This window comes from Streptomyces sp. NPDC024017 (genome assembly GCF_040638895.1).
Lineage (GTDB): Bacteria > Actinomycetota > Actinomycetes > Streptomycetales > Streptomycetaceae > Streptomyces.
Genome location: NZ_JBEZYZ010000018.1, coordinates 1 through 114606 on the forward strand (window position 1 = coordinate 1; position 114606 = coordinate 114606).

Annotated in this window: 99 protein-coding genes, 1 pseudogene and 1 riboswitch (1 of these 101 only partly in view); of the genes and pseudogenes, 35 read left to right on the top strand and 65 right to left on the bottom strand. The window is 71.5% G+C overall.

What is annotated here, in order from left to right; translation table 11 throughout:
* The 3 genes from AB0G20_RS35685 to AB0G20_RS35695 all read right to left on the bottom strand — a co-directional run.
* The coding region (locus AB0G20_RS35685; protein ID WP_361309974.1) for a carboxyl transferase domain-containing protein at nt 1–281 on the bottom strand (281 nt) is incomplete at its 3' end.
* 154 nt (nt 282–435) lie between these two features.
* Nucleotides 436–2808, bottom strand: a complete 2373-nt coding sequence (locus AB0G20_RS35690) for a polysaccharide lyase 8 family protein (RefSeq protein ID WP_361309978.1) — start codon at nt 2806–2808, stop codon at nt 436–438.
* 83 nt (nt 2809–2891) lie between these two features.
* Entirely contained in the window at nt 2892–3749 is an 858-nt protein-coding gene (locus tag AB0G20_RS35695; protein ID WP_361310199.1) for an SDR family NAD(P)-dependent oxidoreductase, read from the bottom strand.
* A gap of 360 nt (nt 3750–4109) precedes the next feature.
* Here AB0G20_RS35695 and AB0G20_RS35700 point away from each other — a divergent pair, with 360 nt between their 5' ends.
* On the top strand, nt 4110–4715 hold the full coding sequence (locus AB0G20_RS35700) for a YceI family protein (RefSeq protein WP_361309980.1): 606 nt from the start codon (nt 4110–4112) through the stop codon (nt 4713–4715).
* A 220-nt stretch (nt 4716–4935) separates the two neighbouring features.
* Nucleotides 4936–5721, top strand: coding sequence for a serine protease (locus AB0G20_RS35705; protein WP_361309983.1), 786 nt, complete (start codon nt 4936–4938; stop codon nt 5719–5721).
* A 72-nt stretch (nt 5722–5793) separates the two neighbouring features.
* Here the strand turns inward: AB0G20_RS35705 and AB0G20_RS35710 are convergent, their stop codons facing one another.
* The gene (locus AB0G20_RS35710) at nt 5794–6375 is read right to left on the bottom strand and encodes a YdeI/OmpD-associated family protein (protein ID WP_361309986.1); all 582 of its coding nucleotides are present in this window, start codon (nt 6373–6375) and stop codon (nt 5794–5796) included.
* Nucleotides 6376–6415: 40 nt separating this feature from the next.
* Nucleotides 6416–7000 (bottom strand): TetR/AcrR family transcriptional regulator, encoded by a 585-nt coding sequence (locus AB0G20_RS35715; RefSeq protein ID WP_361309989.1) that lies wholly within the window; start codon nt 6998–7000, stop codon nt 6416–6418.
* Between the two features lie 72 nt (nt 7001–7072).
* On the opposite strand from AB0G20_RS35715, the gene AB0G20_RS35720 reads away from it, so the two are divergent.
* The gene (locus AB0G20_RS35720) at nt 7073–8011 is read left to right on the top strand and encodes a DMT family transporter (RefSeq protein ID WP_361309992.1); all 939 of its coding nucleotides are present in this window, start codon (nt 7073–7075) and stop codon (nt 8009–8011) included.
* Nucleotides 8012–8177: 166 nt separating this feature from the next.
* Nucleotides 8178–9350: a Cmx/CmrA family chloramphenicol efflux MFS transporter gene (locus AB0G20_RS35725; RefSeq protein ID WP_361309995.1), complete on the top strand. Its 1173-nt coding sequence runs from the start codon at nt 8178–8180 to the stop codon at nt 9348–9350.
* A gap of 216 nt (nt 9351–9566) precedes the next feature.
* Here the strand turns inward: AB0G20_RS35725 and AB0G20_RS35730 are convergent, their stop codons facing one another.
* Nucleotides 9567–10922: a hypothetical protein gene (locus tag AB0G20_RS35730; RefSeq protein ID WP_361309998.1), complete on the bottom strand. Its 1356-nt coding sequence runs from the start codon at nt 10920–10922 to the stop codon at nt 9567–9569.
* A 114-nt stretch (nt 10923–11036) separates the two neighbouring features.
* Here AB0G20_RS35730 and AB0G20_RS35735 point away from each other — a divergent pair, with 114 nt between their 5' ends.
* Nucleotides 11037–11723: an SLATT domain-containing protein gene (locus AB0G20_RS35735; RefSeq protein WP_361310000.1), complete on the top strand. Its 687-nt coding sequence runs from the start codon at nt 11037–11039 to the stop codon at nt 11721–11723.
* A 36-nt stretch (nt 11724–11759) separates the two neighbouring features.
* Here AB0G20_RS35735 and cimA read toward each other — a convergent pair whose 3' ends face one another.
* From cimA to ureA, 5 genes are all read right to left on the bottom strand, one after another.
* Nucleotides 11760–13364 carry a citramalate synthase gene (cimA, locus tag AB0G20_RS35740; protein ID WP_361310003.1) on the bottom strand — a complete coding sequence of 535 codons (1605 nt, stop codon included), beginning with the start codon at nt 13362–13364 and terminating at the stop codon, nt 11760–11762.
* Nucleotides 13365–13742: 378 nt separating this feature from the next.
* Nucleotides 13743–14342 carry a TetR/AcrR family transcriptional regulator gene (locus tag AB0G20_RS35745; protein ID WP_361310006.1) on the bottom strand — a complete coding sequence of 200 codons (600 nt, stop codon included), beginning with the start codon at nt 14340–14342 and terminating at the stop codon, nt 13743–13745.
* Nucleotides 14343–14350: 8 nt separating this feature from the next.
* Complete coding sequence (locus tag AB0G20_RS35750) at nt 14351–15388, bottom strand: agmatine deiminase family protein (protein WP_361310009.1); 1038 nt, start codon at nt 15386–15388, stop codon at nt 14351–14353.
* A gap of 9 nt (nt 15389–15397) precedes the next feature.
* Nucleotides 15398–17110 carry an urease subunit alpha gene (locus AB0G20_RS35755; protein WP_361310012.1) on the bottom strand — a complete coding sequence of 571 codons (1713 nt, stop codon included), beginning with the start codon at nt 17108–17110 and terminating at the stop codon, nt 15398–15400.
* On the bottom strand, nt 17107–17811 hold the full coding sequence (ureA, locus tag AB0G20_RS35760) for an urease subunit gamma (RefSeq protein ID WP_361310014.1): 705 nt from the start codon (nt 17809–17811) through the stop codon (nt 17107–17109). Before ureA ends, AB0G20_RS35755 begins: the two co-directional genes overlap by 4 nt.
* 115 nt (nt 17812–17926) lie before the next feature.
* On the opposite strand from ureA, the gene AB0G20_RS35765 reads away from it, so the two are divergent.
* Nucleotides 17927–19375: a cytosine permease gene (locus AB0G20_RS35765; RefSeq protein WP_361310017.1), complete on the top strand. Its 1449-nt coding sequence runs from the start codon at nt 17927–17929 to the stop codon at nt 19373–19375.
* A 112-nt stretch (nt 19376–19487) separates the two neighbouring features.
* On the opposite strand, the gene AB0G20_RS35770 is transcribed toward AB0G20_RS35765, so the two are convergent.
* Together AB0G20_RS35770 and AB0G20_RS35775 are read right to left on the bottom strand one after the other, a co-directional pair.
* Nucleotides 19488–20576 (bottom strand): branched-chain amino acid aminotransferase, encoded by a 1089-nt coding sequence (locus tag AB0G20_RS35770; protein WP_361310020.1) that lies wholly within the window; start codon nt 20574–20576, stop codon nt 19488–19490.
* 243 nt (nt 20577–20819) lie between these two features.
* The gene (locus tag AB0G20_RS35775; RefSeq protein WP_358602419.1) at nt 20820–21863 is read right to left on the bottom strand and encodes a 3-isopropylmalate dehydrogenase; all 1044 of its coding nucleotides are present in this window, start codon (nt 21861–21863) and stop codon (nt 20820–20822) included.
* Between the two features lie 154 nt (nt 21864–22017).
* Here AB0G20_RS35775 and AB0G20_RS35780 point away from each other — a divergent pair, with 154 nt between their 5' ends.
* Nucleotides 22018–23598 carry a metallophosphoesterase family protein gene (locus AB0G20_RS35780; RefSeq protein ID WP_361310023.1) on the top strand — a complete coding sequence of 527 codons (1581 nt, stop codon included), beginning with the start codon at nt 22018–22020 and terminating at the stop codon, nt 23596–23598.
* A gap of 46 nt (nt 23599–23644) precedes the next feature.
* On the opposite strand, the gene AB0G20_RS35785 is transcribed toward AB0G20_RS35780, so the two are convergent.
* Together AB0G20_RS35785 and AB0G20_RS35790 are read right to left on the bottom strand one after the other, a co-directional pair.
* Nucleotides 23645–23776, bottom strand: coding sequence for a hypothetical protein (locus tag AB0G20_RS35785; RefSeq protein WP_086025117.1), 132 nt, complete (start codon nt 23774–23776; stop codon nt 23645–23647).
* Nucleotides 23777–24024: 248 nt separating this feature from the next.
* Entirely contained in the window at nt 24025–24567 is a 543-nt protein-coding gene (locus tag AB0G20_RS35790; RefSeq protein WP_361310025.1) for a GNAT family N-acetyltransferase, read from the bottom strand.
* An 84-nt stretch (nt 24568–24651) separates the two neighbouring features.
* Between AB0G20_RS35790 and AB0G20_RS35795 the strand changes: the two genes are divergently transcribed.
* A complete protein-coding gene (locus tag AB0G20_RS35795) occupies nt 24652–25599 on the top strand; it encodes an NADP-dependent oxidoreductase (RefSeq protein ID WP_361310028.1) in 948 nt (315 codons plus the stop codon).
* A 72-nt stretch (nt 25600–25671) separates the two neighbouring features.
* Here AB0G20_RS35795 and pruA read toward each other — a convergent pair whose 3' ends face one another.
* Both pruA and AB0G20_RS35805 read right to left on the bottom strand, forming a co-directional pair.
* Nucleotides 25672–27303, bottom strand: a complete 1632-nt coding sequence (gene pruA, locus AB0G20_RS35800; protein ID WP_361310030.1) for an L-glutamate gamma-semialdehyde dehydrogenase — start codon at nt 27301–27303, stop codon at nt 25672–25674.
* A gap of 54 nt (nt 27304–27357) precedes the next feature.
* Complete coding sequence (locus AB0G20_RS35805) at nt 27358–28284, bottom strand: proline dehydrogenase family protein (RefSeq protein ID WP_361310032.1); 927 nt, start codon at nt 28282–28284, stop codon at nt 27358–27360.
* A 189-nt stretch (nt 28285–28473) separates the two neighbouring features.
* Between AB0G20_RS35805 and AB0G20_RS35810 the strand changes: the two genes are divergently transcribed.
* The 6 genes from AB0G20_RS35810 (at nt 28474) to AB0G20_RS35835 (ending at nt 35474) form a co-directional block, all read left to right on the top strand.
* A complete protein-coding gene (locus AB0G20_RS35810; protein ID WP_361310034.1) occupies nt 28474–29838 on the top strand; it encodes a helix-turn-helix domain-containing protein in 1365 nt (454 codons plus the stop codon).
* A 14-nt stretch (nt 29839–29852) separates the two neighbouring features.
* Complete coding sequence (locus AB0G20_RS35815; RefSeq protein WP_361310036.1) at nt 29853–30497, top strand: HAD family hydrolase; 645 nt, start codon at nt 29853–29855, stop codon at nt 30495–30497.
* A gap of 85 nt (nt 30498–30582) precedes the next feature.
* Nucleotides 30583–32076, top strand: a complete 1494-nt coding sequence (locus AB0G20_RS35820) for an ABC transporter substrate-binding protein (RefSeq protein WP_361310039.1) — start codon at nt 30583–30585, stop codon at nt 32074–32076.
* Entirely contained in the window at nt 32073–33836 is a 1764-nt protein-coding gene (locus tag AB0G20_RS35825) for an ABC transporter permease subunit (RefSeq protein WP_361310041.1), read from the top strand. Before AB0G20_RS35820 ends, AB0G20_RS35825 begins: the two co-directional genes overlap by 4 nt.
* Nucleotides 33826–34794 (top strand): ABC transporter ATP-binding protein, encoded by a 969-nt coding sequence (locus tag AB0G20_RS35830; RefSeq protein ID WP_361310043.1) that lies wholly within the window; start codon nt 33826–33828, stop codon nt 34792–34794. The genes AB0G20_RS35825 and AB0G20_RS35830 overlap by 11 nt, the downstream gene beginning before the upstream one ends.
* On the top strand, nt 34791–35474 hold the full coding sequence (locus AB0G20_RS35835) for a dipeptide/oligopeptide/nickel ABC transporter ATP-binding protein (protein WP_361310046.1): 684 nt from the start codon (nt 34791–34793) through the stop codon (nt 35472–35474). The genes AB0G20_RS35830 and AB0G20_RS35835 overlap by 4 nt, the downstream gene beginning before the upstream one ends.
* Here AB0G20_RS35835 and AB0G20_RS35840 read toward each other — a convergent pair.
* A complete protein-coding gene (locus tag AB0G20_RS35840; RefSeq protein WP_361310049.1) occupies nt 35461–36039 on the bottom strand; it encodes a TetR/AcrR family transcriptional regulator in 579 nt (192 codons plus the stop codon). The two genes, AB0G20_RS35835 and AB0G20_RS35840, sit on opposite strands and share 14 nt — an antisense overlap.
* 99 nt (nt 36040–36138) lie before the next feature.
* Between AB0G20_RS35840 and AB0G20_RS35845 the strand changes: the two genes are divergently transcribed.
* Nucleotides 36139–37680, top strand: a complete 1542-nt coding sequence (locus tag AB0G20_RS35845; RefSeq protein WP_361310051.1) for an MFS transporter — start codon at nt 36139–36141, stop codon at nt 37678–37680.
* 54 nt (nt 37681–37734) lie between these two features.
* Here AB0G20_RS35845 and serA read toward each other — a convergent pair whose 3' ends face one another.
* From serA to AB0G20_RS35875, 6 genes are all read right to left on the bottom strand, one after another.
* Nucleotides 37735–39324, bottom strand: coding sequence for a phosphoglycerate dehydrogenase (serA, locus tag AB0G20_RS35850; RefSeq protein ID WP_361310054.1), 1590 nt, complete (start codon nt 39322–39324; stop codon nt 37735–37737).
* Nucleotides 39325–39592: 268 nt separating this feature from the next.
* Nucleotides 39593–40591 carry a ketol-acid reductoisomerase gene (ilvC, locus tag AB0G20_RS35855; RefSeq protein ID WP_361310057.1) on the bottom strand — a complete coding sequence of 333 codons (999 nt, stop codon included), beginning with the start codon at nt 40589–40591 and terminating at the stop codon, nt 39593–39595.
* A 121-nt stretch (nt 40592–40712) separates the two neighbouring features.
* Nucleotides 40713–41237, bottom strand: coding sequence for an acetolactate synthase small subunit (gene ilvN / locus AB0G20_RS35860; RefSeq protein ID WP_003993148.1), 525 nt, complete (start codon nt 41235–41237; stop codon nt 40713–40715).
* A gap of 21 nt (nt 41238–41258) precedes the next feature.
* The gene (locus tag AB0G20_RS35865; protein ID WP_361310060.1) at nt 41259–43106 is read right to left on the bottom strand and encodes an acetolactate synthase large subunit; all 1848 of its coding nucleotides are present in this window, start codon (nt 43104–43106) and stop codon (nt 41259–41261) included.
* A 231-nt stretch (nt 43107–43337) separates the two neighbouring features.
* The gene (locus AB0G20_RS35870) at nt 43338–46352 is read right to left on the bottom strand and encodes an EAL domain-containing protein (protein ID WP_361310063.1); all 3015 of its coding nucleotides are present in this window, start codon (nt 46350–46352) and stop codon (nt 43338–43340) included.
* A 415-nt stretch (nt 46353–46767) separates the two neighbouring features.
* A complete protein-coding gene (locus AB0G20_RS35875) occupies nt 46768–47718 on the bottom strand; it encodes a 2-hydroxyacid dehydrogenase (protein WP_361310066.1) in 951 nt (316 codons plus the stop codon).
* 77 nt (nt 47719–47795) lie between these two features.
* On the opposite strand from AB0G20_RS35875, the gene AB0G20_RS35880 reads away from it, so the two are divergent.
* Together AB0G20_RS35880 and AB0G20_RS35885 are read left to right on the top strand one after the other, a co-directional pair.
* Nucleotides 47796–48794, top strand: coding sequence for an aldo/keto reductase (locus AB0G20_RS35880; RefSeq protein WP_361310069.1), 999 nt, complete (start codon nt 47796–47798; stop codon nt 48792–48794).
* 124 nt (nt 48795–48918) lie between these two features.
* Nucleotides 48919–50091: a PQQ-dependent sugar dehydrogenase gene (locus AB0G20_RS35885; RefSeq protein WP_361310071.1), complete on the top strand. Its 1173-nt coding sequence runs from the start codon at nt 48919–48921 to the stop codon at nt 50089–50091.
* 18 nt (nt 50092–50109) lie between these two features.
* On the opposite strand, the gene AB0G20_RS35890 is transcribed toward AB0G20_RS35885, so the two are convergent.
* From AB0G20_RS35890 to AB0G20_RS35920, 7 genes are all read right to left on the bottom strand, one after another.
* Nucleotides 50110–50295 carry a DUF6191 domain-containing protein gene (locus AB0G20_RS35890; RefSeq protein ID WP_361310201.1) on the bottom strand — a complete coding sequence of 62 codons (186 nt, stop codon included), beginning with the start codon at nt 50293–50295 and terminating at the stop codon, nt 50110–50112.
* 59 nt (nt 50296–50354) lie between these two features.
* Nucleotides 50355–53405, bottom strand: a complete 3051-nt coding sequence (locus tag AB0G20_RS35895; RefSeq protein ID WP_361310073.1) for an AAA family ATPase — start codon at nt 53403–53405, stop codon at nt 50355–50357.
* A 161-nt stretch (nt 53406–53566) separates the two neighbouring features.
* Nucleotides 53567–53752, bottom strand: a complete 186-nt coding sequence (locus AB0G20_RS35900; protein ID WP_361310203.1) for a hypothetical protein — start codon at nt 53750–53752, stop codon at nt 53567–53569.
* 195 nt (nt 53753–53947) lie between these two features.
* Entirely contained in the window at nt 53948–54484 is a 537-nt protein-coding gene (locus AB0G20_RS35905) for a hypothetical protein (protein WP_361310076.1), read from the bottom strand.
* Between the two features lie 35 nt (nt 54485–54519).
* A complete protein-coding gene (locus AB0G20_RS35910) occupies nt 54520–55092 on the bottom strand; it encodes a GNAT family protein (RefSeq protein ID WP_361310079.1) in 573 nt (190 codons plus the stop codon).
* Nucleotides 55070–57352, bottom strand: a complete 2283-nt coding sequence (locus AB0G20_RS35915) for an MMPL family transporter (RefSeq protein WP_361310081.1) — start codon at nt 57350–57352, stop codon at nt 55070–55072. The genes AB0G20_RS35910 and AB0G20_RS35915 overlap by 23 nt, the downstream gene beginning before the upstream one ends.
* A 157-nt stretch (nt 57353–57509) precedes the next feature.
* A complete protein-coding gene (locus AB0G20_RS35920) occupies nt 57510–57842 on the bottom strand; it encodes a hypothetical protein (protein ID WP_361310084.1) in 333 nt (110 codons plus the stop codon).
* Nucleotides 57843–58033: 191 nt separating this feature from the next.
* Here AB0G20_RS35920 and AB0G20_RS35925 point away from each other — a divergent pair, with 191 nt between their 5' ends.
* Nucleotides 58034–58837, top strand: a complete 804-nt coding sequence (locus tag AB0G20_RS35925) for a methyltransferase domain-containing protein (protein ID WP_361310087.1) — start codon at nt 58034–58036, stop codon at nt 58835–58837.
* A 63-nt stretch (nt 58838–58900) separates the two neighbouring features.
* Here the strand turns inward: AB0G20_RS35925 and gatB are convergent, their stop codons facing one another.
* The 5 genes from gatB to AB0G20_RS35950 form a co-directional block, all read right to left on the bottom strand.
* Nucleotides 58901–60418, bottom strand: a complete 1518-nt coding sequence (gene gatB / locus AB0G20_RS35930) for an Asp-tRNA(Asn)/Glu-tRNA(Gln) amidotransferase subunit GatB (protein ID WP_361310206.1) — start codon at nt 60416–60418, stop codon at nt 58901–58903.
* Between the two features lie 13 nt (nt 60419–60431).
* Nucleotides 60432–60671, bottom strand: a complete 240-nt coding sequence (locus AB0G20_RS35935) for a hypothetical protein (protein ID WP_030851407.1) — start codon at nt 60669–60671, stop codon at nt 60432–60434.
* Nucleotides 60668–62161, bottom strand: a complete 1494-nt coding sequence (gene gatA, locus AB0G20_RS35940) for an Asp-tRNA(Asn)/Glu-tRNA(Gln) amidotransferase subunit GatA (RefSeq protein ID WP_361310090.1) — start codon at nt 62159–62161, stop codon at nt 60668–60670. The genes AB0G20_RS35935 and gatA overlap by 4 nt, the downstream gene beginning before the upstream one ends.
* A gap of 5 nt (nt 62162–62166) precedes the next feature.
* On the bottom strand, nt 62167–62463 hold the full coding sequence (gene gatC / locus AB0G20_RS35945; RefSeq protein WP_018531282.1) for an Asp-tRNA(Asn)/Glu-tRNA(Gln) amidotransferase subunit GatC: 297 nt from the start codon (nt 62461–62463) through the stop codon (nt 62167–62169).
* A 104-nt stretch (nt 62464–62567) separates the two neighbouring features.
* Nucleotides 62568–62939 (bottom strand): DUF4267 domain-containing protein, encoded by a 372-nt coding sequence (locus tag AB0G20_RS35950; protein ID WP_248507290.1) that lies wholly within the window; start codon nt 62937–62939, stop codon nt 62568–62570.
* A gap of 88 nt (nt 62940–63027) precedes the next feature.
* Between AB0G20_RS35950 and AB0G20_RS35955 the strand changes: the two genes are divergently transcribed.
* The gene (locus AB0G20_RS35955; RefSeq protein ID WP_361310094.1) at nt 63028–63615 is read left to right on the top strand and encodes a TetR/AcrR family transcriptional regulator; all 588 of its coding nucleotides are present in this window, start codon (nt 63028–63030) and stop codon (nt 63613–63615) included.
* A gap of 218 nt (nt 63616–63833) precedes the next feature.
* Here the strand turns inward: AB0G20_RS35955 and AB0G20_RS35960 are convergent, their stop codons facing one another.
* From AB0G20_RS35960 to AB0G20_RS35985, 6 genes are all read right to left on the bottom strand, one after another.
* Complete coding sequence (locus AB0G20_RS35960) at nt 63834–66104, bottom strand: bifunctional diguanylate cyclase/phosphodiesterase (RefSeq protein WP_361310097.1); 2271 nt, start codon at nt 66102–66104, stop codon at nt 63834–63836.
* A 259-nt stretch (nt 66105–66363) separates the two neighbouring features.
* Nucleotides 66364–68559, bottom strand: a complete 2196-nt coding sequence (gene ligA, locus AB0G20_RS35965) for an NAD-dependent DNA ligase LigA (RefSeq protein ID WP_361310099.1) — start codon at nt 68557–68559, stop codon at nt 66364–66366.
* Nucleotides 68560–68574: 15 nt separating this feature from the next.
* Nucleotides 68575–69582, bottom strand: a complete 1008-nt coding sequence (locus tag AB0G20_RS35970) for a methionine synthase (protein ID WP_361310101.1) — start codon at nt 69580–69582, stop codon at nt 68575–68577.
* Between the two features lie 31 nt (nt 69583–69613).
* A complete protein-coding gene (locus tag AB0G20_RS35975) occupies nt 69614–70303 on the bottom strand; it encodes an SDR family oxidoreductase (protein WP_361310103.1) in 690 nt (229 codons plus the stop codon).
* Between the two features lie 26 nt (nt 70304–70329).
* Nucleotides 70330–70869 carry a TIGR00730 family Rossman fold protein gene (locus AB0G20_RS35980; protein ID WP_107459433.1) on the bottom strand — a complete coding sequence of 180 codons (540 nt, stop codon included), beginning with the start codon at nt 70867–70869 and terminating at the stop codon, nt 70330–70332.
* Nucleotides 70866–71669 carry a class I SAM-dependent methyltransferase gene (locus tag AB0G20_RS35985; protein WP_361310105.1) on the bottom strand — a complete coding sequence of 268 codons (804 nt, stop codon included), beginning with the start codon at nt 71667–71669 and terminating at the stop codon, nt 70866–70868. The genes AB0G20_RS35980 and AB0G20_RS35985 overlap by 4 nt, the downstream gene beginning before the upstream one ends.
* 81 nt (nt 71670–71750) lie before the next feature.
* Here AB0G20_RS35985 and AB0G20_RS35990 point away from each other — a divergent pair, with 81 nt between their 5' ends.
* Entirely contained in the window at nt 71751–72074 is a 324-nt protein-coding gene (locus AB0G20_RS35990) for a DUF427 domain-containing protein (protein ID WP_361310107.1), read from the top strand.
* Nucleotides 72075–72135: 61 nt separating this feature from the next.
* Nucleotides 72136–72918 (top strand): alpha/beta hydrolase, encoded by a 783-nt coding sequence (locus AB0G20_RS35995; protein WP_361310110.1) that lies wholly within the window; start codon nt 72136–72138, stop codon nt 72916–72918.
* Nucleotides 72919–72975: 57 nt separating this feature from the next.
* Here AB0G20_RS35995 and mnmA read toward each other — a convergent pair whose 3' ends face one another.
* On the bottom strand, nt 72976–74106 hold the full coding sequence (gene mnmA / locus AB0G20_RS36000) for a tRNA 2-thiouridine(34) synthase MnmA (RefSeq protein ID WP_361310112.1): 1131 nt from the start codon (nt 74104–74106) through the stop codon (nt 72976–72978).
* A gap of 60 nt (nt 74107–74166) precedes the next feature.
* On the opposite strand from mnmA, the gene AB0G20_RS36005 reads away from it, so the two are divergent.
* Nucleotides 74167–74832 (top strand): peptidoglycan recognition family protein, encoded by a 666-nt coding sequence (locus AB0G20_RS36005; RefSeq protein WP_361310114.1) that lies wholly within the window; start codon nt 74167–74169, stop codon nt 74830–74832.
* A 56-nt stretch (nt 74833–74888) separates the two neighbouring features.
* Here AB0G20_RS36005 and AB0G20_RS36010 read toward each other — a convergent pair whose 3' ends face one another.
* From AB0G20_RS36010 to AB0G20_RS36020, 3 genes are all read right to left on the bottom strand, one after another.
* Nucleotides 74889–76058 carry a cysteine desulfurase family protein gene (locus AB0G20_RS36010; RefSeq protein ID WP_361310116.1) on the bottom strand — a complete coding sequence of 390 codons (1170 nt, stop codon included), beginning with the start codon at nt 76056–76058 and terminating at the stop codon, nt 74889–74891.
* Nucleotides 76059–76198: 140 nt separating this feature from the next.
* Complete coding sequence (locus AB0G20_RS36015; protein WP_031103607.1) at nt 76199–76465, bottom strand: hypothetical protein; 267 nt, start codon at nt 76463–76465, stop codon at nt 76199–76201.
* A gap of 44 nt (nt 76466–76509) precedes the next feature.
* A complete protein-coding gene (locus AB0G20_RS36020) occupies nt 76510–76725 on the bottom strand; it encodes a hypothetical protein (RefSeq protein WP_361310212.1) in 216 nt (71 codons plus the stop codon).
* 65 nt (nt 76726–76790) lie between these two features.
* On the opposite strand from AB0G20_RS36020, the gene AB0G20_RS36025 reads away from it, so the two are divergent.
* Nucleotides 76791–77429 carry a TetR family transcriptional regulator gene (locus AB0G20_RS36025; protein WP_361310119.1) on the top strand — a complete coding sequence of 213 codons (639 nt, stop codon included), beginning with the start codon at nt 76791–76793 and terminating at the stop codon, nt 77427–77429.
* Between the two features lie 101 nt (nt 77430–77530).
* On the opposite strand, the gene AB0G20_RS36030 is transcribed toward AB0G20_RS36025, so the two are convergent.
* Together AB0G20_RS36030 and AB0G20_RS36035 are read right to left on the bottom strand one after the other, a co-directional pair.
* Nucleotides 77531–77944: a hypothetical protein gene (locus tag AB0G20_RS36030; RefSeq protein ID WP_361310122.1), complete on the bottom strand. Its 414-nt coding sequence runs from the start codon at nt 77942–77944 to the stop codon at nt 77531–77533.
* 109 nt (nt 77945–78053) lie between these two features.
* Nucleotides 78054–78914, bottom strand: coding sequence for a thioesterase family protein (locus tag AB0G20_RS36035; RefSeq protein WP_361310124.1), 861 nt, complete (start codon nt 78912–78914; stop codon nt 78054–78056).
* Nucleotides 78915–79058: 144 nt separating this feature from the next.
* Between AB0G20_RS36035 and AB0G20_RS36040 the strand changes: the two genes are divergently transcribed.
* Complete coding sequence (locus AB0G20_RS36040) at nt 79059–80294, top strand: alpha/beta hydrolase-fold protein (protein WP_361310126.1); 1236 nt, start codon at nt 79059–79061, stop codon at nt 80292–80294.
* On the opposite strand, the gene AB0G20_RS36045 is transcribed toward AB0G20_RS36040, so the two are convergent.
* The 9 genes from AB0G20_RS36045 to AB0G20_RS36085 all read right to left on the bottom strand — a co-directional run bounded on the left by AB0G20_RS36045 (nt 80185) and on the right by AB0G20_RS36085 (nt 90071).
* Nucleotides 80185–80859: a trimeric intracellular cation channel family protein gene (locus AB0G20_RS36045; protein ID WP_361310128.1), complete on the bottom strand. Its 675-nt coding sequence runs from the start codon at nt 80857–80859 to the stop codon at nt 80185–80187. The two genes, AB0G20_RS36040 and AB0G20_RS36045, sit on opposite strands and share 110 nt — an antisense overlap.
* An 84-nt stretch (nt 80860–80943) precedes the next feature.
* Nucleotides 80944–82104: a dipeptide ABC transporter ATP-binding protein gene (locus tag AB0G20_RS36050; protein ID WP_361310130.1), complete on the bottom strand. Its 1161-nt coding sequence runs from the start codon at nt 82102–82104 to the stop codon at nt 80944–80946.
* The gene (locus AB0G20_RS36055; protein ID WP_361310132.1) at nt 82101–83183 is read right to left on the bottom strand and encodes an ABC transporter ATP-binding protein; all 1083 of its coding nucleotides are present in this window, start codon (nt 83181–83183) and stop codon (nt 82101–82103) included. The genes AB0G20_RS36050 and AB0G20_RS36055 overlap by 4 nt, the downstream gene beginning before the upstream one ends.
* The gene (locus AB0G20_RS36060; protein ID WP_361310134.1) at nt 83180–84190 is read right to left on the bottom strand and encodes an ABC transporter permease; all 1011 of its coding nucleotides are present in this window, start codon (nt 84188–84190) and stop codon (nt 83180–83182) included. Before AB0G20_RS36060 ends, AB0G20_RS36055 begins: the two co-directional genes overlap by 4 nt.
* 91 nt (nt 84191–84281) lie before the next feature.
* Nucleotides 84282–86048 carry an ABC transporter substrate-binding protein gene (locus AB0G20_RS36065; protein ID WP_361310136.1) on the bottom strand — a complete coding sequence of 589 codons (1767 nt, stop codon included), beginning with the start codon at nt 86046–86048 and terminating at the stop codon, nt 84282–84284.
* Nucleotides 86049–86056: 8 nt separating this feature from the next.
* Nucleotides 86057–87055, bottom strand: coding sequence for an ABC transporter permease (locus AB0G20_RS36070; protein ID WP_361310139.1), 999 nt, complete (start codon nt 87053–87055; stop codon nt 86057–86059).
* A gap of 343 nt (nt 87056–87398) precedes the next feature.
* A complete protein-coding gene (locus tag AB0G20_RS36075) occupies nt 87399–88199 on the bottom strand; it encodes an enhanced serine sensitivity protein SseB C-terminal domain-containing protein (protein ID WP_361310141.1) in 801 nt (266 codons plus the stop codon).
* Between the two features lie 138 nt (nt 88200–88337).
* Nucleotides 88338–89126 carry an enhanced serine sensitivity protein SseB gene (locus tag AB0G20_RS36080; RefSeq protein ID WP_361310143.1) on the bottom strand — a complete coding sequence of 263 codons (789 nt, stop codon included), beginning with the start codon at nt 89124–89126 and terminating at the stop codon, nt 88338–88340.
* Nucleotides 89127–89399: 273 nt separating this feature from the next.
* Nucleotides 89400–90071, bottom strand: a complete 672-nt coding sequence (locus tag AB0G20_RS36085; protein ID WP_361310145.1) for an AAA family ATPase — start codon at nt 90069–90071, stop codon at nt 89400–89402.
* A 222-nt stretch (nt 90072–90293) separates the two neighbouring features.
* A riboswitch (glycine riboswitch) is annotated at nt 90294–90393 on the top strand.
* 157 nt (nt 90394–90550) lie between these two features.
* On the opposite strand from AB0G20_RS36085, the gene gcvT reads away from it, so the two are divergent.
* The 5 genes from gcvT to AB0G20_RS36110 all read left to right on the top strand — a co-directional run bounded on the left by gcvT (nt 90551) and on the right by AB0G20_RS36110 (nt 95559).
* Entirely contained in the window at nt 90551–91672 is a 1122-nt protein-coding gene (gene gcvT / locus AB0G20_RS36090) for a glycine cleavage system aminomethyltransferase GcvT (protein ID WP_361310147.1), read from the top strand.
* A gap of 103 nt (nt 91673–91775) precedes the next feature.
* Nucleotides 91776–92153: a glycine cleavage system protein GcvH gene (gene gcvH, locus AB0G20_RS36095; RefSeq protein ID WP_361310149.1), complete on the top strand. Its 378-nt coding sequence runs from the start codon at nt 91776–91778 to the stop codon at nt 92151–92153.
* A 9-nt stretch (nt 92154–92162) separates the two neighbouring features.
* The gene (glyA, locus tag AB0G20_RS36100) at nt 92163–93425 is read left to right on the top strand and encodes a serine hydroxymethyltransferase (RefSeq protein ID WP_361310151.1); all 1263 of its coding nucleotides are present in this window, start codon (nt 92163–92165) and stop codon (nt 93423–93425) included.
* Between the two features lie 87 nt (nt 93426–93512).
* Entirely contained in the window at nt 93513–94895 is a 1383-nt protein-coding gene (locus tag AB0G20_RS36105; protein WP_361310154.1) for an L-serine ammonia-lyase, read from the top strand.
* 106 nt (nt 94896–95001) lie between these two features.
* Entirely contained in the window at nt 95002–95559 is a 558-nt protein-coding gene (locus AB0G20_RS36110; protein ID WP_361310157.1) for a glycoside hydrolase family 25 protein, read from the top strand.
* Nucleotides 95560–95578: 19 nt separating this feature from the next.
* On the opposite strand, the pseudogene AB0G20_RS36115 reads toward AB0G20_RS36110, so the two are convergent.
* The 8 genes and pseudogenes from AB0G20_RS36115 to AB0G20_RS36150 all read right to left on the bottom strand — a co-directional run.
* Nucleotides 95579–96253 (bottom strand): annotated as a pseudogene (locus AB0G20_RS36115) (NAD(P)-binding domain-containing protein); the annotation flags it as partial.
* A 164-nt stretch (nt 96254–96417) separates the two neighbouring features.
* On the bottom strand, nt 96418–96630 hold the full coding sequence (locus AB0G20_RS36120) for an EF-hand domain-containing protein (RefSeq protein WP_361310160.1): 213 nt from the start codon (nt 96628–96630) through the stop codon (nt 96418–96420).
* A 161-nt stretch (nt 96631–96791) separates the two neighbouring features.
* Nucleotides 96792–97394, bottom strand: coding sequence for an ADP-ribosyltransferase (locus tag AB0G20_RS36125; protein ID WP_361310163.1), 603 nt, complete (start codon nt 97392–97394; stop codon nt 96792–96794).
* A 92-nt stretch (nt 97395–97486) separates the two neighbouring features.
* Nucleotides 97487–98665, bottom strand: coding sequence for a hypothetical protein (locus tag AB0G20_RS36130; protein ID WP_361310166.1), 1179 nt, complete (start codon nt 98663–98665; stop codon nt 97487–97489).
* A 76-nt stretch (nt 98666–98741) separates the two neighbouring features.
* Nucleotides 98742–99350, bottom strand: a complete 609-nt coding sequence (locus tag AB0G20_RS36135) for an ATP-binding protein (protein WP_361310209.1) — start codon at nt 99348–99350, stop codon at nt 98742–98744.
* Between the two features lie 169 nt (nt 99351–99519).
* The gene (locus AB0G20_RS36140; protein ID WP_361310169.1) at nt 99520–100287 is read right to left on the bottom strand and encodes an enoyl-CoA hydratase-related protein; all 768 of its coding nucleotides are present in this window, start codon (nt 100285–100287) and stop codon (nt 99520–99522) included.
* An 81-nt stretch (nt 100288–100368) separates the two neighbouring features.
* Nucleotides 100369–101538 carry an Ig-like domain-containing protein gene (locus AB0G20_RS36145; protein WP_361310171.1) on the bottom strand — a complete coding sequence of 390 codons (1170 nt, stop codon included), beginning with the start codon at nt 101536–101538 and terminating at the stop codon, nt 100369–100371.
* Nucleotides 101539–101752: 214 nt separating this feature from the next.
* Nucleotides 101753–102997: an Ig-like domain-containing protein gene (locus tag AB0G20_RS36150; RefSeq protein ID WP_361310174.1), complete on the bottom strand. Its 1245-nt coding sequence runs from the start codon at nt 102995–102997 to the stop codon at nt 101753–101755.
* A 187-nt stretch (nt 102998–103184) separates the two neighbouring features.
* Between AB0G20_RS36150 and glgX the strand changes: the two genes are divergently transcribed.
* The 6 genes from glgX to AB0G20_RS36180 all read left to right on the top strand — a co-directional run.
* Entirely contained in the window at nt 103185–105437 is a 2253-nt protein-coding gene (gene glgX / locus AB0G20_RS36155) for a glycogen debranching protein GlgX (RefSeq protein WP_361310177.1), read from the top strand.
* A 154-nt stretch (nt 105438–105591) separates the two neighbouring features.
* The gene (locus AB0G20_RS36160; protein WP_361310179.1) at nt 105592–106998 is read left to right on the top strand and encodes a sulfatase-like hydrolase/transferase; all 1407 of its coding nucleotides are present in this window, start codon (nt 105592–105594) and stop codon (nt 106996–106998) included.
* Between the two features lie 225 nt (nt 106999–107223).
* Nucleotides 107224–109005 carry an ABC transporter ATP-binding protein gene (locus tag AB0G20_RS36165; RefSeq protein WP_361310181.1) on the top strand — a complete coding sequence of 594 codons (1782 nt, stop codon included), beginning with the start codon at nt 107224–107226 and terminating at the stop codon, nt 109003–109005.
* The gene (locus AB0G20_RS36170) at nt 109002–110888 is read left to right on the top strand and encodes an ABC transporter ATP-binding protein (RefSeq protein ID WP_361310183.1); all 1887 of its coding nucleotides are present in this window, start codon (nt 109002–109004) and stop codon (nt 110886–110888) included. The genes AB0G20_RS36165 and AB0G20_RS36170 overlap by 4 nt, the downstream gene beginning before the upstream one ends.
* Before the next feature lie 250 nt (nt 110889–111138).
* Nucleotides 111139–113202: a M4 family metallopeptidase gene (locus AB0G20_RS36175; protein ID WP_361310185.1), complete on the top strand. Its 2064-nt coding sequence runs from the start codon at nt 111139–111141 to the stop codon at nt 113200–113202.
* Nucleotides 113203–113444: 242 nt separating this feature from the next.
* On the top strand, nt 113445–114606 hold the 5' portion of the coding sequence (locus AB0G20_RS36180; protein ID WP_361310187.1) for a M4 family metallopeptidase. Its footprint extends 485 nt past the window's final position; the window shows 1162 of its 1647 coding nt (coding positions 1–1162); it begins with the start codon at nt 113445–113447; its stop codon lies off the right edge, out of view.

Here is a 114606-nt window from a genome sequence, read left to right on the forward strand (position 1 = left end):
ACCGTGCCCCAGCCGGTGATCACACCGTCGGTGTACGGCTTCTTGGCCTCCAGGCCGAAGCCCGTGGCCCGGTGCCGGCGCAGCTGCTCGACCTCGCGGAAGGACTCCGGGTCGAGAAGAAGTTCGATGCGCTCCCGCGCGGTCAGCTTGCCCTTGGCGTGCTGCGCCTCGGTCGCCTTCTCGCTCGGTCCGGCCACCGCCTGCGCACGGATCTCGTGCAGTTCGGCCACGCGTCCGCGTGCGTCGGTCGGCTCACCCGGCGCCTCATCCAAAACGGTCATGTAGTGACCTTACGAAGCCAATCAAGGAAAGTGGGCCGTCGACTCCTCACAGTGTCCAGCGCGTTTTCCTGGTACCACTGAACAGAACCATGGCCGCGTGCACCCTTTCCGACTGCTCAGAGGGCGTGTGGCTTGTAGGGGTCGCACAAAGCCGTCAGGCGAGAGTCACCTCACAGATGTGCGTGGCGCATACCGTCCCCGGAGTGACGCGCACGCGCAGTCGGCGGCCTGTGGAGAGCACCTCGACCGTGTCGTCCGCGCGGTCGACCCGGTGGACCGGGCGGTCCCAGGTGATCTCCAGGGGCGCGCCGGTGCGGGGCGGTTCGCTCACGCAGAGGGTAGCGGCATGGCCCCGGTGGACGATCAGCACGCTCGCGGCGGCGGAGGCGGTGAGCGGACCCGCAGCGCCGGACCGCCAGAAGTTCGCGGCCGTGCAGCCGAGGGAGGGCACGGTGACCGCCTGGCGGCCGGGGTCGTTGGCGAGCACCGACATCCAGTGGCGGTCGGCGGCCCGGCGCGCGACCGCACGGCGGGACGCCCCGGGCATGAGGACGTAGGCGTACGTGGCGTCCTCGGGGTCGGTGCCGTGGTCGAGCCAGAGGGTCTGCCAGCGGCGGGTGCGCCGCTCCGGTGTGCTGCCGGTGTTGATGTCGGACCAGGCACCGGTGCGGTCCTCGCGCAGCGCCTTCGGCTCACGGCCGAGCAGGACCCAGCCGCCGTGGTCCTCCAGGTGCGCCCAGTTCGGGCCCTTGACGAAGCGCTGGGTGCCGGATGCGCCGAGGTTGCGGTTGTCGACGATCGTCTCGACCGGGACGCCGTCGGCGCAGGTGATTCCGGAGCCCAGGCAGATCACCGCGTCCTCGACGCAGAACCAGGACTTGCGGGCTTCGAGGGTGGAGCCGAGGCCCTTGAGGTGCTGGCCGAGGGCCGCGTAGGTGCCGTCGGTGGTGCCGCCGACCCAGCGCGTGTCCGGGCGGGCGGTGCCCCACTCGCCGCCTTCGCGGTCGGCGAGCCGCTCGGTGGAGACGGTGGTGCCGGGCAGCCGGTACCAGTCGACGGTCGGCCAGAACCAGTCCGTGTACTGGTCGCCGGTGCCCTCGGCCCACCAGCTGACCATGCCCGCGCCGGTGTGCCAGCCGCGGGGGTTCTCGCCGTTGCCGCACTCGTAGTGGGCGATGCGGTCGCTGGCCATGGAGATGTTCACGGTGAAACCGGGGCCGCGGTGGACGGCACGGTCCATGGCGGCGAAGAGGTGGTGCCCGGCGGGTTCCGGCGCGGCCGGGGCGGGCGACTCGGCGATGGTGTGCAGCCGGGCCAGGTCGGCGACACCGAACTGGGGCGCCGTCAGGATCGGTGTCACGGTGTCCCGTTCGATCCAGCCCTTGACGCGGGCGTGCCAGCGCTCGCGTTCCGCGGGGCTCGCGCCCGCCGCGAGCAGGGCGATGGCGGCGATGAGCTGGTGGCCGTGGTAGTGGTCGCTGCGCAGGACCTTGCGGTCGTCGGTGGTGAGGTAACCGCGGCTGATGGCCCGGCCGTTGACGCTGTCCATGACCAGTCCGTCGTGGATGAGAGGCGCGTAGGCGCGCTCGACGCTGTCGAGGACGATCTGCCGGTTCGGGTCGGTGACCTCCCAGTCGGATCCGGCGAGCAGGGCGAAGAGCCGGCCGAGGCCGTCGAGCACGACCTGGCCGTACGTGCCCGAGTAGGCGACCCAGGTGTGCTGGACGAAGGAGCCGTCGGCGTAGAGGCCGTCGCCCCGGGTGACGTACGGGAAGACCGGGGAGAGCGCGTCCCGGGCGAGGGCGATCTTGGCCGGGTCGCGGCCGAGGATGCCGCGCAGGGCGACGGAGCGGCACAGGTCGACACGGTTGGCGCCGGTGGAGGTGCCGCTGTAGTCGCCGAGGGCGGAGTCGGGGACGAAGTGGTCGACGGCGGCGCAGGCGGCGCCGACGCGGGCCTCCCCCAGCTCCTCGTGCAGGGCGGCCGTGATGTCGGTGAGCAGGCGGGGGCTGCCGATCTGCCACTCCCACCAGTTGCCGTAGCGGGTGGTGGAGGGGTTGTAGACGGTGGCGGAGAGATGGTCGAGGCCGCGCAGGATGTCGGCGAGGAGGCCGGGGTCGGCGGTCGAGCCGGTGCCCTGCTGGACGTAGGCCTGGGCCATGGTCCACAGGCGGCCGTAGCTGAGGGTGATGCCGGCCGGCGGGTCGAAGGGGTGGCCGGGCCAGAGGGAGTTTGCCGCCGGGGCCATGCTCGCGCGCAGGTCGCGGGCGAGGGCGCCGGTCTCGGCGAGCCGGGCGGCGTAGGGCTCGGCCGTCGGGTCGTAGCCGCTGCCGAGGGAGATGCCGAGCCAGCGGCGGCGGAGGGCGTCGTACGGGTCACCCGGCGCGTCGGCGGCCCGGCCCGCGGGCGTCGCGCCCCCGGTCGCCGCGAGGGCCGCGGCCGCCAGCAGCAGGGCGCGGCGGCTGGGCCGGAGCAGGGCGGCGGCCCCGGCCGTACGGCGGGAGAAGACGCGACGCTGGGGAGTCATGCCCATGCCCTACCACGGCGGGGCGGTCACCTGAACGGTGGATCCGGCCGGAGTGACCGGAACGGGGGAACGGCCGGTGCGGGTCAGCCGAAGCGGTTCAGCAGGCGGCGGTACAGGCCCGGCGCGAGGCCGCGGACCCGGCCCGGGACGGTCAGCCAGGTGGGGACGTAGGCCTCGTCGCGGTTCTGCCGGACGGCCTCCCAGATCGCGCCGGCGACGCAGCCGGGCGAGAGGAGACCGGTGCGGGTGCCGTCGTAGGGCCTGCCGCGGCGGGTGTGGAAGGCCGTGTCGACGGCTCCGGGCACGACGAAGGTCACCCCCACGCCCGTGCCGCGCAGCTCCTGGCGCAGTGCCTCGGCGAAGGCGGCCAGGCCGGCCTTGGCGGCGGAGTACACCGCCTCCTCCCGCAGGCCCACGCAGCCCGCGACCGAGCCGAGCAGCACCACGCGGCCCCGCCCGGCCGCGATCATGGAGGGCAGCACCTCGCGCACGAGGTGGAGCGTGGCGTTGAGGTCCAGGGTCAGCACCCGGTCGATGTCGGTGTGCGGCATGGCGGTGAAGGGGCCCGCCCAGCCCATGCCCGCCCCGGCGACCAGGACGTCGATCCGGCCGGTGGTGTGCAGCGCGCTCCGGGCCAGCAGGCGCGGGCCGTCCGGGGCGGCGAGGTCGGCGGGCAGCACGACGGCCGAGGTGCCGGACGCCGTCTGCTCCAGGCGGTGCCGGTCGCGGCCGCTGAGGAGCAGTTGCCAGCCGTCCATCGCGAAACGCCGTGCCGTGGCCGCCCCGATGCCCGAGGAGGCCCCGGTGACCAGGGCGACGCGCCGGTCGATCCGTCGCGGCGGCCCGTACTGGTTCACCCGGGCGGGGACGGGGGCCGTGGAGCGGCGCGGGGCGGGGTCCGCCGGGGGGTCGTAGGCCGAGCCGGAGCCGGTGAGTGTCACGAGTCGCTCTCCCCTGCGCTGTGCGTCCGCCGTGGTCTCGTCTGTCTCCATACGGTCACTGGAAACGGAACCCTCTCCCGCCGGACACCGCCACCGCACGGCGGGCCGCCGGGGCTCGGCGGGCCGGCCCCGGCAGGCGCCCGGGCGGTGGGCCGCTTGCGTACCGGGCCGCCGCGCGTCGCCTCCGGCAGGACCACCCCTGCGGGCCGTGCGATTGCGCCAAGCGGGGGTACGGGAGGGGTGCGGCGGAGGCGATGAGGACACACCCGCCGAAGATGTTGAATGTTGAACGGAATAGGTCTACGGTGGGTCGCGTTGGAGTAGTTAAAGATTCAACATCAGACGCAGGAGGCGTACCTCATGAGCATCTTCAGCCGCAACGACACCCAGACCGCCGCCGCCACCGGTGCCGCCGTGAGCCCCGAGCTGGCCGCCCTGACCGGCGACTACACGATCGACCCCGCGCACTCGACGATCGGCTTCGTCGCCCGGCACGCCATGGTCACCAACGTCAAGGGCAGCTTCCAGGACTTCACCGGCACGCTCCACCTCGACGGCACCGATCCGTCGCGGTCGACGGCCTCCCTCGACGTCGTGATGGACAGCATCGAGACGGGCAACGCCGACCGTGACGGCCACCTCAAGAGCGCGGACTTCTTCAAGGCGGACGAGTTCCCGGCCATGACCTTCCGCTCCACCAAGGCGGAGGCCCTCGGCGGTGACGACTACCGGATCACCGGCGACCTGACGATCCTCGGCACCACCCGCCCCCTCGTCATCGACCTCGAGTTCAACGGCGCCGCGAAGGACCCCTTCGGCAACGAGCGCGTCGGCTTCGAGGGCAAGGCGGAGATCCTGCGCTCCGAGTGGGGCCTAACCTGGAACGCCGCACTGGAGACCGGCGGCGTCCTGGTCTCCGACAAGATCAAGCTCAACTTCGACATCTCGGCCATCAGGAACGCGTGAGCCCTGCGGGACCGGCCCGGTGACATCACCCCGGGCCGGTCTGGCCGGTTCCCGCCCCTTGTGCAAAGACTGTCGGCGTTCTCATAATCCAGCAGCAGTATTTTGACCAGTCCATGCCAGCACATGGACGTTCTTTTTGCCCTTGCTGCTGTCATGCACTCGTCAATCTGATGCTTCGGTTGCACATCTCCCCGGTCAACCCCCCACGGAAGGCATCACGTTGAAGAGACTCCTCACCGCCCTCAAGAGATGCGCGGTCCTCGGCGCCGCCGCGCTCGCGATCGCCAGTCTTCAGCCCGTCTCCGCCGCGCAGGCCGCCCCGTCGCCCGTCGTCGGCGGGACCCGGGCCGCGCAGGGCGAGTTCCCGTTCATGGTCCGGCTCTCCATGGGCTGTGGCGGCGCGCTCTACACCCAGCAGATCGTGCTCACGGCCGCGCACTGCGTGGGTGGTTCCGGCAACAACACGAGCATCACCGCCACCGCGGGGGTCGTCGACCTGCAGTCCACCAGCGGCCGGGTCCAGGTCCGCTCCACCAAGGTGCTGCGCGCGCCCGGCTACAACGGCACCGGCAAGGACTGGGCGCTCATCAAGCTCGCCCAGCCCATCAACCTGCCGACGCTGAAGATCGCCACCACGTCGCAGTACAACACCGGTGACTTCACCGTCGCCGGCTGGGGCGCGAACCGCGAGGGCGGCTCCCAGCAGCGCTACCTCCTGAAGGCGACCGTGCCGTTCGTCAGCGACGCCGCGTGCAAGGCCTACGGCGGTCTCTACAGCGGCCTCGTCGCGAACGAGGAGATCTGCGCCGGCTTCGACGCGGGCGGGGTCGACACCTGCCAGGGCGACTCCGGCGGCCCGATGTTCCGCAAGGACAACGCCGGCGGCTGGATCCAGGTCGGCATCGTCAGCTGGGGCGAGGGCTGCGCCCGCCCCGAGGCCCCCGGCGTCTACACGGAGGTCTCCACCTTCGCCTCCGCCATCGCTTCGGCGGCCTCGACCCTCTGACCCACGGCTTCAGGGCCCGACGCCGCTGGGTGTCGGGCCCGTTCCGTGCGACGGCCTCCAGCCCCTGTGCACTCACCGTGTTTCCGGCTCCCGCGACTCCAGCTTCCCCACCGCCGCCGCCACCTGCGCAGCCCGGCTCCCCGCCGTCCTGGCGCGGAGTACCCCGAGCATCAGCAGGTACCGGTCCGTCCGCCCGAGCGCCTCGAAAGCCGCGGCGGCGCGGGGGCTCCGTTGCAGCGCCGCCGCCAGGTCCTCGGGGACCTCGGCCTCCTTCTGCGACGCGTACGCCGCCTCCCATCGGCCGTCCGCCCGGGCGGACGCCACCTCCGCGAGCCCGCCGGGCCGCATCCGCCCGGCGGCGGTCAGTTCCTCGATCCGCCGGACGTTGACCATGGACCAGAGGCTGCCCGGACGCCGCGGGGTGATCCGCTGGAGGTAGTACGACGCGTCAAGTCCCTTGCGCTGCCCGGTGATCCACCCGTGGCACAGCGCCACGTCGTTCACGTCGGCGGCACTCACGGAGGGGATGCCCGAGCCCTTCTTCGCGACCCTGACCCAGAGGCCGGGGTGCGGGGCGGGGTGTGCGGTCAGCCAGGAGTCCAGGCCGTCCGTGGTCTCGAAGGAGAGAGGGCCGGTGCCGTCGGAGGTGGTCATGGCACCACCGTAGGGAGGAAAGTAGGACAGTTTCCGTCCGCTACCCGAGCAGCGCGCGGGCCTGTTCGCGGGCCTGGGCGATGGCGTCCGGGAAGACGCCCAGGCCATGGGCGACCAGGGCGCCCTCGTGCAGGAGCATCAGCGCCCGGCCCGTCGACTCCGCCGTCTCGGGCGCGATCTCCTCGGTGAGACGCGTGAACAGGGCGAGCATCCACCGCTTCTGGCCGGTGATGATCGGGTGGGCCGGATGCGCGGGGTCGCTGATCTCCGCGTGGGCGTTGACCATGCTGCATCCCTTGGGGCTGAACTCCTGCGCCCACGCGCGCGAGGCGTCGAACACGGCCAGGACGCGCTCGCGCGGGTCAGGGCCCGTCGCGTCGAGGCGCTCGGCGAGGAAGGCCCGCCAGCGCTCGTCACGGTCGGCGAGGTACTCCACGACGATCTGCTCCTTGGAGCCGAACCGGTCGTAGAGCGTCTTCTTCGTGACCCCCGCCTCGGCGGCGATGAGGTCGACGCCGACGGCGTGGAGGCCGCGCTCGTAGAACAGCCGGGCGGCGGCCGTCAGGGCACGGCGGGCGGCGGGCGTCATCGTGATCCGGCGGGGGTTCGGCGCAGTGGTACCCATGGCACCCGACTATACCGATCTGTATAGTGAGCGGGGAACGGGTATACCGATCTGTCTACTGGTGGTGACGGCGTGAACATCCTTCTCTCCCTCGCCTTCGTCCTGTGCTGGAGTTCCGGGTTCATCGGGGCCAAGCTCGGCGCCGGCAGCGCGTCCGCGCTCACGATCCTGATGTGGCGGTTCCTGCCACTGGCCCTCGTCCTCATCGCCGTCGCCGTCGTCATGCGATCGGCCTGGCGGGGCCTGACCGCCCGGGACCTGACCCGTCAGGCCGTGGTCGGCGTGCTGTCGCAGAGCGGCTATCTGCTCAGCGTCTACTACGCCATCCAGCTCGGCGTCTCCAGCGGTACGACGGCCCTCATCGACGGGGTGCAGCCCTTGGTCGCCGGGGCCCTCGCGGGGCCGCTGCTGGGGCAGTACGTCTCGGGCCGGCAGTGGATCGGCCTGGGCCTGGGGCTGAGCGGCGTCGCCGTGGTCACGCTGGCCGACGCGGCGGCGGGCGACGACGTGGCCTGGTGGGCGTACGCCGTCCCGCTGCTCGGCATGCTGGCCCTGGTCGCGGCGACGTTCCTGGAGAGCCGGTCCCGCTCGCGGGTCGCCCCGTCGGTGTCGCTGACCGTCCACTGCGCCACCAGCGCGGTCCTCTTCTCCGCACTGGCCCTGGCCACCGGGGCCGCCTCACCGCCCGCACAGGGGGATTTCTGGGTGGCGGTCGCCTGGCTCGTGGGGTTGTCCACGTTCGGCGGGTACGGGCTGTACTGGCTCATCCTGAAACGCTCCGGCGTCACCAAGGTCAACACGCTGATGTTCCTGATGGCCCCGGTCACCGCGGTCTGGGGCGCGTTGATGTTCGGTGAGCCGTTCGGCGTGCAGACCGCTCTCGGGCTGACCGTCTGCCTGGTCGCGGTCGTCGTCGTCCATCGCGGTGGCGGCCGCGGGGACACGGCCCCGACCGCCGCCCGGGCGGAGCCGGCGGAAAAGCGGTGGACCCGGTCCCCCGGCCCCGCCTAGCCTGCCGTCCATGTCCGGCCCCGAGGCGTCCAGAGTGCGGCCACCGGCTCTCCGGTGGCTGTTCGTGACGTGATGCCGGGCCGCTGAGGCCGCCCGCTCCGCTCCGCTGCCGGTTTGCCGTCCGACCTGTCGTGTCCGACGTCGACCTCCGGTGCGGAGTTCTTTCATGCCGTTCGCTCTTCTTCTGCTGGGCCTTGCCGTGTTCGCGCAAGGCACGTCCGAGTTCATGCTGTCCGGACTGGTGCCGGACATCGCGCGGGATCTGGGGGTGTCCGTTCCCGCGGCGGGGGCGCTGACCTCCGCCTTCGCGGCCGGGATGGTCGTGGGGGCGCCGCTCGTGGCGGGGCTCGCGCGGCGCTGGCCGCGGCGGGGCGCGCTGCTGGCGTTCCTCGTCGTCTTTCTCGCCGTCCATGTCGTCGGCGCGCTCACCGGCAGCTTCGCGGTCCTGCTCGCCACGCGGGTGCTGGGGGCGTTCGCCAACGCCGGGTTCCTCGCCGTCGCCCTGGTCGCCGCCGTGGGCATGGTCCCGGCCGATGCGAAGGGGCGGGCGACGTCCACCCTGCTGGGCGGGGTGACGCTGGCGTGTGTGGCCGGGGTGCCGGCCGGGGCCGTGCTCGGCGAACTGTGGGGCTGGCGTGCGGCGTTCTGGGCCGTGGCGCTGATGTCGCTGCCCGCGCTGGTCGCGGTGGCGCGGTCCGTGCCGGCTGGTGCGGCCGAGGGTGCGCTGCCCGCGCTGCGCGGTGAACTGCGGTCGCTGCGCAGCCCCCGGCTGCTCGCCACCCTGCTGCTGGGCGCTCTCGTGAACGGCGCGACGTTCTGCACCTTCACCTATCTCGCGCCGCTGGTCACGGAGGTGACGGGGCTGGGCGCCGGCTGGGTTCCGGGGGTCCTGGCCCTGTTCGGGGCGGGGGCGTTCGCGGGGGTGACCGCCGCGGGGCGCTTCGCCGACCGGCGTCCCGTGCCGGTCCTCGCCGGCGGGGGCCTCGCGCTGGGCGCGGGCTGGTGCGCCATGGCCCTCGGAGCCGGGCACCCTGTTCCGGCACTCGCGCTCGTCTTCGCCCAGGGTGCCCTGTCCTTCGGTGTCGGTTCCACGCTGATCGCCCGGGCGCTGTACGCGGCGCAGGGCGCACCGACGCTGGCCGGGGGTTTCGCGACCGCGGCGTTCAACGTCGGTGCGGCGGTGGGCCCTTGGGCCGGGGGTGCGGCGATCGGCGCGGGGTTCGGGTACCGGGCGCCGGTATGGGTCAGCGCGGGTCTGGTGGCGCTGGCGTTCGCGGTCGCCGGGGTGGCGGTACGGCGGCGAGAGCGGGCCGTGGGGCAGGAGGCTCTACGGCACTGAACTCACGTGCCGCAGAGCCGTGCCGGGTCAGCGGACGCCGTCGCCACGCGGGCAGGAACCGCTGCGGCGCCGACCTCACGCGCCACCGAGCCCGGCTCGGGTCGGAGCCCGGCACCGAAGCCGCGTCGGACAGCGCCCTTACGGCGGTCAGCTCATGCGCCGTACGGCCAGGACCGCTGCGGCGCTGAACTCACATGCCCTCGAGCCGGGCCCGGGTCAGAACCCGCCCCCGAAGTCCCCGCCGCCACCGAAGTCCCCTCCCCCGAGACCGCCGCCCCCGAAATCGCCGCCCCCGAAATCGCCGGTGTCGAAGTCCGCGCCGGAGACGTCGCCGCCCTCGTAGCCGCCGAAGTCGCCGTAGCCGGAGCCGTAGTCGGCCGCGTAGGCGGGGGCGGCCATCATGCTGCCGAGCATCGTGCCGACGAGGAGGCCGGGCAGGAGGCCGCCGCCGAAGTAGCCGCCGGCCCAGGGGCCGTACGCCGGTCCGGCCTCCCAGTAGGGGCGGCGGCCCTGGTCGGTGTCGACCTCGCGGATCGCCGGGTCGCGGCCCTCGGCCAGGCGCCTGTCGTCGGCCGCGCAGACCGGGACCTCGCGGGCGGCACCGGCCGGTGGCATCCAGGTGGCGTCGGCGACCGAGGGACCGTGGCGCGGGTCGAAGAAGCAGGGCGGGCGGCGCTCGGGCAGGGCTCCGCCCTCGCGGCGGGCCCCGAGCCGGGCCAGGGAGAACCGGCCGTCCTCCACGGCCTGGGTGACGGCCCGGACGTCCTCCGGTTTCGTCGCGGCCGCCATCAGGGACTTGGCCCGCTCGTAGGAGTCCAGGGCACGCTCGTAGTCGGCGAGCATCGCGTCGTCGGCGCCGGGCTCCCCGGGATGGAAGTCGAGCCGGTCGAGTTCCTCGCCGAACGCGGTGATGTCCTCGTCGACGACCACCCGCAGCTTCTCCAGCGCGGCCCGCTGCTCCTCCTCGTGGCGGCGCCGGTTGCGGCGGACCATGGTGTAGGCGCCCGCGCCGCCGGCGGCGACCAGGGCTCCGATCGTGATCAGGCCGCCGACCGGGACGTCGGTGCCCGAGCCGTCGCTCCAGCTGCTCGGCGCCGAACCGCCCACGTTGCGCAGGGCGTCGTCGACGAAGTCGTTCAGCTGGGCCTTGGTGTCGCCCGCGTCCTGCACGGCCGTGACCAGGTTGGACACCGCCTGCCGGCTCATCACGGAGCTGTCGGCGCGGGCGTCGAACCGGTCGCCGAGGTGGATGCCGTACAGGCCGGTGACGCCCGTCTCCGTGCGGAGGTTGCGGAAGAGGTCCTGCGTGGGGTAGCCGGCCGGCAGGACGGCCACGAAGACGGGCTTGTCCGCGTCCTTGATCTTGTCGGCGAGGGCCTCCGCGTCCGACGCCGCGAGCTGCCCGGAGGCGGCCGGATCGACGTAGACGGGGCTCTCGCGCAGTTCCTGGGCGACCTTGGAGAGGTCGGTGGCCGCGTGCGCGCCCGGCGCACCGGCCAGCAGCACCGCCAGCACAGCGGCGAGCGGCACGATCAGCAGACGTACGACGGTACGCACCAGCGCGGCCTTCACATGTTCGAAGCTACCCGAAATGGCGCATAAAGGGTTATCCGTAGAGGCAGGTATTTGTTGACGCCGCTGCGCCTAGGATGCCTCTGACCATCCAGGAGGGGCGGGAGCAGGGGCATGTTCGGACGACGCAGGGCTGCGGACATGACGGTGTCCGAACTGACCGAGCTGGACCGGTCGCGCACGCGGGCCGACCTGCTGTGGGAGCTGTTCCGGCACGCCGAGGCGGAGGTGACCTCCGCGATCGGCTGGTATCTGGCCCGGCGCCGGGGACCCTCGCTGTGGTCGCGTTCGCTGCGGGCGCTCGCCACCGTGCTGGGCATCGTCGGCACGATCACGCCGCTGGTGCACGCGGCCGCGCCCACGGCCGTGCAGCCCGAGTGGGGTTTCGTGTTCCTGGCCGGCGGGGCGGGCTGCGTCCTCTTCGACCGGATCTTCGGGTTCTCCGCGTCCTGGACCCGCTACATCCGTGCGGAACTGGCGTTGCAGCAGATCCTCAAGAAGGCACAGGCCGACTGGGCGCAGGCGTTCCTGAGGACCACCGACTCCCCCAGCGACAAGGAGCAGGCCGCCCTGCTCGGCGTGATCGAGCGGCTGCGGGCCGACGCCCAGCGGATCATCGAGGACGAGGGCACGGCGTGGGTCGGCTATCTGGCCGACGGCGTCGAGGAACTGACCCGCTCCACCAGCACCGCCACCGGCCAGCGCTCCCACACGGCGGGCCTCTTCCGCCTCGACCGGACCCCCGGCCGCGACCGGGGCGGCGAGGTCCCGGGACCGCGGTCCCGGGACACGGCGATGTGACACGCGCCCCGGGCACCCGGCCCTACCGGAGTGCGGCTACTCCGCCGGAGCGACCCCCGCGCGCAGCAGCCCGTACGTGTACGCGTCCTCCAGCGCCTGCCAGCTCGCCGCGATGACGTTCTCGGCTACGCCGACCGTCGACCACTCGCCCGTGCCGTCGGACGTGGAGATCAGCACGCGGGTCGTGGAGTTGGTGCCGTGCTTGCCCTCCAGGATGCGGACCTTGTAGTCCACGAGCTCCAGCTTGGCGAGCTGGGGGTAGATCTTCTCCAGGCCCACGCGCAGCGACCGGTCCAGGGCGTTGACCGGCCCGTTGCCCTCGGCCGTGGCGACGATGCGCTCGCCCTTGGCCCACAGCTTGACCGTGGCCTCGTTGGCGTGGGAGCCGTCGGGCCGGTCCTCGACGATGGCGCGCCAGGACTCGACCTCGAAGTAGCGCAGCGGCATGCCCTGCACCTCGGCGCGCAGGAGGAGTTCGAAGCTCGCGTCGGCCGCCTCGTAGGTGTAGCCCTTGAGCTCGCGCTCCTTCACCCGCTCGACCACCCGGCCGATCAGCTCGCGGTCGCCGCCGAGGTCGATGCCGAGCTCCTTGCCCTTGAGCTCGATGGAGGCGCGCCCGGCCATGTCGGAGACCAGCATCCGCATGGTGTTGCCGACCTGCTCGGGGTCGATGTGCTGGTACAGGTCCGGGTCGACCTTGATCGCCGAGGCGTGCAGTCCGGCCTTGTGGGCGAAGGCGGAGAGGCCGACGTAGGGCTGGTGCGTGGAGGGGGTGAGGTTGACGACCTCGGCGATGGCGTGCGAGATGCGCGTCATCTCCGGCAGGTGGCCCTCGGGCAGGACCTTCTTGCCGTACTTGAGCTCCAGGGCCGCCACGACCGGGAACAGGTTGGCGTTGCCGACGCGTTCGCCGTAGCCGTTGGCCGTGCACTGCACGTGCGTCGCCCCGGCGTCGACGGCGGCCAGGGTGTTGGCGACCGCGCAGCCCGTGTCGTCCTGGGCGTGGATGCCGAGGCGGGCGCCGGTGTCGGCGAGGACGGTGGAGACGACGGCCTGGATCTGGGCCGGGAGCATGCCGCCGTTGGTGTCGCACAGGACGACGACGTCCGCGCCGGCCTCCGACGCCGTACGGACGACCGCCTTGGCGTACTCGGGGTTGGCGCGGTAGCCGTCGAAGAAGTGCTCGCAGTCGATGAAGACCCGGCGGCCCTGCTCCTTGAGGAAGGACACGGTGTCGCGGACCATCGCGAGGTTCTCGTCCAGGGTGGTGCGCAGGGCGAGCTCGACATGGCGGTCGTGCGACTTGGCGACGAGCGTGATCACCGGGGCGCCGGACTCCAGGAGCGCCTTGACCTGCGGGTCCTGGTCGGCGGTGGTGCCGGCGCGGCGGGTGGAGCCGAACGCGACGAGCTGGGCGTGCCGGAAGTCGATCTCCTGCTGGGCGCGGGCGAAGAACTCGGTGTCCCGGGGGTTCGCGCCGGGCCAGCCGCCCTCGATGAAGCCCACGCCGAAGTCGTCCAGGTGCCGTGCGATGGCGAGCTTGTCGGCGACGGTGAGGTTGATGCCCTCCCGCTGGGCGCCGTCGCGCAGGGTGGTGTCGAAGACGTGGAACGAATCGTCGAGCTCGCTGGTTGCGGTCATGGTCTCAAGGCTCCTGAGGATGGGATCTCGGTCGTACCGGAATGACCGGCTCCACCGCCCTCACATACTCCCTCGCGCTCTCGCCTCCGGCTGTGGGTGGGCCAGAAATGCGAAAAACCTCTCGCGGGTGCGAGAGGTCTGCGCGCGGGTCGAGGACGACGGTGTCCACCCGTACCTGGTCGTACGTGGTGGTCACTGCGGACCGGCGCGCCTGCTGCCAATAATCATGGCGAACGAGAGCACGGAGGGAGTGTGGCACAACCCCCGTACTTCGCTCACCGTTGTCTCAGGATGCGGTCTCGGTCACCTCAGGTGGCGCCGACATCACCACGCGCCAGAGGGTCAATCCGTCGTATTGAGTACAACCCGGGCGTGTGTTCAGGTGTCCGCGAGGAGGCTGTCGGCGAGGAACTCGCGCACGTGGCCGAGGATCTGCGCCCGGTCGGTGCCGCGCAGGCCGATCGCCACGTGGATGGAGAAGCCGTCCAGCAGCGCGCGCAGGCGGGCGGCGAAACGGTCCGGGTCGACGCGGCGGAACTCGCCCCGCGAGATGCCCTCGGCGAGCAGCGCGACCAGGTCGCGGTGCCAGGCGCCCTCGATGGCGGCCTGCCGGTCGCGGGCGTCCGCGTCGGCATTCTGCGAGCGGTTCCAGACCTCCAGCCACAGCGTCCAGTGGGGGTCGCGGTGGCCGTCCGGGACGTACAGGTCGACGTAGGCGTCGAGGCGTTCGCGGGCGGGTGCGGTCCGGGTCAGCAAGCGCCCCCGCTCGACCCCGAGCCGGCCCTCGCTCCACTCCAGGGTGCGCAGCAGCAGTTCGTCCTTGGAGCCGAAGTAGTAGAGCAGGTGCCCGCTGCTCATGCCGACCTCGCGGCCGAGCGCCGCCATGGTGAGTTTCTCCAGGCCGCGCTCGGCGATCATCTCCATGGCGGCGGCGAGGACGTCCTCACGGGGCGGGGCCTGCCTTCGCCCACCGGCCATGTGCGCTCCTAGATCCTCGGTTGCTGCTGCGTGATGCAGTGGATGCCTCCACCGCCCGCGAAGATCGTACGGGCGTCCACCAGCGTCACGGTCCGCTCGGGGAACAGGCGGCGGAAGATGCCGGCGGCGATCTCGTCGCGCGGATCGTCGAAGCCGCACAGCACCACGCCCCCGTTGCAGAGGTAGTGGTTGATGTAGGAGTAGTCGGCCCAGTGTCCGTCGGCCTCCAGGGCGGTCGGGGCGGGGACCTCGACGACCTCCAGTCGCCGTCCGCGTGCGTCCGTCTGCGACCTCAGCAGGCCGATGACCTCCTTGGTCACCTCGTGGTCGGGGTGGGCGGGGTCCGGCTGGGAGTGCGCCACGACGACGCCCGGGCGGGCGAAGGCCGCGACGATGTCGACGTGGCCGAGGGTGCCGAAGCCGTGGGGAGGGTAGTCGCCGGTCAGGCCGCGCGGCAGCCAGATGGCCTTGCGGGTGCCGAGCTGGGCGTGGGTCTCCGCCTCGACCTGCTCGCGGGACCAGCCCGGGTTGCGCTCCGGGCCGAGCTGGACGGTCTCGGTCAGCAGGACCGTGCCCTCGCCGTCCACATGGATCGCGCCGCCCTCGTTGACGAGCTCCGAGGCGTACGTCCGTGCCCCGGCGAGGTCCGCGACATGCGCGGCGACCTTCTCGTCGTGCTCCCAGCGGGCCCACTCCTGGGCACCCCAGCCGTTGAACGTCCAGTCGACGGCGGCCAGTCGGCCCCTGCCGTCGGTGAGGAAGGTCGGGCCGATGTCGCGCATCCAGGCGTCGTCGAGGTTCCGTTCGACGGTCTCGATCCCCTCGCCCAGCAGGGCACGCGCCTGGTCCGACTGGCCCGGGCCGCACACCACCGTCACCGGCTCGAACCGGCGGACGGCCCGGGCGACCGCGGCCCAGGCGACGCGGGCGGCGGCCAGCTCCCCGGGTTCGTCGAAGGTGGGGTTCGGGCCCGGCCAGGCCATCCAGGTCCGCTCGTGCGGAACCCATTCGGCGGGCATGCGGAAGCCGTCGGCGGCTGCGGACATCGTTGATCCTCAGAGGAAGTAGAGACGGTTGAGGGAGACGGACTCGGCGGGTTCGGAGCGCAGCGGCTCGCCGTCGAGGGTGACGAGACCGGTGCGCTGGTCGACGTCGACGGCTCCGGTACGGGAGTTGAGGCGCAGGTCGGCCGGGCCGATGCCGCGTGTGCCGCGCACGGCGACCCTGCGGCGCCGGGTGGGCATGGTGTCGTGCCCCTGGTCGAGCGCGGCCTGCGCGACGAACGCCACCGAGATGTCGGCCGGTGTCGCCCCGTACGCGCCGAACTGCGGCCCGAGGACGAGGGGTTCGCAGGTGTCGGTCGCGGCGTTCGGGTCGCCGACCACGCCGTACGCCGGGAAGCCGGCCTTCAGCACCAGCTGCGGCTTGGCACCGAAGTACTCGGGCCGCCACAGCACGATGTCGGCGAGCTTTCCGGTCTCGATCGACCCGACCTCGTGGGAAAGCCCGTGCGCGAGAGCCGGGTTGATGGTCAGCTTGGCCATGTAGCGCAGGACGCGCTCGTTGTCGTGGTCGTCGTTCGGTGCGCCGAACTCGGCCTTCATCTTCCCGGCCATGGCGAACGTACGGCGGACCGTCTCGCCCGCGCGCCCCATGCCCTGCGCGTCCGAGGAGGTGATGCCGATCGCGCCCAGGTCGTGCAGGACGTCCTCGGCTCCCATGGTGCCGGACCGGATGCGGTCGCGGGCCATGGCGGCGTCGCCGGGCAGGTCGGTCTTGAGGTCGTGGACCGAGACGATCATGCCGTAGTGCTCGGCGACGGCGTCCCGGCCGAAGGGCAGGGTCGGGTTGGTGGAGGAGCCGATGACGTTCGGCACGCCCGCCATCTTCAGGACGTTGGGGACGTGCCCGCCGCCGCAGCCCTCGATGTGGAAGGCGTGGATGGTCCGCCCCTCCAGCACCCGCAGGGTGTCCTCCACCGACAGGCACTCGTTCAGTCCGTCGCTGTGCAGGGCGACTTGGACGTCGTGCTCCTCGGCGACGCGCAGTGCCGTGTCCAGCGCCCGCGTATGGGCGCCCATGTCCTCGTGCACCTTGAAGCCACTCGCCCCGCCCTCGGCGAGGGCCTCGACCAGGGGTGCCGCACGGGACGACGAACCCCGGCCCAGGAAGCCGATGTTGACCGGCCAGGCGTCGAACGCGTTGAACGCGTGCCGCAGCGCCCAGGGCGAGTTCACGCCGACGCCCCACACCGGGCCGAACTCCTGCCCGATGATCGTGGTCACGCCGGAGGCGAGCGAGGCCTCCATGATGCGCGGGGACAGCAGATGGACGTGGGTGTCGACGGCCCCGGCGGTGGCGATGAGGCCCTCGCCGGAGACGATCGAGGTGCCCGTGCCGACGACGACGTCGACCCCGTCGAGGGTGTCGGGGTTGCCGGCCCGCCCGATCGAGCAGATCCGGCCCTCGCGGATACCGATGGACACCTTCCGGACGCCCTGCACGGCGTCGATCACCACGACGTTGCTGACCACGACGTCACAGGTCTCCCGGACCGCCGCCGCCTTGAGGTGCAGTCCGTCGCGTGCGGTCTTGCCGAACCCGGCGAGGAACTCGTCGCCGTGGCGCTGGGAGTCGGACTCGACGCGGACGGTCAGACCCGAGTCACCGAGACGGATGCGGTCGCCGGCGCGAGGGCCGTGCGTGGCGGCGTACTCGTACGGGGTGAGGCGGCGGGCCTCGGCGGGGTGGCCTCCTGGGCGGCTCATCGCTCGACCTCCTGATCAGCTGTTTCCGGTACGCCGAGGTAGCCGCAGGCGACGGCCCGCTTCAGGGCCTCCTCCTTGGCGCCCGGCGCGTCCAGCGGCCCGTCGACGAGCCCGGCGAACCCGATGGCGATCCGCTCGCCCCCGATCGGCACCAGCCCGACCTCGGCGCTCTCCCCCGGGCCGAACCGAACGGACGACCCCGCGGGCACGGCGAGCCGCATGCCGTAGGCCCGGCCGCGGTCGAAGTCGAGCCGCGGATTGGCCTCGAAGAAGTGGAAGTGGGACGTCACCGAGACGGGCACGGTCGCGGTGTTGGTGACCGTGAGCCGCTCGGCCGGCTCGGGCTCGGCGTGCTCCGGCCCGGGCAGCAGGGCGCCCGGGGCGTCCGGCCCCGAGCCGCCGCCGATGGGGTCGGAGACGACCGCGAGCCGCGAGCCGTCGTCGAAGACGGCCTCGACATGCACCTCGGTGACGACGTCGGCGACACCGGGCAGCACGTCGCCGGGCCCGAGGACGGACCGGGCGGCCTCGACGGCCTCCGCGAGCCGCTTGCCGTCCCGGGCGGCCTCGCACACCGTGTCGGCGATGAGCGCGGTCGCCTCGGGGACGTTGAGCCTCAGCCCCCTGGCCCTGCGGGCGCGGGCGAGCTCGGCGGCGCCGAAGAGCAGCAGCCGGTCGCGTTCGGTCGGGGTCAGCCGCATGTCACTCCCTCCGTTTAGAGCATCACTCTAAACATGAAGTTCCCTTGACCGAAAGGTTGACGGTGAGGCAATACACACATCACATTGAACGTCGCTCTAACCAAGGGAGACCAACATGCCGATCGAACAGCGCGGAGTCGACACCATCCCCGAGGAGGAGCGCACCAGCGGACCGCGCGACCTCGTGTCGATCCTGCTCGGCTCCAACCTCTGCCTGGGCGTGATCGTCTTCGGCTGGCTGCCGCCGTCCTTCGGCCTCGACTGGTGGTCGTCGGTCGGCGCGGTGCTCGCGGGCACGGTGGTGGGCGTGCTGTTCACGGCTCCGCTGGCGCTGGTCTCGCTGCGCACCGGCACCAACCTGTCGACCTCCTCCGGCGCCCAGTTCGGGGTTCGCGGGCGGCTGGTGGGCTCGGTGGTCGGGCTGCTGCTGGCCCTCGGCTACACCGCGCTGACCGTGTGGATCGGCGGAGACGTCATGGTAGGCGTGCTGGGCCGGCTGGCCGGGCTGCCACAGGGCGGGGTGTCGTACGGCGTCGTCTACGGGCTGCTCGCCGCGGCCACCGTCGCCGGTGCGGTGTACGGCTACCGGGTGCTGCTCGCGATGTCTCGGGTGCTGGCGTTCGGCATGACGGCCCTGCTGGCGCTCGGCGTGATCGCCTACACCCCCGGATTCACCACCGCCGCGCTGCCGGAGGCCGGCGGCTATCTGCTGGGCGGGTTCTGGCCGACCTGGCTGCTCGCGGCCGTGGCCGCCGGGCTGTCCGGGCCGGTCGCCTTCATCACGCTGCTCGGCGACTACACCCGCTACATCTCCCCGGCCCGCCACTCCTCCCGCCGGGTGCTGCACGCGACCTGGCTGGGGCTGATGCTGGGCCTGCTGGTGCCGCAGCTGTTCGGCACGTTCACGGCGTACGCGGCCGGGGCGGCCCTCGACTACGCGGGCCCGCTGGTCGACGCGGCCCCGTCCTGGTACCTCGTCCCGCTGCTCCTCGCGGCCTCGGCCGGCTCGGTCGGCAACGCGGGGCTGATGCTGTACTCGATGGGCCTCGACCTGGACGCGATCCTGCCGCGCGCCTCACGGGCCCGGGCGACGTACGTGGTCGCGGCCGTCGCCACGGCCTGTGTCTTCGCCGGGCACTACTACTCGACCGCGCAGGAGGCGATGACGTCCTTCGTGCTGCTCCTGACCGCCGTCGGCACGCCGTGGGCGGTCATCACCCTCATCGGCTTCGCCCGCTGCGGCGGCATCTACGACGCGGACGCCCTCCAGGTGTTCAACCGCCGCGCCCGGGGCGGCGTCTACTGGTACCGCGCCGGCTGGAACGTCCCGGCGACCCTGTCCTGGGCGGCCGGGGCGACGGTGGGTGTCCTGGCGGTGTCCCTGCCGTCGTACGAGGGACCGCTGCTGGCGCTGACCGGCGGGGTGGACTGCAGTTTCCTGCTGTCGGGGGTGGTGGGAGGGGTGGCGTACGCGCTGACGGCCCCGGGCTCGCTCGCGGAGGAGCCCGGGGCCGGCGAGGCGACGCCTGCTTCTCGCCCGGTCGATTCGCGCCCGGCGTCTTGACGGACCGGGTTCCGGACGTGGCGAAGGTCCGGCTTCTTGTCCGACCGAGTCGGGCGGTGGGTGGGCATGAATCCCGGGGTCCGGGGGCTCCGCCCCCGGGGACCAGGAGCACTCAGCCCAGGCGGTGCATCCAACCGTGGGCGTCCGAGGCCGTACCCCGCTGAATGTCCAGCAGCGCCCGGCGGAGCCGGAGCGTGACCTCGCCCGGCTCTCCCCCGCTCTGCTTCCACTCGGCCCCGGCCCGCTTCACCGTGCCGACCGGGGTGATCACCGCGGCCGTACCGCACGCGAAGACCTCGGTCAGCGACCCGTTCTCCGAGTCCCGCTGCCACTGGTCGACCGAGACCCGGCCCTCCTCCGCCTCGTACCCGAGGTCACGGGCGACGGCGAGCAGGGAGTCGCGCGTGACGCCCTCCAGGATCGAGCCGGTGAGCGAGGGCGTCACGATCTTGTCGCCGTACACGAAGTACAGGTTCATGCCGCCCAGCTCCTCGACCCACGTGTGCTCCACGGCGTCGAGGTAGCAGACCTGGTCGCAGCCCTTCGTGGCGGCCTCCGCCTGCGCGAGCAGGGACGCCGCGTAGTTGCCGCCCGTCTTCGCGTCGCCCATGCCGCCGGGGACGGCACGGACCCGGTCCTCGGAGACCCAGATGGAGACCGGCTTCACACCACCGGGGAAGTACGCCCCGGCCGGGGAGGCGATCACCAGGAACAGGTACTCGTTGGCCGGCTTCACCCCCAGCCCGACCTCGGTGGCGATCATGAACGGGCGCAGGTAGAGGGACTCCTCGCCGCCGTGCGCCGGCACCCACGCCTTGTCCTGCTGCACCAGGGCGTCGCACGCCTCGATGAACGTCTCGACCGGCAGCTCGGGCATCGCGAGCCGACGGGCGGAGCGCTGGAACCGCTCGGCGTTCTTCTCGGGGCGGAAGGTGGCGACGGACCCGTCGGGCTGGCGGTAGGCCTTCAGCCCCTCGAAGATCTCCTGCGCGTAGTGCAGGACCGTGGTGGCGGGGTCGAGGGAGATCGGCGCGTACGGAACGAGCTGGCCGTCGTGCCAGCCGCGGCCTTCCGTCCACTTGATCGTCACCATGTGGTCGGTGAAGTGGCGGCCGAATCCGGGGTTGGCCAGGATCCCCTCGCGTTCGGCGTCGGAGAGCGGGTGGGCGGAGGGCTTGAGCTCGATCGTGGGCGTCGTCATGGGTTGATGTCCTTCACCGGTTGTAGTGACGGGCCGCGCTCGGTACTGCTCTGATGGTGACCAGTGCTAGGACGTCCGAGCATTCCCTCATTTCCGCGGCCTCGCGTTCGATTATCGCCCGGGGGCGGCGGCGGAAGGAACGGGGTGAATGCGGCCCGGTGGTCGATGGTGACACCCGGCGGGAACATGCGGAAGCCGCCGGGCGCGGATGCGACCCGGCGGCTTGCGGTGTGCAGCGGCGGGTCAGCCGGCTACGCGTACGGCGAGCGCGTCGCCGATCTCCGAGGTGGAGCGGGCGGGCTTGCCGGTGCGCTCGGCGAGGTCGGCCGCGACCGCCTCGTCGATGCGGGCGGCCTCGGCCTCGTAGCCGAGGTGGCGCAGGAGCAGGGCGACGGACAGCACGGTGGCGGTCGGGTCGGCCTTGCCCTGGCCTGCGATGTCCGGGGCCGAGCCGTGCACGGGCTCGAACATGGACGGGAAGTCGCCGGAGGGGTTGATGTTCCCGCTGGCGGCGACGCCGATGCCGCCGGAGACGGCCGCGGCGAGGTCGGTGACGATGTCGCCGAAGAGGTTGTCGGTGACGATCACGTCGAAGCGCTCGGGCTGCGTGACGAGGTAGATCGTCGCCGCGTCCACGTGCATGTACTCGGTGGTGACCTCGGGGAACTCCTCGGCCACCTTGTTGAAGACGTTCGTCCACAGGTGACCCGCGAAGGTCAGCACGTTGTTCTTGTGGATCAGCGCCAGCTTCTTGCGGGGGCGGGCCTGGGCACGCGCGAAGGCGTCCCGGACCACGCGCTCGACACCGAAGGCCGTGTTGACCGAGACCTCGGTGGCGACCTCGTGCTCGGTGCCCTTGCGGATCGTGCCGCCGTTGCCGGTGTACGGGCCCTCGGTGCCCTCGCGGACCACGACGAAGTCGATCTGCGGCTCACCCGCGAGCGGAGTGGCGACACCCGGAAGGAGCTTCGACGGACGCAGGTTGACGTGGTGGTCGAAGGCGAAGCGGAGCTTGAGCAGGAAGCCGCGCTCCAGGACGCCGGACGGCACCGACGGGTCGCCGATCGCGCCGAGCAGGATGGCGTCGTGCCGCTTCAGGGCGTCGAGGTCGGCGTCGGTGAGGGTCTCACCGGTGGCGTGGTAGCGCCGGGCGCCGAAGTCGTACTCCTCGGTCTCCAGCTTCACATCCTGCGGAAGGACGGCGGAGAGGACCTTCAGACCTTCGGCCACGACCTCCTGGCCGATGCCGTCACCCGGGATCACTGCGAGATTGATGCTGCGAGACATGCGGGCACCCTACTCCTCGTCCCATGGGATGACACTCGGTGTCCGTGATGCGGACAGGCGGGAGGCACCCGCCCGGGGGACGGCACGCGCCCGTCGGGTGCCGTTCACCCATATGTGGTGCGGCCGTTGGCCTCCGCTGGGACATTCACTGGACATGGAGATCCCCCACTTCGGCATCCCGCCCGAGCTCGCCCGCCGGATGAGCATGGCGGAGCAGCACGAGTACCTGCGGACGCGGCTGTCGCGGCGGCGCACCCTGGTGACCGCGGGCGCGGTGGCGAGCGGGCTGCTGACCGGCTGCTCCGGTTCCGGCACCCGCCCCGGGCAGGGCGGCGCCACCTCGGCGGACAGCCCGTCGCCCGGCACGTCGCAGGCGCCCGGCTCCCTCGTCACGCCCTTCGGCCGTCACCTCGCCTTCGGCGCCGACCCCAAGACGCAGATGCGGATCTCCTGGCAGGTGCCGCTCGCGGTGAAGAAGCCGTACGTCCGGGTGGGCCTGCGCCCCGACGACCTCGGCCGCAAGGTCGAGGCGGAGCTGCGCGACCTGCACACCCCGGAGCTGAAGGGCGTACGGGCGGCGGTCGACCAGTACTACCTGCACGCCGCGCTGGACGGCCTGCGCCCGGACACGACGTACTACTACGGCGTCGGCCACGAGGGCTTCGACCCGGCCTCCCCGCGGCACCGGTCGACCGTCACGTCCTTCCGCACGGCGCCCGCGAGCCCGCCGGAGCGGTTCGTGTTCACCGCGTTCGGCGATCAGGGCGTCGGTGAGGAGGCCGCCCTCAACGACCGTACGCTGCTGCGCCGCGAGCCCGCCTTCCATCTGCACGCCGGCGACATCTGCTACGCCGACCCGACCGGCAAGGGCAAGGAGTCGGACGTCTTCGACGCGACCCAGTGGGACCGGTTCCTCAAGCAGACCGAGCCGGTGGCCAGGTCGGTGCCGTGGATGGTGACGACCGGCAACCACGACATGGAGGCCTGGTACTCACCCGACGGCTACGGCGGCCAACTCGCCCGGTTCTCGCTGCCGGACAGCGGCTTCGACGCGCGCACGGCACCGGGCGTGTACGCCTTCACGTACGGCAACGTCGGTGTGGTCGCGCTGGACGCGAACGACGTGTCGTACGAGATCCCCGCCAACTTCGGCTACACGGAGGGGAGGCAGACGAAGTGGCTGGACCGGAAGCTCGGTGAGTTGAGGTCCTCCGACGACGTCGACTTCATCGTCGTCTTCTTCCACCACTGCGCGTACTCGACGTCCACGCACGCCTCCGACGGCGGGGTGCGCGCCGAGTGGCTGCCGCTGTTCGCCCGGCACGAGGTGGACCTGGTGATCAACGGGCACAATCACGTCTACGAGCGGACCGACGCCGTTCGCAACGGCGAGGTGGGCAGGCCGGTGCCGGTCGGCGGGACGACGGATCCGCGGCGGGACGGGATCGTGTACGTCACCGCGGGCGGCGGCGGCAAGGAGCTCTACGGCTTCCCCGACGGCGTGAAGGAGAGCTACGAGGGGAACACCGCCGACCACGAGCCGGTCACCACGTTCCGGTGGACCAAGTCCCAGGACACCAAGGCGGAGTCGGCGCAGTGGTCGCGGGTGCGCTACCGCGGCTTCTCGTTCCTCTCGGTGGAGGCGCGGAGCGGCACCAGGCCGAAGCTCACGGTGTCGGCGCTGGCGTCGAGCGGTGCGCGGATCGACCATTTCGAGGTGCGGCGCGGGGCATGACACCCCGCACCGCGCCTCGTCGGGCGGCTCCCGGTCCTGGTGCGGCTCAGTGGCCGCTTGATCCGCCGTTGTCCCTGCGGTCGAGGGCGCGCTGGAGCGCGGCGGCGGCGTTCTTCCGGTCGGACTCGCTCATACGGGAGACATGACGGACTCGGCGGCGGACGGTCGTCTCGGCCATGGGAAATCGACTCCTTCGACAGCACGGAGTGCACAGGGAGGGTTACGAGACGCCGGAAGGGGCGGGGAGCGGTGCCGCAGGGGTTGCCTGCACGGGGCCCGGCTCACGACCGCCATTCGCTTGGTCGAGCGAGACGTTCGGCTCCTACAAAACTAAGGGAGCGCGGAGCGTCTGTCTCCACAATTACTCGGACTTCCTACTATCTGAGACGGTGGACTGGGTCACACCGCACTGACCTGCGGTGATTCCTAGAGCACGTCGCCGTCGCGCCAGTCGAAGAGCAGCTCGTGCGCGGGGTCGAGGGAGCCGGCCAGGACGGCGCGGACGTAGGTGCCGCCCTCCTCGTCCGGCAGCCGGACGATGCCGTCCCGCGGGCTGAGGGCGTGCACCTGACCGCTCCACGGCTCCCAGCCGCGCGAGGTGTACAGCCGGGCACCGGCGTCGCTCGCGGAGAGGGCGCCGAGGTCGTAGGCCCGGTCGACGACGCGTTCCAGTTCCGCCATGACCAGCCCGCCGAGACCGGTGCGGCGGACGTCGGCGCGGACGGCGACGTTCTCGACGTAGCCGGTGCGCAGCCACCGGCCGCGATGCCGTACCCGGCGCATCACGACCGCGCCGTGCGCGGCGAGCCCCGAGTCGTCGTGGACGAGGGCGTGCATGCCGCCGAGGCCGTGGTCCCAGTCCTCTTCGCCGAAGTCGCCGTCGAACGCGGCGTCCAGCAGGGCCCGTACGGCGTCGAGTTCGGCGGGGGCCAGGTCGGCGGTGTGGGCGGTGCGCGCTGCGGTGGTCACCGGACCAGTATGCGAACGGGCCGGGTGGCTCTCGACCGGTTATCCGCGCACGATGGAAGGGTCCGGCCTCGGGAGGGAGACCCGATGACGACGGCACAGCCGCGCACCCAGGTGGTCACCCAGCACCGTTTCGGCGGCCCGGACGTCCTGGAGATCGCAGAGCGTCCACGGCCCGAGCCCGGTCCCGGCGAGGTCCTGCTCCGGGTGCACGCGGCCGGGGTCGACCCGGCGGACCGGCCGGCCCGCTCCGGGACCGCGCCGCTGTACGGCGATCCGCCGTTCACGCTCGGGCAGGACGTGTCGGGGGAGGTCGAGGAGGTGGGGGCCGGGGTCACCCGGTTCCGGCCCGGTGACGAGGTCTTCGGCCGGATCGACGGCGGCGGCCACGCCACGCACGTCACCGCGCCGGCCGGCCACTTCGCGGCGAGACCCGCCGGGCTGGACCACGCCCACGCGGCCGCCGCCCCGACGGCGGTGCTCACCGCCTGGCACGCCCTGATCGACATCGCCCGGATCGGCCCGGGCAGCCGGGTCCTCATCCGCGCGGCGGCGGGCGGAGCCGGGCACCTGGCGGTGCAACTGGCCAAGGCGGAGGGCGCGTACGTCATCGGTGTCGCCGCCGCCGCGGACCACGGCTTCCTGCGCGACCTGGGCGCCGACGAACTCGTCGACGACACGGCCGGCGACTTCACGGAGTCCGTCCACGACATCGATGCCGCCCTCGACCTGGTCGGCGGCGAGCACGCCCTGCGCACGCTCGACACCCTGCATCCGAACGGCATCCTGCTCGCCACCGTCCCCGCCGACCTGGGCCTGGCGCCCGAGGACGTGGAGGCCCGGGGGCTGCGCTTCGCCCTGGTGCGTGCCGAGCCGTCGGGCGGCCTCCTGTCCCGCATCGCCCCGCTGCTGGCCGACCGCCGCATCCGCGTCCACGTCGCGACGACCCTGCCCCTGGCCGAGGCCGCCAAGGCCCACGAACTGGCCGAGGAGGGCCGCAGCCGGGGCGGGATCATCCTGGTCCCGCACCCGTGAGCGGCCGCATCCGGCCCCCGGCATGCCGACGGGCCGGGTCGTACGACCCGGCCCGTCGGTTCACTCGGCCTCTCAGCCCATGTGCGGGTACGTGTAGTCCGTCGGCGGGACCAGCGTCTCCTTGATGGCGCGGGTCAGGGTCCAGCGCATCAGGTTCTGCGGGGCGCCGGCCTTGTCGTTGGTGCCGGAGGCGCGGCCGCCGCCGAAGGGCTGCTGGCCGACGACGGCACCGGTGGACTTGTCGTTGATGTAGAAGTTGCCGGCCGCGTAGCGGAGCTTGTCGGCCGTGTAGGCCGCCGCCGCACGGTCGTTGGCGATGACCGAGCCGGTCAGGGCGTAGTCGGAGACGGACTCCATCTGGGTCAGCATCTCGTCGTACTTGTCGTCCTCGTAGACGTGCACGGCGATGATCGGGCCGAAGTACTCGGTGCGGAAGACCTCGTTCTCCGGGTCGGTGCACTCGATGACGGTCGGGCGGACGAAGTAACCCACGGAGTCGTCGTAGGTGCCGCCCGCGACGATCGTGCAGGAGGCGTCCTCCTTGGCGCGGTCGATGGCGGCCTTGTTCTTGGCGAAGGCACGCTCGTCGATGACGGCGCCGATGAAGTTCGACAGGTCGGTGACGTCACCCATCTTGATGCCGTCCACCTCGGCGGCGAGCTCCTCCTTGAAACCGGAGTTCCAGATCGAGGCGGGGATGTACGCCCGGGACGTGGCACTGCACTTCTGGCCCTGGAACTCGAAGGCGCCGCGGGTGAACGCCGTCTTCAGGATCGCCGGGTCGGCCGACGGGTGGGCGACGAGGAAGTCCTTGCCGCCGGTCTCGCCGACCAGGCGCGGGTAGGTGCGGTACTTCTCGATGTTGTTGCCGACCGTCTTCCACAGGTACTGGAAGGTGGGGGTCGAGCCGGTGAAGTGGATGCCCGCGAGGTCCCGGTGCTCCAGGGCGACCTTGGAGACCTCGATGCCGTCACCGGTGACGAGGTTGATGACGCCCTTGGGCAGACCGGCCTCCTCCAGCAGCTGCATCAGCAGCACGGCGGCGTGGGTCTGCGTCGGGGACGGCTTCCAGACGACGACGTTGCCCATCAGGGCCGGGGCCGTCGGCAGGTTGCCCGCGATGGCGGTGAAGTTGAAGGGCGTGATCGCGTAGACGAAGCCCTCCAGCGGGCGGTGGTCCAGACGGTTCCACACACCCGGGGAGTTGGCCGGGGGCTGCTCGGCCAGGAGCTTGCGGGCGTAGGAGACGTTGAACCGCCAGAAGTCGATCAGCTCGCAGGGCGTGTCGATCTCGGCCTGCTGGGCGGTCTTGGACTGGCCGAGCATGGTGGAGGCGGCGAGCGTCTCGCGCCACGGGCCGGACAGCAGCTCGGCGGCGCGCAGGATGATCGCCGCACGGTCGTCGAAGGACATCGCACGCCAGGCGGGCGCGGCGGCCAGGGCCGCGTCGATGGCGTCCTGGGCGTCCGCTTGCGTGGCGTTGCGGTACGTGCCGAGCACGGCCTGGTGGTTGTGCGGCTGGACGACCTTGAAGGCCTCGCCGCCGCCCATCCGCTTCTCGCCGCCGATGGTGCAGGGCAGGTCGACGGGATTGTCGGCCAGCTCCTTCAGCCGGGCCTCCAGCCGGGCCCGCTCGGGCGAGCCGGGGGCGTAGCCGTGCACCGGCTCGTTGACGGGGGTGGGGACCTGGGTCACAGCGTCCATGTTTTCCGTAACTCCTTACTGAGCGGTGTTTCGGTCTCAGCCCTTGAAGAGCTGTCAGCCCTTGGTGAGCATCGAGCGGGCGAAGAAGCGCAGGTTGGCCGGCTTCTCCGCGAGACGGCGCATGAAGTAGCCGTACCAGTCGGTGCCGTACGCGGTGTACACGCGCATCCGGTGGCCCTCTGCGGCCAGCCGCAGGTGCTCCTCGGTGCGGATGCCGTAGAGCATCTGGAACTCGTACTCGTCGAGCTTGCGCCCGGCCTGGTGGGCGAGCTCCTGGCCGATCGCGATCAGGCGCGGGTCGTGGGACCCGATCATCGGGTACCCCTCACCGTCCATCAGCGTCTTCAGAATCCGGACGTATGCCCGATCGATCTCGTGCTTGTCCTGGTACGCGACCGAGGCGGGCTCTTTGTACGCGCCCTTGACCAGGCGGACCCGGCTGCCGTTCGCGGCGAGTCGGCGGGCGTCGGCCTCGGTCCGGAAGAGGTACGCCTGGATGACGCAGCCGGTCTGCGGGAAGTCCTTCCGCAGTTCCTCGTGGATGGCGAACATCGAGTCGAGGGTGGTGTGGTCCTCCGCGTCGAGCGTGACCGTGGTGCCGATCTCGGCGGCGGCCTCGACGACCGGGCGGACGTTCTTCAGGGCCAGCTCGTGGCCGTCGTCCAACGCCTGCCCGAACATCGACAGCTTCACCGACATCTCGGCGCGGGTGCCGAGCTCCAGCGGCTTGAGGCGGTCGACGAGCTCCAGGTAGGCGTCCCGGGCGGCGGCGGCCTGCGCGGGGTTGGTGATGTCCTCGCCGACGACGTCCATCGTCAGTTCGAGGCCGTGGTCCGCGAGGTCCCGGACGACGGGGACGATGTCGTCCACGTCCTCGCCCGGGATGAAGCGGTCGACGACCTGCTTGGTCACCGGGGCCGCCGAGATCAGGCGTCGCATCCGGTCGCTGCGTGACGCGGCGAGAATCACGGGACCCAGCACGGGGCACCTCCAAGCACAAGCAAGTGAAGGCCGGACCCCTCGCGGACGATGCGTCGGGTACGGCACGGAGAACCACCGTGAAACCTAAGGATCCCTCCGATCGTCGGCCATCGACAGCTGTCACGCATCCGTGCCGCAGATCTCAGACAGATGTATGAAGGCTTCCGCGGAGTGCGCGACAATGCCCGGGTGACGTCAGAACGCAGGGGTGACTACGAGGAGCTGGTCGACGAGATCTCGGAGCTGCTCGGCGCGCCCGCGACCCTGGAGAACCGGGACTTCGAGCTGATCGCCTTCGGGGCCTACGACAGTGAGGGCGACCTCGATCCGTCGGCCCTGGACCCCGTCCGCACCCGCTCGATCCTCACCCGCCGCTCGACGGCGGCGGTCCGGGCGTGGTTCGAGGGCTTCGGCATCACCCGCGCCACGGGCCCGGTCCGCATCCCCCCGACACCGGAGGCCGGGGTCTACCGGGGCCGGATCTGTCTCCCCGTCCGCCACCGGGGCGTGGTGCACGGCTACATCTGGCTCCTGGACGACGAACCCGGCCCGAGCGAACGCCAGCTCGCCGCCGCCATGCAGGTCACGGCCCGCATCGGCGCCCTGCTCGCGGACGAGGCCCAGCACGGAGCCGACCTCAGCCGCGAGCTGCGGGCCGTCCTCACCGCCGAGCGGGGCTGGCAGAGCGACATGGCCGTCGCGGAACTGCGCACGGCCCTCGGCCCCCGCGCCGACGGCCTCCACGCCCTGGTGTGCGTCGCCCCCTGGCCCTCGGCCGACCCGGACGACGCCCCGTCGGTCCGCGCGGTCCCGGGCGCGACGGCCCTGTGCACGCTGCCGTGGGGGGCGACGGCCCAATGCCTGGCGGTGCTGATCCGTCTGCGCTCCCCGGACGTCCTCACCCCGGCGACGACGGCGGCGGGGCGACTGCTGGAGCGGGCGCGCGGGGGCAGCGGCGCGGGGAGCGCGGCTGCGCGGGGGGCGGGCGGCAGCGGCCAGGGCGGAAACGCCACCGGCGGCACGGACGGATCCTCCACGGGCACAGCGGGTGCAACGGGCAGAGCGGGAACGGCTCGCGGAACAGGCACGGCTAGCGGAACAGGCGGAGCCGGCCCCGCCGCCGCTGCCGCCACCCCCCGCTCCGGCCCCGCCGCCGGTGTCGCCACCCCCCGCTCCGGCCTCGCCGACCTGGCGACCGCCTGGGCAGAGGCGTCGGCGGCCGCCCGGGCGGCACTGGCCGAAACGCGGTTCGGGCCGGTGGCGCAGTGGGCGTCGATCGGGCCGTTCCGGCTGCTCACCGCCCTGCCCCCGGAGGTCGCCCACGACCCCGTAGCCCGCACGTTGCTCGCTCCGATCCACCACGAACTCGCCCGGACCGCCGAGGTCTATCTCGACTGCGCCGGTCAGGCCGCCCGGGCCGCCGCCGAGCTGGGCATCCACCGCCAGACCTTGTACTACCGCCTGTCCCGGATCGAGAAGCTCACCGGCCTCGACCTGGACGACGGCGAGGACCGTCTGCTGCTGCACATGGCCCTGAAGGCACACCGACTGTGAGGACCGGCCCGCCCATGCCCCTGATGCTCCTCGACCTCGACAACACCCTGGTCGACCGGGACGCCGCGTTCCGCGGCGCGGTGACGGCGTTCCTCGCCGGGCACGCGCTGCCCCCGCACGACGTCGAGTGGGTGATGACCCTCGACGCGAGCGGATACACCCCCCGCCATGAGGTCGCCCGGGCCATGGGCGGCCGGTACGGCGTCGACCAGGAGGCCGTCCGTTCCTTCCTCGACCGGGGCGCGGCCGACCGGGTCGTCCTGGACGGCCCCACACGCGCGGCGCTCGACCGGGCGATCACCGGCGGCTGGACCCTGGTCATCGTCACCAACGGCCGTACCGCACAGCAGGAGGCGAAGATCCGGAACACCGGCCTGGACGAGCTGACCCACGGCTGGGTCGTCTCCGAGGCGATCGGCCACAAGAAGCCCGCGCCGGAGATCTTCCACGCCGCTGCCGCCGCCGTCGGCTCCACCCTCGACGGCGCCTGGGTGATCGGCGACTCCCCGCACGCCGACATCGGCGGCGCCGCGGCCATCGGCGCCCGCAGCGTCTGGGTGTCGGCCGGGCGCCCCTGGCCCGACACCCCCCACCGCCCCACCCGGAGCTTCTCCGACGCCGCCTCCGCCATCGAGTCGGTCGTCCGCACTCCCATGTGATCCAATCGTCAATTGTTGAAAACGATTGTCAATGCTAAGGTCGGCGCAACCGCTCTCTTGACCACCCCTTTACCCGGAGGGCCCCGTGCGCGTCCCCCCTCGGCTCGTCCCCCTCATCGCCCTGACCGCTGCCTCCGCCCTGCTCACCGGCTGCTTCGCCGGCGGACAGTCGGCCTCGGACGACTCCGGGGCGGGAGGGAAGCGCATACGCGTCGCCATGATGCAGCCACCGCGCTCGGCACTGTCCCCGCTGTCGGACGACGCCTTCAAACTGTCGCGCTGGTCGACGGCGGAGACGCTGGTCAAGCTGGACGCGGACGGTGACGCCGAGCCCGCGCTCGCCACCGAGTGGACCCAGGCAGGAACGAGCTGGACCTTCACCCTGCGCGACGGCGTCACCTTCCACGACGGCACGAAGCTCACCGCCGAAGCCGTCGTCACCTCCCTCACCAAGGCCGCCGCGGCCTCGCCCAAGCCCCGCATCCTCGACGGCGTGGACCTGACCGCGAAGGCCGACGGCGACAAGGTCATCGTCACCACCGCCACCGAGGACCCCCTGGTCCCGCAGCGGCTCAGCTCCCCGCAGCTGTCGATCCTGGCCGCCAGGGCCTACCGGGGGAAGTCCGTCGACCCTGTCGGCGCGGGCACCGGGCCCTTCGAGCTGACGAAGGTCAACGGCACCTCCTCCGCCGCCCTGGACCGCTACGACCGCTACTGGGGGAAGAAGGCGAAGGCCCCCGGGATCGACGTGCGGTTCGTGCCCGACGGCACCGCCCGCGCGGCCTCCCTGCGCAGTGGCGAGGCCGACATCGTCGAGGCGGTCCCGGTCTCGCAGGCGGCGGTGCTGGACCAGGACCTGATCACCGAGGTGCCCATGCCGCGCACCAACACCCTCTACCTCAACACCGAGAAGGGCGCGTTCAAGGACGCCGGGCTGCGGGCGGCGGCCCGGGAGGCGATCGACGCCGAGTCGATCGTGAAGGGCGTGTACGAGAGGCGCGCCGACGTCGCCGAGGGGCTGCTCGGCCCCGCCCTGCCGTGGGCCGCGGAGCTGCGCAAGCCGGTGCGGCGGGCCGCGGCGGGCGACCCGGCCGGCAGGACGATCACCATCGGCACCTTCACCGACCGCGCCGAGCTGCCCGAGGTCGCCGCGGCGCTGCAACAGCAGCTGCAGAAGGCCGGGTTCAAGGTGAAGCTCGACGTGCGCGAGTACGCCAACATCGAGTCCGACGCGCTGGCGGGCGAGTTCGACGCGTTCATCCTCTCCCGCGCCACCGTCCTCGACTCCGGCGACCCGGCCGCCTACCTCTACAGCGACTTCGCCTCCGACGGTTCCTTCAACATCGCCCAGCTCGCCGACCCGGCCGTCGACAAGGCCTTGAAGAAGGCCGGCGAGATCCGGACCGGTGATGTGCGCCGGGCCGCCGTCATCGCCGCCGAGGCCGCCGTGCTGGGCACCGACGCGGCCGTGCCGATGCTGCACGAGCGGGTGATCCAGGGCGACGCCGCGGGCGTCACCGGCGCCGCGCACGACCCGCGTGAGCGAGAGCTCGTCACGGCGGACACCCACGTCAAGTGAAGGACCGTATACGACGGTTGGCCGGTGCCGCCGCGCTGACCCGCCTGTGCTGTCTGATCGCCGTCCTGGCCGCCGTCGGTCTGCTGCCCTGGCTCTCCGGCCGGGACCCGGCGCTGGCCGTGCTGCGCGCCCGCTCCGCCGAGCAGGACCCCACCGAGGAAGCCCTGGAGTCCGTACGGCGGGACCTCGGTCTGGACGCAGGGCCGCTGTCCCTGCTGGGCGGCTGGGCCTCCGACCTTCTGCACGGCGACCTCGGTACCTCCTGGGTGTCGGGCGCCGAGGTCCTGCCCTCCGTGGTCGCCGGGCTCCAGGTGTCGCTGGCGCTGATGGGCGCCTCGCTCGGCGTCGCGGTGCTGCTGGCGTGCGCGCTGGTGGCGCCGGTGCTGGTGCGGGGCCGGGCCTCGGCCGGGGCGTGGGCCGCGATGCTGGCCGCCGTACCCGAGTTCCTGCTGGCCACGGTCGCGCTGCTGCTGTTCGGGGTGTGGCTGGGATGGCTGCCGACCTCGGGCTGGGTGGGGCCGGAGAACATGGTCCTGCCCGCCGTGGCCCTCGGTGTCCCCGCGGGCGGCCTGCTCGGCCGGCTGGTCGCGGACGCGCTGCCCGCCGTGCTCGACGAACGGTGGGTGGAGCTGTGGCGGGGCGCCGGGGTGAGCCGGGCGGGCATCGCCGCCGCCGCGCTGCGCCGCGCCCTGCCGCCGCTGGTCCCGCAGTTCGGCATGGCCGCCGTCGGGCTCACCGGTGGCGCGGTCGCCGTGGAGACGGTCTTCGCCGTGCCGGGCATCGGCCGTACCGCGCTCGGTGCGGCCAAGTCGCAGGACCTGCCGCTGCTCCAGGGCTCGGTGCTGGGGCTGCTGGCGCTCGGCCTGGTCACGGGCGCGCTGGCGGCGTTCGCGCGGCGGCGGTTGCTGGGCCCGGCCCTGCGGGACGCCTCGCTGGCGCTGCCCCCGGCCCGGCCGGTACGGGCGCATCCCGCGGTCCCGGCGACGCTGTTCGCCGTCCTGGCCGTGACCATCGGCTGGGGCCTGCTGCGGGACCCGTACGCGGTGAACACCACGGCCAGGCTGGCCGCGCCCTCGTGGCAGCACCCGCTCGGCACCGACGGCCTCGGCCGTGACGTGCTCGCCCGGCTGGGTCACGGCGCCGCCACCACGGTCGGCACGGCGGCGGCCGTCTGCCTGCTGAGCCTGCTGGTCGCGCTCGCGCTGGGATTCCTGCCGCGGATCGCGGAGGGCGCGGCGGACATCGCCAACGCCCTGCCCCCGGTGATCGTCGGCATCCTCCTCGCGGCGGCCGTCGGGCCCGGCACCGGCGGTGCGGCCCTCGCGGTCGCGCTGATCTCCTGGCCGGCCCTGTCCGCGCACGCGGCGGCTCTGGTGCAGGAGGTGCGCGCGTCGGCGTTCCTCACCGCCCAACGGGCCATCGGGGCGAGCCCGTTCTGGATCCTCACCCGGCACGTCCTGCCGTCCGTGGCCGCCCCGGTCGCCCGGCACGCCCTGCTGCGGCTGCCGGGCATCGCCCTGGCCCTGGCCTCACTGGGCTTCCTCGGTCTGGGCGCGCAGCCACCGGCTCCCGAATGGGGTCTGCTGCTCGACGAGTCCCGCGCGTATGTGGAACGCGCCCCGTGGGCGGCCCTCGCCCCGGCGGTGGCGCTGGCCCTGCTGGCCGGTCTCGCGGTGTCGGGGGCCGCGCTCGCGCAAGGCCGCAGGACACGGCGCGTCACCCCGGCTCCGGTCACGAAGGAGGCCCCCGTTGGAGTCTGAGCCACTGCTATCGGTGCGCGAGCTGCGCATCGCCTTCGACGGGGTCGAGGCCGTGCGCGGCGTGTCCTTCGACGTCCGCCCGCGCGAGGTGCTGGCCGTCGTCGGCGAGTCGGGAGCGGGCAAGTCCCTCACGGCCCGTGCCCTCCTCGGCATGCTCCCGCGCTCCGCGACGACCAGCGGGACGATCCACCCGGACCTCTCGGCCCACCGCGGCCGCCGCATCTCCCTGGTCCCGCAGGACGCCCTGTCCGCTCTCTCCCCGGTGCACCCGGTGGGCGACCAACTGGCCGCGGCCGTGCGGTCGGTGGCCGGGGTGTCCCGCAAGGAGGCGCGGGCCCGGGCGGTCGCGGCCCTGGACCGGGTCGGCATCCCCGACGCGGCCCGCAGGGCACGGGCGTATCCGCACGAGTACTCCGGCGGCATGCGGCAGCGCGCGGTGATCGCCATGGCGACGATCAACGAACCGGACGTCGTCGTCGCCGACGAGCCCACCACCGCTCTCGACGAGGAGCGGCGCGACCAGGTGCTGCGGCTGCTGGCGGAGCAGCGGGAAGCCGTCGGGGCCGCGCTGGTCCTCGTGACGCACGACATGGACGTCGTCGGCGGCCACGCGGACCGCGTGCTGGTCATGTACGCCGGGCGTCTCACCGAACTCGGCGCGGCGGACGAGGTGCTGGCCCGTCCCCGGGCCCCGTACACGGCCGGCCTGCTGGCGTCGCTCCCCCGGAACGCGCTGCCCGGCGGGCGCCTGCCCACCTTGCGGGGGACCCCGCCCGTCCCGGGCGCGCTCCCGCCGGGCTGCGCCTTCGCCCCGCGCTGCCCGCTCGCGGCGGACCCGTGCCGCACGGCGGAGCCGGAGCCCCGGCAGCTGGACGGACGCCTGCTCGCCTGTCACCGCGCCGAGGAACTCCCCCATCCCGCCCACGCGTTGTTCCTGAAGGAGCGCCAGACCGCATGACCGACGACCTTCTGCTGGATGTCCGGGACCTGGTCGTCCGCTACGGCCCGGTCACCGCCGTGGACGGTGTCTCCTTCTCCCTGGCCGCCGGCGAGACCCTGGCCCTGAGCGGCCCGTCCGGCTGCGGCAAGTCCTCCACGGCCCTGGCGGTGCTCCAGCTGCGCCGCCCGGACGCGGGACATGTGCGCTTCGAGGGACGGGAGTTGACGAATCTCTCCGATCGCGAACTGCGTCCGCTGCGCCCGCGCCTGCAACCGGTCTTCCAGGACCCCTACGGCACCCTCAGCCCCCGCCACCGCATCCGGGACGCCATCGCCGAGCCCCTGAAGGTCCAGGGCCGCTGGCATCCCGCCGACGGCCCCGCCCGGGTCGCCGAACTCCTCGACCGGGTCGGACTCGACCCCGCGTACGGCGACCGCAGGCCGCACGAACTCTCCGGCGGCCAGTGCCAGCGGGCCGGCATCGCCCGCGCCCTGGCCTCCGGCCCCCGCATGCTGGTCCTGGACGAGCCGGTGTCGTCACTCGACCCGTCGGTTCGGGCAGGTGTCCTGAACCTGCTGGCCGACCTCCAGGACGACCTGGGCCTCGGCTACCTGTTCATCTGCCACGACCGGGCGGTCGTACGGCACTTCGCGGACCGGGTCGTCGAGATGCGCGAGGGGCGCGTCACGTCCGGGTAGCGCCCTCGATCACCTGACGGAGCCCCGCGGCGAGCTGACCGGCCTCGGGTGCGCTCTCGGGGTCGAAGGTCCACTGCGCCATGAGCCCCATCATCAGGGTGAGGTAGAAGTAGCCGAGGGTGTCCACCCGCTCCTCGGGGACGTCCTCCTCGCGCCCTCCGTGGAAGAGCGTGACGATCCCGCGCGCCCCCTCACGCTGCGCCCGCGCCAGATGCTCCCGCACTTCCGGCAGCTGGTCCCCCATGGCCACGATCTCCATGCTGAGCCGCCACATGGACCCCGGCTCGCGCATGGTCCCGATGATGTTCGCCCACACCTCGGTGAACCGCTCCAGCGACCCCGGCTCGCCCCGCAGTTCGCCGCCCCCCTCGAAAGCGTCGGACATCCCCTCCACCATCCCGACGTACGCCTGCGCCAGCAGCGCGTCCTTCGAGCCGTAGTGGTAGCCGATCGACGCCAGGTTGGTCCCCGACTCCTTGACGATGTCGCGCGCGGTCGTGCGCAGGAAGCCCTTCGCCAGCAGGCAGCGCTTGGCGCCTTCGAGCAGATCCTCACGGTGTCCCATGACACATCACCCTACCTCCGCGTCCATACATGCGTCCCATACGAGCGTCTTAAACAGTCGTACTAGACAACCGTTTAATACGCTCGTACAGTCCTGGCCATGACGACGAACCCGCACCCTCCCGCCCGCGCCGGCCGCCGCGAATGGACCGCTCTCGGTGTGCTGATGCTCCCGCTGCTGCTGGTCTCGATGGACGTGTCCGTCCTCTACTTCGCGATCCCCGCGATCAGCGCCGACCTGGAGCCGAGCGCCACCCAGCAGCTGTGGATCTTCGACATCTACGGCTTCGTGCTGGCCGGCCTGCTGATGACGATGGGCTCGCTCGGCGACCGCATCGGCCGCCGCAGGCTCCTGCTGATCGGCGCCGCCGCCTTCGGCACGGCCTCCCTGGTCGCGGCCTACGCCACCAGCGCCGAGACCCTGATCGCCGCCCGCGCGGTCCTCGGCATCGGCGGCGCGACGCTGATGCCGTCCACGATGGCGCTGGTGCGCACGATGTTCACCGACCCCGCGCAGCGCACCAAGGCGATCGGGGTGTGGTCGGGCGTGATGACGGCCGGCATCGCGCTCGGCTCGGTGATGAGCGGGGTGATCGTCGAGCACTTCTGGTGGGGCTCGGTCTTCCTGGTCAACCTGCCCGCGATGCTGCTGCTCCTGGTCCTGGGCCCCGTCCTGCTGCCCGAGTCGCGCACCCCGAACCCGGGCCGCTTCGATCTGCTGAGCGTCCCTCTGTCGATGGCGGCGGTGCTCCCCGTGATCTACGGGCTGAAGGAACTCGCGTCAGAGGGCTGGAACGTGCGGTACGTGATGTCGGTGACCGTCGGCCTGCTCTTCGCCGCGCTGTTCGTCCACCGCCAGCGCACGGCGGCCTCCCCGCTGATCTCGCCGGCGCTGTTCCGGGGCCGCGGCTTCAGCCCGGCCGTCGTCCTCAACCTCGCCGCCGCCTTCGGCATGATGGGCTCGGCGTACTTCACGACCCAGTACATCCAGTCGGTCCTGGGCAACAGCCCGCTCGAGGCGGCGCTGTGGAGCCTGCTGCCGTCGGTGCCCATCGCACTCGCGGCGCCGGTCGGCGCCCACCTCGTGCAGCGGGGCGTGCCCCGCGCGTACGTCGTCGGCGCAGGCTTCGCCGTCGCCTCGTGCGGCTACGTGATGCTGGCCCTGGCCGGTACGGACTCGCGCTGGCTGCTGCTGGCCGCGTGCGCCGTCCTGGCCTGCGGCATCGTCACCGTGATGTCCCAGGTGGCCGACCTGGCGCTGAGCTCCGCTCCGGTGGAGAAGGCGGGGGCGGCGTCGTCCCTGCTGGAGACCGGCACGGAGTTCGGCGGCGCGCTGAGCATGGCGTTCCTCGGCTCCATCGGCACCGCCGTCTACCGCCACGAGATCCCGGCCTCGGCTCCCACCGCGGCCCGCGAGACCCTGGGCGGCGCCCTGGCCGTGGCCGACCGGCTCCCGGGGCGCGCGGGGGACGCCCTGGCGACGGCGGCACGCGAGGCCTTCACCAGCGGCATGCACGCGGCGGCGGTCACGGGCGCGGTGCTGCTGGCCGCCGCGGCGGCAGCGGGGGCGGTGACCCTGCGGCGGGTCCGGGTACGGACAAACGCCGGACAGGCTGATCAGCTCAGCCCGTCCGGCGTTTGAGGGACGAGTCCGTTCGCGGCGAACGGGGGTCCGGGGGCGGAGCCCCCGGGAAGGTCAGGCCAGGTTCACCGAACGAGCGGACGTGGCGCCGATCTCCGCCGCGACCTCGGCCAGCACACCGGCGGTCACCGTGTCGTCCACGGTCAGCACCGCCAGCGCCTCGCCACCGGCCGCCGCCCGCGACACCTGCATGCCGGCGATGTTGAGGCCCGCCTCGCCGAGGATGCGGCCCACCGTGCCGACGACACCCGGCCGGTCCTCGTACTTCAGCACGATCATGTGGTCGGCGAGCGCGAGGTCGATGTCGAACTCCCCGACGGCGACGATCTTCTGGAGGTGCTTCGGGCCGGCCAGCGTGCCGGACACCGACACCTCCTCGCCGTCGGCGAGGGTGCCGCGCACCGTGACGACGTTGCGGTGCTCGGTCGCCTCGGAGCTGGTGGTGAGGCGCACCTCGACGCCGCGCTCCTGCGCGAACAGCGGGGCGTTGACGTACGACACCGTCTCGTCGACGACGTCCTCGAAGACACCCTTGAGCGCGGACAGCTCCAGCACCTTCACGTCGTGCTGGGTGATCTCGCCGTACACCTCGACGTCGAGGCGGACGGCGACCTCACCGGCGAGCGCGGTGAAGATCCGGCCCAGGCGCTCGGCGAGCGGCAGACCCGGCTTGACGTCCTCGGCGATGACACCGCCCTGCACATTCACCGCGTCCGGCACGAGCTCACCGGCGAGGGCGAGGCGCACCGAGCGGGCGACGGCGATACCGGCCTTCTCCTGCGCCTCGTCCGTGGAGGCACCGAGGTGCGGGGTGGCGACGACCTGGTCGAACTCGAACAGCGGGGAGTCCGTGCAGGGCTCCTTCGCGTACACGTCGAGACCGGCACCGGCGACCCGGCCCTCCTTGAGGGCGGAGTACAGCGCCTCCTCGTCGACGATCCCGCCACGCGCGGCGTTGACGATGCGCACGCTCGGCTTGACCTTGCGCAGCGCCTCGTCGCCGATCAGGCCGAGGGTCTCGGGGGTCTTGGGGAGGTGGACGGTGATGAAGTCGGAGACCTCGAGCAGCTCGTCCAGCGACAGCACCTTGACGCCCATCTGCGCGGCGCGGGCGGGCTGCACGTAGGGGTCGTAGGCGACGACCTTCATGCCGAAGGCCGACATGCGCTGCGCGACGAGCGCGCCGATGCGGCCGAGGCCGACGACGCCGAGGGTCTTCTCGGCCAGCTCGACGCCGGTGTACTTGCTGCGCTTCCACTCGCCGTTCTTCAGCGCGGCGTTCGCCTGCGGAATGTTGCGGGCGGTGGCGACGAGCAGACCGCAGGCCAGCTCGGCGGCGGTCACGATGTTCGAGGTGGGGGCGTTGACGACCATCACGCCGGCCTTGGTGGCGGCGGAGACGTCCACGTTGTCCAGGCCGACGCCGGCTCGTGCGACGACCTTCAGCTTCTTCGCGGCGGCGATCGCCTCGGCGTCGACCTTGGTCGCCGAGCGGACCAGGATCGCGTCCACGTCGGCGATGGCCGGGAGCAGCTCGGCTCGGTCCGCACCGTTGCAGTGCCGGATCTCGAAGTCCGGGCCCAGCGCGTCGACGGTGGCGGGCGACAGCTCTTCAGCGATGAGTACGACGGGTTTCGAGCTCACGTGAGTCCTCACAAGTCCAGTGCTGCGGACGGCCGTCCCGACGGCCGCAGGCGGTGGAGGGTGGTGGCCGCGTGGAAGACGCACGACGCTGTGGGCCTGACGCGTTATGTGTGCAGCAGTCTAGTGGCGCCGGGGGCGTCGTCTTGCGCCGCTGCGGAAGGATCACCCGTCCGTGGCCGGACGGGATGGACAACGCCGTACCACCGACGTTACCCGGGGTTCGCCGAAGGGGCCGGAGCGGAATGCTCCGGCCCCTCGGGCGGGCGGCTTACGCCTCCTCGTCGACCCAGCTCATGAGCTTGCGCAGCTCCTTGCCGGTGGTCTCCAGCAGGTGCTCGGAGTCCTGGGTCTTGTACTCGTTGTACTTCTTCAGGCCGCCGTGGTACTCGTCCATCCACTGCTGGGCGAAGGTGCCGTCCTGGATCTCGGCGAGGACCTTCTTCATCTCGGCCTTGGTGGCGTCCGTGATGATCCGCGGGCCGGTGACGTAATCGCCCCACTCGGCGGTCTCGGAGATCGACCAGCGCATCTTCTCCAGGCCGCCCTCGTACATGAGGTCCACGATCAGCTTCAGCTCGTGCAGGCACTCGAAGTAGGCGATCTCCGGCTGGTAGCCGGCCTCGGTCAGCGTCTCGAAGCCCGCCTTGACCAGCGCCGCGGTGCCACCGCAGAGGACGGCCTGCTCACCGAACAGGTCGGTCTCGGTCTCCTCGGTGAAGGTCGTCTTGATGACGCCGGCGCGGGTGCCGCCGATGCCCTTCGCGTACGACAGGGCCAGCGCGAAGCCGTTGCCCGTGGAGTCCTGCTCGACGGCGGCGATGCACGGAACGCCGCGGCCCTCCTCGTACTGGCGGCGCACCAGGTGGCCCGGGCCCTTCGGGGCGACCATGCAGACGTCCACGCCGGCCGGGGGCTTGATGAAGCCGAAGCGGATGTTCAGGCCGTGGCCGAAGAACAGCGCGTCGCCGTCCTTCAGGTTGTCCTTGATGTGCTCCTCGTAGACCTGGGCCTGGATGGGGTCCGGGACGAGGATCATGATGACGTCGGCCTCGGCGGCGGCCTCCGACGGGCTCACCACGCGCAGGCCCTGCTCCTCGGCCTTGGCCTTGGACTTGGAGCCCTCGTGCAGACCGACGCGCACGTCGACACCCGAGTCACGGAGCGACAGCGCGTGGGCGTGGCCCTGGCTGCCGTAACCGATGACCGCGACCTTGCGGCCCTGGATGATGGACAGGTCGGCGTCGGCGTCGTAGAACAGCTCGGCCACTTTGGGTTCTCTCCTCGGGAGTGCAGGTGTTGCGTCCCACCGTATGACGGGGGGCGGAAGGGAAGTCTGAGGGTCTCGGAATACGGGCGGCCGACGGCGCGCCGACCGCCCGTTCCGGGTCTTACGCCGACCGGTCCAGGGCGCGCAGCGATCGGTCCGTGATGGATCGGGCACCGCGGCCGATCGCGATCGTGCCGGACTGGACGAGCTCCTTGATGCCGTACGGCTCCAGCATCTTGAGCATCGCGGTCAGCTTCTCGCCGGATCCGGTGGCCTCGATGGTGACGGCCTCCGGGGAGACGTCGACGGTCTTGGCACGGAACAGCTGGACGATCTCGACGATCTGGGAGCGCGTCTCGTTGTCGGCGCGCACCTTCACCAGGACGAGTTCGCGCTGCACCGCCTGCGACGGCTCCAGCTCGACGATCTTCAGCACGTTGACGAGCTTGTTGAGCTGCTTGGTGACCTGCTCCAGCGGCAGGTCCTCCACGCCGACGACGATGGTGATGCGGGAGATGTCGGGGTGCTCGGTGACACCGACCGCGAGGGAGTCGATGTTGAAGCCGCGGCGGGAGAACAGGGCGGCGATCCGGGCGAGGATGCCGGGGGTGTTCTCCACCAGGACGGAGAGCGTGTGCTTGGACATGATCTGCTTCCTTTACGGCTCTCAGTCGTCTTCGTTGTCGCCGAAGTCGGGGCGGACGTCCCGGGCGGCCATGATCTCGTCGTTGGAGGTGCCGGCGGCGACCATCGGCCAGACCATCGCGTCCTCGTGGACGATGAAGTCGACGACGACCGGGCGGTCGTTGATGGAGTTCGCCTCTTCGATGACCTTGTCGAGGTCGTCCGGGGACTCGCAGCGGATCGCGTAGCAGCCCATGGCCTCCGACAGCTTCACGAAGTCGGGGACGCGGGTGCCGCGGGCCTCGGGGTTGACGTCGTCCGGGCCGGAGTGCAGGACGGTGTTGGAGTACCGCTGGTTGTAGAAGAGGGTCTGCCACTGGCGGACCATCCCGAGGGCGCCGTTGTTGATGACGGCGACCTTGATCGGGATGTTGTTCAGGGCGCAGGTGGCGAGCTCCTGGTTGGTCATCTGGAAGCAGCCGTCGCCGTCGATCGCCCAGACGGCCCGCTCGGGCGCGCCGGCCTTGGCGCCCATGGCGGCCGGGACGGCGTAGCCCATGGTTCCGGCGCCGCCGGAGTTCAGCCAGGTGCCCGGCTTGTCGTACTCGATGTAGTGCGCGGCCCACATCTGGTGCTGACCGACGCCCGCCGTGAAGATCGTGCCCTCGGGGGCGAGCTGTCCGATGCGCTCGATGACCTGCTGCGGGGAGAGCGAGCCGTCGCCGGGCTGGTCGTAACCGAGCGGGTAGGTCTCGCGCCAGCGGTTCAGGTCGTTCCACCATGCGGTGTAGTCGCCCTGGTGGCCCTCGCTGTGCTCCTTCTGCACGGCCTGGACCAGGTCGGCGATGACCTCGCGGGCGTCACCGACGATCGGCACGTCGGCGGCGCGGTTCTTGCCGATCTCGGCCGGGTCGATGTCCGCGTGGACGATCTTGGCGTGCGGGGCGAAGCTGTCCAGCTTGCCGGTGACGCGGTCGTCGAAGCGGGCGCCGAGGGCGACGATCAGGTCGGCCTTCTGCAGGGCGGTGACGGCGGCCACCGAGCCGTGCATGCCGGGCATGCCCAGGTGCTGCGGGTGGTTGTCGGGGAACGCGCCGAGCGCCATCAGGGTCGTGGTGACGGGCGCGCCGGTGAGCTCGGCGAGGACCTTCAGCTCGGCGGTGGCCTGGGCCTTGAGCACGCCGCCGCCGACGTACAGCACCGGTCGGCGGGCCTGGGTGATCAGCTTGGCGGCCTCGCGGATCTGCTTGGCGTGCGGCTTGGTCACCGGGCGGTAGCCGGGCAGGTCCATGGCCGGCGGCCAGGAGAAGGTCGTCTTCGCCTGGAGGGCGTCCTTGGCGATGTCGACCAGGACCGGGCCGGGACGGCCGGTGGAGGCGATGTGGAAGGCCTGGGCGATGACCCGCGGGATGTCATCGGCCTTGGTGACGAGGAAGTTGTGCTTGGTGATCGGCATGGTGATGCCGACGATGTCCGCCTCCTGGAAGGCGTCCGTGCCGATCGCCTTGGAGGCCACCTGTCCGGTGATCGCGACCATCGGCACCGAGTCCATGTGCGCGTCGGCGATCGGCGTGACCAGGTTGGTCGCACCGGGGCCCGAGGTCGCCATGCAGACACCGACCTTGCCGGTGGCCAGCGCGTACCCCTCGGCCGCGTGACCGGCGCCCTGCTCGTGGCGCACCAGGACGTGACGCACGCGGGTGGAGTCCATCAGCGGGTCGTACGCCGGAAGGATGCAACCACCGGGAATGCCGAATACCGTGTCGGCGCCGACCTCCTCGAGAGAGCGGATGAGGGACTGCGCGCCCGTCACCTGCTCGGGGGCGGAGTGGTGTCCTCCGGATCGGGGCCGGGGCTGCGGGTGGTGGGCCCCGGTGGCCTGCTCGGTCATCGGCATTCTCTTCTCAGATGCTGAGGGTTTTTGCGAGGTTTTGTACGGTCTTCGGCTGCTGCACGAAAGGCGCCTGTGCAACAAAAAACCCCTCGTGCCAAAAGGCAAGCGAGGGGAGCGCGCCGGGTGGGGTCGCTGAGCGGTCGAGGCTCAGCGTCAGCCGACGCGCTTTCCAAGTACGAGAATTCGAGTGCGCATGGCACTGACCCTCCCCCCGGCACGCACTCACTGTCAAGTGGGTGGGACGGGAGTCTCATTATGTGAGCGGAGGGCCGTGCCGCCTCCGATGACGGCGGACACACCCGAGCTGTACACCCGCGGGGCGCCGCCCGCGAACGCCGGTTCGGCCGGTCCGTTCGGCACCGGATAGTGGCCGGCGGCGAGCGCCCGGCGCAGCCGGTACTCGTCGAGCGGCCCGGAGAACGCCATGCCCTGCCCGTGCGTGCAGCCCATCGCGCGCAGGGCGATCACCTGCTCGGGCAGATCCACCCCTTCGGCCACGGACTTCAGCCCGAGGTCGCCGGCGATGCGCAGCAGCCCGCTGGTGATCTTGTGCAGGCGCGCGGACTCGACGACGCCCTCGACCAGACCGCGGTCGAGCTTCAGGACGTCGACGGGGAGCCGCCTGAGGGCCGTGATCGCCGCGTAGCCGCTGCCGAACCCGTCGAGCGCGATCCGTACACCGACCCGCCGCAGGGCGCCCAGGCGCCGCTCCAGCTCGTCCAGGGAGACCCTCGGGTCGGCGTCCGACAGCTCGATGATCAGCGACCCGGACGGCAGCCCGTGCCGCGTGAGCAGCGCCTCGATCGAGCCGAGCGGCATCGACCGGTCCAGCAGCCTGCGGGCGCTCATCCGCACGACGACCGGCACGGACAGTCCGGTCGCGTGCCGCTCGGCGGCCTGCTCGACGGCCTCCTCGATCATCCACCGGCCCAGCTCGGCGGTCTTCTCGCCGTCCTCGGCCACGCGCAGGAACTCCGCCGGGGTGAAGAGCACCCCTTGCGAGGAGCGCCAGCGCGCCTGCGCGGACACCGACGTGATCCGGCCATCCGCCAGGGACACCACCGGCTGGTGCAGCAGGGCGAACTCCCCGTCGTGCAGCGCGGCCCGCAGGCGGGTGGCGAGCTCGGCCTTGCGGACGACGTCCTGCTGCATCTGCGGCTTGTACAGCTCGACGCGGCCCTTGCCGCCGGCCTTGGCGCGGTACATGGCCAGGTCGGCGTTGCGCAGCAGTTCGCCCGCGCCGAGGCCGGCTTCCGCGAAGGCCACGCCGATGGAGGCGTTGACACGGACATCGTTGCCGTCGATGAGATAGGGCTGCGACAGCGTCGTCCTGAGGCGGTCGGCGAGCTCCAGGATGTGCCGCTCCCGGGCGTCCCGGTCGCGGGTGTTGTCCCCGGCGATCAGGGCCGCGAACTCGTCTCCGCCGAGCCGGGAGGCGGTGTCGCCCTGCCGGACGGAGTCCTGGAGTCTGCGGGCGGCCTGGACGAGCAGCTCGTCCCCGGCCTGGTGCCCGATCGTGTCGTTGACGGCCTTGAATCCGTCGAGATCGATGAACAGCACGGCCGTGTTCCGCAGGGCCACGCCCCGGTCGGAGGCGCGGCGGCCCGAGAGGGCGTGCTGGACGCGCTTGGTGAACAGGGCGCGGTTGGGCAGGTCGGTGAGCGGGTCGTGCTCGGCGTTGTGCTGCAGCTGGGCCTGGAGCCGCACCCTTTCGGTCACGTCACGGCTGTTGAAGATGAGGCCGCCGTGATGGCGGTTGACGGTCGACTCGACGTTCAGCCAGCCTTCGTCGCCCGAGCGGAAGCGGCACTCGATGCGCGTGGTGGGTTCCTCGACCGGGTCGGCGGCGAGGAACCTGCGCACCTCGTGCACGACGCAGCCCAGGTCCTCGGGGTGGATGAGATGGGCCAGTTCCGTACCCACCAGCTCCTCCGCCGAGCGGCCGTACACACCGGCGGCGGCCGGGGAGACGTACCTCAGGACGCCGCTGGGGGCGGCGATCATGATGACGTCGCTGGAGCCCTGCACCAGGGAGCGGAAGTGGTTCTCCTTCTGCGCCAGTTCCTGGGTGAGGGTGATGTTGTCGAGCAGCATGATGCCCTGGCGCACGACGAGCGCGAGCACCACCGTGCCCCCGGTCAGCAGGACCACGCGGTCGACGCTGCGGCCGTTGAGGACGTTGTAGAGGATCCCCAGGGTGCACACGGCGGCCGCGAGATACGGCGTGAGGGCGGCGAGGGAGCCGGCGATGGGCCGGGCGGCCGGGTACCGGCTGTGCTCGGCGCCGGGCAGGGGCACCTGGTGGCCGGGTCCGCTGCGCTGCCCCGGCACGTGCTCGTGCACCACGCGGGTGTGCCCCGTGGCGCCGTGCCGGCCGGGGCCGCCGCGCCGGTCGCCCTCCGCGCGGGGCGCGGCCCACGGGGCGTACGCCAGGAGCAGCGAGCCGGCGAACCAGCCCGCGTCCAGCAGCTGGCCGGAGCGGTAGTCGTGGTGCATGAGCGGGGAGGTGAACAGGGCGTCGCACATCACGGTCAGGGCGAGGGCGCCGATGGCGGTGTTGACCGCCGAGCGGTTCACCTCGGACCGCCTGAAGTGCAGGGCGAGCACCATGCTGACCAGCGCGATGTCGAGCAGCGGGTACGCCAGCGACAGCGCGGCGTGCGCCACGCCGGGGCCTTCCGACTTCGCGGCCTGGGCGAGGGCGAGGCTCCACGCCAGTGTCAGCAGCGAGCCGCCGATCAGCCAGGCGTCCAGCCCGAGGCAGACCCAGCCGGCCTTGGTCACCGGCCGCTTGGCGAGCACGAGCAGCCCGACGATCGCGGGCGGCGCGAAGCAGAGGAAGAACAGGTCGGCGTAGCTGGGACTGGGCACGGGCAGTCCGAGGACCACCTCGTACCACCCCCAGACCAGGTTGCCCAGGGAGGCCATGGTCGAGGAGAGGCCGAACAGCAGCCAGGCGGGTCGAAAGCGGGGGCGGCGGCTGCGGGCGTAGACGAAGCACGAGACGGCGGCGGTGGCGGCCGCGGCGCTCAGCCCGAAGTCGCCCATGAACATCGCCACTTCGTACGAACCCCAGCCGACCGCGGAACCGATGGCGTATCCCGCGCAGACCAGGGCGAGGACGAGTTGGAGGGCCAGGCCCGGCCGGTGGCCGGGGACCGGCGTGCGGGGCAGCAGCGCGCCCGGTGACGGAGGCTGTGCCCGCAGCGCTCCGTCCAGCGTGGTGGTGGGGGGCGCGCTCACCGGGCGCTCCCGGTGCGCGCCGCTCCCGGGTCCCGCGGGGCCGGCTGGTCATGCCTTCTGCACCTGCCGGACCTGCGGTGATGATGGCTGTGGTCGGTGTGGTGTTCGCTGTGGTGGGTGTGGTGGCCGACGTGATCGGCGTGCTGACCGCATCTGCTCGCGGCCGTCCGCCAGGGTCGCCGCCGGCAGCCCCGCCCCGTCGGATCGCTCGTCCATAGGCCGTGCATCGCCTGTCGCCCCCCTCACAGTCTGAAGTGTCCGTCCCCGGCGCCTGACAGTCCCCGGCGCAGCCCCTGTCGGGACGATACACCAGTCTCGTCACTCAGGGACATAGGTTCTCTACGCTCCGTGACGATCAACAGATATATGAGTACCCACCGCACCCGAAGGATTGCGGACGGTACTCGAAGGTCTCTCAGTCGGTTGAGGCACCCGTCGTAAGGATCACGTTGCGGAGCGGCTCCCGGTTCACATAACGGTTCAACTGGTCCACCAGGAGCCGCTCGGCGCGCGGAAGGAACGCGGAGGTGGGTCCTCCGACGTGCGGGCTGATGAGTACCCCCGGCGCACGCCACAAGGGGTGTTCGCGCCCCAGCGGCTCCGGGTCGGTGACGTCGAGGGCGGCGGTGATGCGGCCGCTCTCGAGTTCGGCGAGCAGGGCCTTGGTGTCGACGACCGGGCCGCGGGCGACGTTGACGAGGAGCGCGCCGTCCTTCATCCGGGACAGGAAGTCGGCTCCGGCCAGGCCACGGGTGGTTTCGGTGAGCGGGGTGGACAGGATGACGACGTCCGCTTCCGGCAGCAGCGCGGGGAGTTCGGTGAGCGGATGCACCGGACCGCGCGCCGTGGTGCGCTCGGAGCGCGCGACGCGCGCCACCCGCGCCACCTCGAACGGAACGAGCCGGTCCTCGATGGCCTCGCCGATCGAGCCGTATCCCACGATGAGGACGTTCTTGTCGGCGAGCGCCGGCCGGAACCCGCCGAGCCACTCCCCCCGGTCCTGCGCGCGGACGAAGTCGGGGATCCCGCGCAGCGAGGCCAGGATCAGCGCGAGGGTGAGCTCGCCGGTGCTGGCCTCGTGCACCCCACGCGCATTGCACAGCCGCACGCCCGGAGGCAGCTGCCCGAGCCCCGGCTGCACGTGGTCGATCCCGGCGGAGAGGGTCTGCACGACCTGGACGTTGCTCATCCGCCCCATGGGACGCACGCAGAGCGGGCTGGGCTTCATGTAGGGGACGACGTAGAAGGCGCAGTCGGCCGGGTCCGCGGGGAAGTCCTCCGCGCCGTTCCAGTAGCGGTATTCCGGTCCCTCGGGGAGTCCCTCGATCTCGTCCGGCGGGATGGGCAGCCACACGTCAGCAGTCATGCTCTGGAGGCTATGTCAGGAGCGTGCGACGGCAGAGGTTAGGTTGGGGTGGCTCGAACAGGGAGGGTCACGACCAGGTGGAGCGCAGGACGATCGGCGCGGCGGCGCTCGCGGTGGGGGCCGTCGGACTCGGGTGCATGCCGATGAGCTGGGCCTACAGCGCGTCGAGGCGGCGCGGCGACGAGTCGCTCAGGGCGGTGCACCGGGCGCTCGACCTGGGCGCGTCCCTGCTGGACACGGCCGACATGTACGGCCCCTTCACCAACGAGCTGCTGGTGGGGCGGGCGTTGAAGGAGCGGCGGTCCGACGCGTTCGTGTCCACGAAGGTCGGGCTGCTCGTGGGCGACCAGCACATCGTCGCCAACGGCCGCCCCGGGTACGTGAAGCGGGCCTGCGACGCGTCGCTGCGGCGGCTCCAGACGGACGTCATCGACCTCTACCAGCTGCACCGGGCCGACCCCGAGGTGCCGGTCGAGGAGACCTGGGGCGCGATGGCGGAGCTCGTCCAGGCCGGGAAGGTACGGGCCTTGGGCCTGTGCGCGGTGGGCGCGCGGGCCGGGCGCCGGGCCGGGTCCCGGCTGCACGACGGAACGATCCGGCAGCTGGAGCGGGTGCAGCAGGTCTTCCCGGTGAGCGCGGTGGAGGCGGAGCTGTCGGTGTGGTCGCCGGAGGCGCTGGAGACCCTGCTGCCGTGGTGCCGCACGCGGGGCGTCGGTTTCCTCGCCGCGATGCCGCTGGGCAACGGCTTCCTGACCGGCAGGCTGCGGCCCGGTGCGGGCTTCGAGGCGGACGACCTGCGCGCCCGGCACCCCCGCTTCACGGCCGAGATGATGGCCGCGAACCAGCCGTTCGTCGCGGGCCTGCGCCGCGTGGCCCGTCGGCACGGCACGGACGTCACGCCCGCTCAGGTCGCCCTGGCGTGGGTGCTCGCCCAGGGCCCGCACGTCATCCCGGTCCCGGGCACGAAGCAGGAGCGCTGGGTCACGGAGAACACGGCCGCGACGGCGCTGCGCCTGACCCTCGACGATCTCAGGGAGATATCCGGGCTGCCACCGGCCCAGGGGTCGTGGGACTGAGCCGGTCCCGCCGCCGGTGCGTTTCGGGCAAACCCCGTGTTCCTCGTCCGGGGTTGCGTGATCGGGAACCTGTGAGCCGCGAGCGGTGTATGACAGGGAGAGGACCTGCCCCGTCGAAGGGACCATGATCGTGCAACGTCGAGCCGTCCCGGCCGTGCTGGCCGCCGCCGCGCTTCTGCTGACGGCCGGTTGCTCCTCCGACGGCGGGGGCTCGTCCGGCAAGGACGAGAGCGCCTCCCCGAGCCGTACGGCACCGGGGTCGGCAGCGCCGCCGCGGCAGGGCGCCGAGGAGACACCTCCCGCCCGGGGCTCGGTGAAGGTGGTGCGCACCGTCGCCGAGGGTCTGGCGTCCCCCTGGGGTCTCGCTCCGCTGCCGGGCGGCGGTCTGCTCGTCGCCTCCCGGGACGACGGGACGATCGTCCGGGTCGACGAGAAGACCGGCAAGAAGACCGAACTGGGCGAGGTGACGGGGGTCTCGGCGGCCGGCGAGGGCGGCCTCCTCGGGATCGCCCTGTCCCCCGACTACGCCTCGGACCACATGGTCTACGCGTACTTCACCTCGGCCTCCGACAACCGCATCGTCCGCATGATCTACGACGAGCGGAAGCCCTCCGGCGAGCAGCTCGGCGCGCCCGACACGGTCTTCAGGGGCATCCCCAAGGGCTTCATCCACAACGGCGGCCGTATCCAGTTCGGCCCCGACAAGATGCTGTACGTGGGCACGGGCGAGAGCGGCGACACCGGTCTGTCCCAGGACAAGGACTCCGTGGGCGGCAAGATCCTGCGCCTGACCCCGGAGGGCGAGCCGGCGCCGGGGAACCCGTTCCCGGACTCGCCGGTGTACTCCTACGGCCACCGCAATGTGCAGGGCCTCGCCTGGGACGGCAAGCAGCGGCTGTTCGCCGCGGAGTTCGGGCAGGACACCTGGGACGAGCTCAACGCGATCGAGCCGGGCGGCAACTACGGCTGGCCGGAGGCCGAGGGCCGGTCCGACGACGAGCGGTTCCGCAATCCGATCGACCAGTGGACCACGGCCGAGGCATCCCCCAGCGGCATCGCCTACGCCGAGGGGTCGATCTGGATGGCGGGCCTGCGCGGCAAGCGGCTGTGGCGCATCCCGCTGAACGGCACCAAGGCCTCGGCCGAGCCGCAGGCCTTCCTGGAGGACGAGTACGGCCGGCTGCGCACGGTGGTACCGGCGGGCGGCGACCGGCTGTGGCTGGTGACCAGCAACACGGACGGCCGGGGCAGTCCGAAGGACGGGGACGACCGGATCCTCGAAGTGCGGGTGAAGTAGCCCTGGGATTCCGGGGGGCTACTCCCCCTCGTCGTCCTCATGCTCGTGCGGCGGGCGTACGACGACCTTCCCGGACGTGAGGTCTATCGGACCGCGTCCGGGATCGCCGTCGCCGACGTCCTCACGGGTCAGTTCCAGGCGGTTCTGCTCGTCGCGGGTGTGCTTGCGCCCGGGCGAGAACAGTTCCTCGAACATGTTGAACAACGGAGCCTCCCTCGGCCGCGGGATGCGCGACATCCGCGACGCCCCTTACAGCGTATGCCTCAGCCGGCCGGGCCGGGCATGAGCATTTCGGCCGGGAACAGCCCCAGGCGGTGCGCCACCGCCGCCGCCTCGCCCCGCCCGGAGACGCCGAGCTTCCCCAGGATGTTGGAGACGTGCACGCTCGCGGTCTTCGGCGAGATGAACAGCTCCTGCGCGATGCGGCGGTTGGTGTGACCGGCGGCGACCAGGCGCAGCACGTCCCGTTCCCGGCTGGTGAGGCCGAGGGCCTCGGCGGGGTCGGCCGGCACGGGGGCGGGTTCCGTGGCGGGCGTGAGGGGCAGGCGGGCGCGCCGGCCGAGCGTGGTGGCGGCGTCGGCGAGCGGCCCGGCGCCGAGGTGGCGGGCGACGGTGTGGGCGAGGCGGAGCAGTTCCGTGGCGCGGTCGCGCTCGTCCTCGCCGCCGCCGCTCAGCAGGGACTCGGCCAGGCGGTACCGGACGCGGGCGAGGTCGTAGGGCCGGCCCAGGGGTTCGAAGGCGGTGACCACCTCCGACCAGGTGTCCGGGGTGCTCCGGCCCTCGGCGCGGTGGAGTTCGGCGCGGACCCACCGCTCGTGGGCGAGCCAGACGGGGGCGTGGGTGGTGAGGCGCTTGACGGCGGCGAAGATGCCGTCCAGGACCTGCTCGCGGCCGTCGCGGGCGGCCGGCAGCCCCCGGGCGTCGGCCTCGGCGGTGGCCGCTTGGAGCAGCAGCGGCCAGGCGTAGCGCTGGGTGCCGAGCGGGAAGCCCGATTCGAGGGTGCGGGCCAGTTCGGCGCGGGCGTCGGTCAGGCGGCCCTCGGCGGCGGCGAGCGCGATGGTCAGCCAGGAGATCGGCAGGTCGTGCTGCGGCATGGGGTCGTGCGGGCCGTAGGCGGCGCGGCCCTGGGCGAGATGCCGGGCCGCCTCGGGCACCTGCCCGCGCGCGAGCGCCAGGAACGCCAGGCAGTTGGCGCCGGACCCGTGCGGACCGGCCGTCTGCCCGCGTCGCTGGGCGTTGCCGGCGGCGTCCGCCGCCTCGTCCCAGCGGCCGAGGGAGATGAGCGACTCGGCGAGGTTGCTCCAGATCCAGGCCTCGGCGTCCCGCAGGCCCATCGCCCCCGTGAGCCGCAGGCCCTCGCGCAGGATGCCGACGGCCTCCTCGGAGCGGCCGACGCCTTCGAGGACGGAGGGCAGGTTCACATGGCTGCGGCCCACGATCGCCGCGAGGCCCCGGGCGACCACCTCGTCCCTGACGTCGTACATGTGGCCGAGCCCGGTGTCGATCTGCCCGGCGTCGACCATCAGTCCACCGAGGGTGAGCCGGGCGTTGGACTCGATGTCGTCGGCACCGACCATGCGCGCGTACTCGACGGCCCGCTCGGCGGCCGTCAGGGCGTCCGGGCCCGGTTCGTGGAGCATCGACCAGTGGGCGGCCGTGGCCAGCACCTCGGCGTGCACCTCGGACGGCGGCAGGCCGCGGACCAGGTCCTGCGCGGTGGCGATCTCCTTCCAGCCGTCGCTTCGGGCCAGCCCCTGCACCAGCCGGGAGCGCTGGATCCAGAACCAGGCGGCGCGGTGGGCGTCCCCCGTGCCCTCCTCGTCCAGGAGGCGCAGGGCCCGCTTGGTGATCTTCAGGGCGCGTTCGCGCTCCCCGCAGAGCCTTCCGGCGACGGCCGCCTCGGCCAGCAGGTCCAGGTAGCGCAGCGCGGTGGTGGCCGGGGCGCAGCCGCAGGGCGGGTAGACCTCTGCGTAGTCGACGGGGCGCAGGGTCCGGCGTACGGCGTCGGGGGCGGCGTCCCACAGCTCCATCGCCCTTTCCAGGAGCCGCAGTTGCTCGGAGTAGGCGTGACGGCGGCGGGCCTCGACGGAGGCTTCGAGGACGGCGGGCAGGGCCTTGGCGGCGTCGTGGGCGTGGTACCAGTAGCTGGCCAGGCGCGTCGCCCGCTGGTCGGCGGGGACGAGGGCCGGGTCGGTCTCCAGGGCCTCGGCGTAGCGGCGGTTGAGGCGGGAGCGTTCGCCGGGGAGCAGGTCGTCGCTGACGGCCTCGCGGACCAGGGAGTGGCGGAAGCGGTAGCCGTCGCCGCCGGGTGCGGGGGCGAGGATGCTGGCGTTCACGGCGGCCCGCAGTGCCTCGATGAGGTCGTCCTCGGCGAGCCGGGCGACGGCGGCAAGCAGCCGGTACTCGACGGTGGAGCCGCCCTCGGCGACGATCCGGGCGATCTGCTGGGCGGGCTCCGGCATCCCCTCGACGCGGACGAGCAGCAGGTCGCGCAGGGAGTCGGTCAGGCCGGTCCGGCAGCCTTCGTGAGCGGCGACGGCGAGTTCCTCGACGAAGAAGGCGTTGCCGTCGGAGCGTTCGAAGATGGCGTCGACCTGTTCCGGTTCGGGATCGTGGGCGAGGATCCCGGCGACCTGGCGGCACACCTCGTCGCGGTTGAAGCGGGCGAGTTCGAGGCGGCGGATCGTGCGGAGCCGGTCGAGTTCGGCGAGCAGGGGCCTGAGCGGGTGGCGGCGGTGGATGTCGTCGGAGCGGTAGGTGGCCAGGACGACGAGGCGGCCGGTGCGCAGGGTGCGGAAGAGGTAGGAGAGCAGATGGCGGGTGGAGGCGTCGGCCCAGTGCAGGTCCTCCAGTGCGAGGACGACGGTGTGCTCGGCGGCGACGCGCTCCAGCAGGCGTGCGGTGAGCTCGAAGAGGCGGGCCATGCCGTCCTCGTCGTGCCGCCCGGCTCTCGACTCGCCCAGCTCGGGCAACAGCCGGGCCAGTTCCTCCTCCTGGCCGGCGGCCGCGGCGGCCAGCTCGCCGGGGAGTTCGCGGCGCAGTGCGCGCAGTGCGGTGGAGAAGGGGGCGAAGGGCAGCCCGTCGGCGCCGATCTCCACGCAGCCGCCGAGTGCGACCACCGCCCCGTGGTGGCGGGCGGCGGCGGCGAACTCCTCGACCAGGCGGGTCTTGCCGACTCCGGCCTCCCCGCCGATGAGCAGCGCCTGCGGCTCGCCCTCGCAGGCGCGGACGAGCGCGTCGTGCAGCGTGCCCAGTTCCTCGGCACGGCCGACGAACACGGGGCTGACGGACCTGGTCTCCACGGCCCCGAGCATCGCATGCGGGTCCGACAGCGCGGCACCGGTTTTCCGTCGAACGGCCGGGGCAGCGGCCGCCGTTCCCGTACGAACGGCCGGAGCAGCGGCCGCCGTTCCCGTACGAACGACGGCCGCTGCTCCCCGGACGGCCACGGCGGCGACCGGACCCACCCCGGTGTTCACGCGGTCCGGGCGGACCGGAGCCGACGGAAACGGCGGCTATGACTTTCGTGCTCGGCGGATTCCGTGTCCGCTTCGCGGCGGGCCGCGCGGCGGGCCCGGGCGGCCTCGCGGACGAGGCGCTCGTGGTCGGCCCGGCGGATGAGGTCGGAGGTGCGCAGCTGCTGGAGCTCGTACTCGTACATGGTGTGTCCTTCAAGAGAGGCGGTCACGGAGGGTTTCTCCGCGATGACCTCACTCTCGTCTCCCAGGTGGGGCTGCCACATCGGGAGAGTTCCGCATCTTCGGCGGCGCACGCGGCCTTAGACACGGCTGAGGGGCCTCAGGGGCTCCGTAAGGTGCTTACGGAACGCCTAAGACCCCTCAGGACCTGCGGGCTCTCAGCTCGCGGACGGCAGTCCGAGCAGGATGCCGGTGTACTTGAGGACGGCCAGGAGCAGGCCGATGACGCCGAGCGCCACCCCAGCCCAGGCGACGGACTTGATCCAGGGGGCCTGGATCCTGCCCGGCGTGCCGAACGCGGGCCGGGCGAGCGTCACGACGCCGACGACGAGCGCGATCAGCGCGAACAGGCCGCCCCACAGGGCGGTGGTCTGCCAGGCGTCGCCGTAGACCGCCTGGATCTGCTGGGCCACGCCGGCGTTCTGCGCGGTCTCCAGCTGACCGACGAGGTTCTGGCGCGCGGAGGCCACGGTGCCGATCCAGCTGCCGGTGAGCGAGACGACGCCCAGTGCGGCGGAGACCACGGCGGCAGCGCCCTGGCCGATGCCGGAGGGGCTCTCCTCCTTGGTCTGCGCGTCGTCGGCCGCGGCCGGGACCTCGGTCTGGGGCACCTCGTCGGACTTGGTGGTGTCCACCGCCTTCTCGTCGGTCGTGGCCTTGGTGGCCTCGGTCTCGTCCACTGCGTTCGTAGCCATGTCTCGCACCGTAGGGTCGCTGTCTGAGAAGTCTCTTAATGATCGTCGTGAGCGGCACACGCGCGTACGGCGCGCCACTCGGGTGCCAGCACCGACCAGACTTCGAGATCGTGCCGTACGCCACCATAGGGGTGGGCCTCGCGTCGCACACCGTCACGGGTCATACCGAGTCGCCGCGCCACGTTCAGGCTCGGCCGGTTGCCGGAGGCGGCGACCCACTCCACGCGGTGGATGCCGCGCTGCTCGACGGCCCAGTCGATGAGGACCCGCATCGCCCGGGTGACCAGGCCCCGGCCCGTTGCGGCGGGCTCCAGCCAGCAGCCGACCTCGCAGTTTCCGGTCGCGGCGTCGAAGTTCAGGAACAGCACCCCGCCCACCAGCGTCCCCTCCAGCCACAGGCCGTGCAAGGATCCCGTGTCGGCGGCGCGCATGTCGGCGTAGAGCTGGAGCTTCGCACGGGCCGAGAGCAGGTCCGTCTCGGTCGTCCCGAACGGGATGTACTGCCCGATGAACTCCCGCCCCCGCTCCAGGTGCGCCAGGAACTCCCCGGCGTGCCAGGGCTCCAGGGGCCTCAGCTCGGCGTCGTCACCCAGCGATATCGCGTACATCCCGCTGCCGCTCCTCCTCCGCCAGGACGTCCGCCACCTCGGCGTCCGTCGCGGCGGCCAGCCTCTCATGGGCGGCGCGGCTCTCGGGCGGCTCGATGCTCAGGCGCGGCATGCGCTTGTCCAGCCAGCGGGGCAGCCACCAGTTGGCGCCGCCGAGCAGGTGCATCAGGGCCGGGACGAGGAGGGTGCGCAGAACGAAGGCGTCCAGGGCGACGGCGGCGGCCAGGGCGATGCCGAACATGGCGATCACCCGGTCGCCGCTGAGCACGAAGGCCAGGAAGACGGAGATCATGATGACCGCCGCCGAGTTGATCACCCGGCTGGTCTCGGCGAGTCCGACGCGCACGGCCCGCCGGTTGTCGCCCGTCTCCAGCCACTCCTCGTACATCCGGCTGACCAGGAAGACCTGGTAGTCCATGGAGAGACCGAAGAGCACCGACACCATGATCACGGGCAGGAAGGGCTCGATGGGCCCCGCGCTGCCGAGGCCGAGCAGTTCGCTCCCCCAGCCCCACTGGAAGATCGCGACCACCACGCCGAAGGCGGAGGCCACGGCGGCGACGTTCATCGCGGCGGCCTTCAGTGGGATGCCGATGGACCGGAAGGCCAGCAGGAGCAGCAGGCAGCCCAGGCCGATGACGACCCCGACGAACACCGGCAGCTTGGAGACGATGACGTCGGCGAAGTCGTCGTAGCCGGCCGTCATGCCGCCCACCTGGACATCGAGCGAGGTGCCCGACTCGGCGCGCGGCAGCACCTCGTCGCGCAGCCGGTCGACGAGGTCGCTGGTCGCTTGCGACTGCGGTGAGGACTCCGGGACGACGGTGAGGTAGGCGGTGTGGCCGCCGGTGTCGAACGTCACCGGTGTCACCGAGGCGACACCGTCGGTGGCGCGGAGGGTGCCGTCGAGGTTGTCCAGGGCGAGCTTGTCGTCGCCTCCGTCGACCTTCGTGACGAGGGTGAGCGGGCCGTTCACACCGGGGCCGAAGCCTCCCCCACTCTCGGCTGCGCTCGAGCGGGAGGTGCCCCCAGCGAGCAGGTCGTAGGCCTGGCGGGTGGTCGCCGTCCTGGGGCCGTTGCCCTGGTCGGAGGTGCCCAGGTGCAGGGAGAAGGTGGGCAGTGCGAGGACGGCCATGACGACCAGGGCGACCGCGCCGAGCACCTTGGGGTGGCGTTCCACGAACGCCGACCAGCGGGCCGCGAAGCCGGTGGGCACCTCGGGTTCGGGCCCGTGCGACGCGAGACGGCGGCGCTCACGGCGGCTGAGCGCCCTCATGCCTATGAAGGACAGCAGGGCGGGCAGCAGCGTGACGGAGGCGGCGACGGTGAGGATCACCGTGAGGCTGGCGGCGACGGCGACGCCGTTGAGGAAGCTCAGCCGGAGGATCAGCATGCCCAGCAGGGCGATGCAAACGGTGGCACCCGCGAACACGACCGCCCGTCCGGTGGTCGCGACGGCGTTCGTGGCCGCCTCGGTGACGGACAGCCCGCGTTTCAGCCCGCGCCGGTGTCTGGTGACGATGAACAGCGCGTAGTCGATGCCGACGCCGAGCCCGATGAGCAGGCCCAGCATGGGTGCGAAGTCGGCGACGGTCATGACGTGCCCGAGCAGCGCGATCCCGGCGTAGGCGGTGCCGACGCCGACCAGGGCGGTGGCGATGGGCAGCAGGGACGCGGCGAGCGAGCCGAAGGCGAGGAACAGCACCACCGCGGCGACGATCACGCCGACGATCTCGGCGAGGTGCCCGCCGGAGGACTCGGTGAGCGCGACGGCGCTGCCGCCCAGCTCCACCTGGAGCCCGTCGTTCTCGGCGCTCTTCGCGGTGTCGACGACGGCCCGCGCCTCGCCCTCGGCGATGTCCTCGGCCCGGTCGTCGAAGGTGACCGAGGCGTACGCGGTGCGGCCGTCGGCGCTGATGCGGCCCGCGCCCGGCCCGTCGTAGGGGCTGGTGACCGAGGCCACGCCGGGGAGGTTCTCGATCCGGTCCAGGGTGCGGGTCATCGTCTGCTCGACGTCGGTGGCGCGGACGCTGCCTGACGTGGTGTGCCAGACGACGGTGTCGCTGTCACCGCCGAGCTGCGGGAAGCCCTCGTGCAGCAGCTCGGTGGCGCGGCCCGACTCGGTACCGGGGACCTCGTAGTCGTTCGAGTACGCGGTGCCGGCGACAGCGGCGCCCGCGGCGATCCCCGCGAACGCGAGGAGCCACAGCAGGACGCTGAGCAGACGGCGCTGGACACACCAGCGTGCGAGGGCTGCCACGAATCGTGCTCCCGGAGTTGCTTGTGTGGATCTTTGGCCGGGAACAGTCGTACATGAACTGAACAGCCAGCAAAGAACGCATGAGCAATGCGCCATCACTCTTACAGGCTGACGAGATCATTTGTCGGTTTCGTGGGCTTATTCACAGCCGCCGAACTCAGTCGAACTGGTCCCCCAGCGCCATCACCATCACACCCGCGATCAGCAGCCACAGTGCGCGCCGGGTGCGGCCGCGGGAGCCCAGTACGGCGGCGGCAGCGCAAACGGCGGCCCCACCGGCGTACGCGGCCGGGACCAGGGCCGGTGCCGACCGCGTGAGGCGGAGCAGCGCCGCGGCCAGACCGGCCAGGGCCAGTGCGGCGCCGGTGCCCGCCGCCGTCCAGCGGGCCCGGCGCGCGTCTTCCAGCAGGTCGTCGGCCTCGTCCTGCTCGGCGTCCGCCTCCGAGTCCGTTATCTCTGGATCGGTGTCGGAATCAGCACGTCCACTCATGGCCGAGACGTTAGCGCGCCGGGTGCGGAAAACCGGGTGCGGGTCCTGCGGACCGCCTGTTAGCGTCCCTCGGTCCGAGGAATGCCCGCGGCCTCCCGCCGCCTGGCCGAAGCAGGTGCATTGTTTGACCGTCCGACCGAGCTCCTACGCATCCCCTTTCTCCACCAAGGACTCAAGGAGCCCGTTCACCGATGTCGGACATCACTTCCCGGACCTCGAACGACCCCCTCACTGACCGTGTGAGCCACCCCGGCTACCCCCGCAGCAACGGCTACGACGCCCGCTGGACCATCGACAACCAGATGGGCCCGCACGCGCTGTGGCTGCTGGAGTGGCTGGCCCCGGCTCTGGGGCTCGACACCCTGAGCCCCGGCTCCCGCGTGCTCGACCTGGGCTGCGGACGCGCCATGACGTCGGTCTTCCTCGCCAAGGAGTACGACGTGCAGGTCACCGCCGCCGACCTGTGGGTCAAGCCCGACGAGAACGCCGGGCGCATCGCCGAGGCGGGCGTCACCGACCGCGTCCTGCCCGTGCTCGCCGAGGCGCACGACCTGCCGTTCGGCGAGAGCAGCTTCGACACGATCGTCTCGATCGACGCCTACCAGTACTTCGGCACCGACGACCTGTACCTGCCCCACCTGACGCGGCTGCTGAAGCCCGGCGGGCGCATCGGCGTCGTCGTACCGGCGCTGCGCGAGGAGATCGACGGCGTCGAGCCGCCGGAGCACCTCAAGCCGTACTGGGAGCCCGGCTTCTGGTGCTTCCACACCGCGGCGTGGTGGCGACGCCACTGGACCCGCAGCGGGGCGGTGGAGGTCGAGACCGCGGACTGGCTGGAGGACGGCTGGCGCGACTGGCTGCGCTGGTGCGAGGTCGTGGCCGAGGAGCACACGGACGAGTGGCACGTCCGGATGGCCGGCCAGTGCGCCGAGATGCTGCGCCTCGACCGGGGCGAGACGCTGGGCTTCGTCCGGGTCGTCGGCCGCCGCAGCTGAATTGAATGACGAGGGGGGACGCACCGGGTCCGGTGCGTCCCCCCTCGTCGGGTCCACGGGATGTCAGCCCTCGCTGACGCCCAGCTTCTCCAGGATCAGTTCCTTGACGCGGGCCGCGTCGGCCTGGCCGCGTGTGGCCTTCATGACCGCACCGACCAGGGCGCCGGCCGCGGCCACCTTGCCGCCGCGGATCTTGTCCGCGACGCCCGGGTTGCCGGCGATGGCCTCCTCGACGGCGGTGGTGAGGGCGCCCTCGTCGGAGACGACCTTCAGACCGCGCTTGTCGACGACCTCGTCCGGGGTGCCCTCGCCCGCGAGGACGCCCTCGATGACCTGACGGGCCAGCTTGTCGTTCAGGTCTCCCTTCGCGACGAGCTCGGTGACCCGGGCGACCTGTGCCGGCGTGATCGCCAGCTCGTCGAGCGCCTTGCCCGACTCGTTGGCGCTGCGGGCCAGCTCGCCCATCCACCACTTGCGTGCGGAGGCGGCGTCGGCCCCGGCCTCGATCGTGGCGACGATGGGCTCCAGCGCACCGGCGTTGAGGATCGCCTGCATGTCGGTGGCCGAGACGCCCCACTCCTCGCGGAGCCGGCTGCGCCGGACCAGCGGAAGCTCCGGCAGCCCGGCCCGGATCTCCTCGACCCACTCACGGGAGGGGGCCACCGGGACGAGGTCGGGCTCCGGGAAGTACCGGTAGTCCTCGGCCTCCTCCTTCACACGGCCCGAGGTCGTCGACCCCGTGTCCTCGTGGAAGTGCCGGGTCTCCTGGATGATCGTGCCGCCGGACGACAGCACGGCCGCGTGCCGCTGGATCTCGAAGCGGGCCGCGCGCTCCACGGACCTGAGCGAGTTGACGTTCTTCGTCTCCGAACGGGTGCCGAACTTCTCGGTGCCGTTCGGGCGCAGCGACAGGTTCACGTCGCAGCGCATCTGGCCCATCTCCATCCGGGCCTCGGAGACGCCGAGCGCCTTGATGAGCTCGCGCAGCTCACGGACGTAGGCCCGCGCGACCTCGGGGGCACGCTCGCCGGCGCCCTCGATCGGCTTGGTGACGATCTCGATGAGCGGGATGCCGGCGCGGTTGTAGTCCAGCAGCGAGTGCGAGGCGCCGTGGATTCGGCCGGTGGCACCGCCGACGTGCGTCGACTTGCCGGTGTCCTCCTCCATGTGGGCGCGCTCGATCTCCACGCGGAAGGTCTCGCCGTCCTCCAGCTGCACGTCGAGGTAGCCGTTGAAGGCGATCGGCTCGTCGTACTGGGAGGTCTGGAAGTTCTTCGGCATGTCCGGATAGAAGTAGTTCTTCCGGGCGAAGCGGCACCACTCGGCGATCTCGCAGTTCAGCGCGAGGCCGATCTTGATCGCGGACTCGACGCCGGTCGCGTTGACGACCGGGAGCGCGCCGGGCAGGCCGAGGCAGACCGGGCAGGTCTGCGTGTTGGCGTCCTGCCCGAGGGCGGTCGAACAGCCGCAGAACATCTTGGTCTTGGTGCCGAGTTCGACATGGACCTCGAGGCCCATGACGGGGTCGTACGACGCGAGTGCGTCCTCGTACGACACCAGGTCGGTCGTGGTGGTCACGATGAGTACTTCCCTCTCAGCCCAACAGGACGTCGTCGTCGCCCAGCTGCTTCAGCTCGCGGTAGAGAATGGCCAGGTTGGTGACGACCGCGGCTCCGGTCACGACGGCGTCGAGCAGCCGCAGCGTGTCGTTGTCTCCGCGGGCCTTCTTGATCTGCTTGTAGACACCGACGGCGCCGAACGCCGACGTGGCCATCGAGATGTACAGACCGGACTTGGACTTCTTGAAGCCCTTGGCCTTGGACAGTGCGCTCACAGCGACGGAGCCTCCTCGATCAGCGGGTGGCCCCACTTTTCCACGAAGGCGGCCTCGACGGCTGCTCCCACCTTGTACAGGCGGTCGTCCTTCATGACGGGGGCGATGATCTGCAGGCCGACCGGGAGGTTGTCCTCCGGGGCGAGACCACACGGCAGCGACATGGCCGCGTTGCCCGCCAGGTTGGTCGGGATGGTGCACAGGTCGGCGAGGTACATCGCCATCGGGTCGTCGGCGCGCTCGCCGATCGCGAAGGCGGTGGTCGGGGTCGTCGGGGAGACGATCACGTCGACCTGCTCGAACGCCTTGTCGAAGTCCTGCTTGATGAGCGTGCGGACCTTCTGGGCGCTGCCGTAGTAGGCGTCGTAGTAGCCGCTGGACAGGGCGTACGTGCCGAGCATGATGCGGCGCTTGACCTCGGGGCCGAAGCCGGCCTCGCGGGTCAGGGAGGTGACCGCCTCGGCCGAGTTCGTGCCGTCGTCGCCGGTCCGCAGGCCGTAGCGCAGGCCGTCGAAGCGGGCGAGGTTGGACGAGCACTCCGAGGGCGCGATCAGGTAGTACGCCGACAGCGCCAGGTCGAAGGACGGGCAGTCCAGCTCGACGATCTCGGCGCCCAGCTCCTTCAGGAGCGCGACCGACTCGTCGAACCGCTGGATGACACCGGCCTGGTAGCCCTCGCCGCGGAACTGCTTGACGACGCCGACGCGCATGCCCTCGACGCTGCCGTTGCGGGCGGCCTCGACGACCGGCGGGACCGGGGCGTCGATGGAGGTCGAGTCGAGCGGGTCGTGCCCGGCGATGACCTCGTGCAGCAGGGCCGCGTCCAGGACCGTGCGGGCGCAGGGCCCGCCCTGGTCGAGGGAGGAGGAGAAGGCGACCATGCCGTAGCGGGACACGCCGCCGTACGTCGGCTTCACACCGACCGTGCCGGTGACGGCCGCGGGCTGGCGGATGGAGCCGCCGGTGTCCGTGCCGATGGCGAGCGGCGCCTGGAAGGAGGCCAGCGCGGCGGACGAACCGCCACCGGAGCCGCCGGGGATCTTGGTGAGGTCCCAGGGGTTGCCGGTCGGGCCGTAGGCGCTGTTCTCGGTGGAGGACCCCATGGCGAACTCGTCCATGTTGGTCTTGCCGAGGATGACCACGTCGGCGGCCTTCAGCCGCTGGGTGACCGTCGCGTCGTACGGCGGGATCCAGCCCTCGAGGATCTTCGAACCGACGGTCGTCGGGATGCCCTCGGTGGTGAAGATGTCCTTCAGCGCGAGGGGCACACCGGCCAGGGGCCCGAGCTTCTCCCCCTTGGCGCGCTTCTCGTCGACGGCGCGGGCCTGGGCGAGGGCGCCCTCGCGGTCGACGTGCAGGAAGGCGTGCACCTTCTCGTCGACGGCCTCGATGCGGGCGAGGTGGGCCTCGGTGACCTGCACCGCGGTGAGCTCGCCGGAGGCGATCTTCGCGGCGGTCTCGGCGGCCGTGAGCTTGATGATGTCCGTCATGGCGATTAGTCCTCCCCCAGGATCTGCGGCACCTTGAAACGCTGCTGCTCCTGGGCCGGGGCGCCGGAGAGCGCCTGCTCGGGGGTGAGCGACGGACGGACCTCGTCCGCCCGCATGACGTTCGTCAGCGGGAGGGGGTGCGAGGTCGGCGGTACGTCTTGGTCGGCGACCTCGCTGACGCGTGCGACCGCGCCGATGATGTCGTCCAGCTGTCCCGCGAAGTGGTCGAGCTCTTCGGGCTTCAGCTCCAGACGCGCCAGCCGGGCGAGGTGGGCGACCTCCTCGCGCGTGATGCCAGGCATGCAGCGATCCTCTGGGGTGAGTGAATGTGGTTTGGCCCAATCCTATGGGGCGGGGGGCCGTGCCCGTTAAACGGTTTGCCGCGCGGGAGGCTCAGGAAGCGCACTCAGACCGCGAAGAGCAGTCCGGCAGTGATCAGGACGACGACCGCGGTGGCGAAGTGGATCCCGAAGGCCACCGCCTTCGTACCGCCGTGGCGCAGCACGATCAGCGTGTCGCCGAGCGGCACGAGTGCCACGCCGAGCATGAACCAGGCCTCGGCACGGGCGCCCGCGAACGCGAGCAGCGCCAGCCCGACCAGCCCGAAGGTTCCGTCTCGCAGACCCTTGATCGTCAGGTAGGCGCCGGCGTCGCCGCCCGGGTCTGCCGGGACGCCGTAACCGGCAGCGGAGGGGGCGGGCTGGAACAGGAACCGGTAGCCGAGGAACAGGCAGAACAGGTTGAGCACGACAGCCAGGGTGTAGGCGGCGACGGTCACGTCTTCTCCTCGTTTCTAGCAGTGCTAGCGATGGGAGCGAAGCTAGCAGAGCGTCGACAGGAACGCTAGCGGTGCTAGAATTTCGCTCATGACGATCCAGACGCGCCGGGAGCGCGAACGAGCCGAACGCGAGCGGCTGATCGTGACGGCCGCACGGGAACTGGCGGAGGCGGAGGGCTGGGACGCGGTCACCACCCGTCGGCTCGCCGATGAGATCGAGTACAGCCAGCCGGTCCTCTACAGCCACTTCAAGGGCAAGGGCGCGATCATGGCGGCGGTGGCGGTGCAGGGCTGCGCCGACCTGGCCGACGAGCTCCGGGCGGCCCGCACGGCGACCGGGAGCACCCGCGAGGCGCTGGCGGCGGTGGGCGCGGCGTACACCGCCTTCGCCCGCCGGCGGCCCGCGCTCTACGACGTGATCTTCACGCTCGCCGTGGACCTGCCCTTCGCCACCCCCGAGGCGCCGGCGGCCCTCCAGGACGCCTTCGGTGAGCTGATGCAGGCCGTCCGGCCGATCGCGGCCGAGGGCGAGGACATGGGAGCGCTGACGGAGACGTACTGGGCCGGACTGCACGGGCTGGTGACCCTGATGCGCAGCGGCCGGCTGCCCGAGGAGGCGCACGAGCGACGGCTGGCGCTGTTCATCGACCACTTCGTGCCTCAGGGCACGGACTGAGCGCTCATCCAGACGGACCGGATGGACCGGACAAACCAGACGAACAGGACGGAGGGGGCGGACCGGAGCCGCGGGGACGTGCCGCGGGGCACGAACCGCTGCCGCCGTACCCCGCGGCACTGCCGGGCACGACCCGAGTGCCGGGCGGCCCCGGGCGGGAGAGGCTCACTCCTCGTCCGAACCGCACGGCCGGGTGAGCGGAGCGGCGGGTGGGAGGGTCACTCGTCGGCCGTCGCCGCGGGCAGCGCGGCGCGCGGCCGCTGCCACCCCCGGGGACCCCGTGCCCGCAGCCACGCCGTGGTCTCCTCCGGAGGCATCGCCGCCGCCACGAGCCACCCCTGCACGGCGTCGCAGCCGAGGTCGCGCAGGCGTTCCCAGGTCTCGTCATCCTCGACCCCTTCAGCGACGACGAGCAGGCCGAGGGAATGGGCGAGGTCGACCGTGCAGCGCACGATCTCGGCGTCCTCGGTGTCGACCGCGAGCCGGGCCACGAACGAACGGTCGATCTTCAGCTCGCTCACCGGGAGCCGGCGCAGGTGCACGAGCGAGGAGTAGCCCGTGCCGAAGTCGTCCAGGGACATCTTCACGCCGTGCGCGGTGAGCTGGTTGAGGGTGTCGGCGGCGCGCTGCGGGTCCTCCAGGAGGACGTGCTCCGTGATCTCCAGTTGGAGCGCTCCCGCCGGGACGCCGTGCCGGGCCAGCCGGGCGGCGACGGAGCCGGCGAAGCCGGGGGTGTGCACATCGCGCGGGGAGACGTTCACCGCTACCGGGACGAACAGGCCCTGCTCCCGCCAGCGCGCGACCTGGCCGAGCGCCGTCTCCAGCACGTACTCGGTGAGGTGGGGCATCAGGCCCGAGGACTCGGCGATCGCTATGAACTCGTCCGGCGGCACCTTGCCCCGCTCGGGGTGCACCCAGCGGACCAGGGCCTCCAGGCCCGCGACCTGCCCGTCGAAGCGGACCTTGGGCTGGTAGTGCAGATGCACCTCGTGCGCGTCGAGGGCGCGGCGCAGATCGCCCAGCAGGGCGAGGCGGTCGGGGGTGTTGGAGTCGCGCTTGGACTCGTAGACCTCGACGCCGGTGCGGTCCCGCTTCGCCTGGTACATCGCCACGTCCGCCCGCCGCAGCAGACCTTCGGCGTCGAGGGCGTGGTCGGGGAAGACGGCGACTCCGGCGCTGGCCTCCAGGACGAGGGTGAGGCCGTCGAGGTCGAGGGGGGAGCTGAGGGCGGCGACGAGGTTGCGGGCGACCCGGGTCGCGGAGGTCGTGGAGTCGGCGACCGGGAGTAAGACGGCGAATTCGTCCCCGCCTAGCCGGGCGGCCTCGGCCCCGCGCGGCAGCGCCACCCGCAGCCGGTCGGCGATCTGCAGCAGCAGCCGGTCACCGGCGAGATGACCGAGCGTGTCGTTGACCGAACGGAACCGGTCGAGGTCGATCAGCATCAGGGCGGCGCGGGCGTCGATCCGCTCCGCGTCGTCCAGCGCGGTCCAGATGCGCTCCAGCAGCCACTGCCGGTTGGGCAGCCCGGTCAACGGATCGCGCAGCTGCTCCTCAGCCCGGGCCCGGGCTATCCACAGCGTGGAGTCCAGGGCGATCAGGGGGATGGAGAACAGCGGCAGCAGGATCGGCTTGGCCACGGCGACCACGCAGACCAGCGGCGCGATCCCCAGCAGCGCGACCGCGACCAGGCCCTGTCTGACCAGGGCGGTGCGGGCGACGGTGGGCAGTCCGGGGCGCGGGGCGTGCAGGTACCAGAGCAGGACGCGGGTGACCATCAGGTAGGCGACGGCGACCAGGGCCACCTGGGGTGCGGTGGCGAGCGTCCAGGCGGCGGGTTCCGCCGGGGACTCGACCGACGGCACGGTTCCGAAGACGCCCAGCACGAGCGCGCCGGCGCCGATGCCGAGGAGGTCGACCGCGCCGTGCAGCACGCCTTGGCGCCAGCGGTTGCGGCGGGCTATCCCGACCAGCACGACGACCGTGAGGCTGACCATGCCGGCCGGAACCCAGCCGTAGAGCAGCAGCACGGCGAGGGTGAGGGCGGCGCCCGAGCCGGTGCCGCCCCACCAGCGGGAGCGGCCCAGCATGACGAGGTGGCCGACGATGATGCCGGTGAGCACGGCCAGCGCCCAGCCGGCCGTGCCGGCCGGGAAGAGCGCGTGACCGCCGGTGAAGCCGCGGTAGAAACCGGCGCCCAGGACGAACCCGGCCGCCGCGACGACGGCCGCGGGCAGCGCGGGCCAGGAGTGGTGCCGTTCACCGTCCGCGTCGGTCAGTCCGGGCGTGTGTTCGGTGATCTGCTGTGCTCCGGGGCCGTCCGCGGCGCGCCCCCCGCTGCCACGCCCGTCCGGGGTGTACTGTCCGACGGCGCGCACCTCCGTACCCGGACGCCCCGCCGGCCGTACGGCCCCACGGACTGCACGCCATGCGACCGCCATGCGGCGCAGGTGCAGCCGTGAGCCCGGCACGGCGCTCTCGGTCGGTTCCATTCCCGTCCCTCTCACAGCCGGCGGTGCCCACGCCCCGCGGCCCGGTGCCCGACAATCCTTGGGCGGCCCGCGTTGGAAAACCCTTCCCCGCGCTCTGTGCGAGCACGAAGATGCCCCGACCGCAGCTGGGCACGGCAGGCGCACATCTCAACAGTAGGCGGCAGAAGGCTTCCACGGGCGGCGGTCGCCGACGGTTGCCCGAATGCGCCCCGGCCACCCGTATGCATCTGGTATGCGCCGAACGGGTGGCCTTCAACCGCTACTCCTCGGCCGAAAGAGCGACTTCGGCCGCCGCGTCCGGTCCCTGCTCCAGCAGGACGCCGAATCCCTCCTCGTTCAGGACCGGAACCTTCAGCTGCATCGCCTTGTCGTACTTCGACCCGGGACTGTCACCCACCACGACGAACGACGTCTTCTTCGAAACCGAGCCGGTCACCTTCGCTCCGCGGCTCTGCAGCGCCTCCTTGGCGCCGTCCCGGGTGAAGTGTTCGAGGGTGCCGGTGACGACGACGGTGAGACCTTCGAGGGGGCGCGGCCCCTCGTCCTCGCCGGTGCTCTCGGCCTCCATGCGGACGCCGGCGGCCTTCCACTTGCGGATGATGTCGCGGTGCCAGTCCTCGGCGAACCACTGCTTGAGGGAGGCGGCGATGGTCGGGCCGACGCCCTCGGTGACCGCCAGCTCCTCCTCCGTGGCCTGGTCGATGCGCTCGATCGAGCGGAACTCGCGGGCCAGCGCCTCGGCCGCGACGGGTCCGACGTGACGGATCGACAGGCTGGTGATGACGCGGGCGAGCGGGCGCTCCTTGGCCGCCGCGATGTTCTCCAGCATGGCGACCGCGTTCTTGCGGGGGTTGCCCTCCTGGTTGGCGAAGATCGTGGCGACCTTCTCCTCGCCCGTCTTCGGGTCGCGCTTGGGCAGCCCGCTGTCCGGGTCGAGGACGTAGGCCTTGATGGGCAGCAGCTGCTCGATGGTGAGGTCGAACAGGTCGCCCTCGTCGACCAGCGGCGGCGTCTTCGGCTCCAGCGGGGCGGTGAGGGCGGCCGCGGCGACGTAGCCGAAGTGCTCGATGTCCAGGGCCTTGCGGCCCGCGAGGTAGAACAGCCGCTCGCGCAACTGGGCCGGGCAGGTGCGGGCGTTCGGGCAGCGTAGGTCGACGTCGCCCTCCTTCATCGGCCGCAGCGCCGTGCCGCACTCGGGGCACTCGGCCGGCATGACGAACTCGCGCTCGCTGCCGTCGCGCAGGTCGGCGACGGGGCCGAGGATCTCCGGGATGACGTCACCGGCCTTGCGCAGCACGACCGTGTCACCGATGAGGACGCCCTTGGCCTTGACCACGTCCTGGTTGTGCAGCGTGGCGAACTCGACCTCGGAGCCCGCGACCGTGACCGGTTCGACCTGGGCGTACGGGGTGACGCGGCCCGTGCGGCCCACGCCCACGCGGATGTTGACGAGCTTGGTGTTCACCTCCTCCGGCGCGTACTTGTAGGCGATCGCCCAGCGCGGGGCGCGCGAGGTGGAGCCGAGGCGGCCCTGGAGGGGGATCTGGTCGAGCTTGACGACCACGCCGTCGATCTCGTGCTCCACGGAGTGGCGGTTCTCACCGAAGTAGGCGATGAACTCCCGTACGCCTTCCAGGCCGTCGACCACCCTGTTGTGCCCGGAGGTGGGCAGGCCCCAGGTCTTGAGCAGGTCGTAGGCCTGGGAGAGGCGGGTCAGGCCGGAGAAGCCCTCCAGGGCACCGATGCCGTGGACCACCATGTGCAGGGGGCGGGTGGCGGTGACGCGCGGGTCCTTCTGGCGCAGTGAACCGGCCGCCGCGTTGCGCGGGTTGGCGAACGGTTTGTCGCCGGCCTCGACGAGGCGGGCGTTGAGCTCCTGGAACTTCTCCATCGGGAAGTAGACCTCGCCGCGGATCTCCACGAGGTCGGGGACGGAGTCGCCCTTGAGGCGGTCGGGGATCTCCGCGATCGTGCGCACGTTCGGCGTGATGTCCTCGCCGGTGCGGCCGTCACCGCGGGTGGCGGCGCGCGTGAGGCGGCCGTGCTCGTAGGTGAGGTTCACGGCGAGGCCGTCGACCTTCAGCTCGCACAGGAAGTGGTACTCCTGCTCGCCCAGTTCCCTGGCGATGCGCTCCGTCCAGGCGGCCATCTCCTCGTCGTTGAACGTGTTGTCGAGGGAGAGCATCCGCTGGCGGTGCGCGACCGCCGTGAACTCCGTCTCGTAGGACCCGGAGACCTTCTGGGTCGGCGAGTCCGGCGTGCGCAGCTCCGGGTACTCCTCCTCCAACGCCTCCAGGGAACGCAGCAGCTGGTCGAACTCCGCGTCGCTGACGACGGGAGCGTCGTTCACGTAGTAGCGGAAGCGGTGCTCCTCGATCTGCTCCGCGAGGCGCGCGTGCTTCTCCCGTGCCTCTGCGGGCACCGTCGTCGTCTCCGCTTGCTTGTCGCCGGCCACCGTGTCGTCCTCCCGTTACTCTGGGTTGTCCGCGAGGGATCTCGCCGCCCGGGCGCAGTGGGCGAGAGCCGTGCGCGCGTACCCCGGGGAGGCCCCCGCGAGTCCGCACGCCGGAGTGACGGTGACCGCCTCCGCGAGAAGCCCCGGTGACAGCCCCAGCCTGCGCCACAGCGTCCTGACACCCATGACGCTACCGGCAGGGTCTGACAATGGGCCCTCCGTGCCCGGGACGACACCGGTGAAGAGCCGGGTCCCGCCCTCCACGGCCTCCCCGATCGTCTCGTCGTCACGCTCGGTGAGTAGGGAGAAGTCGAAGGAGACGGCGGCCGCGCCGGCCCGGCGCAGCAGGGCGAACGGCACGTCCGGGGCGCAGGAGTGGACCACGACGGGGCCGGCCGTGTGCACCCCGACGAGGTCGCGCAGCGTCTGCTCGACGAGCTGCCGGTCGACGGCCCGGTGGGTGCGGTAGCCGCTGGCGCTCTTCACCTGGCCGCGCAGGACGGCGGTGAGGGAGGGCTCGTCGAGCTGGAGGACGAGCTGCGCGCCGGGGATCCGCCGCTGCACCTCGGCGAGATGCAGACGCAGGCCCTCGGCGAGGGAGGCGGCGAGGTCACGGCAGGCCCCCGGGTCGGAGAGGGCCACCTCGCCGCCCCGCAGCTCCAGGTTGGCCGCGAGGGTCCAGGGGCCGACGGCCTGGACCTTCAGCGGCCCCTCGTACTCCTGCGTGAACTCCTCCAGTGCGTCGAGGTCCTCGCCGAGCCAGGAGCGGGCCCGCTTGGTGTCGCGCCCCGGCCGGTCCCCGAGCCGCCACCCGCTGGGCTCCACGCGCGCGTACAGCTCGACGAGCATGCCGGCGGTCCGTCCGATCATGTCCGCGCCGGGCCCCCGGGCGGGCAGTTCGGGCAGGAAGGGGAAGTCCTCGAAGGTGCCGGTGACGGTCTTGGCGGCCTCACGGGCGTCGCCGCCCGGCATGGATCCCACGCCGGTGGCCGTGCCGAACCTGAACTGGCTGTTTTCGCTCACCGGAGAAGCCTACGCAGGGGCTTCACCGGGGTCAGCTCCCCGGGCGCACCGTCAGGTCGTTGACCTCCGCGTCCCGCGGCAGGTCCAGGGCCATGACGATCGTCGTGGCGACCGACTCCGGGTCGATCCAGCGCGAGGCGTCGTACTCCTTGCCCTCCTGCTGGTGGACCTTGGCCTGCATGGGGCTGGCCGTGCGGCCGGGGTAGACCGAGGTGACGCGGACTCCGTGCCCGTGCTCCTCGTGGCGCAGGGAGTCGGCGAGGGCCTTCAGGCCGTGCTTGGAGGCGGCGTACGCGGACCAGTCGGCGTGGGCGTTGAGGCCCGCGCCGGAGTTGACGAAGAGCACGTGGCCGCGGGCGGCGCGCAGTTGGGGCAGGAAGTGGCGGGTCAGCTCAGCGGGGGCGACCAGGTTGACGTTGAGCTGGTGGCGCCAGGCCTTCGGGGTGAGCTCGCCGACCGGGCCCAGGTCGACGACGCCGGCGATGTGCAGCAGCGAGTCCACCCGGTCCGGCAGCGACTGGTGGGAGAAGGCCCAGGAGAGCTTGTCGGGGTCGGCGAGGTCGCCGACCAGGGTCTTCGCCCCGGGGAACTCGGCCGCCAGCTCCTTCGCGCGGCCCGCGTCGCGCGCGTGCAGCACGAGGTCGTCCCCGCGCGCGTGCAGGCGGCGGGCCACGGCCGCGCCGATGCCGGAGCCGGCTCCGGTGATCACATGAGTAGCCATGCCGCCATGCTCGCATCAGGGCCGTGTCACTCGATGCCCCGGCTCTCCTCCAGGTACGCCAGCGCCCCCACCGGCTCCTCGGCGAAGAACACCAGGTCGGTGAGCGGCCGGGGCAGGAAGCCCTCGGCGTCCATGCGGCGGAACTGCTCCTTCAGGCCGTCGTAGAAGCCCGCGGTGTTGAGCAGGACCACCGGCTTGTCGGTGTGCCCGTGCTTCTTCAGCTCCAGGATCTCGGTCGCCTCGTCGAGCGTGCCCGTGCCGCCGACCATGATCACCACTGCGTCGGCCCTCTCCAGGAGCAGCTTCTTGCGCTCGGCGAGGTCCTTGGCGACGACCATCTCGTCGACGCCCGGGCGGGCCTTGGCCGCGAGGAACTGCACGGAGACGCCGGCCAGCCGGCCGCCCGCCTCCTGCACCCCGTCGGCGACCACCTTCATGAGGCCGACGTCGGAGCCGCCCCACACGAGCGTGTGACCGCCCTTGCCCAGCAGTTTCGCGAACTCCCGCGCGGGGCGGGTGTAGCGCTCGTCGAGGTCGGCGGCGGACAGGAAGACACAGATGTTCATGAACCCACCGTACGGGCCCGGTCCACCGCGGCGGTGACCCGCATTTTGGACTGCCGGTGAGGCAGGCGCTCCCAGTCGTCCATGAACCGGGCGGACAGGCCGTGCCGCGCGGCGAGGTCGGTGAGGGTCTGCGTCCGGTAGTAGAAGTCCTCGTGCAGGACCTGGTGCTCCTCGCCCTCGGTGCGGTCGAAGGTGAAGTCGAAGAACCCGCCGGGCGCGAGGATCCGGCCGACGTGGGCGAAGCACTCCTCGATGACGTGCAGCGGCGAGTGCGAGAAGACGCTGTGCGCGTGCACGACGTCGAAGTGCGCGTCCGGCAGGAAGGCGAAGGTGAGGTCGTCGGCGAGTGCCAGGTAGGGCAGTTTGGGCTGGAGCTTCTCGGCCACCAGGGTGTCCTGCGCGGCGAGCAGGATGTGCGGCGAGATGTCGATGCCGTAGTAGTGCCCGGTGTCGAGGTGGTCGATGAACAGCCGCCCGGCGCGCAGGTTGCCGCAGCCGATCTCCAGCATCCGGTGGTGCGGCTGGAGTCCGTGGCCCACCAGGTAGTCGAACTGCATGCGGCCGATCCGCGCCCACTGCTCGCGCGAGGGGTTGTGCCCCACCGCCGCCTCGGTGCTGCGGGCCGCGTCCGAGGCCATGACGGCCCGGTAGTACGCGATGTGGTCGGGGTGGCGCAGCCGTAGCCAGGCGTCCCGCACCGCGCGCCGGGCGTGCGCGGGCACGCGCTCCGGGTGGCGCAGGGCGTACCGGACCTGGTGGAGCAGGCGGGAGCGGTTTCCGGCCGGTTCCGTGGCGCGCATGGTGGCCTCCTGCTGCGGGGGAAGAACTCCGCTTCAGCCTGCGCTGTACCGGAGGAGTCGGCTACCCAAGGAGGGGCGATCGTGACCACAGGGCATCGCATCACCATCGAGCGGAGCGGCGGGCACGTGCGCGTGGTGCACGGAGGGCAGGTGCTGGCGGAGAGCGACAGGTCGCTGGTCCTGCGCGAGACGGGCTGTCCCGAGCGGTACTACATCCCGCCCGAGGACGTGCGCCTGGACCTGCTGACGCCGTCCGACGCCCAGACGTACTGCCCGTTCAAGGGCACCGCCTCCTACTGGTCGCTGCCGGACGCGCCCGACCTCGTCTGGGCGTATCCGGACCCCAAGCCGGACGTCGCCGAGATCAAGGACCACCTGTGCTTCTACGAGGTGGAAGTGTTCTGATCGGCTGACGCGCCGCCCGCCTCACCGATGAATACCGCGCCGTGCGGCAGTCTGCATGGGCATGGACAAGAAGATCCTTTCGCGCGACGGCACCCGCATCGCCTACGAGAGCACCGGACGCGGCCCCGCGGTGGTTCTGGTGAGCGGCGCGATGTCGACGGGCGGCACCCTGGCGCCGCTGGCCGTGTCGCTCTCGGAGCGTTTCCAGGCCGTGGTGTACGACCGTCGGGGCCGCGGCGCCAGCGCGGACACCGCGCCGTACGCCGTGGAGCGTGAGGTCGAGGACCTGGCCGCGGTGATCGAGGCGGTGGGCGGCGAGGCGCTCCTGTACGGCATCTCCTCGGGCGGCGCTCTGGCGCTGGAGGCGGTGGCGAGCGGACTGCCGGTGCGGCGCGTGGCGGTCTACGAGACGCCGTTCGCGATGTCCGAGGAGGGCGCCAAGGAGCGTGCTGAGTACACCGAGCGGCTGACGGAGGCGCTCGGCGAGGGGCGGCGCGGAGACGCGGTCGAGCTGTTCCTGCGGCTGACGGGCCTGGCCGAGGGGGTGATCCAGGGCGCCCGCCAGTCCCCCATGTGGGCCGCCATGGAGGCGATGGCCTCCAGCCTCGCCTACGACGACGCCGTCATGCGCGACGGCCGGGTCCCGCGTGAGCGGCTGGGCTCGGTCGGCGTCCCCGTCCTGGCGGTCGCGGGTGACGCGAGCCCGGCCTGGCTGCGCGAGGCGGCCCGGGCCATCGCGGACTCGGTCCCCGAGGGCACGTACCGCACGCTCCAGGGGCAGACGCACATGGTCGAGCCGAACGTGCTGGCCCCGGTGCTGACGGACTTCTTCAGCCGGGACTGAGGCGGGCGGCACGGGGGCACGCGCGTGTGGAGCCCGTCCCCGGGTCCCGCTGCGGGATCAGGCCACGCCCGCCGTCGCCCGGGTCGTCGACGCGATGGTCGCCGAGCCCACCACGCGCGTGCCGTCGTACAGCACGATCGCCTGGCCGGGGGCGACGCCGCGGACGGGCTCGGTGAAGGTGACCTCCAGGGAGCCGTCGACGACCTCGGCGCTCACCTCGGTCTCGCCGCCGTGGGCGCGCAGCTGGGCCGTGTAGGTGCCGGGGCCGGTGGGGGCTGCGCCGCACCAGCGGGGCTTGATGGCGGTGAGGGCGCTGACGTCCAGGGCGGAGGCCGGGCCGACGGTCACCGTGTTGTCCACCGGCGAGATGTCGAGGACGTAGCGCGGCTTGCCGTCGGGCGCCGGGGTGCCGATGCGTAGGCCCTTGCGCTGGCCGATGGTGAAGCCGTACGCGCCCTCGTGCGTGCCGAGCTTCGCTCCGGTCTCGTCGACGATGTCGCCCTCGGACCTGCCGAGCCGGTCCGCCAGGAAGCCCTGGGTGTCGCCGTCGGCGATGAAGCAGATGTCGTGCGAGTCGGGCTTCTTGGCCACGGCCAGGCCCCTGCGCTCGGCCTCGGCGCGGATCTCGTCCTTGGTGGTGACGGTGTCGCCGAGCGGGAACATGGCGTGGGCGAGCTGCCGGTCGTCGAGCACGCCGAGGACGTACGACTGGTCCTTGGCCATGTCGGAGGCGCGGTGCAGCTCGCGAGTGCCGTCCTCGCGCACGATCACCTGGGCGTAGTGGCCGGTGCAGACCGCGTCGAAGCCCAGCGCGAGCGCCTTGTCGAGGAGCGCGGCGAACTTGATCTTCTCGTTGCAGCGCAGGCAGGGGTTGGGGGTGCGGCCGGCCTCGTACTCGGCGACGAAGTCCTCGACGACGTCCTCGCGGAAGCGGTCGGCGAGGTCCCACACGTAGAACGGGATGCCGATGACGTCCGCGGCGCGGCGGGCGTCGCGCGAGTCCTCGATGGTGCAGCAGCCCCGCGCGCCCGTCCGGAAGGATTGGGGGTTGGCGGAGAGCGCGAGGTGGACGCCGGTCACGTCGTGGCCCGCTTCGGCGGCGCGGGCGGCGGCGACGGCGGAGTCGACTCCGCCGGACATGGCGGCCAGGACGCGGAGGGGGCGGGGGCGCTGCGGGGTTTCAGTCATAACCCTTCCAGGGTACGGGGGCGCGGGAACCAGGGCCGCCGGGTATCCGTTGACGATCACATGGGAGAGCGGAAGGCTTCGAAGGACGGCGACCGGAAGGTCGGCCGCCGCGCGCTGCTGATCGGCGGCACGGTCGCCGCGGCGGGCTCCGCCGTACTGGCCCGGGACGAGCTGGCGCGGCTGTGGTGGCGTGCGCCGGGCGTCGAGAAGCCGCGCAAGGAGGGCGAGGTCGACTACACGGGCGCGCGCTGGGTGGCGGCGTCGGACGCGAACTGGCGGCGCGCGGACCGCCCCGACGACTACGGCATAGACATGGTCGTCGTCCACGTCACGCAGGGCAGCTTCCACAGCGCGGTGAAGGCCTTCCAGGACCCGGGGCACAAGGCGGCCGCGCACTACATCGTCCGCCGGGACGGGCATGTCACGCAGATGATCCGCGAGCTGGACGTGGCGTACCACGCGGGCAACCGCGACTACAACGAGCGCAGTGTCGGCATCGAGCACGAGGGCTTCGTGGACCGCCCGCAGGACCTCACGGACGAGATGTACGAGGCCTCGGCCCGTCTCACGGCCCGGATCTGCGCCCGCTACGACATACCCGTCGACCGCGAGCACATCATCGGCCACGTGGAGGTCCCGGGCACGGACCACACCGACCCGGGGCGGCACTGGGACTGGGAGAAGTACATGCGCCTGATACGTCGGGCGCGCACGACACCGGCCTGACCGTACGGTCCCGTTCCCGCGTTCCCGACCGCCGCCGGGGTTCCCGTCGGGCGGTGCTACGTCAGGCCCGCCGCCCTCGCCCGTTCCACCGCCGGGCCGATGGCCTTCGCCAGGGCCTCGACGTCGGCCTCGGTGGAGGTGTGGCCGAGGGAGAAGCGCAGGGTGCCGCGGGCCAGGTCGGGGTCGGTGCCGGTGGCCAGGAGGACATGGCTGGGCTGGGCGACGCCGGCGGTGCAGGCGGAGCCGGTGGAGCACTCGATGCCCTGGGCGTCGAGCAGGAGCAGCAGGGAGTCGCCCTCGCAGCCGGGGAAGGTGAAGTGCGCGTTGGCCGGAAGGCGCCCCTCCGGGTCCGGGTCGCCGCCGAGGATCGCGTCCGGCACGGCCGAACGGACCGCGGTGACGAGGGCGTCGCGCAGGGCGCCGATCTCGCGGGCGAACCACTCGCGTTGTTCGGCGGCCAGCCGCCCGGCGACGGCGAAGGAGGCTACGGCGGGCACGTCGAGGGTGCCGGAGCGCACATGGCGCTCCTGGCCACCGCCGTGCAGGACCGGTACGGGGGTGTGCTCACGGCCGAGGATCAGCGCGCCGATGCCGTAGGGGCCGCCGATCTTGTGGCCCGAGACGGTCATCGCGGCGAGGCCGGAGGCGCCGAAGTCCACGGGGATCTGGCCGAAGGCCTGGACGGCGTCCGAATGCAGCGGGACCCCGAACTCGGCTGCCGCGTCGGCGAGTTCACGGACCGGCAGGATCGTCCCGATCTCGTTGTTCGCCCACATGACGGTGGCGAGGGCCACGTCGTCGGGGTTGCGGGCGATCGCCTCGCGCAGGGCGTCCGGGTGGACGCGGCCGTGGGAGTCGACCGGCAGGTACTCGATGGTGGCGCCCTCGTGTTCGCCGAGCCAGTGCACGGCGTCGAGGACCGCGTGGTGTTCGACGGGGCTGGCGAGGACGCGGGTGCGGGCCGGGTCGGCGTCGCGGCGTGACCAGTAAAGGCCCTTGACGGCGAGGTTGTCGGCCTCCGTGCCGCCCGAGGTGAAGACGACCTCGCTGGGGCGGGCGCCGAGGGCTTCGGCGAGGGTCTCGCGGGCCTCCTCGACGGTGCGGCGGGCCTGCCTGCCGGATGCGTGGAGGGAGGACGCGTTGCCGGTGGCACCCAGCTGGGCGGTGAGCGCCTCTGCCGCCTCCGGAAGCATCGGGGTGGTCGCGGCGTGGTCGAGGTAAGCCATGGTGAGCCCGATTCTACGGCTCCCCTTCGACCGGCCTCAGATCAAGGCTGGCCGAACGTGCGGCGCTGTCCGGCGCGGCGACGGCCCGTCGTCCCCGGGCCCGGCCGCGGCGTACCGGCGGACGGTTGTCCGACGGCGGCTCAGAAGCTCCACGAGATGGTGCTGTCGAACTCCATGAAGGCCGCGAGGACCAGCAGGTCGGCGACGCCCAGGCCCAGGCCCAGCAGCGCGCGGCCGCGGCGCTCGGTGCCGCGCCACAGGGCGACGCTCGCCAGCACGATGGCGATGGGGCCGAGGAAGAGGTTGAGCACGAGCAGGCCGAGCAGGCCGAGGATGAAGGACGCGACGGCCATGCCGTCGGTGTCACGGATGCCGGTGCGGCGCGAGGCCGGAGCGGTGAGCTGCATGATGATCGACTCCCGGTTGCGGATCGAAGGGGTGGTGGTCGATGTCAGTGGGCCTGCGTGTGGCGGCGACGGCCGCGCTCGCGGAGCGCGAAGATGCCGAGCCAGACGGCGATGACGGCACCGACCGCGAGGGAGAAGCTGAGCGGCGCGTGGGCGACGGTGCCCAGGACGACACCCAGCAGCAGGAGTGCGGCGACGATGAACAGCACGGGAATCAACCCCCAGGGTTTCGGTGAACGGTTGTAGTTACAGTTGTTCACTGACTTCCCAGTCTAACGCCTCTCATGACTTTTCAATTCCAGAGAACAGTTGTTAACTGCATGGTATGAGTCACACCCTCGGCATCCGGCAGGCCCAGAAGCAGAAGACCCGGCAGGCACTCCTGGACGCGGCCCTGGGGCTGCTGGAGGAACAGAGCCTGAGCAGCCTGGGACTGCGTGAGGTCACCCGTGCCGTCGGCGTCGCCCCGACCGCCTTCTACCGCCACTTCCGCTCCACGGCGGATCTGGGCGTGGCCCTGGTCGAGGAGGCGCTGGGCAGCCTGCACCCGATGATCCGGACGACGGTGTCCACGACGGGCGACCGCGAGGAACGCGTCACGCGCACCATCGAGCTGATCGCCCGTCACGTCGACGGGTACCCCGCACATGTCCGGTTCATCGCCCGTGAACGACATGGCGGAGTTCAGCCGGTCCGGGAGGCGATACGGGAGCAACTGGCCCGGTTCGCCCAGGAGGTCAAGGACGAACTGGCCAAGGATCCGGTCTCCCGCGGCTGGAGCGAGGACGACCTGCTGATGCTCGCGCATCTCTACGTCGACCAGATGCTGAGCACGGCGTCGCTGTTCCTGGAGGCCCTGGAGGGGCCGGAGGAGGAGCGCCCCGACCGGACCCGGCACGTCGCACAGCTGGCGACCCGCCAGATGCGGCTGATCGGCCTTGGCCGGCACCACTGGCTGGATTGACACCCTCGGACAACACACCGGGGCGGCGCGCCCGTTCGCCGGACGCGCCGCCCCTGCCGTGCCCCGGGGGCCCGGGGTCGGCCTTCCTGCGTCTACTGCGCCTACTGCTCCTTCTGCGACTGCTGAGATTGCTGCCCCTGCCCCTGCCCGCCCGCGGCCTGGCCGCCGCCACCGGGGCCGCCGCAGCCGCCGCCCTGGCCGCCGCCGGGGCCTCCCTGCCCGCCTCCGGGCGCGCCGCTGGGCATCCCCGAGGGAGCTCCGGACGGCACGCCCGTCGGCTTGTCACCCGCGGAGGCGGCGCCCGACGGGGCGCCCGACGGGGCCCCCGAGGGTGCGCCGGAAGGAGCACCGGACGGAGCGCCCGAAGCCGCCCCCGACGGTGCCTGGCAGGCCTGCTGCCCGGAACCACCGCCACTGTTCGAGGACGACGAGGAGTCACCCGACCCGCAGGCCACCAGGGCCAGGGGCGAGAGCGCCAGCAGGGCCACGGCGGGGAGGAGACGCACACGCTTCATGAGAGACAGCTCCAGGGAAGATGAGGGAGTCCTGAGGCGAGTACTCAACCAACGCCGCTTAGGCCTCCCTTGGGGCCGCCCTGTGACCTGCCTGTCAACGAGGCGAAGTTCAGCCCAGCCGGACCCGCGCCAGCTGCCGGGACTGCGCGACCAGCCGGTCCGCGCTGTCCCACACCTCGGCGTCCTCCTCCAGGAAGCCGCCGGCGAGGTTGCGCGTGGTGATCGACACCCGCAGCGGCCCCGGCGCCGGGCGGCAGCGGACGTGCACGGTCAGCTCGACGGTCGGCACCCACCCCTTCAGCCCGATCTCGAAGGCGGTGGGCGGCAGCGCGTCCACCGCGAGCAGCAGGGAGAGCGGGTCGGGGTCGCGCCCGTCCGCGAGGCCGAACCAGGCCCGCATCTCGCCCTTGCCGGAGGGCTGTCCGAGAGCCCAGCCCAGGGTCGACGGGTCGAGCTTGAGCATCAGGCGGTCGGCGATGGCCGAGCTGCCGTCGACGGGGGCGGGCCCGTCCTCCGGGCCGAAGCAGTGCTCCAGCGGCGGGATCGCGGGCGGCCGGGCCGTCGTACGGACGTCGTCGGGCAGGGCGTCCAGGTCGCCGTAGGAGGCGAGGACGCGGATGCGTTCCACCTCGCGGCCCTCGTCGTCGTACTGGAAGAGGGAGGCCTGGCCGGTCGACAGGGTGCGGCCGGTGCGGACGACGTCCGTGCGCACGACCGCCGGGCCGGGCTGGGACGCGGTCAGGTAGTGCGCCGAGATCGTGAAGGGGTCGGCGTGCGGCAGGGCGTCCGCGAGGGCGCGACCCAGGACGGCCAGCAGGTAGCCGCCGTTGACGGCACTGATGATCGTCCAGCCTGCGGAGAGGTCGATGTCGTAGACGCCGGGCGCGCGGCGGGTGAGCGCGGTGTCGCGGTCGAACTCGCTGTCGCCGATCGTGGCCCGGGCGGCCGGGGCGGTGGCTGCTTCTGGCATGGCTGAACAGTACAAGAACTAGCTACTAAGCGGTAGCTTTGTGTTCGCGACCCGGGTCACGCCCGGGTGAGACAGGGGCAATTTCTCGGTAAGTGTCCGAACTCGTCCGTGAACCCTCGGGCCTTTTCCGTCCTCTGCAGGGGCATGAGCCTCACCGGGACACCGTTCCTCTGCACGCTGGTCGTACTGTCCGTCGTCGCCCTCGTGGCGCCGCTGGTCCTCTGGTCGCGCATCGGCGGGCCCCGCGTCCTGCGTGCCGCGGCCCGGGCGCTGATGCTGCTGTTCGCGCAGGGGACGGCCGTGGCCCTGGTCTTCACGCTGGTCAACAACGCCAACAACCTGTACGACAACTGGGCCGACCTGCTCGGCACCGGCGACCATGTGCAGCAGGCGGCGGACCTGGGCGCCGACGGCACCGGCGGCATCGCGCTCAAGCGGCTGCCCAAGGTGCGGCAGACCTTCGAGCCGGCCACCGGACCCGGCATGAGCGCGGCCGGCGGGGTGCGGGTGACCCAGCTCAGGGGCCGGGTGTCGGGGGTGAACGCCGAAGTCTACGTCTGGCTGCCGCCGCAGTACGGCGAACCGGCCTACCGGCACCACAGGTTCCCGGTCGTGGAGCTGCTGCCCGGCTACCCCGGCTCGTCGAAGGCGTGGTTCGGCTCGCTGCACGCGCACGAGCAGCTGGAGCCGCTGATGCGCGACGGCCGGGTGGCCCCGTACATTTTGGTCGCGCCCCGCACCAACCTGCTGGCCGGCGTGGACACGGGATGCGCCAACATCCCGGGCACGGTCGACGCCGACACCTGGCTGAGCGTCGACGTCCCGAATATGGTCATGGACAACTTCCGCGCCCAGTCCGCCCCGCGGGGCTGGGCCGTCGCCGGCTACTCGGCCGGGGCGCACTGCGCGGCCCGGCTCGCCGTCGCCCACCCCGACCGCTACCGGGCCGCCGTCAGCCTGTCCGGCTACAACGACCCGATCGGCGAACGCGACTCGCTCACCGCGCAGAACACCACGCTGCGCGCCGAGAACAACCCGTACCTGATGCTGCGCAGGGCGCCCGTCCCGCCGCGGATCGCGCTGTACCTCTCCGGCCAGCCGCACGACGGCTACGAGGCCGCCGTGGCCCTGGAGCAGACCGCGAAGGCCCCGACGACCGTGCACGTCGTGTACATCCCGAAGAGCGCGGGCGGCCACAACATGGCGCTGTGGCGGCCGCAGGTGGTCCCGGTGTTCCGCTGGCTGACCCAGGAGATGGGCGCCCGTCCCGTCACGGCAGGACGGGCTGCTCCTCCTCGCTCACCGTCGACCGCCGGTGCCACGCCCGCGGAGCTCGCCAGTGATACCGCATCGCGAGCAGGCGCAGTACGAAGGCGGTGATCACCGCGACACCACCGGTGAGCGGGTTCAGGGCGTCGTAGCGGATGCACAGGGCGACCAGGGCGGAGCCGACGATCGCCGGGACCGCGTACAGGTCGCGGTCCCAGCGCAGCAGCGAGGGCACCTCGTTGGCGAGCACGTCGCGCAGCACACCGCCGCCCACGGCGGTGGTCAGCCCCAGACCGGCGGAGGCGGTCAGGCCGAGCCCGTACTCGTACGCCTTGGTCGTGCCGGCGACACAGAACAGGCCGAGGCCGGCCGCGTCGAAGACGTTCACGGCGACCTGGATGCGCTCCACCTGGGGGTGCAGGAAGAAGACGAGGAGGGTGGCGAGCAGCGGGGTGAGGAAGTACCCCAGGTCCGTGAAGGCCGCGGGCGGTACGGCCCCGATGACCAGGTCACGGAAGAGCCCGCCGCCCAGTGCGGTGACCTCGGCGAGGACGGCCATGCCGAACACGTCGAAGTTCTTGCGCACGGCCAGCAGGGCGCCGGAGATCGCGAAGACGAAGATGCCGATCAGGTCGAGCGTGTGCTGGACGGACGGGCTGAAGAGTTGCTGGAGCACCCGAACATTTTCACCCACGGGTGAGCCCCCGCCCTGAGGTACGAGGACGGGGGCTCGGGCGGGTTCAGTCGCGGCCCTGCGGACTCACTTCTCCACAGGCGCGGCGTCGCTCCCCGGGGTCTTCGCCTCGTTCTTCTCGGCGACCGCCTCGTGGGCCGAGGAGAGCAGCTTGGTGTCCTGCGGCTGCTGGTCCTCGAAGTTCTCCGGGTGGTGACAGGCGACCTGCTGCCCGGCCCGCAGCTCCACCAGCGGCGGCTCGGTCGTCTTGCACATCTCCGTCGCCTTCCAGCACCGGGTGTGGAAACGGCAGCCGCTCGGCGGGGCGATCGGCGAGGGCACGTCGCCCTTGAGCAGGATGCGCTCGCTCTTGACGCCCCGGCGCTTCGGATCCGGTATCGGCACGGCCGACAGCAGGGCCTTGGAGTACGGGTGCATCGGCGACTTGTACAGCTTGTCGCGGTCGGCCAGCTCGACGATCTTGCCGAGGTACATCACCGCGATCCGGTCCGAGACGTGCCGGACGACCGACAGGTCGTGCGCGATGATCACGTAGGTCAGGCCCAGCTCCTCCTGGAGGTCGTCCAGCAGGTTCACCACCTGCGCCTGGATCGACACGTCCAGCGCGGAGACCGGCTCGTCCGCCACGACGAGCTTGGGGTTGAGCGCGAGCGCGCGGGCGATGCCGATGCGCTGGCGCTGGCCGCCGGAGAACTCGTGCGGATAGCGGTTGTAGTGCTCGGGGTTGAGGCCGACCACCGACAGCAGCCGCTGGACCTCCTTCTTCACGCCACCCTCGGGCTCGACGCCCTGGAGCCGGAAGGGGGCGCCGACGATCGTGCCGATCGTGTGCCGGGGGTTCAGCGAGGAGTACGGGTCCTGGAAGATCATCTGCACGTCGCGGCGCATGGGGCGCAGCTCGCCGGGCTTCTGGTGCGTGATGTCCTTGCCCTCGAACTCGACCGAGCCTCCGGTCGGTTCGAGCAGCCGGGTGATCAGCCGCCCCATGGTGGACTTGCCGCAGCCCGACTCGCCGACGACGCCGAGCGTCTCGCCCCTGCGCACCTCGAAGTCGATGCCGTCGACGGCGCGCACCGCGCCGGTCTGCCGCTGCAGCAGGCCCTTGCGGATCGGGAAGTGCTTCTGAAGGCCGGTCACCTTCAGCAGGACATCGCCGTCGGCGGTGGTGCCCTTGGTGAGGGTGCTCCCGCTCGTGTCCGGTGTGCTCACCGTTTTGTCGTCGCTCACAGCTTCGGCGCAATCTCTTCGGTCCAGATACGCTCCCGCTGCTCCTGCGTCATGTGGCAGGCGGCCCAGTGCGAGCCGCCGACCTCGGTCAGCTCGGGGCGGACCGTGCGGGTGACGTTGTCCTTCGGGATGTCCGCATACGGGCAGCGCGGGTTGAAGGCGCAGCCGGACGGGAGGTTGATGAGGGAGGGCGGCGCGCCCTTGATCGGGATGAGCCGGTCGGTCTCCTCGCGGTCCAGACGCGGCATCGAGCCGAGCAGGCCCCAGGTGTAGGGGTGGCGGGGCTCGGAGAACACGTCCTCGGCGGGGCCGCGCTCCACGCACCGGCCGCCGTACATGACCAGCAGGTCGTCGGCCATCTCGGCGACCACACCGAGGTCGTGGGTGATCATGATGACCGCGGAGCCGAACTCCTTCTGCAGATCGTGGATGAGGTCGAGGATCTGGGCCTGCACGGTGACGTCCAGGGCGGTGGTCGGCTCGTCGGCGATGAGCAGTTCGGGGTTGTTCACCAGCGCCATGGCGATCATGGCGCGCTGGCGCATACCGCCGGAGAACTCGTGCGGGTAGCCGTCGACGCGCTTGGCGGGCTCGGGGATGCCGACGCGGTCGAGCATCTCGATCGCCCGCTGCCTGGCGGCCTTCTTGCTGACGTCGTGGTGGACGCGGTACGCCTCGACGATCTGCTGCCCCACGGAGTAGTAGGGGTGCATCGCCGACAGCGGGTCCTGGAAGATCATGGCCATCTTCCGGCCGCGCAGCCGCCGAACGTCGTCGGGGTCGGCCGCGATCAGCTCCTGGCCGTCCAGCCAGACCTCGCCGGAGACCTTGGCGCGCGCCGAGCGGTGCAAGCCCATCACTCCGAGCGAGGTGACCGACTTGCCGGAGCCGGACTCGCCCACGATGCCCAGGGTCTTGCCCTTGCGCACGTCGAAGCTGACGCCGTCGACGGACTTGACCAGGCCGTCGTCGGTGTCGAAGTGGATGCGCAGATCACGGACGGACAGGAACACGTCGTCCGGGGCGGACGGGGCGGTGGTGTCCGGTTCGCCGAGCGCGGCTTTGTCGAGCTTGCTCACGAGTACCTCACCCGGGGGTCGATGGCGGCGTACACCAGGTCGACGATCAGATTGCAGAAGACGATGAAGAACGCGGCGACCAGGGTCACGCCCATCACGATGGGCAGGTCGTTGTCCTTGATGGCCTGGACCGAGTAGGCACCGATGCCCTGGAGGGAGAACACCGTCTCGGTGAGCACCGCGGTGCCGACCAGGGTGCCGAAGTCCATGCCGAAGATGGTGACGATCGGGGTGAGCGCGGAGCGCAGGCCGTGCTTGGCCACGACCGTGGTCTCCTTCAGACCCTTGGCCCTGGCCGTTCTGATGTAGTCCTCGCTCATCGTCTCCAGCATGCCCGCCCGGGTGAGCCGGGCGTAGAGCGCGGAGAAGAGGAACGCGAGGCTGACCCAGGGCAGCACCAGGTGCCAGGCCCATTCGGCGGGGTTCTCCGTGAACGGGACGTAGTCGATGCTCTCCCAGACGGGGATCTCGTAGACGAAGAGCGCGAGCAGGATCTGGCCGGTGAAGAAGATCGGCAGGGAGACGCCGGCGAGGGCGATGAACATGGCGGCGCGGTCGATCGGCTTGCCCTTGCGCAGGGCCGAGATGACACCGGTCGTCACACCGGAGATCAGCCAGATCACCGCCGCACCGATGGCAAGCGAGAAGGAGACCGGGATCCGCTGCTCCAACTGCGGCCACACCTCGATGTGGCTCTTGAAGGAGTACCCGAAGCAGGGTGCGCTGCAGTGCGTCGCGTCGGGACCGAACTTGTAGTCGGCGCCCACCACGAGGCCCTTGATGAACTCCCAGTACTGGACGTAGACCGGCTGGTCCAGTCCCAGGTTCTGCTTGATCGCGGCGACGGAGGCGGGGTTCGCGTCCTTGCCGACGTACTGGGTGGCCAACTGGTCGGCCGTCTGCCCCCCGAGGCGGGGAACGAGGAAGAAGATGGCGAAGGTGACTGCGCTGACCACCAGCAGCAACAGCACCGCGCCCATGACGCGTCGGAGGATGTACGCAGCCACAGCTGTACGGCCCCGGGTGGCCGCGGCGGGATCGTCCGCCGCGGCCACCCGGTGCCTTCACCTGCCTTTCGAAAGGATCCGGCCTGCTGAGTTACTTCGCGGAACTCATCAGCAGGTAGTCGTACATGCCGAGGTAGGCCTGCGTGACCGTGACGTTGTTCGCGGACGTCGGCCGGAGCAGCAGGTTCTTGCGGTAGATGACCGGGACGACCGAGGCGTTGTCGAGCACCATCTTGTCGATGTCACCCCAGGCCTTGGTGCGGGCCGCGTCGTCGGTGTTGGCGATCGCGTCCGTCAGGGCCTTGTTGATCTTCGGGTCGTCCAGCTCCATCAGGTTGTTGCCGCCCGAGGGCTTGATGGCGGCACCGTTGATGATCTGGTCGAGGAAGCCGTAGCCGGTCGGCCAGTCGGCACCCCACGCCATCGAGAGCATGCCGAGCTTGTTGTCGTGGACGTAGCTCGGGACACCGGCGAAGTTGGAGAAGTACTTGCCGGAGGGGAACTGCTTGATCTCGATGTTGATGCCGATCTTCTTCAGCGACGCCTGGACGGCCGTCGCCTGCGCCACCTCGGCGGGGCGGTCGGAGCGGGCCGTCAGGATCGTGTTGAAGCCGTTCGGCTTGCCGCACGCCTTCAGCGCCGCCTTGGCCTTGGCCACGTCACCCTTGTGACCCTCGGTCGCGTAGGTGTCGAACTTGGTGTAGCCGTTCACCGACGGCGGCAGCAGCGTGGTCGCCACGTCGCCCTTGGGCGAACCGCCCATGGCGTCGAGCACCGACTGCTTGTCGAGGCCCCACTGGACGGCCTTGCGGCAGTCGGCGTTGTCGAACGGCTTCACGTTCACGTTGAGCGCGATGTACTGCGTGGCGCCCGCGTAGGAGCTGTCCGTCTGGTTGGCGTACTTGCCGCGCAGCACCTTCGGCTGGGTCTGCGGCTGCACACCCGTGCCGGCCGCGTCAGCCGTGATCTTGTCGGAGAGCAGGTTGTTGTCGACCGTGACCGGGTTGACCTTGAACTTGATCGTGATCTTGTCCGGCAGGGCCTTGCGGACCGGGTCCGTCTTGGCGTCCCACTGCTTGTTGCGCACGAGGGTGGCGCTGCGGCCCTCCTCGTAGGACTGGAACTGGTACGGGCCGGAGGACTGGATGGCCTGCACGTACTTCGCACCGGTGTCCTTCGCCTTCGGCACCGGCGCCGTCTGCGAGAACGTCGCCAGGTAGTCGAAGTCGGCGAACGGCTGCTTCAGCTTGAAGACGATCGTCCGGTCGTCCGGCGTCTCGATGGACTTGATGCCCTCGGCGGACTTGTCCTTGTACGGGCCCTGGTACTTGTCGCCGCCCACCAGGTACGACTTGAAGTACGTCGGGCCGTTGGACAGCGCCTCGGGCGCGAAGTTGGAGCGCTCGATGGCGTACTTCACGTCCTTGGACGTCACCGGGGTGCCGTCCTGGAACTTCACACCCGCACGCAGCTTGTACGTCCAGGTCTTGGCGTCCGGGCTGGACTTGCCGAGTCCCTCGGCGAGGTCCGGCACGACCTCCAGGCCTTCCTTGCCCGCGGCCGGCTTGAACGTGGTGAGCGTCCGGCCGTAGAGGCGGGAGAAGTTCTGGACCCAGCCGTAGTACGTGTTGCCCGGGTCGAGGGAGTCCGGCACGTCCGAGTGCTCGTACGTGACCGTCCCTCCCTTCTTGTCCGACGCGTTGACGATCGAGTTCAGCGCGGCGTCCTTCTTGCCGTTGCCTCCCCCGTCGTTGTCGTCACCTCCGCCGCCGCACGCGGCAGCACCCAGCGACAGTGCCAGGACCGACGCAACGCCGGCGGTCACCCTTCTCGTCTTCACCTGAGGAAGCCCCCTCATTCGATGGATCACTTGCTGCGAGGGTCGAGGGCGTCACGCAGCCCGTCACCCAGCAGGTTGAAGGCCAGGACGGTGATGAAGATCGCCAGTCCGGGCACGAACATGTACTGCGGATCAGCCGTGTAGAGATCCACAGCGTTGCTGAGCATGCCGCCCCAGGAAGCCTGCGGCGGAGCGATACCGACGCCGAGGAAGCTCAGCGCGGCCTCGAACAGGATGTTCGTCGGGATGATCAGCGTCGCGTAGACGAGGATCGGTGCGACGAGGTTCGGGAGCAGTTCCCGGAACAGGACGTACGGGCCGCGCGCCCCGAGGCTCGTGGCGGCTTCGATGAACTCCCGCTTGCGCAGGGTCATCGTCTGGGCGCGCACGATGCGGCCGATGTACGGCCAGCTGAAGAAGCCGATCACGAAGATCAGCACGCAGATGCGCAGGGACAGGCCTTCGAGACCGAAGAACCCGTCCTGCACCGAGGCGGAGATCGAGATGGCGAACAGCAGCAGGGGGAAGGCCAGGAAGGTGTCCATCAGCCTGCTGATGACGCTGTCGATCCAGCCGCCGTAGTACCCGGCGACGACACCGAGCACGGTGCCGAGGCACACGGACAGCAGCGTGGCGCCGCCCGCGACCAGGAGGGAGACCCAGGAACCGTCGATGATGCGGGCGAGCATGTCGCGGCCGTACTGGGGGTCCACGCCGAGCGGGTGGTCCCAGCTCATTCCTCCCCAGCCGCCCTTGGGGGCGAGCAGCGCGGGGTCGATGAGGTCCTGGTTGAACTTGTTGGGATCGAGGTTGAAGATCCACTGGATCGGCTTGGAGAACACCGCCATCAGCGTGAGCAGGATGACGACGACGCCTCCCGCCATCGCCACCTTGTCCCGCTTGAAGCGCATCCAGGCGATCTGGGTGAGCGAGCGCCCTTCGATCTGGCTCTTCTTGACCCCGGAGAGCACGGCCTCGGGCTGTGCTCCGGCTTCCGCCCCGGTGGTCTCGATCGGTGCGGTCACGGTGCGATTGACCCCTCTCGACCCGGCGATCGCCGAGCCCCTGGCTGCCGCTGTAGCGGTTTTGTTTGTCTCGTACACGAGACCGACCCGGCCCGTGTCTTGCGGGGAGTCTTCAACGCTTTGGCGATCTGTTGCCAGACTTGGCGGTGAAAGGATGCGTAAACGTGATGCTGTCTGCGGGGTTCCGTTATCCGGACAACGGGTAACGCGGGTCGGACGCGCTACGACAGGGGCATTTTAGGACATCCACGCACTTTCCACCCCTATCTACGCGCGGAGAGCTGAGCGATTGTCGCGTTCGAGGGGTGGTACGGGAGGGACTGCGGGGACGACTTCCAGCCGGTCAGTACCGGCCTTGGACGGGAGGGTAGCCGTAGCCGGAGGCCGGGGCCTGGACGGGGGCGGTGGCGTGGGCCTCGCGGTCGTAGAAGGGGCGGGCTCTCGCCCGCAGCCACATGGCGACCGGGTCGTGCTCGTCGGACATGGCGACGGTCGACACGGGGAGCCCGTCCGGCACGGCGCCGAGGGACTGCTGCATCATCGCGCGCACGGAGTCCACGGCCGACGGCGAGGTGTCGTACACATCCAGTCCGATGGCGAGGTACGGCGCCCCGAGCGCGGGCTGCACCCAGGCGCGGCGCAGCGAGCGGACGGCCGGGGTGCGGTGGGCGTTCTGCGCGAGCAGGGCGTAGAACTGCGGGATCTCGATGGCGGGTTCGGACAGCCGCAGGGGGCCGGCGGGCTGGCGGTCCAGGCCGGTGGCGATCCGGCGCAGGTCGAGCCAGGGGATGCCGACGCCGCCGCCGGGGGCGTGCGGGTTGAGCCAGAGTCCGTAGTGGTCGGGGAAGAGGGCGCGGGCCACGTCGACCCCGTCGACCACCTCGTAACTGCGGTTCCAGCCACTGGCGGAGAGCTCCTGGGCGGAGGTCACGCAGGGGGCGTAGCCGCAGCCGTCGACGTCCATGTTTCCGTACTGGGCGTCCGGGGAGCCGGCCTGGCCGTGCCACAGGAGCATCCAGATCTGGCCGGTGTGCGGGGTCGCGAGCGCGCGCAGGAGTGCCTCGTAGGCGTCGTAACGCCCGGGCGTGACCTGGCGCAGCATGTGCTCGACCTGTCCGGCCGCGGCCGTGCCGCTCGCGCTCACCTTTACCGCCCCTTCGTACAACGCCTCGACGGTGACCTAGCTTAAGCCCGCCCACCGACTCGGGACCTGATGCCGCCGTGCGGGTGCGGGCTGTGTGTGGTTCTCGCGCAGTTCCGCGCGCCCCTTCGGTGCGTCGCCCTATCGCTGGTAGAAGGGCCGGACCCGGTCCCTCATCCAGTTGCCCACCGGGTCCTCCGCGACGTCCAGGAGCACCAGGTTGACCGGCCAGGGGGCCGGCGACGCGGTGACGGCCCGGGCGAGGGCCTCCAGGGGGAGGGCGCGCAGGTCGCCTTCCCACTGGGAGAGTTCGACGCCCACGAACATCACGGGGTCGGCGGTCTCGATGGCGGCGAGGCAGCGGCGGGCCGTGACGACGACGCCGGTCGCCTCGAACTCGGCGGAGGCCGCGGCGAGGAACTCCACCGGGTCGTCCTGCCAGTCGGGCTCGAAGAGGCGGACCCGGCCGCCGCTCGCGGGGCCGTCCAGCGGGGTCCGGCCGGCCCGGCACAGTTCCGCCACGGCGGGCGGCGGCAGCGGGATGCCGACCACACCGCCCGGGTTGATGGCTATCCCCGCGTGCGGGGGCAGGCCGCGGGCGAACTCCACGGCGGGCGCGATGGTGTACGACATGTGGGAGCCGACGACCTGGCGGAACTGCTCCTCGGAGCTGAACACCGGCACGAACGCCTGACCGTCGATCTCGATGCCGGGCAGGTCGAGGGGGCCGCTGTGCGGGCCGCCGCCGCTGGGGAGCGGGATCCACACGAAGCTCCGGCCGAGCACCTCGACGATGCGCCCGCCGGCCGCCGGTCCGGCGCCGAGGGAGGCCGAGAGCACCTCCTCCAGCTCGTTGCCGGGCCAACCGCCGTGCGGGTGGGTCTGCGTCTGCGCCGGGAAGTCCGCGGAGAAGTCCGCCGGGATGTCCATCTGCCTACCGCCTGCCTGGAACCACTGCTGTGGCTCAAAAGGCTAACGGCTGACGGACGCGGGGAGGCCGGGCAGTGGACGGCGGTGTGGTGAGGGCGGCGCGGTGGGGTGAGGGCGGCGGATGCGGGCGTCCGGCCCTGGAGACCGAGCCGCGGACTGCCGAACGTGCGGATACGCCGCGCCGGGCCGGGTGCTCGCTGACCCGAGCCCGGGCCCGGGTCAGCGCACGAGCCCCGGTGCACGACCGCGGACGGCCGGGCCCGGCCCGGCCCGTCAGCCCGTGAAGCCGATTCTGTGGAGGGTGTTCGCCGCGTCCCGGTCCGCGAGGACGGCCGAGCCGCAGCCGCTGGGGAGGTCGCCGCGTTCCACCGCGCGCAGGAGGCGGGTACTGGCCGCGCGGTGGCGCAGGAACGCGTAGCGCGAGACGCCGCGGCCGCGGTCGCGCTGGCCGGCCAGGGCCTGCTCGGGAGTGACGTCGAGGAGGAGCAGGTGGAGCGTGCCGCCCCGGCGACGGGCCTCGCGGGCGAGCCAGCGGCGGACCCAGGCCTGGGTGCCGCAGTCGTGCACGACGACGGCCTCTCCCGTGCGCAGGGCGCGGCGCAGCCCGGCGTAGTGGGCGAGGCGGACGAGGGGGCGGTAGAGCGCGTACGGCAGGGCGCGCGGCATGCGCCCGGCCCAGCGGTCGCGGGTGTCCTGGGAGTCGATGCGCCGGCCCGGCACGGTGCGCCGCATCAGCGTGGACTTGCCGCTGCCGGGCAGGCCTGTGACCACGACGAGGTCGCGGGGGCCGAACAGCAGGGCGTGCGGGCTGTGGCCGGCGCGGTCGCGCAGATCGCGGACGACCGGTGCCGGCGCCGGCACCGGGGCACGGACCGCCCGGGCCCTTGCGGCCGGCTGCTCGGGCAGCGCGATGCCCGTCGTCGCGTACGCGGTGGTCCTGTTCACCGTGATCGTCCTCCCCTGGGGCCAGGTACGGAGTCCCATCCCCGCCGAGTGTAAAGAAAAGGTAATGCCGCAGGCCTCTCATTTACGTGCTGGTCCTGCAACAGGGCTGCTACAGGTCGCTGTGTCCGGCGCGCGGGACTCGTGCACTCCCTGTGAAAGGTCCCCCTGCCACGCCGGAAGGATGCGTGCAATGATGTGCGCGCCAACTGCATACCGGCCGTTTGAATCCGCGCGGGAGAGTTCCCAGCACCGCTGACGCTGGGGCGCCGAAGGAGCAAGTCCCTCCCTTGAATCTCTCAGGCCCCGTTACCGCGCGGGCGAGGCACATCTGAAAAGCGGGTCGCCCCTGTCCTCGACGGGGATGCGGCTCCACCCAAGGTGCAAGCCATCGACCCGTGCGGTCATGGCGAACCTCTCAGGTTCCGATGACAGATGGGGAGGAACGACCTCGCCCGTCATGCCCTGGGAGACGACCGACCGTGAGCAGTACAGGAGAACTCCGTCACACCGCGCTCGATGCCCTGCATCGTTCGCTCGGCGCGACGATGACCGACTTCGCCGGCTGGGACATGCCCCTGCGCTACGGCTCCGAGCGCGACGAGCACGCTGCCGTGCGCACGAAGGCCGGCCTCTTCGACCTCTCCCACATGGGCGAGATCACCGTCACCGGCCCGCAGGCCGCGGCCCTGCTCGACTTCGCCCTGGTGGGCAACATCGGCGGCGTGAAGCCGGGCCGGGCCCGCTACACCATGATCTGCCGTGCCGACGGCGGCATCCTGGACGACCTGATCGTCTACCGGCTGGGCGAGACCGAGTACATGGTCGTCGCCAACGCCTCCAACGCCCAGGTGGTCCTGGACGCGCTGACCGAGCGCGCCGCCGGCTTCGACGCCGAGGTGCGCGACGACCGGGACGCCTACGCGCTGATCGCCGTCCAGGGACCCGAGTCCCCCGGGATCCTGAAGTCCCTGACCGACGCCGACCTCGACGGCCTGAAGTACTACGCCGGGCTGCCCGGCACGGTGGCGGGCGTCCCGGCCCTGATCGCCCGGACCGGCTACACCGGCGAGGACGGCTTCGAGCTGTTCGTGAAGCCCGAGCACGCCGTCGAGCTGTGGCAGGCCCTGACCAAGGCCGGCGAGGGCGTCGGGCTGGTCCCGTGCGGGCTGTCCTGCCGCGACACGCTGCGCCTGGAGGCGGGCATGCCGCTGTACGGGCACGAGCTGTCGACCTCCCTCACCCCCTTCGACGCCGGGCTCGGCCGGGTGGTGAAGTTCGAGAAGGAGGGCGACTTCGTGGGGCGCGAGGCCCTGCGCGAGGCCGCCGCCCGGGCCGAGCAGAACCCGCCGCGCGTGCTGGTCGGGCTCGTCGCCGAGGGCCGCCGGGTGCCGCGCGCCGGGTACGCGGTCGTCGCCGGCGGCGAGGTGATCGGCGAGGTCACCTCCGGCGCCCCCTCCCCCACCCTCGGCAAGCCGATCGCGATGGCGTACGTCGACACGGCGCACGCCGCGCCCGGCACGGCCGGCGTGGGCGTGGACATCCGGGGCAGTCACGAGCCGTACGAGGTCGTGGCGCTGCCGTTCTACAAGCGCCAGAAGTAGACACTGGCCGGAGGGTCGCGGCAGCGACCCCGTGCCCGTCGTCCCAGCTCACCAGCAGTCCCCCCTTCCACAGCACTCCCGCGCGTACAGGAGAATCCAGGCCATGAGCAACCCCAAAGAGCTGCGCTACAGCAAGGAGCACGAGTGGCTGTCGGCCGCCGCGGACGGCGTCTCGACGGTCGGCATCACGGAGCACGCGGCCAACGCGCTCGGCGATGTCGTGTTCGTCCAGCTTCCCGAGGTCGGTGACTCCGTGTCCGCCGGCGAGACCTGCGGCGAGCTGGAGTCGACCAAGTCGGTGTCCGACCTGTACTCCCCCGTCTCCGGTGAGGTCACCGAGGTCAACGAGGACGTCGTGAACGACCCGTCGCTGGTGAACTCGGCCCCCTTCGAGGGCGGCTGGCTGTTCAAGGTGCGGGTCTCGGACGAGCCGGGCGACCTGCTCTCCGCCGACGAGTACACCGCGTTCTCCGCGGGCTGAGGGAGTCGTATGTCCGTCCTGAACACACCCCTGCACGAGCTCGACCCGGCGGTCGCCGCCGCGGTCGACGCCGAGCTGCACCGCCAGCAGTCCACGCTGGAGATGATCGCCTCGGAGAACTTCGCCCCGGTCGCGGTCATGGAGGCCCAGGGCTCGGTCCTCACCAACAAGTACGCCGAGGGCTACCCGGGCCGGCGCTACTACGGCGGCTGCGAGCACGTCGACGTGGTCGAGCAGATCGCGATCGACCGCATCAAGGAACTGTTCGGCGCCGAGCACGCCAACGTCCAGCCGCACTCGGGCGCCCAGGCCAACGCGGCCGCGATGTTCGCGCTGCTCAAGCCGGGCGACACCATCATGGGTCTCAACCTCGCGCACGGCGGGCACCTGACCCACGGCATGAAGATCAACTTCTCCGGCAAGCTCTACGACGTCGTCGCCTACCACGTGGGCGAGGACGGCCGGGTCGACATGGCCGAGGTGGAGCGGCTGGCGAAGGAGTCCCGGCCGAAGCTGATCGTCGCCGGCTGGTCGGCGTACCCGCGGCAGCTGGACTTCGCGGAGTTCCGCCGGATCGCGGACGAGGTCGGCGCGTACCTGATGGTCGACATGGCCCACTTCGCGGGGCTCGTCGCGGCCGGGCTGCACCCGAACCCGGTGCCGCACGCGCACGTGGTGACCACCACCACCCACAAGACCCTGGGCGGCCCGCGCGGCGGTGTGATCCTTTCCACGGCCGACCTGGCCAAGAAGATCAACTCCGCTGTCTTCCCCGGTCAGCAGGGCGGTCCGCTGGAGCACGTGATCGCGGCCAAGGCGGTCGCCTTCAAGGTCGCCGCCTCGGAGGACTTCAAGGAGCGCCAGCGCCGTACGCTGGAGGGTGCCCGCATCCTGGCCGAGCGTCTGGTGAAGGACGACGTCCGGGCCGTGGGTGTGGACGTCCTGTCCGGCGGCACGGACGTGCACCTGGTCCTGGTCGACCTGCGCCACTCGGAGCTGGACGGCCAGCAGGCCGAGGACCGCCTCCACGAGGTGGGCATCACGGTCAACCGGAACGCGATCCCGAACGACCCGCGTCCGCCGATGGTGACGTCCGGTCTGCGGATCGGCACGCCGGCGCTGGCGACCCGGGGCTTCACGACCGAGGACTTCGCCGAGGTCGCGGACATCATCGCCGAGGCGCTGAAGCCGGCCTACGACGCGGAGGCCCTCAAGGCCCGGGTGAAGGCCCTGGCCGACAAGCACCCGCTGTACCCGGGTCTGAACAAGTAACGAAGAAACCTTTCAGGGCGTCCCGTCCCGCCCCGCGTGCGGCGGGACGCCCTGCCCCTTGCACCACCCCGTAGTCAGGAGTTCCCCGTGGCCATCTCGGTCTTCGACCTGTTCTCGATCGGCATCGGCCCGTCCAGCTCCCACACCGTCGGCCCGATGCGGGCGGCCCGGATGTTCGCCCGGCGGCTGCGCAACGAGGAGCTGCTGGCCCCGACCACGCAGGTCCGCGCGGAGCTCTACGGCTCGCTCGGCGCGACCGGGCACGGCCACGGCACGCCCAAGGCGGTGCTGCTCGGCCTGGAGGGCGACTCGCCGCGCACGGTGGACGTGTCGAGTGCCGACGAGCGGGTGGAGGCGATCAAGACCGAGGGCCGGCTGAACCTCCTCGGCGAGCACGAGATCGCGTTCTCCTTCGACGACGACATGGTCCTGCATCGCCGCAAGGCCCTCCCTTACCACGCGAACGGCATGACCCTGTGGGCGTACGACGCCTCGGGTGCGGAGCTGCTGTCGAAGACCTACTACTCGGTCGGCGGCGGCTTCGTCGTCGACGAGGACGCCGTCGGGGCGGACCGCATCAAACTCGACGACACCGTGCTGAAGTACCCCTTCCGCACCGGCGACGAGCTGCTGCGCCTGACCGAGGAGACGGGCCTGTCCATCTCCGCGCTGATGCTGGAGAACGAGCGGGCCTGGCGCACCGAGGAGGAGATCCGCACGGGCCTGCTGGAGATCTGGCAGGTGATGCGGGACTGCGTGGCGCGCGGACTGTCCCAGGAGGGCATCCTGCCGGGCGGGCTGAAGGTGCGCCGCCGGGCCGCGAACACCGCGCGCAAGCTGCGCTCCGAGGGCGACCCGCTGGCCCTCGCCATGGAGTGGATCACCCTCTACGCCATGGCGGTCAACGAGGAGAACGCCGCCGGCGGCCGGGTCGTCACCGCCCCCACCAACGGCGCGGCCGGCATCATCCCTGCGGTCCTGCACTACTACGTCAACTTCGCGGCGGGCTCCGCCTCCGAGGCGGAAAAGGAGGAGGGCGTGGTCCGCTTCCTGCTCGCCGCGGGCGCGATCGGCATGCTCTTCAAGGAGAACGCCTCCATCTCCGGCGCCGAGGTCGGCTGCCAGGGCGAGGTCGGCTCCGCCTGCTCCATGGCCGCGGGCGCCCTGGCCGAGGTCCTCGGCGGCTCGCCCGAACAGGTCGAGAACGCCGCCGAGATCGGCATGGAGCACAACCTCGGCCTCACCTGCGATCCCGTAGGCGGCCTGGTCCAGATCCCCTGCATCGAACGCAACGGCATGGCCGCGGTCAAGGCCGTCACGGCCGCCCGCATGGCGATGCGCGGCGACGGCTCCCACAAGGTGTCCCTGGACAAGGTCATCAAGACGATGAAGGACACCGGCGCCGACATGTCGGTGAAGTACAAGGAGACGGCCCGGGGCGGGCTGGCGGTCAACATCATCGAGTGCTGACCCTCCGCTCACCGAAGTTGACGATTCCACGTCAGCCCAGAGCAGGCCGTGCCATGGTGGTGGAAACCAACTCCCCCTCCCCCACCGGCACGTCAGGGAGCCCCCCATGCTGCGCGGCATCGATGTAAGCGCGTACCAGTCCTCCTCCTACGGCACCGACGGCCTCTCCTTCGTCTTCGTCAAGGCGACGGAGGGGCGCTCCTACGTCAATCCCAAACTCGCCGCCCAGACGAAGCGGGCCCGGGACGCCGGGCTGGTCGTCGGCTTCTACCACTTCCTGTGGCCCGGCAACCTCACCGCCCAGGCCGAGTACTTCGTCAGCAAGGCCCCCGACCGGGCGGGCGACATCCTCGCCGTCGACTGGGAGACGACCAGCAGCGGGACGCACGCGAGCAACGCCGAGAAGGATCTGTTCATCCGCAAGCTGAAGGATCTGCGGCCGAACAACCAGGTGGTGCTCTACTGCAACCGGCATTTCTGGCTCAACGTCGATACGACGTCCTATGCGGGGGACGCGCTGTGGATCGCCGACTACGTGAGCGCCGGAAAGCCCCGCATCAAGGCCAAGTGGCGTTTCCACCAGTACACCGACGACCCCCTCGACAAGAACGTGGCCGACTTCGGGAGCAAGGCCGCGCTGCGCGAGTGGGCCGAGGACGCCTGACGCGGACGGGCGACGGGCTCTAGCCCCGGAAGTCCGGTGTGCGCTCCGGGGACGCCTCCGCCAGGGCCTTCGTGACCGCTTCGACGCCGGCGCGCAGGCCGTAGACCGGGGTGCCGGGCTGCTGGCGCCAGGAGTCGTCGATGCCGCCCGCGTCCACCGTGTCGAAGCCGAGGGCGTCGATGAGGTCCCGTACCTTGCGCTTGGCCGGCTCGTCGTCGCCGGCCACCGGGAGGGCCATGCGGTCGGGGTCGCCGGCCGGGAGCGGGCGTTCCAGGATGTCCTGGGCGTAGGTGCCGTTGAAGGCCTTGACGACCGGGTGGCCGATCTGGCGTTCCGTCCAGCGGCTCTCGGTGAGGCCGTCGTCCTCGATCGCGGCGATCCTGCCGTCCCGCTGCCGGGGGTAGTAGTTGCCGGTGTCGATGACCACGACGCCGTCCGCCGCGCTGTCGAACAGGCCGGACGGGAGGTCCGGGACCGCCTTCAGCGGGATGGTGACGACGACGATCTCGGCGTCCCGCGCCGCCTCCCCGACCGTCACGGGCGTCGCGCCCGTTTCCTCCGCCAGGGCCGTGAGCGTCTCGGGGCCTCGGGAGTTGGCGACGGCCACGTCATGGCCGAGGGCGGTGAGCCGCCGGGTCAGGTTACCGCCGATGTTGCCCGCTCCGATGATGCCGATCTTCATGTCCTCGCCTCGTCCTTCCGGAGATGCACAGCGCCTCGTGAGCCTTCGCGAGCAGCGTCAACCTCCGGGGCGGGTGCGCTATTCCGAGCTCGGGACGCACTCCGGGCATGGCGAGGGGCCCGGTCCGAGGATCGTGGACCGGGCCCCTTCGCTCGGCAATCCGGCGAACCGGACGCCTACTTGTTCAGGTAGGCCCAGAACTCGTCGAAGCTCAACTGCTTGTCGCCGTCGAGGTCGCGGGTCTTGATGACGACCTCGGCGACCGACTCGGTGACGTTCCAGTCGCCCGACCGGGCCAGGGCGGCCTTGAACTCGGCAGCGGTGATGTATCCGTCACCGTCCGTATCGATCCGCTCGAACTGCTTGCGTGCTTCCTCGATGTCCGCCACCGATCCGCCCCTCATCTCGTGCTGTACGTCTTGCTGACGCAGGTCTGACGCAGGTCAGATTAACCGGCCGTGCGAGCCGCCAGCGCGGCGACCACCCAGGCGACTCCTCGCGGAGCACGGTGGGTCCTGCGGCTACCGTCCCGTGGGCTCGGAGGTGCTGCTCAGTGCCACGGCTGGTAGTGCGGGTTGCTCTCGCACTCGCTCATGATCTCGGTCCTGGTCTGCTTGTCGACCGGGCAGACGCCGATGACGTACTGCCGGGCGATGCCGCCGGGGAAGGCGACCTCCTGCTGGTCGGCCCACTTGTGGGTGTCGCCGATGGTCTGGTTGACGTCGATGCCGCCGGGGGCGTCGACGTAGTAGTTGAAGCCGGACTTCCACTTCTTGAACAGGTCGTGGTCGTACGTCGTCGACACGTACGGGGACGGCTGGTTGACCAGGACGTACTTCTCCAGGTCGTACTGGCCGTTCACGACGTCCTTGGGGAGGAAGCCCTCCTCGAAGACGACGGACGGGCCGCGGCCGTCGGCGCGGTAGAGGGTGCCGCAGGTGGTGCGCCAGGACGGGTCGGGGGTGATGCGGCCGACGTCGACCCGGCGGTCGGCGGCGGCCTTGACCTTGTCGTCGAACTGGACGGGGCAGGCGGCCGGTGCGGGGGCGGCGGCAGCCGGGGCCTGGGTGGGCGCGGCACCCGTGGTCGTGAGGACGGCGGCGAGACAGAGTGCGGCGGCAGCGGCCCGCCGCCGCAGGCGAAGAGTGGTCATGCACGGCACGATCGCGGCTGCGCCGCGGCGGAACGGGGACCCTCACTCGATCAGGGCGTGTCAACTTCCCTTGTGTGGACGGCGGATGAGCGTCACCGGAAGATGCCCGTGTGGCCGAGCGAGTAGCGTCCGGGCTGCGGGTAGACCGCCAGGCCGTGCGGGCCGCTGCCGACCGGGATGCGGGCGAGCTGGGTGCCGGTGCGGGTGTCGATGGCGTACACCTCGGCGTCGTAGCGGCCGGACAGCCACAGCACCTTGCCGTCGGCGGAGACGCCGCCCATGTCGGGGCTGCTGCCCGCCGGCAGGTCCCACTTCTTCGTCAGCTTGTTCTGTGTGAAGTCGAAGACGGAGACCGTACCCTCGCCGCGGTTGGACACGTACATCTCGCGCGAGTCCCGGCTGACGTAGAGGCCGTGGCAGCCCTTGCCGGTGGGCATCAGGGTGGGCTCGGTGAACTTGTCGCCGTCCAGCACCCACATGCCGTGGGCCATCATGTCGGCGATGTAGAACCTCTTGCCGTCGGGCGAGACCTTCACGTCCTGCGGCATGGCGCCCTCGAACGGCAGCCGCTGCTGCCCGACGACCTTCATCTTCTCGGTGTCGACCTTCAGCAGTTCGCCGCTGAACTCGCAGGAGACGATGAAGTAGCGGCCGTCGAGGGAGAAGTCGGCGTGGTTGACGCCGTAGCAGGACACCGGGACGGTCTTCCTGACCGCCATGGTGTGCGGGTCGCGGAACACCAGCTCGCGGTCGAGGGAGGCCATGACGACGGCGTACCTGCCGTTGGGCGTGAAGTAGAGGTTGTACGGGTCGTGGACCTCGACCTCCTTGCCCGCCTTGCCGGTCTTCGGATCGATCGGGGTGAGGGTGTGGCCGCGGTTGTTGTTGACCCAGAGCGTCTTCAGGTCCCAGGAGGGCACGACGTGCTGGGGCTGCCGGCCCACGGGGATCGTCTCGGTGACCTCGTACGTCTTCGGGTCGATGACGGAGACCGTGTCGGACTCGGTGTTGGGGACGTAGACCCGGGACGGGAAGTCCTTGACCACCGGGGACAGCATGTTCGGGCGGTCGGCGGCGTACACGTCCTCGGGGTCCAGGACGGGCGGCATGCCGGGCAGGCCCTTCACGGGCTTCTTCTCGGGCGGGGCGGGCACGGCGGCCTTGGTGCCGCGCGACTCGGAGGTCCGTTCCCCGCTTCCGGTGCCACAGGCGGCGAGGACGGCGAGGGCGGCACCCGCGACCAGGGCGCTCTTGACGAGATGGCGGTGCATTGCACCATTTAAGGGGCGTCTCGCGGGGAAACCCGTGATTCGTCCGTCCGGCGACCGGGTGAGGCACCGCGCGCGCTCAGCGGTCGGCGACCCGCATCTCGAACCAGGTCGTCTTGCCCCGGGGCAGCAGATCGACTCCCCAGCGGTCGGCCAGCTTGTCGACGAGGAACAGGCCGCGGCCGCTGATGTCCATCTCCTGGACGGGCATCAGGCACGGCAGCCCGCGCGAGGGGTCGCGGACCTCGACGCGGATCCAGCCGCGGCGCCGGTGCAGACGCAGCCCGAAGACGCGGGCGCCGGTGTGGCGTACGGCGTTGCCGACCAGTTCGGAGACGAGCAGGACCGCGTCCTCCGTGGTCTTGGGGGTGAGCCCCCATTGGCGCAGCACGACGACCTGGGTGAGCCGTCTCGCGGTGGCCGCGGACTCGGGGCGGGACGGCAGTGGAACCTCTGCCTCCGTCGGGTTGCCGTACAACTCGAGCGCCTTCAGCGCGTGTTCGTCCTCGACGGTCGGCGACCAGCGCGCCGCGGCCGCATGTGCGTGTCCCCGCGGCTGTTCCGTACCCTCCAGCCCCGCCATGCCCCCATCATGGCCGCCCGGAGCGCCCGACGGGGGCGTTCCCGGGGAATACGCCCCCGGGAACGGGCGGTGAACCGGCGGGCGTCCGTCATATGCCAACGGCACTTCGGAGTCGCCCACACCCCGTCCGACCTGCTGGAACGTCTTGTTCCGGGGCAATCGACGGACTCTCCCGCTTCGGCATGCTTAAGGCTGTCTTAAGGCTGCCATAAACCGCCCCATCGAGGGACCCCGGGTCAGACATCGTGTCAATTGCAAGCCCCTGGAGGGATGTTCAGAGGAACTTCGCCTTGCCCGGTCCCTCCTCCACGAAGCTGCGCATCCCGCGCTCGCGGTCCTCGGTGGCGAACAGGCCCGCGAACCAGTTCCGTTCGATCGCGAGGCCCGTGTCGATGTCCGTCTCCAGGCCCGTGTCGATCGACTCCTTCGCGGCGCGCAGTGCGAGCGCCGGTCCCTGCGCCAGCTTCGCGGCCCAGGCGTGCGCCTGCGCGTACACCTCGTCGGCGGGGACGACCCGGTCCACCAGGCCCATCTCGCGGGCCTCGTCGGCCTTCACCATCCGGCCCGTGAAGATGAGGTCCTTGGCCTTGGAGGGGCCGACCAGGCGGGCCAGGCGCTGGGTGCCGCCCGCGCCGGGGATCAGGCCGAGCAGGATCTCCGGCTGGCCGAGCTTGGCGTTCTCCCCGGCGATGCGGAAGTCCGCGCACAGGGCGAGTTCGCAGCCGCCGCCCAGCGCGTAGCCCGTCACGGCCGCGACGACCGGCTTGGGGATCCGGGCCACCGCCGTGAACGAGTCCTGCAGGGCGCGGGCGCGCAGGACCATCGCGGTGTGGTCCATCGCCTGCATCTCCTTGATGTCCGCGCCGGCCGCGAACACCTTCTCGCCGCCGTAGATCACCACGGCCCGGACGTCCTCGCGGCGCGTGGCCTCCTCGGCGAGTTCCTTCAGCCGGTCCTGCGTGGCGATGTCCAGCGCGTTCATGGGCGGGCGGTCGAGACGGAGCGTGCCGACGCCTTCAGCGACTTCGAGAGAGACGGTCATAGGCAGCAGGTTAACCATGACTAACGGCTGAGGCCCCGGTGCGGTCCGTCACACCGGGGCCCTCTTGTCAGCAGCGGAGGACTACTTCTTCCACTTCTCCCACGACATGTTCCAGCCGTTCAGCCCGTTGTCCGGGGCGACGGTCCGGTCCTCGGAGTTCTTGACGACCACCACGTCACCGACCATCGAGTGGTTGAAGAACCACGCGGCCGGCACCTTCTTGTCCCAGCCGCCCCGCACGTCGCGCAGGCCGATGCAGCCGTGGCTGGCGTTGTAGTTGCCGAAGGCGCCGCCCGCCCAGTAGTTGCCGTGCAGGAAGGTGCCGGAGGTGGTCAGGCGGACGGCGTGCGGGACGTCCTTGATGTCGTACTCGCCGCCGTAACCGACCGTCTCGCCGTTCATCCGGGTCACCGTGAGCATCTCGCTGATGACCATCTGGCCGTTCCAGGTCTCCATGCCGGGCTTCCCGGTGGTGACCGGGATGGTCTTGATGACCTTGCCGTCGCGCATGACCTTCATCGTCAGCTTCTTGGCGTCGACGACGGAGACCTGGTTGCGGCCGACGGTGAACTTCACCGTCTTGTCCTGCTCGCCGTAGACGCCGGAGCGGCCCTCGACGCCGTCGAGGTTCAGGTCGACGGTCACCTTGGTGCCGGGCTTCCAGTACTTCTCGGGGCGGAAGTCGAGACGGTCGTTGCCGAACCAGTGGCCCTCGACGTCGACGGCCGGCTCCGTCTTGATGCGGATGGCCTTCTCGACGTCCTCCGGCTTGGTGATGCCCCGCGAGAAGCGGATGGAGAACGGCATCCCGACGCCGACCTTGGAGCCGTCCTCGGGGGTGAAGGTGCCGATGAAGGTGTTCTGAGGGGTCAGCGTGGTGAAGTCCGCGTCCTCCGCCGCCGTGCGGCCCTCGGAGTCCTCGGCGACCGCGTGGACCGTGTACTTGGTGGCGCCGGCCAGGTGGGTGGACGGCGTCCAGCTGGCGCCGTCCCCGGATATCTCGCCGTCGACCTTCTTGCCCTTGCTGTCCTTGACCTCGACCTCGGTCAGCTTCCCCTTCGAGGCGGTGACCTTCAGCGCACCGCTCGTGTCGACGGACTTGGCTCCGTCCTTGGGCGTGATGCCGACGATCGCCTCGGACTGCTTGCTCTGCGCGGTGTCCCCGTTCTTGCCCTTGTCTCCCTCGCCGGAACCGGAGCCGGTCCCCCCGCCGCCACACGCCGTGACGGCGACGAGCAGCGCGCCGGCCATCAGCGCGAGCGCTCCGTTCCTGCGCCCAACCGACGCCCCCGATATCGGTCGCCCGTTCAAGTGGTTCTCCCCTCCCAGGGCCTGGTCAGGCCCGCACCCCGCGCGTCCCCCGCGCGTCGGCGCATATTAACCACAAGGCACCGGGCACCGGCGGCCCGCGATTGTCACCGTTCGGTCCCAACGGAACGCCGGGTCAATCCGCCCCCCTGTCCGGCTACTTCACCGCACTGCCCGCCTTCCATGCATTCCAGCCCATATTCCATCCTCCGAGCCCGTTGTCGGGAGAGACCTTTTTGTCATTGCTGTTGACGACCTCGACGACGTCCCCGATGAGGCTGCGGTCGAAGAACCAGCCGGCCGGGGTGTCCGAGCCGCCGCCCTTCACGTCGCGCAGTCCGATGCAGCCGTGGCTGACGTTGGTGCGGCCGAACACGGTGCGGTGCGCCCAGTAGTTGCCGTGCAGGAAGGTGCCGGAGGTGGTCAGGCGCATGGCGTGCGGGACGTCCGGGATGTCGTACTCGCCCTTGCCGTCGCGCTTCTTGAAGCCGACCGTGGCACCGTTCATCCGGGTGACGTCGAGCATCTCGGTCACCACCATCTTGCCGTTGTACGTGGTGTTCCCGGGCGCGCCGGCCGTGACGGGCACGGTGGCGAGGGGCTCGCCGTCGCGCCGGACCTCCATGGAGTGCGCGGCGGCGTCGACCACGGAGACCTGGCTGCGGCCGACGGTGAAGGAGAACGTCTTGTGCTGCAGGCCGTAGACGCCGGGCGCGCCCTCGACGTCGCGCAGGCGCAGGGCGACGGTGACCTGGGTGCCGGGTTTCCAGTAGTCCTCGGGTCGGAAGTCGAGGCGGGTCCTGCCGAACCAGTGCGGGCGGATCTCGACGGCCGGACGGGCGGTGACCCGCACCGCGCGTTCGACGGCGGCGCGGTCGGCGATCTCCCGGTTGAACTCCAGGGAGACGATCATGCCGGTGCCGACCGTGGCGCGGTTCTCCGGGGTGACGTAGCCGATGAAGCGTTCCTCGGGGACGTAGGTGGTGAAGGTGGTGTGCCGGGCCGAGCGGCGTCCGTCGCCGTCCACGGCCACCGCGTCGATCCTGTACTTGGCGGCCAGCGCGAGCCGCTTGTCGTCGGGTTCCCAGGTCAGGCCGTCGGCGGAGAGGTGGCCGGGCACCTGGGACTCCTGGGCGTCCTGCGACCTGACGACCTTCACCTTCTCCAGCCGGCCGTCGGGCACGCGCACCCGCAGCTTCTTCCCGGGGCGCACTCCCCTGCTGCCGTCGTCGGGCGAGACCTTGATGACGTCCTCGGGCGCCGGGGGCGCGCCGAACGCCCCGGCGATCCCGCCCGCGTCGTCCGAGGTACAGCCCGTGGCCCCGGCGAGGAGCCCTGCCCATGTCACTACGGCGGCCAGCGCGGCCCTCGCGCGCCGCGCGCGCCCTTGTACGTGCCTCACGAGGTGCCCAACGACCGGCCGTGTCCCCGGGAAACGACCATGCCCGCCCCCGGGGAAACGTGAGTGCGACCCACGCTCTGGGCAGAACAGTGGGGAGGACGACGCGCAGGGGAGCCGCGACCCGGGCCGCAGCACAGGCCGCACCCCTCTGTCCCCCGTCGTTCCATGAGCCGCGGGAGGCTGACAGGTGTCCAGCGCAGCCGAGCAGGAGGCGGTGGCCGGTCGTCAGGCCACCGGGAACGGGCGCCAGGCCGCCGCCGTGAACGGCGCACGGCGGGCCGCGCCGCCCCCCGCCATGCCCGCGTGGCCGGGTGCGCCGACACCGCTGGGCGCCCGGTTCCGGGTCGGCCCGGACGGGGTGGCGGGCACCAACTTCGCGTTGTGGGCGGGCGGGGCCGAGGGGGTCGAGCTGTGCCTCTTCGACGAGTCGGGCAAGGAGTCCCGGGTCCGGCTCGCCGAGCTGACCCACGAGATCTGGCACGGCTTCGTCCCGGGCGTGCTGCCCGGGCAGCGCTACGGCTACCGGGTGCACGGCCGCTGGGACCCGTGGACCGGCGCCCGCTGGAACCCGGCGAAACTGCTCCTCGACCCGTACGCGCGTGCGGTCGACGGCGACTTCAGTCTGCCGCCGGAGGTGTACGGGCACGTCCGCGACTGGCCGCAGCAGCATGTCGCCGACACCGTGCGCGACGACCGGGACTCGGCGCCGCACGTCCCGAAGGGCGTCGTCGTCCACGATGACGACGACTGGGCCGACGACCGGCGGCCGAAGACGCCCTGGGCCGACTCGGTGATCTACGAGCTGCACGTCAAGGGCTTCACGCAATTGCACCCGGGCATCCCCGAGGAGCTGCGCGGCACCTACGCCGGCCTCGCGCACCCGGCGGCGATCGAGCACCTGGTCAAGCTGGGGGTGACGGCGGTGGAGCTGCTGCCGGTGCACCAGTTCGCCCACGAGGACCACCTGCTGCGGCGAAGCCTCAAGAACTACTGGGGCTACAACTCCGTCGGCTACTTCGCCCCGCACGCCGCCTACGCGGCCTCCGGGACGACCGGCCAGCAGGTCGGTGAGTTCAAGCGGATGGTGCGCGCCCTGCACGCGGCCGGGATCGAGGTCATCCTCGACGTGGTCTACAACCACACGGCGGAGGCGGGCGAGCTCGGCCCGACGCTGTCGTTGAAGGGCATCGACAACCGCGGCTACTACCGCCTCCAGGACGACCCCCGCCGCTACGCCGACTACACCGGCTGCGGCAACACCCTGCACGTGGTCCAGCCGCATGTGCTGCGCCTGATCACGGACTCGCTGCGGTACTGGGTGACCGAGATGGGCGTGGACGGCTTCCGCTTCGACCTGGCGGCGGCGCTGGCCCGCTCCATGCACGACGTCGACATGCTCTCGCCGTTCCTGGCGGTCATCGCCCAGGACCCGGTGCTGCGCCGGGTGAAGCTGATCGCCGAGCCGTGGGACGTGGGGTCGGGCGGTTACCAGGTGGGGGCGTTCCCCCCGCTGTGGACGGAGTGGAACGACCGGTACCGCAACGCCGTGCGGGACTTCTGGCGCCATGCGCTGCCGGACGTACGGGAGATGGGCTACCGCCTGTCGGGCTCCAGCGACCTGTACGCCTGGGGCGGGCGCAGGCCGTACGCGTCGGTCAACTTCATCACCGCGCACGACGGGTTCACCCTGCGCGACCTGGTGAGTTACGAGCGCAAGCACAACGAGGCCAACGGCGAAGGCAACCGGGACGGCACGGACGACAACCGGGCCTGGAACTGCGGCGCCGAGGGCGAGACGGACGACGAGGGCGTACGGGCGCTGAGGCGGCGGCAGCTCAGGAACCTCCTCACCACCCTGCTGCTGTCGACGGGCGTGCCCATGCTGGTCGCGGGCGACGAACTGGGCCGCACCCAGCGCGGCAGCAACAACGCCTACTGCCAGGACAACGAGATCAGCTGGCTGGACTGGGAGCTGTTGGAGGACCCGGGCTGGCAGGCCCTGTTCGCGCTGACCTCCCGGCTGATCGAGCTGCGCCACCGCCACCCGGTGCTCAGGCGCCGGGCGTTCTTCTCGGGCCGGGCCCAGACCGCGGACGGGCTGCGCGACCTGGCCTGGTTCACGTCCCGGGGCACGGAGATGACGGAGCAGGACTGGTACGCGCCCGCCGCCACGCTGGGCATGTATCTGTCCGGGCGGGACATTCCCGGCCGGGACGAGCGCGGGGAGCAGATCCTCGACGACAGCTTCCTGGCCGTACTGCACGCGGGCGAGGGGCCGGTGAGCTTCACGCTGCCGGGGCCGCCCTGGGCGGAGCGCTACGAGGTCGTCGTCGACACGAGCCTGGAGGAGCAGGGGGAGGCGCCAGGGGTGGAGCACCGAGCGGGCACGGAGATCACGATGCCGGCGCGGGCGGTACTGCTGCTGCGGGTGACGGGCTGAGGCGTCGGTCGCCGGCCAGGGCATTGTTGCGGCTCGTTGCGGGTCCGTGAACACGGCGGGGATCTTCTTGACCCCGCTGCCGGACCGCTGGCAGCGTCCATGCTGAGCCGCGACTCCTCTCCCCCTCCTCCTCTCGGACCTCCAGGACCTCCGCATGCCCGAAATATCCCGTCGTGCCCTCGGTGCTCTCGTCGGCGGTGGTGCCGTGGGCGCCGTCGCCGGCACGACCGGCGCCGCCGAGGCGGCTCCCGTCGAACGCCCCTTCCGGGCCCGCCCCTCAGCCGCCTCCGGACGGCGTCCCAACATCCTCGTCATCCTGGGCGACGACCTCGGCTGGGCCGACCTGTCCTCCTACGGCGCCCCGCACATCAGGACGCCGAACCTGGACCGGCTGGCCCGCCAGGGCGTGCGCTTCACGGACGCCTACTCCGGTTCCTCGACCTGCTCCCCGACCCGGTTCAGCCTGTACACCGGCCGCTATCCGGGCCGTACGAAGGGCGGACTCGCCGAGCCGATCGCCAACAGGGCGCAGGGCCTGGACCCGCACCACCCCACCCTCGCCTCCCTGCTGAAGAAGGCGGGCTACGACACCGCGCTCATCGGCAAGTGGCACTGCGGCTGGCTGCCCGACTTCAGCCCCACCAAGTCGGGATGGGACGAGTTCTTCGGGAATTTCGGAGGCGTGCTGGAGTACTACTCCAAGCTCGGCCAACTCGGCGAGTACGACCTCTACGAGGGCGACGCCGAGTACAAGGACCTGAGGTACTACACGACCGTCCTCACCGAGCGGGCCGTGGAGTACGTGCGCCGGGACCACGACCGGCCCTGGCTGCTCAACCTCAACTTCACCACCCCGCACTGGCCCTGGCTCGCCGAGGGCGACGAGGAGACCGCCGCCGGGATCGCGGCGAAGATCAGGGCGGCGAAGAGCCAGGCCGAGGTCAGCAAGGCGCTGAACCACTACGACGGCGGCTCGGTCGCCACGTACACGCGGATGGTGGAGAGCCTGGACGCGGCCGTCGGCGAGGTGCTCGCCGCGCTGCGCCGCTCCGGGCAGGAGGACGACACCGTCGTGCTGTTCGCAAGCGACAACGGCGGCGAGCGCTGGTCGTACCTGTGGCCGCTCAGCGGCGGCAAGTTCTCCCTCCAGGAGGGTGGCATCCGGGTGCCCGCGATCCTGCGCTGGCCCGCCCGGATCGACGGCCGGCAGGTCAGTCACGAGCCCAGCTTCTCCCCCGACTGGACCGCGACCCTGCTGGAACTGGCCGGTGCCCGGCCCGACCCCGCGTACCCGCTGGACGGCACCAGCCTCGCCGGGTATCTGCTGCGGGGCGAGGAGCTGCCCGAGCGGGATCTGTTCTGGCGGGTGCGGGGCAACCGGGCGCTCAGGCGCGGCGACTGGAAGTACTACCGGGACGCGCAGGGCACCGACCACCTGTACAACCTCGCCGAGGACCAGCGCGAGCAGGCCGATCTCGCCCCGGACCGGCCGGAGTTGCTGGCCGAGCTGAAGGCCGCGTGGGAGAAGGTCGACCGGACCCTGCTGCCCTACCCGGCCTAGACCGGGGCCCGGCCCAGCCGAGGATCCCCCGGGTCGGGTCGTAGGCCACCGTCACTCGAACGGACATCAACCGATCGGCTGACGCCACCGTACGACCCGTCGCCCTCCGAGCTCTCGGCGGCGCTGGAGCAGGGAGGTACCCCCAGGTCGTAGGTCCCATGGCCGGTCCGGGTCCGGCGGAAACTCGGTGGGCAGTGTCAGTGGCGATCCGTAGGCTCGCTGCTGATGGCCACGACACCCGCCCCCGCCCAGGACCGTTCCGCCGTGCGTACGTTGCTGCGCCTGTGGCCGTACGTGCGGCCCGTGCGGGTGCGGCTGTTCAGTGCCGCGCTCGTCGCGATAGTCGCCTCCTGCGTGGGCCTGGTGATCCCGCTCGTCCTGAAGTGGATGGTGGACGGGCCGATCGCCGACCGGGATCCGGCGGGGGTGTGGCTCGGCGCGCTGTACCTGCTGCTGCTCGGCTTCACGGAGGCCCTGCTGTTCGGGCTGCGGCGGTGGCTGGTGGCCCGTCCGCTCTCGCACGTCGAGGCGTCGATGCGGGCGGCTCTGTACCGGCACCTCCAGCGGCTGCCGGTGGCCTTCCACGACCGGTGGGCCTCGGGGCAGTTGCTGTCCCGGGCGATGACGGACCTGATGCTGCTCCGCATGTTCCTCGCCTTCCCTCTGACGTTCCTCCTGGTCAACGGCGTGACGATCCTCGTCGGCGTGATCATCATGCTGCTCCAGGACTGGACGCTGGGGCTGGTCGTCCTCGGGCCCGCCGTCCCCGTCATGGTCACCTGCGTGATCTTCGAGAAGCGCTACGCCAAGGTGGCCCGCCGCGCCCAGGACCAGGTCGGCGACCTGACCACGGTCGTCGAGGAGGGCGTGCTCGGCATCCGCATCATCAAGGGCTTCGGGCGCCACCGGAGCCAGGCGCGGGCGTTCCGGGACCTGTCGACGACGCTGCGCGGCACGGAACTGCGCAAGGCGCGGCTGCTGGCGACGATCTGGGGCGTCATCGTGACGCTGCCGGAGGTGGCGATCGGGGCGGCGCTGGTGGTGGGAGTCGTCCAGGTGGCCGACGGTGCCCTGTCGGCGGGGACGCTGGTGGCGTTCCTGTCGACGGCGCTGGCGTTGCGGTGGCCGGTGGAGTCGATCGGGTTCCTGCTGGCGATGAGCCAGGAGGCGGCGACGGCGACGGAGCGGTACTTCGAGGTGATGGACGAGGAGGTGGAGGGGGCCACGGCCGCCCCCGGCACCGGCTCGGCGAAGGTCCGGGACAGGGGGCTGCGCTTCCACGACGTGCGGTTCCGCTACCCCGACGCCCCGCCCGACACCCCGCCCGTCCTCCGGCACATCGACCTGCACATCCGCCCGGGCGAGTCCATGGCCCTGGTCGGCGCCACCGGCAGCGGCAAGACCACCCTCACCGCGCTCATCCCCCGCCTCTACGAACTGACCTCGGGCCGCATCACCCTCGACGGCGTCGACATCACGGACCTGTCGAGACAAGCGCTGCGCGCCAAGGTCGCCGTGGCCTTCGAGGAGCCCACGCTGTTCTCGGCCGCGGTCGGCGACAACGTTCTCATGGGGGCGAAGGACACCGCCGGCACCGCCGACCTGGAGCGCGCGCTCGCCGTCGCCCAGGCCGACTTCGTGCACGCCCTGCCGCAGGGGACGGACACCCAGGTGGGCGAGCAGGGCCTCAGCCTCTCCGGCGGTCAGCGCCAGCGCCTCGCGCTCGCCCGGGCCGTCGTCGGACAGCCGGAGTTCCTCGTCCTGGACGACCCGCTGTCGGCCCTGGACGTGCACACCGAGGCCGCCGTGGAGGCCGCCCTGCGGCAGGTCCTCGCGGACACCACCGCCCTGATCGTGGCGCACCGCCCGTCCACCGTGCTGCTCGCCGACCGCGTCGCGCTGCTGTCCGGCGGCCGGATCGCCGCGGTCGGCACCCACCACGAACTGCTGCGTACGAACGCCGAGTACGCGCATCTGATGTCAGGGGAAGAGGAGGGCGCACGATGACGGCGGCCACCGGCGCACCGGCCGACAGCCAACCCGACGACCGGCCCGACGACCGGCCCGACAACCGACTCGACGACCCGCCCACCGCCACCGGCGACCCCTTCGACCGGGACGTCCTGCCCACACCGCCGGGCGCCACCGGAGCCCTGCTGCGCTCCCTGCTCGCTCCCATGAAGGCGCGGGTCACGGTCACGACGGTCCTGCTGCTGCTCCAGCAGGCGGTCGTGCAGGCGGGCCCGCTGCTCGTGGCGTACGCCATCGACCGTGCCGTGCCGGCGTTCCGGGCGCAGGACCACGGGCCGCTGATCGCGGTGGGCGTCGGCTATCTGGGGTGCGCGCTGGCCGCGGGCGGGCTGCAGTTCGCGTTCGTCGCCGCCGCGGCCCGGGTCAGCCAGGACGTGCTGCTCGATCTGCGCGGCCGGATCTTCCGCCACGCGCAGGCGCTGAGCGTCGACTTCCACGAGCGCTACACCTCGGGCCGGCTCATCTCCCGCTCCACGACCGACGTGGAGTCGCTGCGCGAACTGCTGGACGAGGGCCTCCAGGAGCTCGTGACGGTCATCCTGTCCTTCGTCTACATCTCGGTGATGCTGCTCTGGCTCGACCTGGGCCTCGGGGGCGTGGCGGTGGCGTCGCTGGTGCCGCTCTACGCGCTCGTGCGGTGGTACCAGCGGCGGGCCGGCCGGGTGTACCGGGCTCGGTCGACCGCCATCGCGGCCGTCATCGTCAAGTTCGTCGAGACGATGAACGGCATCCGCCCGGTGCGCGCCTTCCGCCGCGAGGCCGCCAACGACGCGGACTTCGGCGTGCTCAACCGGCGGCACGAACGGGTCAACGGCGACGCGCTGCTGGAGATGGCCCGCTACGTCACCGGCTCGCGGCTGGTCGCCAACACGGCGGTCGCGGCGATCGTGCTGTGGGGCGCCTACCGGGTCGCGGACGGCACGCTGGCCCTCGGTGTGCTGGCGGCGGCCGTGCTGTACCTGCGGCGGCTGTACGACCCCATCGACCGGCTCGGGATGTTCCTGAACTCCTACCAGTCGGCGGCGGCCTCCCTGGAGAAGATCGCCGGTCTGCTCGCCCAGACCCCGTCGGTCCCCGAGCCGGCCACTCCCCGGCAGCTCCCGCCGCTGCGGAGCGAGTACCCCGGTCGCGAAGTGGTCTTCGACGGCGTCCGCTTCGGCTACCGCACCGGCGGCGAGGTGCTGCCCGCGTTCGACCTCACCCTCCCGGCGGGGCAGACCGTCGCGGTCGTGGGCTCCACGGGCGCCGGCAAGTCGACGCTGGCCAAGCTGCTGGCCCGGTTCTACGACCCCTCGGGCGGCCGGGTGCTGCTGGACGGTGTCGATCTGCGCGACCTCGCCGTGCCCGAGCTGCGGCGCGGGGTGGTCATGGTGACGCAGGAGTCGTTCCTGTTCTCCGGCACGGTCGCCGACAACATCGCGATCGGCCGCCCGGACGCCACCCGCGAGGAGATGGAGCAGGCGGCGAAGGAGATCGGCGCGCACGACTTCATCAGCGCCCTGCCCGACGGCTACGACACCGACGTACGCAAGCGGGGCGGCCGCATCTCCGCCGGGCAGCGGCAACTGGTGGCGTTCGCACGGGCGTTGCTGGCCGACCCGGCGGTGCTCATCCTCGACGAGGCGACCAGCTCGCTGGACGTCCCCGGGGAGCGTGCGGTGCAGCGGGCCATGACGACGGTGCTGAAGGGCCGTACGGCCGTGGTCATCGCGCACCGGCTGTCGACCGTCGAGATCGCGGACCGGGTCCTGGTGATGGAGGACGGCCGGATCGTGGAGGACGGTGAACCGGCCGAACTCATCGCGGGTACGGGCAGGTTCGCGGATCTGCACCGGGCCTGGCGGGACAGTCTGGCGTAGGGCGGCGGAGGTGGGCCTACCCGGCGCTGCGGCACTCCTGGCACGGTGACCTGCCCGAGGACAGCGAACCGTCCGTATAGCGAACATGAACTTCCGGACAACGAACCGTTTCCGGCCATAGTGTTGACGCGGTCCTGACAGAAAGCGCACTCCCCTGCCACGCTTCCCACGACTGCTCCACAGGAACCCCACAGCAACACCTCCACCTCCCCAGGCCGGGCGACCCCCGGTCCCGCAGAAGGAGTCAGTGTTGAGAAGCAGTTCCTCACGAAGAGGCACCTCCCACAGACGCACTCCCCACACCCCCCGCCGCACCGCGGCCGTGGCCCTCGCCGGCGTCGCCGCGCTGATCGCCGCCGCCGTCCAGAGCGGCACCGCCGTCGCAGCCCCGGAGAAGGCACCGTCGGCCGCGAGCAAGGCGATCCCCGGCTCGGAGTCGGTCAAGCTCAGCCCCGCCCAGCGCGCCGCGCTGATCCGCGAGGCGGAGGCCGGCAAGACCGAGACCGCGAAGGACCTCGGCCTCGGCGCCAAGGAGAAGCTGGTCGTCCGCGACGTCCTGAAGGACCGCGACGGCACCGTGCACACGCGCTACGAGCGCACCTACGACGGCCTGCCGGTCCTCGGCGGCGACCTGGTCGTGGAGAGCACGAAGGCGGACGCCACCGCGGCCGTCGTGAGGGCCACCCGGGCCGCCATCAAGCCGGCCACGACGAAGACCTCGGTGCCCGCCTCGAAGGCCCGGCAGCAGGCCCTGACCGCCGGCGAGGCCGACGAGGCCAAGAGCCCCGGCATCAACCGCGAGCCCCGCAAGGTGATCTGGGCCGCGAACGGCAAGCCGGTCGTGGCCTACGAGACGGTCGTCGGCGGCTTCCAGCACGACGGCACCCCGCAGGAACTGCACGTCGTCACCGATGCCACCACCGGCGAGAAGCTGTTCGAGTGGGAGGCGATCGAGACCGGCACCGGCAACACGGTGTACTCCGGCACGGTCGACCTCACCACCACCCAGTCCGGGTCGACGTACAACCTCACCGACGGCGCCCGCGGCAACCACAAGACGTACAACCTCAACCGCGGCACCTCCGGCACCGGCACCCTCTTCTCCGGCCCGGACGACGTCTGGGGCAACGGCACCCCGTCCAACCTGGAGTCCGCAGGTGCCGACGCGCACTACGGCGCCGCCCTGACCTGGGACTACTACAAGAACGTGCACGGCCGCTCCGGCATCCGCGGCGACGGCGTGGGCGCGTACTCCCGGGTCCACTACGGCAACAACTACGTCAACGCGTTCTGGTCGGACAGCTGCTTCTGCATGACCTACGGCGACGGCTCGGGCAACGCGAACCCGCTGACGTCGATCGACGTGGCCGCGCACGAGATGACCCACGGGCTCACCTCGAACACCGCCGGCCTCAACTACAGCGGCGAGTCCGGCGGTCTGAACGAGGCGACCTCCGACATCTTCGGCTCGACCGTCGAGTTCTACGCGAACAACTCCTCCGACGTCGGTGACTACCTCATCGGCGAGGAGATCAACATCAACGGCGACGGCACGCCGCTGCGCTACATGGACAAGCCGAGCAAGGACGGCTCGTCCAAGGACAGTTGGTACTCGGGCATCGGCTCGATCGACGTGCACTACTCGTCCGGCCCTGCGAACCACTTCTTCTACCTGCTGAGCGAGGGCAGCGGCACCAAGACCATCAACGGTGTCACGTACAACTCGGCCACCTCGGACGGCCTTCCGGTCACCGGCATCGGCCGGGACAAGGCGGAGAAGATCTGGTTCCGCGCGCTCACCACGAAGTTCACCTCGACCACCAACTACGCGGGCGCCCGCACCGGCACCCTCGCGGCCACCGGTGAGCTCTACGGCACGGACAGCGCCGAGTACAAGGCGGTCCAGCACGCGTGGGCGGGCATCAACGTCGGCACCCGTCCCGGCGACGGAGGAGGAGGCGGCGGCACGTCCTTCGAGAACGCCGCCGACGTGGCGATCCCGGACCGGGGCGCCGCGGTCACCTCGTCGGTCACCGTCTCCGGACGGACGGGCAACGCGCCGTCCAACCTCCAGGTCGCGGTGGACATCGTCCACACCTACATCGGTGACCTCAAGGTGGAGCTGGTCGCCCCCGACGGCACGGCGTACACGCTGAAGGGGTACGGCACCGGCGGCAGCGCGGACAACATCGACACCACCTACACGGTGAACGCCTCCTCCGAGGTGGCCAACGGCGTCTGGAAGCTGCGAGTGCAGGACAACGCGGCCGTCGACACCGGCTACATCAACAGCTGGAAGCTGACGTTCCCGTAGACCGTAGGCCCGTAGGCCCGTGGCTCACAGGCCCGTAGGCCCGTAGGCCCCTCAAGTCAGGGCGCCGCCCCGGTGGGTTCGAATCCCCCGGGGCGGCGTCCGTTTCCCATGCCCTCGCGTACATCTCGTCGTCGAATTCCGGCCAACATCACGCCCCACTCCTGACATGTACGCGCCCCAAGTGCCACTCTTCCCCCACGCCGCACAGCACCCCAGCACTTCCCCCACACCTAGGAGCTTGTGTGACCTCCCCTCTCTACGCGCGTCACAAGCGCGCCACGCTGGCCATCGCCACCGCCGTCGCCGCCGGTGCCCTGCTCACCACCGGCCTGACCCCCGGCAGCAGCGTCGCCGCGGACTCCGCGAGCAAGCCGGCCCTCGCCGCCGCCCCCGTGCTGCTCTCCGCGCCGGCCCGCACCGCGCTCATCCAGGAGCAGCAGGCGGACGCCACGCGGACCGCGGACGAGATAGGACTCGGCGCCCAGGAGGAACTGGTCGTCAGAGACGTCGTCAAGGACGCCGACGGCACCGTCCACACCCGCTACGAGCGGACCTACGCCGGTCTGCCGGTCCTCGGCGGCGATCTCGTCGTGCACGAGTCGAAGTCCGGCGCGGCCAAGGGCGTCACCAGAGCCACGAAGGCCACGCTCAAGGTCGCCTCGCTCAAGCCGGCCGTCACGGCCGCCAAGGCGGAGAAGCAGGCCATGACCCTCGCCAAGGCGGCCGGCTCGGAGAAGACCGAGGCGAACTCCGCGCCCCGCAAGGTGATCTGGGCGGCCGACGGCAAGCCCACCCTCGCCTACGAGACGGTCGTCGGCGGCCTCCAGGAGGACGGCACTCCGAACGAGCTGCACGTCGTCACCGACGCCACCACCGGCAAGAAGCTGTACGAGTACCAGGCCATCGAGACCGGCACCGGCACCACCACGTACAGCGGCAAGGTCGACCTCACCACCACCAAGTCCGGGTCGACGTACAACCTGACCGACGGCACGCGCGGCGGCCACAAGACGTACAACCTGAACCGCGGCACCTCCGGCACCGGCACCCTCTTCTCCGGGCCGGACGACGTCTGGGGCACCGGCAACCCGTCCAACCTGGAGACGGCCGCCGCCGACGCCCACTACGGCGCCCAGGTCACCTGGGACTTCTACAAGAGCACCTTCGGCCGCAGCGGCATCCGCAACGACGGCAAGGCCGCCTACTCGCGCGTCCACTACGGCAACAGCTACGTCAACGCCTTCTGGTCGGACAGCTGCTTCTGCATGACCTACGGCGACGGCTCGGGCAACACCCACCCGCTCACCTCGCTCGACGTGGCCGCGCACGAGATGAGCCACGGCCTGACGTCCGCCACGGCGGGCCTGAACTACAGCGGGGAGTCCGGCGGCCTGAACGAGGCCA

Excerpts from the sequence above, each read along its gene's own strand:
- AB0G20_RS35690 (WP_361309978.1), bottom strand. The coding sequence starts at position 2,808 with ATGACTCCCCAGCGTCGCGTCTTCTCCCGCCGTACGGCCGGGGCCGCC.
- AB0G20_RS35700 (WP_361309980.1), top strand. The coding sequence starts at position 4,110 with ATGAGCATCTTCAGCCGCAACGACACCCAGACCGCCGCCGCCACCGGT.
- AB0G20_RS35710 (WP_361309986.1), bottom strand. The coding sequence starts at position 6,375 with ATGACCACCTCCGACGGCACCGGCCCTCTCTCCTTCGAGACCACGGAC.
- AB0G20_RS35715 (WP_361309989.1), bottom strand. The coding sequence starts at position 7,000 with ATGGGTACCACTGCGCCGAACCCCCGCCGGATCACGATGACGCCCGCC.
- AB0G20_RS35725 (WP_361309995.1), top strand. The coding sequence starts at position 8,178 with ATGCCGTTCGCTCTTCTTCTGCTGGGCCTTGCCGTGTTCGCGCAAGGC.
- AB0G20_RS35735 (WP_361310000.1), top strand. The coding sequence starts at position 11,037 with ATGTTCGGACGACGCAGGGCTGCGGACATGACGGTGTCCGAACTGACC.
- cimA (WP_361310003.1), bottom strand. The coding sequence starts at position 13,364 with ATGACCGCAACCAGCGAGCTCGACGATTCGTTCCACGTCTTCGACACC.
- AB0G20_RS35745 (WP_361310006.1), bottom strand. The coding sequence starts at position 14,342 with ATGGCCGGTGGGCGAAGGCAGGCCCCGCCCCGTGAGGACGTCCTCGCC.
- AB0G20_RS35750 (WP_361310009.1), bottom strand. The coding sequence starts at position 15,388 with ATGTCCGCAGCCGCCGACGGCTTCCGCATGCCCGCCGAATGGGTTCCG.
- AB0G20_RS35755 (WP_361310012.1), bottom strand. The coding sequence starts at position 17,110 with ATGAGCCGCCCAGGAGGCCACCCCGCCGAGGCCCGCCGCCTCACCCCG.
- ureA (WP_361310014.1), bottom strand. The coding sequence starts at position 17,811 with ATGCGGCTGACCCCGACCGAACGCGACCGGCTGCTGCTCTTCGGCGCC.
- AB0G20_RS35765 (WP_361310017.1), top strand. The coding sequence starts at position 17,927 with ATGCCGATCGAACAGCGCGGAGTCGACACCATCCCCGAGGAGGAGCGC.
- AB0G20_RS35770 (WP_361310020.1), bottom strand. The coding sequence starts at position 20,576 with ATGACGACGCCCACGATCGAGCTCAAGCCCTCCGCCCACCCGCTCTCC.
- AB0G20_RS35775 (WP_358602419.1), bottom strand. The coding sequence starts at position 21,863 with ATGTCTCGCAGCATCAATCTCGCAGTGATCCCGGGTGACGGCATCGGC.
- AB0G20_RS35780 (WP_361310023.1), top strand. The coding sequence starts at position 22,018 with ATGGAGATCCCCCACTTCGGCATCCCGCCCGAGCTCGCCCGCCGGATG.
- AB0G20_RS35785 (WP_086025117.1), bottom strand. The coding sequence starts at position 23,776 with ATGGCCGAGACGACCGTCCGCCGCCGAGTCCGTCATGTCTCCCGTATG.
- AB0G20_RS35795 (WP_361310028.1), top strand. The coding sequence starts at position 24,652 with ATGACGACGGCACAGCCGCGCACCCAGGTGGTCACCCAGCACCGTTTC.
- pruA (WP_361310030.1), bottom strand. The coding sequence starts at position 27,303 with ATGGACGCTGTGACCCAGGTCCCCACCCCCGTCAACGAGCCGGTGCAC.
- AB0G20_RS35815 (WP_361310036.1), top strand. The coding sequence starts at position 29,853 with ATGCCCCTGATGCTCCTCGACCTCGACAACACCCTGGTCGACCGGGAC.
- AB0G20_RS35835 (WP_361310046.1), top strand. The coding sequence starts at position 34,791 with ATGACCGACGACCTTCTGCTGGATGTCCGGGACCTGGTCGTCCGCTAC.
- AB0G20_RS35840 (WP_361310049.1), bottom strand. The coding sequence starts at position 36,039 with ATGGGACACCGTGAGGATCTGCTCGAAGGCGCCAAGCGCTGCCTGCTG.
- AB0G20_RS35845 (WP_361310051.1), top strand. The coding sequence starts at position 36,139 with ATGACGACGAACCCGCACCCTCCCGCCCGCGCCGGCCGCCGCGAATGG.
- ilvN (WP_003993148.1), bottom strand. The coding sequence starts at position 41,237 with ATGTCCAAGCACACGCTCTCCGTCCTGGTGGAGAACACCCCCGGCATC.
- AB0G20_RS35865 (WP_361310060.1), bottom strand. The coding sequence starts at position 43,106 with ATGACCGAGCAGGCCACCGGGGCCCACCACCCGCAGCCCCGGCCCCGA.
- AB0G20_RS35875 (WP_361310066.1), bottom strand. The coding sequence starts at position 47,718 with ATGACTGCTGACGTGTGGCTGCCCATCCCGCCGGACGAGATCGAGGGA.
- AB0G20_RS35885 (WP_361310071.1), top strand. The coding sequence starts at position 48,919 with ATGATCGTGCAACGTCGAGCCGTCCCGGCCGTGCTGGCCGCCGCCGCG.
- AB0G20_RS35895 (WP_361310073.1), bottom strand. The coding sequence starts at position 53,405 with ATGCTCGGGGCCGTGGAGACCAGGTCCGTCAGCCCCGTGTTCGTCGGC.
- AB0G20_RS35900 (WP_361310203.1), bottom strand. The coding sequence starts at position 53,752 with ATGTACGAGTACGAGCTCCAGCAGCTGCGCACCTCCGACCTCATCCGC.
- AB0G20_RS35905 (WP_361310076.1), bottom strand. The coding sequence starts at position 54,484 with ATGGCTACGAACGCAGTGGACGAGACCGAGGCCACCAAGGCCACGACC.
- AB0G20_RS35910 (WP_361310079.1), bottom strand. The coding sequence starts at position 55,092 with ATGTACGCGATATCGCTGGGTGACGACGCCGAGCTGAGGCCCCTGGAG.
- AB0G20_RS35920 (WP_361310084.1), bottom strand. The coding sequence starts at position 57,842 with ATGAGTGGACGTGCTGATTCCGACACCGATCCAGAGATAACGGACTCG.
- AB0G20_RS35925 (WP_361310087.1), top strand. The coding sequence starts at position 58,034 with ATGTCGGACATCACTTCCCGGACCTCGAACGACCCCCTCACTGACCGT.
- gatA (WP_361310090.1), bottom strand. The coding sequence starts at position 62,161 with ATGACGGACATCATCAAGCTCACGGCCGCCGAGACCGCCGCGAAGATC.
- gatC (WP_018531282.1), bottom strand. The coding sequence starts at position 62,463 with ATGCCTGGCATCACGCGCGAGGAGGTCGCCCACCTCGCCCGGCTGGCG.
- AB0G20_RS35955 (WP_361310094.1), top strand. The coding sequence starts at position 63,028 with ATGACGATCCAGACGCGCCGGGAGCGCGAACGAGCCGAACGCGAGCGG.
- AB0G20_RS35960 (WP_361310097.1), bottom strand. The coding sequence starts at position 66,104 with ATGGAACCGACCGAGAGCGCCGTGCCGGGCTCACGGCTGCACCTGCGC.
- AB0G20_RS35975 (WP_361310103.1), bottom strand. The coding sequence starts at position 70,303 with ATGGCTACTCATGTGATCACCGGAGCCGGCTCCGGCATCGGCGCGGCC.
- AB0G20_RS35980 (WP_107459433.1), bottom strand. The coding sequence starts at position 70,869 with ATGAACATCTGTGTCTTCCTGTCCGCCGCCGACCTCGACGAGCGCTAC.
- AB0G20_RS35985 (WP_361310105.1), bottom strand. The coding sequence starts at position 71,669 with ATGCGCGCCACGGAACCGGCCGGAAACCGCTCCCGCCTGCTCCACCAG.
- AB0G20_RS35995 (WP_361310110.1), top strand. The coding sequence starts at position 72,136 with ATGGACAAGAAGATCCTTTCGCGCGACGGCACCCGCATCGCCTACGAG.
- mnmA (WP_361310112.1), bottom strand. The coding sequence starts at position 74,106 with ATGACTGAAACCCCGCAGCGCCCCCGCCCCCTCCGCGTCCTGGCCGCC.
- AB0G20_RS36005 (WP_361310114.1), top strand. The coding sequence starts at position 74,167 with ATGGGAGAGCGGAAGGCTTCGAAGGACGGCGACCGGAAGGTCGGCCGC.
- AB0G20_RS36010 (WP_361310116.1), bottom strand. The coding sequence starts at position 76,058 with ATGGCTTACCTCGACCACGCCGCGACCACCCCGATGCTTCCGGAGGCG.
- AB0G20_RS36015 (WP_031103607.1), bottom strand. The coding sequence starts at position 76,465 with ATGCAGCTCACCGCTCCGGCCTCGCGCCGCACCGGCATCCGTGACACC.
- AB0G20_RS36025 (WP_361310119.1), top strand. The coding sequence starts at position 76,791 with ATGAGTCACACCCTCGGCATCCGGCAGGCCCAGAAGCAGAAGACCCGG.
- AB0G20_RS36030 (WP_361310122.1), bottom strand. The coding sequence starts at position 77,944 with ATGAAGCGTGTGCGTCTCCTCCCCGCCGTGGCCCTGCTGGCGCTCTCG.
- AB0G20_RS36035 (WP_361310124.1), bottom strand. The coding sequence starts at position 78,914 with ATGCCAGAAGCAGCCACCGCCCCGGCCGCCCGGGCCACGATCGGCGAC.
- AB0G20_RS36040 (WP_361310126.1), top strand. The coding sequence starts at position 79,059 with ATGAGCCTCACCGGGACACCGTTCCTCTGCACGCTGGTCGTACTGTCC.
- AB0G20_RS36065 (WP_361310136.1), bottom strand. The coding sequence starts at position 86,048 with ATGAGGGGGCTTCCTCAGGTGAAGACGAGAAGGGTGACCGCCGGCGTT.
- AB0G20_RS36080 (WP_361310143.1), bottom strand. The coding sequence starts at position 89,126 with ATGGACATCCCGGCGGACTTCTCCGCGGACTTCCCGGCGCAGACGCAG.
- gcvH (WP_361310149.1), top strand. The coding sequence starts at position 91,776 with ATGAGCAACCCCAAAGAGCTGCGCTACAGCAAGGAGCACGAGTGGCTG.
- glyA (WP_361310151.1), top strand. The coding sequence starts at position 92,163 with ATGTCCGTCCTGAACACACCCCTGCACGAGCTCGACCCGGCGGTCGCC.
- AB0G20_RS36110 (WP_361310157.1), top strand. The coding sequence starts at position 95,002 with ATGCTGCGCGGCATCGATGTAAGCGCGTACCAGTCCTCCTCCTACGGC.
- AB0G20_RS36125 (WP_361310163.1), bottom strand. The coding sequence starts at position 97,394 with ATGACCACTCTTCGCCTGCGGCGGCGGGCCGCTGCCGCCGCACTCTGT.
- AB0G20_RS36130 (WP_361310166.1), bottom strand. The coding sequence starts at position 98,665 with ATGCACCGCCATCTCGTCAAGAGCGCCCTGGTCGCGGGTGCCGCCCTC.
- AB0G20_RS36140 (WP_361310169.1), bottom strand. The coding sequence starts at position 100,287 with ATGACCGTCTCTCTCGAAGTCGCTGAAGGCGTCGGCACGCTCCGTCTC.
- AB0G20_RS36145 (WP_361310171.1), bottom strand. The coding sequence starts at position 101,538 with ATGGCCGGCGCGCTGCTCGTCGCCGTCACGGCGTGTGGCGGCGGGGGG.
- AB0G20_RS36160 (WP_361310179.1), top strand. The coding sequence starts at position 105,592 with ATGCCCGAAATATCCCGTCGTGCCCTCGGTGCTCTCGTCGGCGGTGGT.
- AB0G20_RS36165 (WP_361310181.1), top strand. The coding sequence starts at position 107,224 with ATGGCCACGACACCCGCCCCCGCCCAGGACCGTTCCGCCGTGCGTACG.
- AB0G20_RS36170 (WP_361310183.1), top strand. The coding sequence starts at position 109,002 with ATGACGGCGGCCACCGGCGCACCGGCCGACAGCCAACCCGACGACCGG.